Below are 113,259 nucleotides of genomic sequence, written 5' to 3' on the forward strand. Positions count from 1 at the left end.
TCGCCGGCCGACGACGCACGGCGCAGGTGCACTCCTGACATGTCCGCACCCGCGCGCAGCGCCCGGTACATCGTCGGCGCGCCCGCGAAGTTTGTGACGCCGAAGGTCCTCATGACGGCGACTGTCGAATCCGGCGTGAAACCCGCGTTGAACAGCAGACTCGTCCGAGCGGCGACGAGCGGTCCGAGAATCGCGTAGTAGAGCCCGTACGCCCAACCGGGGTCGGCGGCGTTCCAGAAGACGTCGTCGGGCGTCACGTCCAACGAGTAGTGCTGGTACGTCTGGAACGCGGCGAGGGCGCGCAACGGAACCGGTACGCCCTTCGGCTTGCCGGTGGTGCCGCTCGTGTAGAGCTGCACGAGAATGCCGTCGCCGCCGATCGCAGCGTCGTCGGAGAATGGCTCCGCACCGACCGACTCGGCAGCCAGATCGTCGACATCGAGTACCGTGACGGCCTCGATCGGATCGACCTTGTCTCGCTGTGACGCGTCCGTGATGACGACCTTCGCAGACGCCCCCTCCACCCGGAGCAGGATCGCACCTGTCGCGAAAGCGGTGAACAGCGGCACGTGGACGGCACCGATCCGCCACAGTGCCATCAGCGCGACGATCAGCTCACGCCGCTTGCCGAGGAGGACCGGGACCCGATCGCCGCGCTGTACACCTTTGGCGACCAGTACCGTGGCCATCGCACGCGACTCGTCGGTCAGTTGGCCGTGTGTGAACGGCGTCGACGTCAGATCCGGTTCGACCAACGTGAACGCGACGGCGTCACGGTCGTACCGATCGCAGAGCAGGTACGCGGCGCTCGCGGTCGGCGCGCTGTACTCGTCGAGCCACTGATGAACCTGTTGCTCGGCCGCCTGGCGTCCATCGGTCATGTCTTGCACTCCATCGTCGTCGTGTGGTCGCGGATGGAACAATGATGTGTGTGACCCCCGCCACCGACAACCCTCCGAAGAGGGGTAGGCCATCGGACGAGCTCGCTCGCCGTTTGCGTATGCCGTTGGAACGCCTTCGACTCCGCACCGGCGCGGGTCTGGCGTTCGCGGGCCGAGTGCTGCCGGGAACCGCCGACCACATCGAGCTGTTCGCGTTCGACGGCGACGTCGTCGGACCGTTGCGCGGCGCCAATCTCTACCCCGGCCACGGGCTCGGCGGTCGTGTGATCGGCCGCAGGCGGGCGGCCGCTGTGCACGACTACATACGGTCGCCGCTCATCACCCACACCTACGACGAGATCATCCGCGCCGAGAATCTGCGGGCGATGGTCGCCGCACCGATCATCGTGGGCCGCAAGCACATCGGCGTTCTCTACGCTGCCCGGCGCAATTCGCTCGATCAGCTCGGCGTCTCGTTGGACGCCGTCGCCGACGAGGCTCGAGGCGTGGAGCAGCAACTCGCGGTGGCCGACGTGCTCGCCACCCTCCGCACGGACGACGAAGAACGCGATCTCGCCGCATGGCGCGCACAGATCCAGGACTCGCATGCTCGCCTGCGCGCCCTCGCCGACACCACGTCCGACGCGGCGCTCCGCGATCAGATGCTCGACATCGCCGACGGACTCGCTCACGAGTCCCCCTTCGACGAACCGTCCGTCCATCTGACTGTCCGCGAGCAAGATGTGCTCGGCCTGCTAGCCGCGGGCCTGTCGAACGCGACCATCGCCGACCGCCTCGGCATCGGCGTGTACACGGTGAAAGACCACGTCAAAAGACTGCTGGTGAAACTCGATGCGTCAACTCGCTTCGAAGCCGTCGTCAACGCCCGCCGAGTCCGCCTCCTCCCCTGACTGAGCCTCCCAAGATCAATCGAATCATCGGGGTCCGACGACACTGTGCCACCGAACTTCGATGATCCGACCGGTGCCAGGACCACATTCGACCTATCGTCGAAGAATGACTGAGATCACCGACCTCGTAGCCCTTTTCGACGACGAATCCGCCAACTTCCGCATCGCCGTCGACGGCGTGAGTGAGGAACAGGCACGCGCTACCCCGACCGTGTCCGCGTTGAGCATCGGCGGGCTTCTCAAGCACGTCACCCTGACCCACGAGGGGTGGTGGAAGACGATCACCGACGCCGACCCGAACGCCGAGTTCGACATGGCCGGGGCCGCCCACGCCTATGAACTCACCGACGACGAGACCTTCGCCGAATGGGCCGAGAAGTACGACGCGCAGTACACGAGCACCGTCGCCGCACTGAACGCGACATCGGACCTCGATGCATTGATCCCGCTCCCCACCGCGCCCTGGGCGCCGGAGCGCGAATACCGGTCCGTCCGGTGGATCGTCCTGCACATGCTGCGCGAACTGGCCCATCACGCAGGACACGCGGACATCATCCGCGAGACCCTCGATGGCCAGAGCACCACGATGACCCACGCCCGCAACGCGGGCATGGACGTGTGACTCCGCTGCGGCGGAGTTACTGAACCGGCTTGACCAGCGGGAAGAGGATCGTCTCGCGGATTCCCAGTCCGGTGATCGCCATCAGAAGACGGTCGATGCCCATCCCGGTGCCCGCAGTCGGAGGCATCGCGTGCTCCATCGCGGCGAGGAACTCCTCGTCGAGGACCATCGCCTCGTCGTCGCCCGCGGCGGCGAGGCGCGCCTGGTCGACAAAGCGCTCACGCTGGATCACCGGGTCGACGAGCTCGGAGTATCCGGTCGCCAACTCGAAGCCGCGAACATAGAGGTCCCACTTCTCGACGACACCGGGGATGCTGCGGTGGGCGCGGACCAGCGGCGACGTCTCGACCGGGAAGTCACGGACGAACACCGGCTCGTCGAGCTTGCTGCCGACCATGTGCTCCCACAGCTCTTCGACGAGCTTGCCGTGCCCGTAGCCCTTGTCCTTGGGGACGTCGAGGCCCACTTCTGCGGCGATCGCCAGCAGCTCGTCGACAGTGGTCTCGAGGGGCACGATCTCGCGGCCGAGCGCCTCCGACAGGGATGGGTACATGGAGACGGACTTCCATTCGCCCGACAGGTCGTAGGTGGTGCCGTCCGGCATCGTCGGGGTGAGGGTTCCCGCCGCCGCCAACGCGACAGCCTGGACGAGTTCACGCGTGGTCACGGCCGCGTCGTCGTACGTCCCGTACGCCTGGTAGGTCTCGAGCATCGCGAACTCCGGCGAGTGCGTCGAGTCGGCGCCCTCGTTCCGGAAGTTGCGGTTCACCTCGAAGACTCGTTCGAGGCCGCCGACGACGGCGCGCTTGAGGAACAGTTCGGGAGCGATGCGCAGGAACAGGTCCATGTCGAAGGCGTTCGAGTGCGTCACGAAGGGCCGCGCGGCCGCGCCGCCATGCAGCGTCTGCAGCATCGGCGTCTCGATCTCGAGGAAGTCACGTTCGGTGAGGAAGCGACGCAGCTCGGCCATCGCCTTCACGCGGGTGCGGGCGATCTCGCGAGCGTCGGGGTTGACGATGAGGTCGACGTACCGCTGACGGACGCGCGACTCCTCGTTCATCTCCTTGTGCGCCACGGGCAGGGGCCGCAGCGACTTCGACGCCATCTGCCAGGCATCCGCCATCACCGACAGCTCACCGGTGCGCGAGGAGATGATCTCGCCGTGCACGTAGACGATGTCGCCGAGGTCGACGTCGGCCTTCCAGCTCGCGAGCGAATCCTCGCCGACCTTGGCCTGGCTGAGCATCGCCTGCAGTTGGGTGCCGTCGCCCTCCTGGAGGGTCGCGAAGCAGAGCTTGCCCTTGTTGCGGATGAAGATCACGCGCCCGGCGACTCCCGCGATCACACCGGTCTCGCTGCCTGCCTCGAGGTGTGAGTACTCGTCGCGGACCGCGCGCAGGGTGTGGGTGCGAGCGAGTTCGACGGGATACGCCTCGCGGCCTTCGGCCAGAATCCGTTCGCGCTTCTCGCGGCGGATCCGCAGCTGCTCGGGAGTCTGGTCGTCGTCGCGGGTCGTCTCGTCGTTCTGGTGCTCGCTCACGCCTCTAGGTTAAGTGTCCGGCCAGCGCAGACACCAATCGAGACGGGCAGGTCAGCGCGGGTCGTACAGACCGAGTGCGTCGGAGCCGATCGAGCCGGTCACGCCTCGGCTGCGCAACGCCCGATGACCTCCCACGACAAACCGCGCGCCACGCACACCGCGCGCCTGCAGGTGCCAGGCGAGCCACTCGGCGTCGTAGCCGTCTTCGGAGACGAGGATCCACTCTGCGTCGACGGTGGCCGCACGCAGCGCAACAGCGGAATCGGGGCGCAGAAGGTCCAGCGCTTGATCGGAGGCGACGGCGACCGCTCCGAGCAGTGCGCCGTGTGCGCGGTGCTGGGCAGCGTCTCGCAGGTCGACGGCGACGGCGCCTGCGGCAAGCGCGGCGCGGAAATCCTTCGCCTGCACAGAGAGGGGAACGGAGACGAACGGAGCAGAGACGGGTGCGGTGAGCGCAGTGGTCATGAGGGATTCCTCGAATGGTGATCGAACGTGCAGGGAGGCTGAAGAACAGGGCCGTCCTCGCTCAAAGGCGGGACGTCAGCCCTGACAACACTCCTGACAGCTCTTGATCACGTCGACCACTCTGCCACACCGGCACGCGAGGCGGCCAGAGTTTTGTGCAGGTCCGCGCGAAATCCGGCGAGCGAACTTCGGCGGCGATTCCTGGTGCACCGCCGAGAATCGCCGCCGACGTTCAACCGCGGCTACAGCGAGCGGCCGATCAGTTCCTTCATGATCTCGCTGGTGCCGCCGTAGATGGTCTGAACGCGGGTGTCGGCGTACATGCGGGCGATCGGGTACTCGGCCATGTAGCCGTAGCCGCCGAACATCTGCAGGCAGCGATCGACGACCTCTTTCTGCTTCTCAGTGCCCCACAACTTCGCCATCGACGCCGTCGCCGGGTCCAGCCGGCCTGCGATCTGCTCCGAGATGCAGTGATCCATGAGCGTTTTGCCCGCGAGGACGTCGGCCTTGCATTCGGCGAGGACGAACCGGGTGTTCTGAAATTTGAGGATCGGCTGGCCGAACGCCTCGCGCTCCTTGACGTACTTGAGGGTCTCGATCACCGCGGCTTCGGCGACGGCGACGGCCCCGACTCCGATGATGAGGCGTTCGCGCTGCAGCTGACTCATCAACTGGTAGAAGCCCTGTCCTTCGACGCCGCCGAGCAGGTTGGCGGCAGGCACCCGCATGTCCGTGAACGACAGCTCGCGCGTGTCCTGACCGTGCTGCCCGATCTTGGCCAGGACACGACCGCGCGCGAAACCGGGGAGATCCTTCGTCTCGGCGACGATCAGCGAGACGCCCTTCGCCCCCTGGGTCGGGTCGGTCTTGCACACGATGACGAGCAGGTCGCAGTGGGAGCCGTTCGAGATGAACGTCTTCGAGCCGTTGATCACGTACTCGTCACCTTCGAGGACAGCAGTGGTCCGGACGGACTGGAGATCGGAACCGGTGCCCGGCTCGGTCATGGCGATCGCGAGAACCGACTCACCGCTGGCCGCGCTCGGCAGCCACCGGCGCTTCTGCTCGCCGGTGCCGTAGGCGTTGATGTAGTGCGCGACGATCGTCGAGTGGACGGCGAAGCCGAACGCGGAGTCCCCGGCATAGGCGAGTTCTTGCTGGACGATCGCCTCGTGCCCGAAGTCGCCTCCGGATCCGCCGAACTCCTCCGGCAGATCGAGGCAGAGCAGACCAGCGTCGCCGGTCTTGGTCCAGAACTCACGGTCCACCTGATGCTGCTCTGCCCACCGTTCCTGGTTCGGGGTGGCTTCCTTGGTGAAGTAGGCACGGGCGTGTGCACGGAGTGCGGCCTGATCGTCGCTCTCCCAGGACGGGCGGTAGTCGGGGAACAGTGTCGTCATGGGCTTCTCGATTCGGTTCGGGACAAGTGGGGTCGCGAGCCGGCGGGCTTCCACCCGCCGGCTCGCTATACAGCTGTATAGTAAACAGTATGCATATACCGGTCAATGACTCGCCGTAGACTCATCCACTGACGATCGGAAGGAGCCGACATGAGTGATCCCCGCACATCCGCTTCCGATCTGACCGCTCGCGCGAAGATCCGGAACGCGGCACTCGACCTGTACGCCGAGTACGGCGAGGACCGTGTCTCGATGCGGATGGTCGCTGCCCATGCCGGGGTCACCGTCGGCCTGGTGCAACACCACTTCAAGACCAAAGACGGTGTCCGTGACGCCGTCGAGCAACTCGTGGTCGACTTTCACGCGCAAGCGATCGCCGACGCGCCGCCAGGCGAGTCACCTGCGGAGTCGGCAGCGGCTCGCGACCGTGCAGTCGCGGAGATGCTTCGGGCACATCCACCGGTGGTGGACTACATGCGTCGTGTGCTCCTCGACCCGCACAACGGCGGCGGCACACTCCTCGGACGCCTCACCGAGTTGAGCCGACAGGGCGTGGTGGAGATGCGCGGAACCGGCAGAGCCTCGACAGAACGCAGCATCGCCGATCAGACCCTCGGACTCATGATCAAGCACGTCGGCCACCTGTTCCTGCAGCCGATGGTCGACTCCATGTGGACCCAGCTCACCGCGCACGACCCGTCGCCTCCCGACAAGCCCGTGCTCAGCGTGACCGCTCGTACGCCGGATTAGCGCCCACTTCATCAGCGACGACGCGGCTGAGGTTACAGTCACTTCATGTCGTGTTCAGGATCACTTCATCTGAGCGAGGTCGCCCGATGAGCATGTCCCGCCGTTCCTTCCTGCGTCGCAGCGGTGCCGCAGCAGGCGCTGTCGCCGCGTCGTCCCTGGTCTCCGGAGTTGTACACGCGGAGCCGGCCGCGACGTCGTCGGCGAATGCGGCCGGCACCACGCTGGAGAAAGTCGGGGTCGGCGGACGTGCGAACGCCAAGGGCTACCGCAAGCTCGTGCAGGGCAAAGGCTGGCCGCTCTTCATCCGGGAAGAACTCGCGACGGCGAAAACGGGCCGTGACAGTCGACGAGCCGCGGTCGCATCGTTCGTGCAACTCACCGACATCCACATCACCGACGTGCAGAGTCCCGCACGATTCGAATACGTGCACCCGATTCAGGGACCGGCGTTCCGTCCCCAGGAAGCCCTCGGCACCCAAGGTGCCGTGGCTCTGATCAACCGGATCAACGCACTGTCGGGCGGACCGTTCACCGGCCGCGCCTTCGACTGCGTCGTCTCGACCGGTGACAACACCGACAACCACGAGATCATCGAACTCGAGTGGTACCAGCGGCTCCTCGCAGGCGGCGCGATCACCCCGAACACCGGCTCCAAGACGCGTTTCGAGGGCGTCCAGGCCCTGGGGTCGGCGCTCTACTACCGGCCCGAGCTCGATAAGCCCGACATCTACAAGGACCGCGGATTCCCGACGATCCCCGGCATGCTGCACGCGGCGATGCGCACACACACGAGCCCCGGACTGAACATGCGGTGGTACTCGGTCTTCGGCAATCACGACGACCAACTGCTCGGCACCGTCCCCAACGGGCTCGTCGACTGGCTGTACCTGTCAGACGTGAAGTACGACCTCCCGGGCTCCGACCCGACCGCGCAAGCGATCGGCCAGGCGCTCGGTTCCGACCCGGCCGCCGTCGCCGGGATGCTTGCGAAACTCAAGACCACCGGTCCGACGCTGCCCGCGACCCGCGATCTGCGCCGCCGCCCGTACTCTCCTCGAGAATTCGTCCGCAGACATTTCGATCCGGCGTTGACCGGAGCAGGACCGGTCGGCCACGGATTCGCGGATCCGGAGGGCCCCACGTGGTACAAGTTCCAGATCGCGCCCGGACTCCTCGGCATCGCCATGAACACGACGAACAGCATGGGCATCGCCGACGGCTCGATCAGCGAGAAACAGCTCGTGTGGATCGAGCGCCAGATCTCGTCGCACAGCGACCAACTCGTCATGGTGTTCAGTCACCACACATCGTCGACGATGACGGCCAAACTGCCGAACCCGGAGACCCCCGGTGAGCGGACGTTCGACGGCACGCACCTCGTCGAACGCCTGAAGTCGCACACCAACGTGATCGCGTGGGTCAACGGCCACACACACCGCAACGAGATGATCGCGCATCGCGGATCGACCGGAAAGCACAGCTTCTGGGAGATCAACACCGCGAGTCACATCGACTTCCCTCAACTGGCGCGCATCATCGAGGTGACCGACAACAAGGACGGCACGCTCAGCATCTTCACTCCGCTGATCGAGGCCGACAGCCCTTACACGGCAGACACCTCGGACCTGTCACAGAAGGGCCTGGCCAGCCTGTACCGCGAACTGTCGTACAACGACATCCACGCCGACCTCGAACTCCTCGGCGAGGCGTCGGACCGCAACTGCGAACTCCTGCTCTCGCATCCTCTGCGTTAGGGCGTGCCCTAAGCGTCTGAGAGTTCGACACGCAGTTCGGATTCAGTCGCAGCGACGACGTCGGCGGCAGCCACGCCGGGAGCCGTCTCCCGCAGCACGAACCCGCCGTCGACGACGTCGATCACCGCTAGATCGGTGATGATGCGGTCGACGACTCGTCTGCCGGTCAATGGCAGCGTGCAGGTCGGAACTATCTTCGACACCCCCGCACGGTCGCGATGCTCCATGACGACGATGACCCGTGCGGCGCCGTGCACCAGGTCCATTGCGCCGCCCATGCCCTTGACCATCATGCCGGGGACCATCCAGTTGGCGAGGTCGCCCTCGGCCGACACCTGCATCCCACCGAGCACGGCCGTGTCCACATGACCTCCGCGGATCATCCCGAACGACAACGCCGAGTCGAAGAACGCGGCTCCCGGTTCGACAGTGACCGTCTCCTTTCCCGCGTTGATCAGGTCCGGGTCGACGTCCTCGGCGGCCGGGTATCCGCCGGTGCCGAGGATTCCGTTCTCCGAATGGAGCACGACGTTGACCGAGGCGTCGAGGTAGGTCGGGATCAGGGTGGGCAACCCGATGCCGAGGTTGACGTACTCGCCGTCGATCATCTCCGCCGCGGCGCGTTGCGCGATCTGTTCACGCGTCCGACCTCGGGTGACGGTGGCGGTCATGCTGCGGCTCCTTCGGTCGTGACCGTGCGCTTCTCGATGCGTTTGGCCTGCGGTCCGGTGTCGACGATGCGTTGGACGAACACACCTGGAAGGTGCACCTCGCTCGGGTCGATCACACCGGGTGCCACGAGTTCCTCGACCTGAGCGATCGTGATGCGCCCGGCCATGGCGGCGAGCGGGTTGAAGTTCTGGGCCGTCTTGTCGAAGACGAGGTTGCCGTCGCTGTCGCCGAGGACGGCGTGCACCAGCGCGAAGTCCGCGGTGATCGATCGTTCCATCACGTAGTCCCGACCGTCGAAGGTGCGGACCTCCTTTGCAGGCGAGGCCACTTCGATCTCTCCACTCGGCGCGTACCGCCAGGGCATCCCGCCGTCGGCGACGAGGGTGCCGACTCCGGCCGGGGTGTAGAACGCGGGAATTCCGGCTCCGCCCGCGCGGAGTCGTTCGGCGAGTGTGCCCTGCGGGACCAACTCCACTTCGAGTTCCCCCGACAAGTACTGCCGCGCGAACTCCTTGTTCTCACCGACGTACGAGGCGGTGACCCGCCTGATCCGCCGCTGAGCGAGGAGGATCCCGAGGCCGTAATCGTCGACTCCGCAGTTGTTGGTGAACACCTCGAGGTCGGCGGCCCCCAGGTCGCGTATCGCTTCGATCAGCGCATCGGGCACACCACACAGTCCGAACCCGCCGACGGCGAGCGTCGCACCGCTGGTGACCACACCGACCGCGTCGGCCGCCGACGCGCACACTTTCCTGGACATGACCAGCCTCATTCCTCCGTTGAACAAACACCTCAGTGACGGCTTCGAGTGTCACTTTCTGCACGTCAACTGTTCAAGAGAGGCGAGCGAACCTCTCTCTGGGTGATCGATAGACGAGCCTTGCGTTCATTGAATGAACGCTCTAGCGTCGATGCCATGGCGGCGGCGGACAAGTCTGGACAGGGCGTTGCGCGGATCGCGGCGCTGCTGCGAGCCATCGGTTCGAGCTCGACTGCGGCGTCGACGACGGCACTCTCCGCGGCCGCGGGACTGGCACGTCCGACCGCGCACCGCCTACTCACCGCGCTTGCGGCCGAAGGACTCGTCGATCGTGACAACCGGACCGGCGACTGGTCGCTCGGGCCGGAGCTCTATCTGCTCGGCGCCACCGCAGCCGCGGCCTACGACATCAGGGACGACGCTCAGTCCGCGCTCGATCGACTGGCGGGAGAGTCGGGCGAATCGGCGTTCTTGAGTGCCAGGCGCGGCGACGAGACCGTGTGCGTCGCAGGTCAGGAAGGCAGCTTCCCGGTCCGTTCGCACGTGCTGTACGAGGGCATTCGATTTCCTCTCGGCGTCGCCTCTGCCGGGCTCGCAATCCTGAGCCACCTCCCCGACCGCGACATCGACGACTACTTGCGACGGTCCGATCTGAGTGCCACGTGGGGCCCTGAGCACGCGCACGACGTGATCCGCCGCCGCATCGCCGAAACCCGCCTCGACGGGTACGCAACAAATCCAGCCCTGCTCGTCGAAGCGAGTTGGGGCATGGGGGCAGCAGTGTTCGACGCCGACGGGCGGCCCGCATGGGCATTGAGCCTGACCGGCGTGGAAGCTCGATTCCAGCCGGAGCGCAGGACCGAACTGGGCCGACTACTCCTGGCTCAGGCACACGAGTTGACGCGAAAGCTCCAGCTCAGACGAAAGTCCGACACGCGAGTCATGTGACGCGTCTCAAAAACGACGCTTCAGGCTTTGCCGCCGACAACGACGCGCAATAGGGTTGGCTGACCTTAGTAGCGATCCCTGAGAAGGACGGCCATGCGACGCCCGATCATCCGTCTGTCCGTCGTGACGACGACTGTTCTACTCACCGCGGCGCTCGGCGTCGCACCCGCGTACGCCTCACCGATCGACGACGGCCTCGCCGCTGTCGGCAATCTGCTGCCCGGTGCGCCGCACCCCGCCAAGCCGAAGACCACGAAGACCGCTCCCTCGACACCGAAGACCCGACCGACCGCGTCACCGAAGCCGTCGACGACGACGTCTGCGGCGCCAACAACGGCCGCGGCTCCGGCTGGTGAGCGTGTCGATCTGGTGGACGGCACGTCGATCCTGCTGCCGCACTACGCATCCGCCGTGACCAAGGTCTCCATGCTGACCGACGTCCGCGAACGTCTCACGGCACAGGGCATGGACCTGCTGAACCGATTGATGTCCCTCCTCCCGGGAACGAACGGTCCCAGCCGCGGAACTCCGGTCCTCACCGTGACGCCCACCGCCGGTCTCCGGTCGGGCGCGACGGTCACCGTCAGCGGCAAGGGTTACCGCAGCGGTGAGAACGTGTACGTCACCCAGACGATCGCGAAGCCGTCGTCGGGGTACCCGAGCACCTACGCCGACGCCAAGAAGGTCACGGTGGGCTCGGCCGGAACCTTCAGCACGCAGATCGCCGTCACCTCGACGTTCGGCAAAGTGAACTGCCTGCGCATGGCGTGCTTCGTCGCATCGTTCACGGCATTCCCGAAGCTCACCGACCGTAGTCAGGACGCGTGGGTGCCGATCTCGTTCAGCGCGGCGGCCCCCACGCCCGGCGGGCCGGCCGCACCAGTGGCCCCCAGGACAGGCGCGGGTCCGTCTGTCAGTGTCGACCGCACCTCCGGGCTCAATCCGTCGGGCGACTCCGTCACCGTCTCGGGCTCGGGCTTCGCCACCAGTGGTCCCGGCGTGTACGTCGGCCTCGCGCAGTCGAACCAGTTCTCCGTCACCGACCAGTCGTCGTTCGACGATCGTGCGATCTGGGTGGCGACCAGCAACGGTCGCATGCGCGCCGACGGCTCGTTCAGCGTGCAACTCCCGGTCAAGGCGAAGTTCAGCCGCGCCGACTGCACCACCTCGCCGTGTGCGGTCTACACGTTCGCCGCACACGGCTCGTCCGACCGCAGTCAGGACACCGCCACCGGCGTCTCGTTCGCCGGAGGGCCCGCCGCCGATCGCGCCGTGGCGGTTCCGACCGACGGCGGCCGATCGCGCCCGGCGCCGCCTGCCGAGAACCGCGGCACCAGCACCGCCTCGACGTCGCTGTCGACCTCGACGATCGCCGCGAGCGGCACCACGTCGGTCACCGTGAACGGCACCGGTTTCGCGACAACCGGCCCCGGCGTCTACGTCGGCGTCGCCGAGACCGGCAAGTACTCGACCACCGACTCCGGCGCGTACAACCCGGTGACCTGGGTTCCGTCGACTCAGATCTCCGCGAACGGCTCGTTCTCGGTGACCCTGGACGTCACCCCGGTCTTCAGCGCGGGCAACTGCATCAAGAACGCGTGCGCCGTCTACACATTCGCCGCGCACGGCTCGCACGATCGCAGCCAGGACACCTCGTCGCCGCTGACCGTCGAAGGCACCGCCGCGGAGAAGGCTCGCACGCGCAACGGCGGCCCGAAGCCCGGCGCACCGTCGTCTGCTGCTCCCGGCTCATCGACGGCCCCCGCCGTCGCTGCGGCAGGCGACCCGTCCGCGCCCACGACAACGGCCTCGGCTCAGGACGAGGACTCGACCAACTGGTGGGCGTGGGGAGGCGGAGCGGTCGCGGTCTTGATCGCCGCTGCTGCAGGTTACGGAACCGCTCGACTCCGCAACTGATCTCAAGAGGTGGGCGCCAGGTGCACGTAGAGGGTCGTCGACACGGCCAGCACCTGGCGTCCCGTCTGGTTCGTGAGCGTCCGCTCGACCGCGACGAATGCTCGTCGACGATCGGGTTCGTGGTCGATCCGCATGATCTCGGCCTGACCGGACAAGACGTCACCGACGCGCACCGGACGTAGGAATCGCACGTCGACGCTGTGTCCGGCGATCACGTGCCAGTGCCGGTACATCGCTTCGACGGACAGTCGTTGGTTGATCGCCATCGTGTGGACGCCGGATGCGATCAGCCCGTCGTATGCGCCGTCGGCGGCCGCCGCCGCGTCGGAGTGAAAGTCTTGCGGGTCCCAGTTCTGCGCGAACTCGACGAGTTCGTCACGCGTCACCTCGTGCCGGCCGAACCGATACACGGTCCCGACCCGCAGATCGTCGCCGTAGAGCTTGTCCATCGTCCGACCGTATCGGACGAGTTCGACGTCAGCGTTTGCGGCGGATGAGTCCCTGCATCATCTTGTGGTGGCCGAGCACCGCACGGGCACGGTCGGGCAGTCCGGTGACGACGGGACTGTCCTGGTTCGGGGAGACGACGTGCACCGGTCCCGCGGCGAGATTCTCCAACCCTTCGCGGGCGACATCGCTCGGCCGCCCGACAACCAGTCCCGGCATGTCGAAGTCGAGCCCTGCGCGGCGCATCGCGGGCGTGTCGGTGACTCCGAGGACGAGATGCAGAACGTCGACGCCTGCCTCTCTGAGTTCCAACCACAGCCCTTCGGTGAAGATCCGCATGAACGCCTTCGACCCTCCGTACACGGTGTGCTCCGCCGATCCGAGGTACCCGCTCATCGACCCGATCGTGACGATCCCTCCCGATCCGCGCTTGCGCATGCGGGCGCCGAAGTGATGGGCCAGCGCCATCGGCACAGTCACGTTGAGCGTCAAGACGTTCATGAACTCGCCGAGATCACCTTCGACGAACCGGGAGCCGTAACTGTTGGCGCCTGCGTTGCAGATGAGAAGCCCGACGTCGAGTCCGTGAGTCTCGTCCATCACGAGTTGAAGGTCGGAGGGGACGGTGAGGTCGGCACTGATCACGAGGACGTCCGCACCGAGTTCTCGGCATCGTTCCGCAGTGGCCTCGAGCGGCGCCTTCTTCCGCGCGACGAGGACGACGTTCACACCCGCTGCAGAGACTTGCTCGGCGAACGCTGCGCCGACGCCTTCGGAGCCCCCGACGATCACCGCCCACGGTCCGTACTTCGCTGCGTCGATTCCTCGAACGTCTGACATCGCTCTCCCATGGTCGAAGGCCTGCATCGACTTCGACGCTACCTTCGCGGTGAAACAGGTTCAGCGCTTACGGGACCGTTCGTGGACACGGCGAAGACCGTCCAAGGTGAGGTGAGGTCTGTGGTCGGTGAGAGTGACGCACTCGCCGAACATGAGCGGTGCGAGGTAGCCCGTCGCGACAACCGCGACGTCCGCTCCGTCGAACCCGGGAACATCACGGCGGATCCGCTGGACGAGACCGTCGATCTGGCCGGCGAATCCGTAGAGGATGCCCGACTGCAGCGCTTCGACGGTGTTCTTGCCGACGACGCTGCGCGGAGGTCGCAGTTCCACCTTCCGCACGGTGACCGTGTGGTCGCTGAGCGCTCGGACAGCGAGGTCGATGCCGGGAGCGATCGCACCTCCGAGGAACTCGCCGTTCGCCGACACCGCGTCGACGACGGTCGCCGTTCCGCAGGCGACCACGATGCACGGGCGGCCGGGGAAGTTCTCGTGTGCGGCAAGCGCGTTGGCGACCCGGTCCGTGCCGACTTCCTTCGGGTTGTCGACCAGCAGTGGGACACCCGTCCGAACCCCAGGTTCGAGCAGCACGTGCGGCCCGTTGCCGAAGTACCGCGGCAGCATCACGCGCATCTCGCGCAGAAGCGACGGCACTGTCGACAGCACTGCAACCGCCGTCACCTGGTCGACATCACGCCCGAGCAACCCACGCAGCGTCAGCGCGAGTTCGTCTGCGGTGTAGTTCGGCTGAGTATGGATGCGCCAGTCACGCACCAGTGCCGCGTTGTCACCGACGCCCGCGAAGACCCCGAGGTGGATGTTCGTGTTGCCGATGTCGACGGTGAGCAGCATCAGGCGAGGGTGGTGACGAGTTCACGCTCGGGGTGGCGCGGGTCCTTGAGACCGGAGTCGGCGGGGACGTCGGCCGGGTCGTCGCCGACACTGATCTGGCGGTTGTCGGCGTCGACGAACACCACGCGCGGTGAGTAGGCGGCCACTTCGGCCTCGTTCATCACGCCGTACGCGATGATGATGACAAGGTCGCCGGGATGCACGAGATGCGCTGCGGCGCCGTTGATCCCGATCACGCCGGTGCCGCGTTCGCCAGCGATGGCGTACGTCTCCAGGCGGTTGCCGTTGTTGATGTCGACGATCGTCACCTGCTCGCCCTCGAGGATGTCGGAGGCCTCGAGCAGGTCGGAGTCGATGGTGACCGAGCCGACGTAGTGCAGGTCGGCCTGTGTCACCGTCGCCCGGTGAATCTTGGACTTCATCATGGTGCGGAACATGCTCAACCTTCTTCTTTTCCGATGAACCCGGTACCGATCGCGACGCCGACGTTGTCGAGTAGTCGCGTGGATCCCAGTCGGGCCGCCACGAGCAGCCGCCCGTCCCCCACTTCGGGGGGATCTTCCAGTCCTCGGCCGCGCAGCGCGAGGTAGTCGACCTCGATGCTCGGCTCGGTGTCGAGCACGGCTCGGGCTGCTGCGAGGATCGCGGCCTCCCCGTGCTCGGCGGCGTGAGTGCCTGCCAAGAGAGCCGCCGACAGAGTTGTCGCCAGCTCACGGTCCTGAGACGACAAGTACCGGTTGCGCGACGACAAGGCCAGACCGTCCGCCTCGCGGACCGTCGGAACGCCGACCACCGCGACGTCGAGGTTCAGGTCGTTGACCATCTGATTGATCAGAATCAGCTGCTGGTAGTCCTTCTCGCCGAAGTACGCGACGTGCGGAGCGACGATGTTGAAGAGCTTGTTGACGACGGTCAGCATGCCCGAGAAGTGGGTGGGACGCGCGGCTCCCTCAAGGATCTCGCCTGCCGGGCCCGGGTGGATCGTCGTCCGCGGGCCGACCGGATACATGTGCTTCGCGGTGGGCGCGAACACCAGCTCGACGCCGATCTCGCGGAGCTTGGCGACGTCGTCGTCGAACGTGCGCGGGTACGCGTCGAGGTCCTCGCCCGCGCCGAACTGCAGCGGATTGACGAAGATCGAGACGACCACCACCGTGCCGAGGTCCTGTGCGGTCCGCACCAACTGCAGGTGCCCTTCGTGGAGGGCGCCCATCGTCGGGACGAGCGCCACACGCTTGCCCGTCCCGCGCAGTGCTTTGGTGATGCGACGCATCACGGCGGGATCGCTGTGGACGGTCAGCTCGCCGGGAGTGAACAGGGGTGCATCGGTCACGGGTGTGCCTCCAGCATTTCGCGGAGGGCCGGTGCGGAATCGTGCTGGGCTGCAGCTCGACCGGCGAGCACACGATAACCGTGAGCAATGCCCTCGTGGACGTCGGACAGTTCATCAAGGTGTCGGGCGACTGTGTTGATGTCGCCGCGGGCGACGGGACCCGTCAACGCGGACCGTCCCTGTGCGAGCACGTTCTCCAACGACGCGGTGACCAGCGGCGCAAGAAGCTGCTCAGCCAGGCCGATGGACCCACCGTCGACGGTCGCGGTGCTCGCGGCCTTACCGCCGGGCCCTGCGATCGCGGCTTGCAGAGCCGTGACGGCGTCGGTGATCAGAGCGTTCAAGTTGTTCGCGCCGTGTGCGAGGGCCGCGTGATAGAGCGTCCGGCTCGTCTCGGCGATGCGGATGGGCGTCGCACCCAGTTCCAGAACCAGTGCCATAGCGATCGCGTCGCCGATCTCGTCGGCCGCCGTGACGCCGAAGCACGACGCCGACAGCCGGGCGGTGTCCTCGCGAGTGCCCACAAAGGTCATGGCCGGGTGCGTCGCCAGAACGATGCCGCCACGGCGAGCGATCGGCGCCAGGATGTCCACGCCGTGTGCACCCGCGGTGTGGGTGACGATGGTTCCCGGACGGAAAGTGTCGACGTCGGCGATCTGTGCTGCGACGTCGGCGAGAACGGTGTCGGGGACGGCGACAACGATGAGATCTGACAGCTCGACGAGTGCGGGCAGGTCGCGGATCTCGGCGGATGGCAACCGATCTTGTGCTCGGGACAAGGACTGCAGTGAGTTCGCGACGACGGACGTCACGCGATGACCTGCAGCGGCTAGAGCTTCGCCGAGCGCGGTCCCGACACGACCTGCACTCACGATCCCGACGCGTAGACGCGCCGGCGCCGTCGGTGAATTCACCGCTGCCTCCAACTCGAAGTTCCAGTCCCTCCCACATGCGGTGCGCATGCTCCGGGTACCAGACGTCCGGACACCACGATAGGCCTCCGACCATCACCTCGCCAGACGCTTGTGACTGGCTTCACCTGAAGTGCTCCCAGGCGGCGGCCAGACGTCAGTCGCGGCGGCGGCGACCACCGGACTTGCGTTCGCCGTCGTTCGCACCTTCGCGAAGTCGCGAGAAGAGCTCACTCGCAGGCCGACCTGCAGCGTGCGCGCCGTCTTCGTTCGGATGCGGCTGGGGTTGGGGCTGGGGCTGTGGCTGGGGACGTTGTGGGCGAGCGGGCGCCTGCCGCATCGGGCCCGACGGCGGTTCGTACGCGCCCGCGGCGAACGCGGTGCGCTGGTGACCACCGGTCTGCGGTCCCGCGGGGAACTGCGGCCGCGGGGCTGGACCGGGCTGCTGCGGACCCGGCTGCGGGCGCTGCGGTGCCTGCGGGACGGGCGGAGGCTGCGGGAACCGGCCCGACGGAGTCGGTTGAGATTGCTGCGGTTGGGGCTGGGCGGGCTGGGACTGGGCGGGCTGCGGCTCGGCGCGGGCCGGTTCGGGAGCCGGCTCCTCGGTGACCACCGGGATGATCTCCGTCATGCCCGACGGCGGGACGTCACTCATCGGCGCATGGCGTCCCGACTCGACCGGTGGGGCCGTCGATGCGAAGTCACGCTCGGCGGCGGCGCGGTCGTCCGAGTCTCCGGCGTACGTCACGCCTGCAAGCCCCGATCCGAGCTCGCGGGGCCGTTCGAGGCCGATCGCGATACGCGACGCAGGGAGCGGCTCGCCGAGCAACTGCTCGAGACTCGACCGCAACGCCAGGACCTGAACCTTGAGGTCTTCGAGTTCGTGGTTCGTCTCCGTCGACATCTCGTGGCGGATCGACGCCTCGACGTCGGACTCGTACTGACGGCGGGCCGCGATCTCACGTTCCAGTTGGAGTTCGTAGACGAGCCGCAGATCGCGTGTACGCCCTTCTGCGACGTCGGCCTGGCGGCGGTACTTCGTCACCAGGACCGCGCCGATCACCGCTGCCCACAGGGCCGCGATCACGGCGAGAGACGCCTGCATCGACAGGTCGTCGCCCAGCACCATGAGCAGACTCGCGACCAGCGCCAGCACCACGAAGAGCGCGATCACCCACTGGCCTGCAGAAGTACGCGAACCCTGATTGGAGTCGGACTGTGCCTCGTCGGTCATGCACGCCAACTTACCGGCCCGTAGACGCGTACGGACGTACCGGACCTCGGAAAGTCGTCCCCGTCGCCCCGTTCGGCTTTCCATCACCCCATTCCGCAGCGGCGTCGGCGTTCCGTCACCCTCACCGACGACCAGTGACACTTCTGCCGATAGGCGACAGAAATGGATCACGAAACGCCGCGAAGGCGCGTGTGGATGAATGAGAAGTCTGTCCACAACCTGGAGACGATCAGCAGACTCCGACTCCGCTCCTTGGGGTTCGACGTCGAACCCCAGGTGTACATCAACGGAGTGGGATTTGTTAGATCTCCTCGTCGAAGGCCGGGTGATCGTCGAGCTGGACGGGAGACAGCATCGCGACGATTCGGCGCAGTACACGAAGGACAGACGACGCGACCGCGTCGCCCAACTCGGCGACTATCTGATCCTTCGTCTGGATTCCACCGATGTGTTCGCGCGGTGGCGCGGTGCCGAGCGCGATGTACGACGTCTCGTCGAACTGACTGCCGCGCACCGATCAGCGTGAACTCGAGTGCGGCTTTTCCGTCACCGCTTTTCGTCACCAGCCTGCACAGGCGTCACCAATCCGGCGCAGAAGCGACGGAACGCCGTCGCCGGGACGGAAATAGGTGACGGAAGGCCTCTGCCGCCGGACGGACCCGCCGAGTGCGGGACCAGCCCAGGTCAGGCAGGAGCGGGGTCGGACGCGTCCGATTCGGCGTCCGGATCGTCCGGTGCGCGACAGCAGTGTTCCAGCCACACCGCGGCGGCGGCGAGCACGACTCCGCCGACTGCTCCGACGATCGCGGCGGGACGGTCGGCGCGCGCGGCGTCGAGCAGACCGTTGTCGAGTAGGAACACGAGCACACCCGTCCACCCGCCTGCGGCGATCGCCCCGAGAATCGCGGACGCCTTCGCCAACACCATCACTCGCGCGACGGCGATCGGATGCAGTTGTCCACGCGCTCGACCGATGTCACGGCCGGCTACTCGCGCCCGGACAACGAAGCCGGTGATGAACTCGAACACCGCGAGCACGTACAGGGACAGGCCGGCGGGCCACGGTAGCGAAGGAAACGCTCCGTAGTTGTAGCGGATCAGAATCCACAGTGCGAGCCCGGCGACCACCGCTATCAGGAGCAGGTCGCGGACACGTGTGACGGTCATGCGCTGCTCGTCGTCGCCGGTCTTGTTCATCGCAGCGCCCCCGCACGGCGGACGCCCGCCACCTCGGCGGAGTCCAAACCCTTGACGACCTCGACGACTGCCCGCGGGCCTGCTGCGGTGACGATCACGGCGTCGGGGTCGACTGCGAGCCACGGCACCAGCACGAAGGCCCGCAGTTCGGCGCGCGGGTGAGGGAGCGTGAGGTCCGGGTCGTCCGAAACCATCGTCTGGCCGTCGACGTCGACGGTGATCACGTCGACGTCCAGTGTCCGTGGGCCCCATCGCACGTCACGGATCCGCTCCGCTGCCCGCTCGCACGACCGGCAGAACTCGAGCCACTCCTCCGGCGTCCGATCGGCTTCGACGATCAGGGTCACGTTGGCGAAGTCGTCTTGTTCGACTCCGCCCCACGGCGCGGTGAGGTACACGTCGGACACCACGATCAGGTCATCGCCCGCAGCGTCGACGACCGAGCGCAGGAACGCCTCACGGTCGCCGATGTTCGACCCTGCGGAGAGGACTGCGCGGCTTGTCACGCTCCGCGCGGCTTCCGTGAGCGTCGTGTGACGACGGCGACGTCGTCGAAGGTCAGCGGGATCGGCGCGGACGGCTTGTGCAGCGTCACCTCGCATGCGACGACCCGTTCATCGTCGGCCATCACGGTGTCGGCTATCTCGGCGCCGACGGTCTCGATGAGGTCCCGCGACGGGCCCGCGATGATGTCGTGCGCGCATTGTGCGAGGGTGCCGTAGTCGACGGTGTCCGTGAGGTCGTCCGATGCGGCGGCGGCACGCAGATCGATCCACAGCGTGACGTCGACGATGAACTCCTGGCCGTCCCGCTTCTCGTGGTCGAAGACGCCGTGGTTGCCGTGGACGCGCAGTCCGCGCAGTTCGATCCGGTCAGCCATGAGTACCCCTTCGTCCCCCGGCGCGCCACGCGGCGGCCACATCGATCGCGTCGCGGCTCGCCGCCACGTCGTGCACTCGAACTCCCCACGCGCCCCCGGCCGCGGACAACGCCGAGACGGCCGCGGTTGCGACCTCGCGTCCGGCAGGCGGGCGATCTCGCCCGTCCGCCGCCAGCAAGGAGCCGAGGAATCGCTTGCGCGACGCCCCGATCAGAATCGGAAAGCCCAGTCCGACGAGTGTTGGAAGCGCGTGCAGCAGAGCCCAGTTGTGCTCTGCCGTCTTCGCGAAGCCGAGCCCAGGGTCGAGGACGATCCGGTCGGGATCGACTCCGGCGGCGACCGCCGCATCGACCTGTCCGAGCAGTTCACCCGAGACCTCGGCGACGACATCGCGGTACCCGACCGCGTCGTCGACCCGGTGGGTGAAATGACGGTCTCCAGCCGCGGCCGCACCCGCGGGTCGCCAGTGCATGAGGATCCACGGCGCGCCTGCATCAGCGAGAACACGACCCATGTCGGGATCGGCACGTCCACCCGACACATCGTTGACGATGCTCGCGCCCGCCTCCAACGCCGCCGCCGCAACCGACGCACGCATCGTGTCCACAGACACGCGCACTCCGGAAGCGGTGAGCGCTGAAATCACCGGGACCACCCGCTGAGCCTCCGTACCGGGATCAACACGAATCGCGCCCGGCCTCGTCGACTCCCCGCCGACGTCCACGATGTCGGCGCCCGCTGACGCCAACGCCTCACCGTGCCGGACAGCGTCGTCGACGTCGAGATAGCGACCGCCATCGGAGAACGAGTCGGCCGTCACGTTGAGCACACCCATCACCAGGGTGCGCTCATCGACGGGCTCGTCTGCGAGTGGTCGGCCGGTCACCGAGTGATCAGGTCCAGCGCTTCGCCGCGCGATGTCGCGCTGGTCTTGAACAGTCCGCGCACGGCGGACGTCGTGGTGGTTGCTCCGGGCTTGCGGATGCCGCGCATCGCCATGCACAGGTGCTCGGCCTCGATCACGACGATCACGCCGCGCGGGTCGAGTCGACGCACGAGCGCGTCCGCGACCTGACTGGTCAGGCGCTCTTGGACCTGCGGGCGCTTCGCGTAGAGATCGACGACGCGAGCCAGTTTCGACAGGCCGGTGACCTGTCCCGACTCGCCCGGAATGTAACCGACGTGTGCAACGCCACGGAACGCGACGAGGTGATGTTCACACGTCGAGTACATCGGGATGTCCTTGACCAGGACCAGCTCCGAATGGCCCTCGTCGAAGACTGTCGCGAGGACCTCGTCCGGCTCGGTGTAGAGCCCGGCGAACATCTCCCGATAGGCGTTGGCGACGCGGTGCGGCGTGCGCTTGAGCCCTTCGCGGTCCGGGTCCTCCCCCACCGCGATGAGGAGCTCGCGGACTGCGGCCTCCGCACGTTCCTGGTCGAACGCTCCGACCGCACCGTGTCCCGGCGCGGTCACGCCGTCCACCACATGGGTGTCGTCGACGCTGGTCATTGTCTCTCCTCGGGTCACCGGCGGTCGGACGAGCCGTCGCCGTCAGTCGGGTTCTCCGGCGGCCATCCGGGCGCCGACCAGTCACGTGGGGCGCCGTAGTCGGGTCGCGTGCCGTGCGTGGACTGCCCGCTCGGTGCGGCGGGCGGCGTCGTTCCCGGGTACAGGTACCCCTGGCCCGGTTGAGGCTGGGGACCGGTAGCCGGCTGGCCACTCGCGGGTTGCCCGTATGACGGCTGCCCCGCAGGCGGCTGTCCGTACTGGGCAGGAGCACCGTATACGGGAGGCTCCGGTGAGTACGTCTGCCCGTCGTACGCGGGCTGCGGCTGATACGGCTGCTGGTACTGCGGCGTCGGAATCTGCGGCGCCTGGTACTGGGGCGGCTGATTCTGCGGTGCCTGGTACTCCGGTGCCTGGTACTGGGGCGGCTGATTCTGCGGAACCGGTGCGATGGGCTCGGCAGGCTTCGGGGGCCACTCCTCACCACGCTCGACTGCCAGCTCGCCCGGAGTCTTGATCGGCGGCTTGGTGCTCGGCGTGCGGTCTCCGAAAACGTCGAACTTGGTGATCCGCGGACGCTTGACGACGTCCGAGAGGATCTCTTCGAGGTCCTTGCGGAGCAAGGTCTCCTTCTCCAGGAGGGCACCCGCGAGAACATCGAGGACGTCGCGGTTCTCGTCGAGGATGGCCCACGCCTCGGTGTGTGCGGCCTCGATCAGGTCACGGACCTCAGCGTCGATCTCCGCGGCCACACCGGACGAGTAGTCAACGCTGTTGCCCATGCCGCGTCCGAGGAACGGATCGCCCTGCTCCTGGCCGTATCGGACGGCGCCGAGCTTGGCGCTCATGCCGTATTCGGTGACCATCGCCCGCGAGATCTTGGTCGCCTGATCGATGTCGGAGCTCGCTCCGGTCGTCGGCTCGTGGAACACGAGTTCTTCCGCCGCCCGACCCCCCATCGCCATCACCAGACGCGCGAGCATCTCGGAACGGGTCATCAGCTCCTTGTCCTGCTCGGGCACGGCGAGTGCATGTCCGCCGGTCTTGCCTCTAGCCAGGATGGTGACCTTGTAGATCGGGTCCAGATCGGGCATCGCCCACGCGGCGAGGGTGTGACCGCTCTCGTGGTAGGCGACGACCTTCTTCTCGTGCTCGCTGATGATGCGGCTCTTGCGGCGAGGCCCGCCGATCACACGGTCGACCGCCTCTTCCAAGGCCTCTCCGGTGATCACGTTCTTGTGCTCGCGCGCGGTTAGCAGCGCGGCCTCGTTGATGACGTTCGCGAGGTCGGCACCCGACATGCCGGGCGTACGCTTGCCCAGCCCGTCGAGGTCGGCGTCGGGCGCGATCGGCTTGCCCTTCGCGTGGACGGCGAGGATCGCGCGTCGACCTGCGATGTCCGGGTTCGACACGGGGATCTGGCGGTCGAAACGTCCGGGACGCAGCAAAGCCGGGTCGAGGATGTCGGGGCGGTTGGTTGCGGCCATCACGATGACGCCGGACCGGTCGCCGAAGCCGTCCATCTCCACCAGCAGTTGGTTGAGCGTCTGCTCGCGTTCGTCGTGGCCGCCGCCCATGCCCGCGCCGCGCTGGCGGCCGACGGCGTCGATCTCGTCGACGAAGATGATGCAGGGGCTGTTCTCCTTGGCCTGCTCGAACAGGTCGCGGACACGCGACGCACCGACACCGACGAACATCTCGACGAAGTCGGAGCCGGAGATCGTGTAGAACGGGACGCCTGCCTCGCCGGCCACTGCGCGGGCCAGGAGCGTCTTGCCGGTTCCGGGCGGACCGTAGAGCAGAACGCCCTTCGGGATCTTCGCGCCCAACGCCTGGTACCGGGCGGGGTTCTGCAGGAAGTCGCGGATCTCGTCGAGTTCTTCGACAGCTTCGTCGGCACCGGCGACGTCTGCGAACGTCGTCTTCGGCATGTCCTTGCTGAGCTGCTTGGCCTTCGACTTGCCGAAGCCCATCACACCGCCGCGCCCGCCGCCCTGCGCCCGATTCATCAGGAAGAAGAACAAGCCGAACAGGATGATCATCGGGAGGACGAAGATCAGGATCGACTGCCAGATCCCCGAGTCCTTGGTGATGTTCGTCTGGTACGTCGCACCCGACTTCTGGGCTGCGGTGAAGATCCGAGACGAGACACCCGACGGGTATTGAGTGGTGACCTTGGTCTGGTCGGCGTCGTCCACCTTGACGGGCTTCTTCAGCTCCATCCGGAGACGCTGTTCGCGGTCGTCGATCTGAATCGACTTCACGTTCTTCGCGTCCAGCTGCGCCATCGCGACGGACGTGTCGACGCCGGTGTACTCACGGTCGGAGTTCCGCATCACGCTCCAGCCCCACAGGGCGAGCAGGACCACGGCCACGATGGCCAGGTTTCGGAACAGTTTCTTACGGTTCATGGGTGTGCGCGTGGACCGGTGCGTGAGGCGGCGTACTCGCCGCGCATGGGCACCGGACCTCCAGTCCTTCCCGTCGTTCGACGAATACGAGGCTACCTGTCAACGCTCGGGCGACCCGCAGTGTTCCCGGCGGCGCCAGATCAGGACGAGTAGACGTCCGGATGCAGGGTGCCGATGTACGGCAGATCGCGGTACCGCTCGGCGTAGTCGAGTCCGTACCCGACGACGAACTCGTTGCCGATGTCGAAGCCGACGTCGGCCACGTCGATCACCGCGCGCATCGCGTCGGGCTTGCGCAGCAGGGTGACCACTTCGAGCGACCGCGGTGACCGGGTCGCGAGATTCTTCATGAGCCACGACAACGTGAGGCCCGAGTCGATGACGTCTTCAACGATCAGGACGTCACGGCCCGCGATGTCACGGTCGAGGTCCTTGAGGATTCGGACCACACCGGACGACGACGTCGACGAGCCGTAACTCGACACGGCCATGAACTCCATCTGCGACGGAATCGGAAGTGCGCGAGCGAAGTCCGTCATGAACATGATCGCGCCCTTGAGGACACCGATCAGGACGAGATCTTCGTCCACGTCCTTGTATCGTTCGCCGACGGCCTGCGCCATCTCGACCGTGCGTGCATGAATCTGCTCACGGCTGATCAGGACGGACTCGATGTCTCCGCCGTAACCGCTGTCTGAACCCAAGGCGTTGTCGTCAAGTGCCACGCGTCTAGCTTGTCACGCCGACCGCCTGCACAGCACATCGGCACCGATCCGAGAGGCCACAGGCCGCGGATACCACTGATCTAGAGAATCAGAAGTCTCTTCCATCACAGTTGTCACAAGTTTGCCGAAACCGAGGAATCCATCAGGTTCCGTGTGGCACGTTCAGACGACCCTTTCGCGCTCTTTTGCGCGCTTCCATCACTGAAATGAGGCACATGCCCACCCAAAGGCTCAACCATGTCCGGATCACGTTCATCACGCTCCTCGCAGCCGTTCTGACGATCCCCCTCGTCGCCGGACCGGCCGCAGCAGCACCGGCGAACACACCGATCCAAGCCACCGTTCAGGCGAACAAGGCGGACGTCGTCGTCCGCATCGCCGACGGTTCCCTGTCCGTCGAATCCGGTTCACTCGTCGTCCGCAACGCCGCCGGATCGGTACTCGAAACGGTCCCTCTCACGTACCTGAACACCGACAAGCGGTCCTACCCGATCGACGCGACGGTGAAGGGCCGCACCGCGACCCTGGTCCCGTCGACCGATGCCTCCCGGTCGGTCACCACCCCCGCACGGGTCCGGAACGCTGCCGAGATTCGGCAGTCGGCGGCCGACGAGAAGCAGCTCTGCGGCCCGCAGACACGCAAGCAACGCGATCTTGAGGCCCTCAACCGGATGAACTCCGAACTGGCGACAGCCACCACCATCGGCGGCCTCGCCGGCGCGGTGATCGGCGCAGTCGTCGGTCTCGTCGGCGGCCCGCTCGCTTTTGCGGGTGCAGCCATCGGCGTTGTGGCCGGCGTCGCGCTCGGCCTCGGCGGAGCAGCGATCTCCGGGACGTTCACCCGCTACTTCGACGCCACCCATTCGAAGTTCAAGCCGAAGTTCTGCAAGGTCACCTAGTCCTCAGCAGAGTCACCTGTTAAGACGCTCGACGACGAGCACCCCGGCCCGCCTGGTCACGACCAGGCGGGCCTCGTCGTCTCCTCCCACCGCGATCGGGCCCTGGCCGTGCCAGTCGGAGACGAGTGCGTCGACGGCCGTGACCTGTCGGTGCGACGGCGCCTCGATTCCCCGCCGCTGAAGCCAGAAGCGAACCGCACGGGTGCGGATCGCAGACGGTGCGCCAGCGACCTCGATCACTGCCAGCCCCTCATCCGTCTGCCGGTCGAGGACGTCGCCAGCCAACGCGTCGAGGGCGTCGGAGTCGGCCGTGAGCTGGTCGGCGGTACGCGCGAGGGCCTCGGCTACCCCGGAGGCCAGCACGTCCTCCAACAGCGGTAACACTTCGGTGCGCACCCGGACACGGGTGAATCGCGGGTCACTGTTGTGCGGGTCGTCCCACACCGGCAGTCCCCAGCCCTCGCATGCCGCAACCGTCTGCGTTCGACGGATGCCGAGCAACGGCCGCCCCCATGGAGCCGACCACGGCCGCATACCCGCGAGCGACCGGCCTCCCGAACCTCGTCCGAGACCGAGGAGAACAGTCTCCGCCTGGTCGTCGAGGGTGTGCCCCAGCAGGACCGGCCTGTCGGAGCGCGCCATGTCCAGCGCGGTGTAGCGCGCGGTCCGAGCGGCCGCTTCGAGTCCGCCGGCGCCGTCGACAGTCACTCGCCGGACCTCGGCGGTGGCCCCCAGGCGTCTGACTGTGGCCGCAGCCGTTTCGGCGACGACATCGGATCCGTCCTGCAGACCGTGATCGACGACGATCGCGTGGACGTCCAGTCCCGCACGAACCGCACCCGCAGTCAACGCAAGCGAGTCCGCACCTCCCGACAATGCGACGCAGACGGGTCCCCCGTCGAGGTGAGCCGACACGTAGCCGCGGACCGCACCGATCACGGCGCGTTCGGCGGTGCCGGTCAGAGAACCCTGTCGATCCACGTCGAGGGCTCGTCGATCTCGCTCATCTTCGGGAGCGTGTCGGGTGAGTTCCAGACCGTGTTGAAACGCTCCATGCCGACGGTCTCGACCACTTCATCGACGAACGCCTTGCCGCGCACGTACTGCGCGATCTTCGCGTCCATGCCGATTAGGGCACGGATGAGACGCTGCAGCGGATTGCGCGGCGCACTGCGCCGGGCGTCGAATCCGGCACGGATCTGCTCCACGGTGGGCACGTGTGCCGGTCCGACGGCGTCCATGACGTGATCGGCGTGGCCTTCGAGGAGCGTCCCGAGCACCAGGACACGCTCGAATGCCTCGAACTGCTCGGGCGACTGCAGCAGCTGCAGGACCCCGACCATTCCCTTCTCGCGCGGTTTCCCGCTGCGCACAGCCTCGGTGACACGCGTGAGGACCTCGGTCATGGAGTCCTCATCACCGCCCGCCAGGCCGCTGACGTTCTCGCGCATGTAGCCGGTGAGCCACGGATTGGCGGAGAACTGGACTCGGTGCGTCACCTCGTGCAGGCACACCCACAGTCGGAAGTCGGCCGGCACGGCACGGAGCTGCCGTTCGACGGCGATGATGTTGGGCGCCACCAACAGCAGCACCCCGGGCTCATCGGTGTCGGGGTCGGTGCTGAACGGGTCGTACTGCCCGAGGATCGCGCCCGACAGGAACGCCAGCAGACCGCCGGCCTGGACACCGGCGATCTTCGCTCCCAGCCCGGTCTCGGGTTGCGGATCATCGGTGAGCATCGCCGGCATCGACCGCGACGCGGCGTCGATCCATCCGGCACGGTCGACGATGCGTGCCGTCGGCACTCGCAGCCCGTCGGCGAGTCCCGTGACCTCCCGGACTGGCCCTTCGGCATGGACCGCGGCGGCCGAGAGTTCGGCACGCGCCTGCTCCATCGTGTATCGGGTGACGCGGGGACCCGGCCGCGCCACTCGTCGCCCGATCGAGGCCGCGAGCTCCCAGTCGACGCCGACGGTGAGCGCAGACGTCTCGGCGGTGACGATCGATTCGTCCCGGTTGGTCTCGGCCATGTCGTGGCTCCTGGTCTGTGGATCGGTCATGTCAGCTTCGGCATCCGCATTCGCGGAGGGCGCCTGCGACCGTGTCGATCGCGGGCCTCGCGTCGGCGGGTGAGGTACCGCCCGACATCAATGCGAACGACAGCACTCGACCGTCCACGGTCTGCACTATCCCCGTCAACGACGTGACGCCCGTCAATGTTCCGGTCTTGGCCCGTACCCAGCCCGCACCCGGCATCGCGGCCGGATCAAAACGGTCGGCGAGCGTCCCCGTGCCATGCGCCACCGGAAGAGTGTCGAGCAGTGACCGCAGTTTCGGCGAGTTGTCACCGCCGACGGTCGCTCCCATCACCGCGTCGAGGACCCGAGCAGGCACTTTGTCCGCGTACGACAGTCCGGACAGGTCGGACAGGCGCACATCGTCGACGTCGAATCCGGCACTGCGAAGCGCGCGCAGGACCGCGTCCACACCGCCACTCGTGCTCGCCTGGCCGCCGGTCGCCTCAGCGAGTTCCACGCCGAGCATCTCGGCGAGCACGTTGTCGCTGAACCGCATCATGTCACCGACCCGCACGGACAGGGGCGCGGATTTCACCGACGCAATGGTCCGGCCACCGGCCGGGGCGTCGACCTCGGTCACCTGACTGTGCACCCCAAGAGCATCAGCGAGGGCACGGCCCGCCTCTTCCGCGGGACTGTCGGTACGTGGCGAGTACTCGTCCAGCGGATCGCGTCGTCCTGCATCGACCATCAGGGACGTCAGCGGGGTGATGTCACCGCCCTCGATGTCGCGGCGATCCCAGGTGCGAACCATCGACGGCCCGGTGAAGCCCGGCGTCGCGAACGCCACCGAGGTGACCTCCACTCCAGACCGTTTGATCTGCGTCGCCAGGTCGGAGATGCGACCGGGATCCGAGTAGAACGTCTGCTCACCGTCGCCTGAGGTGAGAGTCGGGTCGCCCGCACCGACGAGGATCGCCTGACCGTCGTCGCCGAGGACCACGTTCGTGGTGATCCGTTTGTCATGAGGAAGCGTCATCAGGACCGCCGCCGCCGTGAGGATCTTCGCGTTCGACGCCGGCGTCCGTGCTTCGTCGGCGTCTCGACTCCACAGGACCTTGCCCGTCAGCGGATCGGTGACCTGTCCGGTGAACTCGCCGAGGGCATCGGCGCGTGACGGCTTCGACAGCGCCGCACGGACGCCGGAGGCCGTCGGCGCGGGCGCAGCCTCGGACACCGCTTTGATCACCTGGTCGACGGTCACCGCGGCCGGCTGCGCGGGGGTTCCGTCCGGCACCGGGTCGGGTCGCTGTGTGTAGAACCACCAGCCCGCCGTTCCACCGCCTGCGATGATGACGACGAGCAGCAGGATCAGCGTGATGCGCAAGCCTTTTCGGGACTTCCGAGCGGGCTCGCCCGTCGGCGGGATCACGGTCGGCGGGATGCGCGAAGCCACGGAACCTCCGGTCTGGGAAATGCAGGGGACGGAACTAACAGTATCGTTGGAGGCCGTCGCACGTGTTTTCCACCGGCGCTGGGCCCACACGCTTTGATGCAGGGTCCCACACACGAGATGAAGGAGTGAACGCATGGAGTTCGAGGTCACCGTCGAGATCCCCAAGGGTGCACGCAACAAGTACGAAGTCGATCACGAGTCGGGCAAGGTCTACCTGGACCGCTACCTGTACACGTCGATGGGCTACCCGGCCGACTACGGCTACATCGACCACACCCTCGGCGAGGACGGCGACCCGCTCGACGCGATGGTCCTGCTCCCCGAATCGGTGTACCCAGGTGTCATCGTCAAGGCGCGCATCGTCGCGATGTACACCATGACCGACGAGGCCGGTGGCGACGACAAGCTGCTCGCGGTGCCCGCAGGCGACCCACGCTGGGATCACATCCAGGACGTCGGTGACGTCAACGAGTTCGAGCTCAAGGCGATCGCGCACTTCTTCGAGCGCTACAAGGACCTCGAGCCCGGTAAGTCCGTCACCCCGGGCGGTTGGGTCGGGAAGGACGAAGCGATCAAGGTCGCCGAAGCCGCCGTCGCTCGCTACCAGGGCTGACGCCCTCCCTGAAATGTAGAGAGCCGCCGCGAACCCCCGAGGTTCGCGGCGTCTCTCTATTCACTCGGCGGCCGGAACCTCTGCGGGTTCCTCTTCTTTCTTGGCGCCACCGCGAAGAGGCACTTCGGTCCAGGTGATGGTGCCGATGATCGCGAGAAGCGACAGGATCGACACCGACAGGAACACCTTGTCCATCGAGTCCGCGAAGCCCTGTTTGATCGGGTGCGAGATGCCGTGGGGCAGCCGTTCGATGATCGTCGTGTCCTTCATCAGCCCGTCGCTGTCGCCTCCAGCGGCCTCCGGGTTCTTGGCGGAAGCGATGAGTCCTTTGCCGAACGCCGCGACGTCGGGGTCGTCACTCTGGGCGGCTTCGACCACCGCCTGCTGGAACTCGGGAGTTCCGGCAGCGACCCGCATCTCGTCGGAGATATTCGGCCCCATCGTCGAGAACAGCAGCGAGAAGAACACGGCCACGCCCAGCGTTCCACCGATCTGACGGAAGAACGTCGCCGTTCCGGTCGCCATGCCGACGTCGCGCATCGGCAGGATGTTCTGCATCGCGAGCATCATCGGCTGCATCAGATTGCCGAGACCGAATCCTAGGCCGAACGCTGCGAGCATCACCAGGTACAGCGGCGTCTCGGTGCTCAGGTAGTGCAGGAGGAACGCCATCGTGGTGATCAGGATCGAGCCGATGATCGGGAACTTCTTGTAGTGCCCGCTCCGGGAGATCAGCTGGCCCGACAGGATCGAGGCGCTCATCATTCCGAGCACCATCGGCAACATCTGCAGACCTGCCATCATCGGGCTGGAACCGCGGAGCACCTGGAAGTACTGCGGCAGCATGGAGATGCCGCCGAACATCACGGCGCCGACCACCAGCGAGATGAAGACACCCTGCGTGAACACTCGGTTCTTGAACACCCGCAACGGGATGATCGCCTCGTCGCCCATCCGAGATTCGACGACCACGAACAGTGCGATGCCGATGAGGCCGATCGCGTAACAGATCATCGAGTTGGTCGACGTCCATCCCCATGTGCGGCCCTGCTCGGCCACGATCAAGAGCGGAGTGACCGCCACGGCTACGGTGGCCGCGCCCCAGTAGTCGGTGCGGTGTCCGACCAGCTTCTGCTGCGGGTAGTTCAGGACCTTGTAGACCACAACGAGCGCGATCAGGCCGATCGGAACGTTCACCAGGAACACCCAGCGCCATCCGGACACACCGAGGATCGAGTCCGCACCGGCGAACAGTCCGCCGAGCACCGGACCGAGCACACTCGACGTGCCGAAGACTGCCAGGAAGTAACCCTGGTACTTGGCGCGTTCGCGGGGCGCGACGATGTCGGCGATTGTGGTGAGGGCCAACGTGAACAGTCCACCTGCGCCCAGGCCCTGCAGCGCGCGAAAGCCCGCCAGCTCGTACATCGACGTCGCCATGCTGCACGCGAGGGAGCCGATCACGAAGATCGTGATCGCCAGCAGGAAGAACGGCTTGCGTCCGTAGATGTCCGACACCTTGCCGTACAGGGGCGTCACGACGGTCGACGTCACCAGGTAGGCGGTGGTGACCCACGCCTGCATGTCGTAGCCGTTGAGGTCGTCGGCGATGGTGCGGATCGCCGTCGACACGATCGTCTGGTCGAGCGCGGCCAGGAACATGCCGATCATCAAGCCGGCCATCACCGTGAGGATCTGACGATGGGTCAGACCCTTTCCGGGGAAGTCGGCCGAAGCTGCGGAGGTCATCGGGCGTCTTCTTTCTCACTACATGGAACGATGCGGTCTTCCACCGCATCGACGAATCGGGTCAGCAGAGCTGAGAAGGTGTTGAACTCTTCGTCGGACCAGTCGGCGACCATCTCTCCGACCACCTGACGACGACGTGCGCCGAGTTCACGGACTCGGACTCGCCCCTCGTCGGTGAGGATCAGCCGAAACGCACGACCGTCTGCGGGATCCGGCTCTCGCCTGACAAAACCTTCGGAGACGAGTTTGGCGACGTGCCTGCTGGTGGTGGAGGGGTCTGCGGCCATTGCCGCAGCGAGTTCACTCGCACGCATCGGGCCGTGTTTGAGGACGAACAGGCCGCGGTAAGCGGCGGTCTCGACTTCGCCCTCCGGCGAGCGGAACGACGTGTGGATGCCTCGGTCACGCAGCCTGATGAAGCGCCCCAGTGCGAGGAACACCTCATCGATGCGTTCGGGCGTGGGCATGCTTCGACTCCAATTACTTGCGTTGCGCAACTAAGTTCAGGTCCACCAGCATGCGCTCTGCAACTATCGGTGTGCAACCACCAGATAGCCACCGAACCTCGTGAACGCGGCCAACGCACCTCGCATACGACGCGACCCTCCCCGCTCGGTGAGCGGGGAGGGTCGCGGGCGTTCGGAGATCAGGCCAGTTCAGCCAGAGCTTCCAGGAGTCGATCGACGTCGTCCGAGGACGTGCCCACACCGAAGCTGGCGCGGACGGCACCGGTCGGGTGCCCCAGTTTGGCCAAGAGCGGGTGCGCGCAGAACTTCCCGTCTCGAACGCCGATACCACGGCTGCTCAAGTGCTCGGCGACAGCTCGAGGCGTATGCCCGTCGACGGTGAAACTCGCGATGGCGACTCGGTCGAGACCATCGTCGAACGCTCGGAGCGGACGCACGTGCCCAAGTGCGGCGAGACCCGCGTCGAGGCGGCGGATCAATACGTCGTCGTGGGCCCCGATGTTCTCGAAGCCGACTCGGCGCAGTTCGTCGGCCGCCGCGGCGATGGATACGGCGCCGAGCACGTTCGGCGAACCGGCTTCGTGCCGCGCGGCCCCGGCGTGCCATGCGACGTCGTCGATCGAGACGTCGGCGCTCGCGCCCCCGCCTGCAAGATAGGGCGGTGCGTTGTCGAGCCAGTCTGGACGCCCGACGAGCACGCCCGCGCCGAACGGCGCGTACACCTTGTGGCCGGAGAACACGAGGTAGTCGATCCCGAAGCTCGCGATCGACACCCCTCGGTGCGCGACCAGCTGTGCTGCGTCGACCAGAATCCTGGCCCCATGGCGATGTGCCACACCCGCGAGGCGGGCGAGCGGAAGCACTTCGCCGGTCACGTTCGACGCCGCTGTCACCGCGAGGAGCGCAGCGGGCGCCGACGCGAGCTCGGCCTCGAGCGCTGCAAGAGTCGCGTCAATCGTCGACTGCGATTCGACGATGCGGGCGCGCCCGGTCCGCGTCCACGGCAGCAGGTTGGCGTGATGCTCGATGTCGAGGACGACAACGTCGCCCGGCACGATCGATGCGGCGAGGTTGATCGAGTCCGTGGTGTTGCGGGTGAACACGACGGTGTCGTCGGCACGACCGCCGACGAACGTTTTGACAGTCGCTCGGGCCTGTTCGTAGCGGGCAGTCGTGACCTGCGACAGGTGGCCCGCGCCGCGGTGCACGCTCGCGTACTCCGCGAGAGCACCGGCGAGCCGGTCGGCGACCGCGGCGAGCGCAGGCGCCGACGCGGCGTAGTCGAGGTTGGCGTATGTGACGCCCCCGGGGTGTCCGGTAGCGGGCACCGAGACATCAGCGCCCACCACCGGGGCCAGTGCGAGAACAGAGGCAGGACGGCACGCGGGCGCGTCGAGGACAGCGGTCATGGTGAAGACTCCTTGGAATCGCGCTTGCCGTGCACACTGTGCACACGGCCAGGTCGTCACCCGGAGCACCCCACCGCGGTGGAGGGTTGCCGACCAGCAAGCCGGGGCTTGACGCTGATACTCGTGACCTGCCGACAACTATCCGCTGTCCCGCCCGCTCCGACGAGGGTTTCGCGCGCGGTGGTTTCAACTACGGGTCATTCGTTCACTCGTCGCCGACTCCTCCGCGGCCCGGTCGACAGATAGAGTCGTCAGCAGACACTTCGGGCGTCGCCCGACCACGATGGAAGGCCCGACCCGTGACGTATCCGCAGGACCCGCGCTTCGGCCGCTCTGGCGGCCCAGCGGGCCCGCACCCACGGCCGGGCTTCGGCGGACCGTCGGCGCAGGCGCCGCATCAGTACGCACCTCCCCGGTACGGACAGCAGCCCCCTCAGTTCGGCCCGGCGCCGTTCGGCCCGCAGGCTCAATTCGGCCCGCCCAACCAGTTCGGGTACCCGCCGCTTCCGAAGAAGTCTCGGACCGGGCTGATCGTCGGCCTCACCGCCGTGCTCGCGGTGGTCGCCGTCGGGGGCGGCCTCCTCATCTGGCAGCCGTGGAAGTCCGACGCAGACACCGGCCCGCACACCGAGACCGCGATGCTCGACAACAGCATCGCACTCACCGTCGAAGTCCCAGAGGGCTGGACGCTCACCTCCGGCCCCGTCGACGACAAGAACGTGACGATGATCGTGCCCGAATCTGAGACCCGCACACCCGCACAGATCGACAACGACGGAGAGTCGCTCGCCGACGGCGGCCGCGGAACACAGATCCACGCGCTCATCGCCCAATCCGGATCGTGCCCGCGCGGCGAGTCCCTGCAGGTCGGTGCATGGACACAGGACTCCAACAACCGATCGTCACATGCGAAAGCGTCACGCCGCGGCGCAACCACTCGGGTCGACGACACGAACTGCGTCCGCGTGGTCGGCGTCGATTTTGCGCACTCCGCGGACGACCTCAGCACCGAAGCGTCCGAACTGCTTCCCGAACTCGTCAACGAAGAGAAGATCACCGCCGCCCGCGCGGTATGACCTGGACACCACCTGCGAACGGAGACTTCACATGGGCATCATCGGCAAGATGCGTGGCGAACTCGTCGACATAATCGAATGGGTCGACGACTCGCGTTCCACCCTCGCGTGGCGCTTCCCGCGCTACAACAACGAGATCAAGAACGGCGCCCAGCTGATCGTCCGCGAGGGCCAGCAGGCGGTGTTCGTGTACCGCGGGCAGCTCGCGGACACCTTCGAGCCCGGTCACTACGAGCTGACCTCCGAGAACCTGCCGATCATGAGCACGATCCAGGGGTGGAAGCACGGCTTCAACAGCCCGTTCCGCAGCGAGGTGTACTTCATCAACCGCAGGCCGGTCACCGACCTGCGCTGGGGCACGCCCAACCCGATCACGTTGCGCGACCCCGACTTCGGCATGGTCCAGGTCCGCGCCAACGGACTGTGTGTCATCCGCATCGCCGACCCGGCGATCTTCCTCCGTGAAGTGATCGGCGCCGACAGCCAGGTGAACGCTGACGAGATCGCCGAGTTGCTGCGCCGTGTCATCTCCACCGCGTTCTCGGACATGATCCTCGAGACCGGCGTCGGAGCGATCGACCTGCAGGGCAGGCAGGTGGAGCTCAGCGACAAACTCCGCGAGTACGTGCAGACCCGCGTCGACGACGAGTACGGGTTGGCCATCGAGTCGGTGACGATGAACATCTCACTGCCCGATGAGATCACCGCAGCGATGACCCGCGGTGTCGCACGGGGTGTCGAAGAGCGCGGCTTCCTCAACAACGTCGGAGACATGAACCGCTTCCAGCAGGGACGCGCAGGCGACGCGATGCTCGCGGCCGCCCAGAATCCCGGCGGAGGCACCGCGGGCGACATGATGGGCATGGGCGTCGGGATGGCCATGGCCGGGCAGTTCGCCAATCAGTTCAACCAGCAGCAACAGCAGGCGCCCGCCGGACCGCCACCTGTTCCGTCGGCACAGACGTTCCACGTGGACCAGAACGGCACGGCCGCAGGTCCGTTCACCATCGACCAACTGCGCGGGTCCCTCACGCCCACCACGCTCGTGTGGGCTCAGGGCATGGCGGGATGGACCCAGGCCGGCCAGGTCCCGGCGCTCGCGCCGCTGTTCGCACAGGCCGGGCCCCCACCCCTGCCTCCGCAGACTCCGCCCACACCCCCTGCACCCGGTCAGTGACGCAATGACCCAGCCCCCACCGATCCCGCCGACCGGCAGACCACCTGCTGCGCGTCCGCCGATCCCGAGAGCGGCTGCACCCACGCCCACACCGCCGTCCGCGCCCAACGCCGCCGATCGCGCCCAGCGTCAGGTCACCGAACAGACACGCACCTACCCGTGCGGCAACTGTGGGGCGCCTCTCGCATTCGTCCCTGAACAGCAGGGTCTCGGCTGTTCGTCGTGCGGTACGTCGTACCCGATCGAGCTTGACCCGTCCGCGCAGATCGTCAAACACGATCTGCAGACGACGATGAATCAACTCGCGCAGCGGGCGCCACTCGGCCTCGCGTCGGTCGGCGGAAACGAACACGTCGTCACGTGTCAGGCGTGCGGCGGCAAGACGATCTTCAACGGCAGCCTCACCGCCACCCGCTGCCCCTACTGCGCCACTCCGATTCAACGCGACGACGTCCAAGACGCACCCGAGCGTCTCGCATTGGACGCCGTCCTGCCCCTGCAGGTCGGCGAGCCGCAGGCACGCGAATCGATCGAGAAGTGGATCAACAGCCGCTGGTTCGCACCGACCGAGTTCAAGAAGTACCGGACGCTCGGCTCGTTCACGAGCGTCTACATGTCGTATTACACCTACGACGTCGACGCGACGACCGGCTACTCCGGGCAGCGCGGGGACAATTACACCGTTGTCGTCGGATCGGGTGACAACCAGCACACGGAGACCCGAATCGCGTGGCGGCCGGTGTCCGGCGTCGTCCGCGACAGCATTCGCGACCTGCCCGAACTCGCCAACACCGGAATGGACGAGCCGCGTGTGAGGGAGCTCGAACCGTGGCCGATCCAGGCAGCGGTGCCTTACACTCCGGAGTTCGTAGCGGGTCACCTGTCGCGGACCTACGATCGCGATCCAGGCGACGTGTTCGACCGCGACGCCCGACCGCGCGTCGACGCCCAGGTGGAGAGCACTATCCGCTACGACATCGGCGGCGACCACCAGCAGATCCACCGCAAGCAGACGACGTTCGACATGCTGCAGTTCATGTATCTTCTGCTGCCGATGTGGCTGCTCACCGTCAATTTCGACGGCAAACCGTTCCAGGTCGTCGTCAACGGTCTGACCGGCGAGGTCCAGGGCCAGCGGCCGTGGAGCAAGGTCAAGATCGCCTCCGCCATCATCGCCGGGCTGATCCTGATCGGCGTCATCGTGTTCCTGTACCAGAGGATGAGGTAGCTCAATGATCGTCGTGGTGATCCTGCTTGTGCTCGCGGTGGTCGCAGGATTGACGGCCGCTTTCGCAGTCGCGCTGGCGAGGTCGGGGAAGAAGTCGCAGGCTGCGGCGACGCACATTCCCGGCGTGGACGTCGTCGTCCCCGCGTCATGGGCAGGCTCGCACGATCCCGAGGCTCGCCTGCATCGCCGGATTCGGGACGCGGCCAAAGCCCTCGACGCGACAATCGGCAACGCCGACGTGGCCCAGCTCGACGAACGCGCACGCCTGCTGCTCACCGCGCGGGAACTCGATCAGCGTCTGGTGACGATCTGGGCCCTGCCCGCGAACGCGAAGGCCGACCCACTGGCGGCCGTGGAACGTGGCATCTCCGAGTTCGAGGAGGCAGCCGCTGCGACGACCCTCGCGCCCGGACTCGACTCCGGCCTGTCGGCCCCGCCGACACTGCCGCCGATTCCACCTCTGCCGCCCCAGCCGGCCGAGCGTCGCGACCGGCCCGAGCCGCCCGCCGGTCTGGCACAGTGACCTTCAGCTCGTTCTTCTCCTCACCAACCCGCACCCTTCGCGGCTCCGGCGTGTCCGCCGAGTTCAGCAGCGTCGGGAAGGCGCACGACGCGCTCGCCGCTGGTGACGCCGTCGCGGTGACCGGCGCTTTCGGCTTCGACCCGACCGGCGTCGCCGCGCTGATCGCGCCCCAGACGTTCGGGCCGGCCGAACCCTTTGTCACCGTCCCCGACGGGTTCGGTCGAGCCACCTCCACGATCACCCCGGCCGACGTGCACGCCGACCGCGTGCGGTCCGCTCTCGCCGCCATCGATGACGGCCGAGTCGGCAAGGTGGTTCTGGCCCGGACACTCGACCTTCGGTTCGAGGATCCGATCGACCCCGCCGCCGTCGCATCACGGTTCGTGCCAGGTCCCAACGCGACGACGACCACCGCGTTCGCCGTCCCTCTGGACGCCGCCGGCCGCAGGGGGCACTGGCTGATCGGCGCGAGTCCAGAACTCCTCGTCCGACGATCCGGCCGGGTCGTGACCTGCCACCCGTTTGCGGGCACCGCACCTCGCTGGGGCGACGCCGTGGCCGACCGCGCAGCCGTCGAATCATTGCGCGCTTCCGACAAGGACCTCCGCGAACACGCTTTCGTCGTCGACTCCCTGGTGAACGCGCTCCGTCCGCTCTGCACCGAGCTCGACGTGCCCGAGGGACCGCAGATTCAGTCCACTCCGACGGTCTGGCATCTCGCGACACCGATCCGCGGCGTCCTGGCGGATGCCTCGACCACCTCACTCGACCTCGCCGCACTTCTGTCCCCGACGCCCGCCGTATGCGGAACTCCGACAACGTCGGCAGCCGAGCTGATCGCTGAGATCGAAGGTCCCCGCGACTTCTACGCCGGCGCGGTCGGCTGGTGCGACGCCTCAGGTGACGGCCAGTGGCTCGTCTCGATTCGATGCCTCGAACTCGACGCCGCACACACCGGCGTGACGACGTGGGCGGGTGGCGGCATCGTCGCCGGTTCCGATCCGGACGACGAGGTGGCTGAGACGGAAGCGAAGTTCCGGACCGTGCTGTCCGCTCTCGGCTTGTCCGGTTGATATCGACAGGCAGCTCCGATGAATTGGTGAATCCCGTCGTCCAGCGACAGGAGACGAACCGCCTGTGCGCTGGTGATCACCCCATCGTGGTCAGCCAGGAATTCCTCAATATTCCCAGAGTCCCCCATACTCCTTAGACGCATGAAACCCGCATAAGGATCCATGAACGTGCACGAACTGGTGAATTCTCGTCGCTGTACGACAAGAATTCACCAGTTCATCAGCCGAGCGCTTGGTCGAGGTCGCGGAGGAGGTCGTCGGTGCCTTCGAGCCCGACCGACAGGCGAACCATCGCGTCGGTGAGACCGATCGAGGCGCGTCCCTCCGGACCCATTGCGCGGTGCGTGGTGGTCGCCGGATGCGTGATCAGGCTCTTCGCGTCGCCGAGGTTGTTCGAGATGTCGATCACCTGCAGTTTGTTGAGCACTTCGAAGGCCCGCTCCTTGCCCGACTTCCCGGGCTGTGCATCGAGTTCAAAGGTGATCACGGTGCCACCGCCCGCCATCTGGGCACGCGCGAGGTCGTACTGCGGGTGCGAGGTGAGGAACGGGTAGATCGCCTTCGCGACGCGGGGGTCCGCGTCGAGGAACTCCGCGATGCGCAGTGCGGACGACACCGACTGGTCGAGTCGCACCTTCATCGTCTCCAGACCCTTGAGCATCGTCCACGCGTTGAACGGGCTCAACGCCGGCCCGGTGTGCCGCATCAACTCGCGGACCGGTCCGTCGATGAACTCCGTCGTGCCGAGCACCGCGCCGCCCATCACGCGCCCTTGGCCGTCGATGTGCTTGGTGCCCGAGTAGACGATCACGTCGGCACCGAAGTCGAGGCCCCGCTGCAGAAGCGGTGTGGCGAAGACGTTGTCGAGGACCACCTGCGCGCCCGCGGCGTGCGCCATGTCTGCGACAGCGCGGATGTCGACGAGCGTCTGCATCGGGTTGGACGGCGTCTCGAAGAACACGGCGTCGGTCGGCTTCGACAGCGCCTCCTCCCACTGCGAGAGGTCTTCACCGTCGACGAACACCGTCTCGACGCCCCACGACGGGAGGATCTCGTTGCAGATCACGAAGCACGAGCCGAACAGACTGCGCGCGGCGACGAGGCGCGTTCCCTTCTTGCAGATTGCGCCGAGGGCGACGAAGACCGCAGCCATCCCGCTGGCGGTGGCGAACGCAGCCTCGGTGCCCTCGATCTGCCGCAGACGTTCCTGGAACATGGCGACCGTCGGGTTGCCGTAGCGCGTGTAGACGAAGCGCTCGTCCTCACCGGTGAAGGCGCGTTCGGCCGCCTCGGCGGAGTCGTACACATAACCGCTGTTGAGGTACAGCGCCTCCGAGGTCTCGAAGAAGCCGGAACGCATCAGCCCGCCGCGGACGGCGAGGGTCTCCGGCGACACCCAATCGGGAAGCTTGTTACTCATGGTGATTGCTCCTTACGGCTGTCGCCAGGGAAGAGATTCTGCGCGCCACCCGGCGCCCCCACGATGCCCCGCGGCATCGGTCGCGCCTTCGAAGCCTTCGGTGATGTTGAACGCCGTCTGGAAGCCCGCCGCGGTCGCGGCTTCCGCGGCACCGATGGACCGTTGGCCAGATCGGCACAGGAAGAGCACTTCGTCGTCCTCCGTCACACCCGCAGCCCGGAGCTCGTCGACGAAGTGCGGGTTGCGGGCGCCGTTCGGGTAATCAACCCACTCGACGAACACGGTCTGCTTGCCGAGCGAGGTGATGTCGGGGACCCCGACGAAGTTCCACTCCGCACGTGTACGGCAGTCGACGAGCACGGCTCTCGGATTGTCCCGGAGCCTGGCCCACGCGTCGGTGACCGGAATGTCTCCTGAATACGTCATGCTGCGCACACCCTCCACTCGTCACCCTGCTTGACCACGGTGAGTTCGGTCTTGGTCTCGACGCCCTTGTTCTCGCGCTTCTCGGTCACGGTCACCGCAGCCCGATCACCAGCCACTTCGACGTCCATACTCGGGACGATCAGCTTGCCGTCACGATCGCGTTCCGCCCTGTTCTGATTGGCGAAGTCCAACGACTTCGGGAAAGTGGCGTCGGCCAGGTTCTTCTCGCACTGCGTACTGCGGAACTTCTCGTAGTCGAGAGAGTTGCGCGCCGTGTACATGTCGTTGACGACGTTCTGAACCTGCGCGGAATCGGTCAGCCGTTCCTCGGCGGGATTGGTCCAATGCCGGATCCCGATGAATCCGACGGCGAGCAGGACCACAACAAACGCGATGATGAAAGGCAGCGCGTCCCGCCACGTCTTCGGGGCCTGCTCCTCGGCGGGCACGTCGGTGCTGTCGGGCTGTTTCGCGCTCATAGGTCCCGAGTCTATCGAGTTGGGCGGCGGTGGTCGGCGGGGCGTCCCGCCCAGTTCAGCGCGGCATACCGGGTCCCGATCGTCAAGAGTTTCCCTCACGCCCGGGCCGACTGAGGTTCACCTCACTTAGAGATTTTGGCAGGGACCGCACACGACCTAACGTAAGAGACGACAGCATTCCATCCAGCTGAGGAAGCACGAGCACATGACTGACACCAACCGCCCGTTGCGGGTCGCCATCGTCGGCGCCGGACCGGCAGGCATCTACTGTGCCGATGCCCTGATGAAGTCGGACACCGCCGGCGAACGCGGCGTGAGCATCGACCTCTACGAGCGCATGCCCGCTCCGTTCGGCCTGATCCGCTACGGCGTCGCGCCGGACCACCCGCGCATCAAGGGCATCATCAACGCTCTGCACAAGGTTCTCGACAAGCCGCAGGTCCGTCTGCTCGGCAACATCGACTACGGCACCGACATCACGCTGGACGATCTGCGCGCCCACTACGACGCCATCGTCTTCTCGACCGGCGCCACCGACGACCGCGGCATGCACATCCCGGGTATCGATCTCGAGCGCAGCTACGGCGCAGGCGAGTTCGTCGCCTGGTACGACGGCCACCCCGACTTCTCGCGCACCTGGCCGCTGGAGGAGGAGAAGGTCGCCGTCATCGGCGTCGGCAACGTTGCGCTCGACGTGGCGCGCGTCCTCGCCAAGACCGGCGACGAGCTTCTCCCGACGGAGATCCCGGACAACGTCTACCAAGGCCTCAAGTCGAACAAGGCGATCGAGGTGCACGTGTTCGGTCGACGTGGTCCGGCACAGGCCAAGTTCACGCCGCTCGAGCTCAAGGAGCTTGATCATTCGCCGAACATCGAGGTGATCGTCGATCCCGAGGACATCGAGTACGACGAGGGCTCGGCCGTCGCTCGCCGCAGCAGCAAGATCACCGACCAGGTCGCGACGATCATCGAGAACTACGCGATCCGAGAGCCGAAGCAGGGCGCGATCCACAAGCTGTTCCTGCACTTCTTCGAGAACCCCGTTGAGGTCCTCGGTGAGGACGGCAAGGTTGTCGGTCTCCGCACCGAGCGCACCGAGCTCGACGGCACGGGCAATGTGAAGCCGACCGGTGCGATCCGCGAGTGGGACGTCACCGCCATCTACCGCGCGGTCGGGTACCTCTCGGACAATCTGCCGGGTCTCCCCTTCGACAGCCAGGCCGGCGTCATCCCGAACGAGGCCGGGCGAATCTTCGACGACGGCGCTCATCTGACCGGGCTGTACACGACCGGCTGGATCAAGCGCGGCCCCGTCGGTCTCATCGGCCACACCAAGGGCGACGCCAACGAGACCGTCGAGTGCATTCTCGACGACATGAAGGCCGGCTCGTTGAACACCCCTGCCACCCCTGCGGAAGACGCGATCGTCGCGCTGCTCGAAGAGCGCAAGATCCCGTTCACCACGTGGGACGGCTGGAACCGCCTCGACGAGCACGAGCGCGCGCTCGGAGCAGAGCAGGGCCGTGATCGCATCAAGGTCGTCGAGCGCCACGACATGCTGGCCGCGTCCGAACCTGACAAGGTCTGATCTGCACAGATGACAAAGGTCCGTCCCGAAAGGGACGGACCTTTTCTGTCGTCGCGGGCTACGGCTTCGGCTGCGAACGCTTCACGTTCTGCCAGTACCCTGCGTTGTTGAACGGGTTCTCGACCTGCTGGCCGATCGTGTAGCCGGAGATCGACGCGGGCCAGCAGCCCTTCCACTTGTCGTTCCACAGGATCGCGGTCTGGCCGGGCTTGAGCTCACCGGTCTTGGTCTTCTTGTCCTTGTCGGCCTTGACCCATCGGGTCGGTCCGCCGAACTCGGTGACGGTCACCCCGGTCATCGTCGAGCCGCCGATGTTCTTGACGCCCATGAAACGGTTCATCTGCCACACGGGGCCGTCGGACCAGTTGGGGCCCCAGAGCTTGAACGTACAGGTGACGCCGCCGATGATCTGGAGATCACCGGGGCCTGCGGCCTGAGCCGGAGCAGCGACAAGCGAGCTTGCACCGATTGCGCCCGCCGCGGCGATGCCGACGGCAGCACGTGTCAGGGTCTTCTTCATGAGGAATACCTTTCGTCTCGTCTGATAGAGCAACAGGTGGAAGCGTGTCCGCCCTTAACCGGTCTATCGGACCCCGCATACACAGGTGTTACGAAACTGTTCAGGTTTTCCTCAGGTGAGGCACGGATCAGGCCGGTGGCGGGCCCGGCCTGCGGGGCGGACCGGGATGCCCGCCCGCACCTGGCGGAGGCGGTGCGACAGGCCGCGGACCTGCGGGTCCTGTCGGTCCCGGGCGCGGTCCGCCCCGACGTCCCATGGGCGGACGTGGAGGCTGGCCCATGGGCCCGCCCCGTGGCATCGGCGGCCTGGTCGGTGCGGGCTGCGGACGCTTGACTGCGACCGTCGCCTGCGCGACGGTGGGCGGCGCTGTCGGCTCGGCCGCATCAGCGGCGAGCGGTTGAACGAGCTCTGCCGCACGCGTGGCCTTCTGGCGCGCGAGGTCGGTGGACGGGGCGGTGGCGACTGCAACTCCCATCCGCCGGCGCGCGAAGCTCTCCGGTTTGCCGAACAGCCGCACGTCGACGGCCGGGTCGGCAAGCGCCTGGGCGACTCCGGCGAATTTGATGCCGACGGCTTCGTGTCGGCCGTAGATGACGGCAGACGCTCCCGGCGACACCGCGGTGGTGTCGACAGGAAGCCCGAGGACGGCCCGCGCGTGGAGTTCGAACTCCGACAGTCGCTGCGTGGCCATCGTGACCAATCCCGTGTCGTGCGGACGGGGGCTGACCTCGGAGAAGTACACTTCGTCGCCCTTGACGAACAGTTCAACACCGAACACCCCGCGGCCGGTGCTTTCACCGTCACCCATCGCGGTGGCGATCCGTGCGGCAACCGATCGCGCGGTGCCGTAGGCGATCTCGCTCATCGGCTGAGGCTGCCAGCTCTCGACGTAGTCGCCGGACACCTGGCGATGCCCGATGGGATCACAGAAGTAGGTCGCAAGTCTGCCGGTCGACGGGTCGACCGCGCGCACGGTGAGCAGCGTGATCTCGTAGTCGAAGTCGACGAAGCCCTCGATGATCACACGGTCGTTGTTGACCCGGGCACCGGTCCTCGCCGCCTCCCATGCCGCATCGACGTCGTCGGGGCCCTTGAGCACACTCTGGCCCTTTCCCGACGACGACATCACTGGCTTCACCACACACGGGAACCCGATGCTCGTGACGGCGCGGCGCATCTCATCCAACGAGCCCGCGAACAGGTAGGGCGACGTCGGGAGTCCAAGTTCTTCATCGGCGAGACGACGGATCCGTTCGCGATCGAGCGTGGCCGACACTGCCTTGGCGCTCGGGATCACCTCGGCGACGCCTTCACTCTCGACCGCTTCGAGCGCGTCGGTGGCGATCGCCTCGATCTCCGGGAGCACGTAGTGCGGTTTGTGCTTGTCGATGACGGCACGGACCTGCACGGCGTCAGTCATGTCGATCACTTCGGCGTGATGCGCCACCTGATGAGCGGGTGCGTCGGCGTATCGATCAACTGCGACGACTTCGACGCCGAACCGTTGCAGCGCGATGGTCACCTCTTTGCCGAGCTCACCCGAACCGAGCAGGAGGACTTTGACCGCGGTCGGACTCAGCGGGGTGCCGATCACTGTAGACGCCATACCCGGCAGTTTACGGGCAACCCCGTCCGCATCGGCCACGACGGCATTCGATGGAAGTACGCTCGGTGAATGGGCATGTTCGACTCAGTGAAGAAGGCATCGCAGAACCTCGCGGTGAAGCAGTCCTCGCAGGACAACGCCCGCGTCGCGACGATGTTTCCCGGCGTTGAACTGCCCCGAGTCGATTACATCCCGAAGTCACGCGAGTTCGGGACCGCGACGCCGACCGCGTACATCGCAACTGTCGGCCTACTGCCGGAGGATGTCTTCGGAATACTGCCCGTCAACTCGGAGAGCGCAGCCCAGGGCTTCGAGTTCGTCTACCGCGACCGACCCGAGTACGCGCGCGGCCGAGCCGCGTGGCACCGACACCACGGATAGGAATCATGAGTCTCGACATCCAGGTCACCTTCGACGCCCACGATCCGCGGAGCCAGTCGCGCTTCTGGGCAGCTGTCCTCGACTACCGCGTTCCAGGCCCGCCCGGCATCGAGATCGGACCGGGCGATGATCCCTTCGACGCGTGGGACACCTTTCTCGCCGATCTCGGTGTGCCTGTCTCACAACGGAACGCCCGGTCTGCTGCAGAGGATCCCGACGGAGTGGGCCCGCGACTGTTCTTCCAGCAGGTACCGGAGGACAAGGTCGTCAAGAATCGTGTGCACCTCGATGTGCGCGGGGCGCCCGGCCTCGTCGGCGACGACCGCATGTCAGCACTGGAAGACATGTGCACTCGCCTGACGTCGCTCGGCGCGAACCGTGTGCGCCGCCAGGATCCCGTCCCGCCGATGGAGGGTGGCTACATCGTCATGGCCGACCCCGAGGGCAACGAGTTCTGCCTCGACTGAGGAAACGCTGCACTCCTCGACACCGACCGACACCTCGTTGGCAAACGCGGCCTCCCTGAAGGCCGCGTCTGTCAGTGAAAGTCGCGGGCGACGTCCAGCGCGGCCGCTCCCCACGGGAGCAACACCAAAAAGCCATGTCCACGACGAGAACGGGCTGATTCACGCCGAACTGGCCATCTCCCGTCGTCCCCAGCATCTTCGGAGTGCCGAGCACAGGCGAACAAAGCCCTTCACACCCACCACGACCTCGCCGCGACCCTCACAGACAAACGCGGCCTTCACAAAGGCCGCATTTGCCAACGAAGCGTCGGTTTACGTCAACGAAAGCCGCGTTCGTCGACGAGGGCCGCGGCTCGTTGACGACGGACGCCCTACTGCTCGTTGAGCGAGCGCAGCGAGTCGAAGCGTCTGGCGTCGGCCACGGGTTGAGTGGGTACGGCGGGTACGGCGACTGCACAAGGAACAGGGTGGCGACACTAGGTTGCGCGGTAGACGGGCGTCGATTCGGTACGACCGCGGAGCGTCATCTCACGTAGCAGCGACCAATGTGCGGCCTCGCCGGGGGATGCGGCGTCGATCGCACGAGCCGACGCGACCGGACGGCGGGGATCGTCTTTGGCGACTTCGGAGAGTCGAGCGCTCTCATTGACCGGATCACCGATCACCGTGTACTCGAATCTCTGGACGGCGCCCACGTTGCCTGCGACGACTGTCCCGTGGCTCACGCCGATGCCCGCCGTCAGTTCCGGAACGTCGGCGGCGAGGCCGTCGGCGATCTCCCGTGCCGCGGTGAGCGCTGCGGTTGCCGGCTCATCGAGTTCGACTGGTGCGCCGAAGATCGCGAGGACCGCATCGCCCTCGAACTTGTTGACCAGACCACGGTTGCGTTCAGTGGCGTCGACGATGACCGCGAAGAACCTGTTGAGCAGGGCGACGACCTCGGTCGGTGAGCGCTTCTCGGCGATCGTCGTCGACCCGATCACGTCGACGAAAACCACGGCGACGACCTGCTCGGTTCCACCGAGCTCCGGGTCGCTGCGCAGAGCGGCGGCGGCGACGTCACGCCCGACATGCCGTCCGAACAGGTCTCGCAGTCGCTCCTGCTCCCGCAGCCCCGAGACCATGGTGTTGAAGCCGTACTGCAGTTCGCCGAGCTCGGAGCCGTCGTAGACGACGAGGTCGACGTCTCGATCGACTGCGCCGTTGCGGACGTGTGCCATCCCTGCACGCACACTCTGAAGCGGCCCGGTGATGCTCCAGACGAACAGCGACGTGGTCAGCAGGCCGACCGCCCCCGCGATCACCGCGAGCACTGTGACAGAGATGAGCACGCTGGTGCTGCTCGTCTCGCCGCGGATCGCGCCGAACAGGACGACGAACGTGATGCCGAGCAGCGGCACGCCCGTGCCGATGAACCAACTGGTGAAGGCGCGGGACCGGACCGTGCCGCCGCGCATGCCGAGGCCGGCCTGCATCATCCTCGCCCACACCGGTCGCAGCAGGATCTCGGTGAACAGACTCGCGATCGACACCACGACGAGTCCGCACATCAGGATGATCAGGACCGTCTTGGGGATCAGTTCGGGATCGGCGAGCCCGTACAGCAGGCCGAGGACACCCGCGCCGCCGATCCACAGCACACCTTGCAGGAGGACGAGTCGGCGCTGAGCACGGCGTGCCCTCTTGGCGTCGTCGCGAGACGGGACCTCCCCGTCGATCGACCACCGGACCGCTTTGACGGTCGACGCCGTTCCGACGACCACACCGAGCAGCAGGGCCACTCCGATGTAGACCGGCACCGCTACGAAGTTGATCAGCACCAGATCACGCCGTAGGAACGACGGCTCCGGGATGCCGAACAGCACCAGGCAGATCGCGATCACGATGCCGATCACGTTCGCCGTGACGATCGCGATGGTGAGGAACGTCTGGATCCGCACTCGTTGGCTGCGGCTCGACTGGTCAGCCGAACCGAGCAGAACCGAACCGTAGTCTCTGCTGATCCCCGGCATCCTCATGAGAGGACTCTAACGATCCTCAGACGATCTCACGACGGACGATGGTCTGGTCACGCCCGGGACCGACTCCGATGCAGGAGATGTGCGCGCCCGACAGCTCTTCCAGCCGCAGGACGTAGTCCTGTGCGTTCTTGGGCAGATCCTCGAACGTGCGGCAGCCGGAGATGTCCTCCCACCAGCCGGGCATCTCTTCATAGATCGGCTTCGCGTGGTGGAAGCCGGTCTGCGTCATCGGCATGTCGTCGACACGCTCGCCGTCGACCTCGTACGCGACGCAGATCGGGACCGTCTCCAGACTCGACAGCACGTCGAGTTTGGTGAGGAAGTAATCGGTGATGCCGTTGACCCGCGTTGCGTAGCGCGCGATGACGGCGTCGAACCAGCCGGTGCGACGTGCACGGCCGGTGGTGACACCCACTTCGCCGCCGGTCTTGGCGAGGTACGCGCCCCACTCGTCGAACAGCTCCGTCGGGAACGGGCCCTCGCCGACGCGGGTGGTGTAGGCCTTCAGGATGCCGAGAACGGTGTCGATGCGGCCCGGACCGATGCCCGCGCCGACAGCCGCGCCTCCTGCGGTCGGGTTGGACGACGTCACATACGGGTAGGTGCCGTGGTCCACGTCCAAGAGAGTGCCCTGCGACCCTTCGAGCAGGATCGTCTCGCCGCGCTCGAGCGCCTGGTTCAGCAGCAGACGCGTGTCGGAGATGCGGTGCTTGAATCCTTCGGCGAGTTCGAGGGTGCCGTCGACGACCTCGTTCGGGTCGAGGCCCTTCCGGTTGTAGATCTTGGTGAGGATCTGGTTCTTGACCTCGAGGGCCGCTTCGACCTTCTGGGTCAGGATCTTCTCGTCCAGTACGTCGGCGACACGCACGCCCACGCGCGCGATCTTGTCCTGGTAGCAGGGACCGATGCCGCGGCCTGTGGTGCCGATCTTGCTGTTGCCGAGGAATCGCTCGGTGACCTTGTCGATGGCGACGTGGTACGGCATCAGCAGGTGAGCGTCCGCCGACAGCAGCAGGCGCGACGTGTCGACGTCGCGGTCTTCGAGGCCCTTGAGTTCAGCGAGCAGAACACTCGGGTCGACGACGACGCCGTTGCCGATCACATTGTTGACGCCCGGTGTCAGAATGCCGGACGGGATGAGGTGGAGTGCAAACGTCTCACCGTTCGGCAGGACAACCGTGTGTCCCGCATTGTTTCCACCCTGGTAGCGGACCACCCACTGCAGCTTCTCGCCGAGCAGATCTGTCGCCTTACCTTTGCCTTCGTCGCCCCACTGGGCGCCGATGAGCACAATCGCAGCCATGTCTGGTGCTCCTCCTGTTCGGCACTACCCTATCGGGTCGAGGGCCGCGAGCGCCTACTGGTCGCCGAGTGTCTTCAGCGGCGAGTCCACGGGCGTGGCGTGAGCCGCTGGTTAGGCTGGTCGAGTGGCAGCAACACATCTCACGCCGTCGAGGTCGGAAGACGGTGGCCTCACAGCGGCCCAACTTGTCGCGGATGCCCTGACCGACGCCGACCTGACGCGCCTCATCGTGTCGCCTCCGGCCGCGGCCGAATCCGGCGTCGACCCGGACGTCTTTCTGTCTCAGGTGGTGGCGGCGCTGATGAAGAACGACCGTCTCGACGTCGAGATCGCCTACATCGCACCGCATTCGACACCTGCGACCAAGGTGTACGGCCTCAAGCACGGCGCCAGGGCGATCGCTCTCGCCGAGTCCGGCGTGGCCCGGACGCTCCCCTTGATCCGCGACGACGCCGCCACCGTGCTCGTCGGACGGGCGCGGCATCTGGGTGCGGAGGGCGCACGACTGCACGGCGAGACGTACGTGGATTCGCATCGCCTGTTCAACGGGGAGGCGACAGCCGTCGAGATCGAGCCCACCGTTGACGAGCCAGGGGTCCGCGGGCGTGTCGCACGCAGGCTGCCGGGCGGCTGGCACGCCGGGCGCGCCGTCCAGACGGGCGGGACCAACGTGGTCGTCGAACGTGAAGGTGTGCTCACCGAGCGGGTGGTGAAGCGGTCGACCTTCTACCGCCATCACATCGACTGGAAGCTGGTCGCGACGTGACGACACCCACCGCTGCTGCACTGAAGTCGGTCCGTCCCGGACCGGTGTTCCTCGGCTTGTGCGCGGCGTTCGGACTCGGCGTCTACCTGTTGATCGACTCCGGCGAGGACGACAGCGCGACCGCGGCTGTCGGCGCCGTGTTGCTCGTGTTGAGCGGATGGGTGATCTCGCTGTCGCTGCACGAGTTCGCTCACGCGTTCACCGCATTCCGGTTCGGCGACCGCTCGGCGGAGCTCCGCGGGTACCTGACGTTGAATCCGCTGAAGTACACCCACCCGGCCATGTCGATCGGGTTCCCGCTGTTGATCATCGCGCTCGGCGGCATCGGCTTCCCCGGCGGAGCGGTCTACGTGAACGAGGCCGGCTTCACCCCGGAACAGCGGACCAAGGTGTCGCTCGCGGGTCCTGCGGCGAACCTGTTGATCGGCCTGGTGCTGTGTGCGGTCCTGGTGGGGCTCGCCCCCGGCGACGACCTCGCAGGCCTGAATCTGTACTCGGCGCTGGCACTGTTGGCATTCCTGCAGTTCACGGCAGTTCTGCTGAACATGCTGCCAGTCCCCGGGCTCGACGGTTTCGGCGCGATCGAGCCGTACCTCTCGCACGAGACACGCCGCTCGGTCGCCAAGGTCGCACCGTTCGGATTTCTGATCGTGTTCGTCCTGCTCTACATCCCCGTACTGAACAGGACGTTCTTCAACATCGTGTACACGGTGATGGACACCTTCGGCATCGACTCGCCGTTCATCAGCTACGGCTGGGCGTTGTTCGAATTCTGGCGGTAACGCTCCACCAGCGTTCGCCTCAGCAGCTTCCCGGCGGCGGTACGGGGCAGATCGTCGACGAAGTGCACCTCGCGCGGCGTCTTGTACCGCGCCAGGTTCTGCTTCACATGAGCTCGGATCTCGTCTGCGGTCACGGTGGATCCGGCTCCGCGGACGACAACGGCCACCAGCCGCTGACCGAACTCGTCGTCGGGCGTTCCGACGACGGCCGCGTCGAGCACGTCGTCGTGCGCGAGGATCAGGTCCTCGACTTCGCCGGGGTACACGTTCTCTCCGCCGGACACGATCATGTCGTCGTCCCGACCGTCGACGAACAGTCTGCCGTCGGCGTCCCAGTGACCGCGGTCGCCGGTGGCAAGCAGCCCGTCGATGCGGTCTTTCGTCCCGCCGCCGGTGTAGCCGTCGAAGGCGAGAGCACTCCCCGCGTGAATCGATCCGACCCGTCCGGGTTCGCTGATCACCCTGGCATTCTCGTCGTAGATCCTGGTCCGGACGACGGACGGCGGGCGGCCCGCGGTGGTCGGAGCCGCCGCGAGGTCCTCCGGTGTCGCGACCGAGACGACGCTGACCTCGCTCGACCCGTACAGGTTGTAGAGGACCGGGCCGAATCGGTCGAGCGCCGCGACCGCGACCGGCCCCGGGAGCAGGGAGCCCGCCGTGAAGATCACTTCGACGGTCGACGCGTCGAACCTCATGTGATCGGGGACGGCGAGGAGTCGTTGAAGGATCGTCGGAACGAGGACGATCGACGTCGCACGGTGCCGCTCTATGAGCTCCCACAATTCGCCCGGCGATCGGCCCGCCGCAGGGACGATGGTGCTGCCGAGCGACATCGAGTAGAGGACCTGGCTCAGCCCTGTGCCGTGGAACAGGGGCGCCGCGCACACCACGACTCCGCAGCGTGGGAGCGGAATCCGCTCGATGAGACCGGCCGCGTCGAGAGGATTGCGAACACTGCGTTCGGCACCCTTCGGAAGCCCGGTGGTACCGCCGGTGAGCAGCACCATCGAGCCCGGACGCTTCGGGCGCGGCGCGGGCGTCGATCTGACGCCCTCCGCGATGAGGTCGGCGACGCTCTCCTCACCTGGGACGCCGCCGTTCACGACGACCCGGTCCGTCACCTCGCACATCTCGGCGATCGTGGAGAACTCGGCGTCGTACGCCAGCAGGGTGACGTGCTCGCGCGCCACGATGTCGGCCACTTGAGGTCCGGCCATCGCAGTGTTCAGCAGGACCACCCTCGCGCCCGTCTTGGACGCCGCGATCATCGCTTGCATGGACCCGATGCCGTCCCGGCACAGGACTCCGACGGTGCGTCCTTGTGTGCACCCGCGTGTTACGAGCGACGCGGCGAGCGCCGACGACGCCGCGTCGAGCTCGGCGTAGCTGATAGATCGGTCACCGTCGATCACCGCGATCCGATCCGGGTACCGACGGGCACTCGAGGCGACCGGTGTGGCGAGTGGGCCGATGGTCCGCATGTCGATGACCGAGGCCAGTGCGTGGTCCGGCCGGGTGACGTCGGCGACTCCGGATCGGGCCACGACCAGCGCGGATCGTACGGTTCGCGCAGCAGTGTCCAGGAGGTCTGCCACTCGAGTCAGCATCCCGCTCCCCTGCCCGTGGCACGCTCCTCGTACGCGCGGCGTTCTGAAACGCCCGCCGAGTCGAGAATCTGATGGTCCGCGCCCAACCGTCTGAGCATGCCGTCGCCGACGCGCGTGGGCAGTACCGAGTGCAATGTGTTCATTGACCCCAACCAGTTCGGAACGGTGACGTGCCTGCTCCGGTGCCGCACACCATCGACGATCGCGGTCGCGACCTCGATCGGCTCCAAGGTCCGCAACAGCCGGTGCTGGGGAACGCCGGAGGCGAGGTCGGTGTTGACCAGACTCGGCATGACGCAGGTGAATACGACTCCGGAGTCAGCATATTCGCGCGCGAGCGTGTCGGTGAGCCCCACGACGGCGAATTTGGTGGCGCTGTACGTCGCCACTCCCGGATAGCCGATCCGGCCTGCCGCCGACGCTACGTTCACGACGGCCCCGGTACCGCGGGGTGTCATTCGCCGCAGCGCCGCCTGGCAACCATGGACCACACCTTCGACGTTGATCGCGAGCTGCCTGCGGACCGACGCTGCGGACTCGTCGACGAACGCGGTGATCGGCATGATGCCGGCGTTGTTGACCACCACGTCCACGGGACCGGCATCGTGCTCCGCGCGGTCGAACACGTCATCCACCTCGTCGGGGTCGGTGACGTCCAGACGGTACGAGAACCCGTGGCCGGTCCCGAGTTCCCCTGTCAGTGCCTGCGCCGCCTCGTGGTCGATGTCGGTCGCGACGACACGTGCGCCGTGAGCGGCGAACACACGGGCGGTCGCCGAGCCGATGCCTCCCGCCGCTCCGGTGATCAGTACAGTCCTGCCCGCCAGTTCGAGTGTTCGCTTCACCGTATCGCCGCCTGTCGAGTACGCAGGAGCCGTCGCCTGGGAGGCGTCGCCGCGCCGAGCCTCCCGGTCCGGTGGTCGTCGATGAGCGCGGTGACCGTCTCGGCGGCGCAGGCCCGGTTGGATCCGATGACACCCTGCGCTCCTCGTTTTGTCCACCCGACGCAATACAGACCCAGGACGGTCTCGCCTGCGGCGTCGATCACCCGTCCGCCGCGGTTGCCGACGGTCCGCGTCGCGGAGTCGAGGTCGACACCGTCGACGGGCGTCCCGACGAATCCGATCGCACGGATCACGAGCTCGGCATCGATGGTGCCGCTGTCGGTGCACACTCCCGTGACGGCACGGTCGCCGACGAACCCGGTGACCGAGGTGTGGAAACGCAACGTCACCCGTCGTCCGGATCTCGGCTGTACGCGAGCGGCGTCACCGAGGATTCCGAGAACTCGACGCATCGCCGGGCCGTCGGACTCGTTCGGTGTCAGTTCGGCGGCAGACGCGTTCTCGACGACGAGGCCGACCTCGTCGAGGGCGGCGAGCTCGAGCAGTTCGCCGAGCGTGAACGACGCCTCCCGCGGACCACGACGACCGAGCACCACCACTTCCGAGATCATGCTCGAGGCGAGGGCCTGCTCGACGCGAGCGGTGAGGAGCCCGCGCGCAGTCCGTCGGCCGGCGACGAGCATACGCGCCGAGTCGAGCGCCACGTTCCCGTTGCCTATCACGACTGCTCGCGCGGACCCCATGGGCGGGCCGTCGTGGTTCTCGTCAGGGTGCCCGTTGTACCAGTTGGCGAAGCTCATCGCGCCGATCACACCTACGAGATCCTCGCCGTCGACGTTCAGGGATCGCTCTCCGTGAGCCCCATGGGCGAGGACCACCGCCTGATGGCGTCGGCGCAGTTCGGCGAGGCTTAGGTCGACTCCCACCTCGACTCCGCTGTGCAGAGCGAATCGTGCGGCCTTTGACGGAGGGAACACGAACTGCTCGGTCACCCGTTTGGTCTCCGGATGATCCGGAGCCACCCCGAAGCGCACCAGTCCGTACGGTTCATCGAGCCGCTCGTACATGTCGACCACAACGCCGGGGTGGTGCAACAGTTCCTTAGCGGTGTAGAAGCCTGCGGCACCTGCTCCGACTACCGCCACCCGCAGCGGGTCACGTGAGGTGACTGTCGGCTCTGGAGCCGTGCTGACGGAGAACACCGGCGACAGTGTGTCGTCGGCCCCGTAGTGGTCGGCGTTGATCGCGACATATGGTTCGGAGGCGGGGCCGAGTGCTCGATCGGACACGATCGCGTTGACGGGACACGCGTCCGCGCACGCTCCGCAGTCGATGCAGACTCGAGGATCGATGTACAGCATGTCGCTGGTGGCGAAACCCGGTTCGCCGGGTGCCGGGTGGATGCAGCCGACCGGACAGGCGGCGACACACGCCGCGTCCGCACAGCAGTTCTGGGTGATCAGATACGGCATCGAGCAATCCTGTTCAGTAGGGCATCGGATAGGGACTGGCACCGTCGCCCGCAACGTGGACACCGCCCCACGGGTCGCCGTCGACGAGCAGAGCAGGCACGGGCTCACTGCCCGGAGTGCTCAAGAGCACCGACTGCCGCAGACGTGTGTGAAGTGACGAGATCGCGGCGGACGGTTCGAGGCGGCCGGTCCAGACGACGGTATTCGCGACGGGTTGGTACTGCGCTAGGAGATGAGCGGTCACCGGATGGGCAACGCCGTTGTCGTCGATGACCGATGCCGGGCCGTGATACTCGTCGTCGTCCTCGCGATCTCTGGCCGTCGTGAACTCGAAATCGGCGAGGCGTGGGCGTGGTGAACGGAGAGCTGCAAGCAATGAACTCGGCGACGCCGCCCTCGCGTACTGGCCTTGAACATGACGTTTGACCTCGACGCGGGAGAATCGCGCATCGCGCATCGCCTCGATCGCGTCACCGACGAACGCCACTTGACTGCCGAGCCTCATCGGGCCGATTTCGTCGACGATCCATCGGTTCGGTGCGCCGTTCTCGGCGATCCCCAGATACGCGGCCGGCCCATCGGCGACAGCACGCTTCGAGGCGACGACGATTCGCGCGCGAAAAGTCCGTCCGTCTGCGCTCGTCACGATCCAGCGGTCGGCGTCGGGATGGAACACCTCGTCGACGACGTCGTCCACCACCACCGATCCGGCGACTCCTCGCTCACGCAGGCGTCGACCGGTGTCGGCTCCGACGGCCAGCACCTCACAGTCGACGCTCATCAGAGGAATCCGTGGCTGCGCCACAAGAGCCGGGAGATCGGATTGAGCAGACCGTTCTCGGTGAGGAACTCGTAGAGCCCTTCGAACGACTCCCGACGCCTGGCTCGGACCTGTTCGTTGTTCCGCGCCTGCCGCATGGCCTCCCGAACCGGCAGCCCGCAGCGTCGGTAGACCTCTTTGTCGTAGTAGAGCCGCCGCAGGATGAAGGCGGCTCCTCCGTTCGCCGTCGCCACGAACTGCCGCTCCCACCAGGGGGCCCGCGCGATTCGCCTGCGCACGCCCTCTCTCGCATATCGAATGTGGCGGGCTTCTTCCGTCACGTGGATGCGGAACACCTGCAGCATGATCGGTTGGACGTCAGGATGCCGGGCGTTCTGCTTCTGGCTCTCGTCGATCACCTCTTCGCCGCACAGTGCGGCGACCCACAGCATGAGGCCGCGGTACGCGAGTGGCATCGCCTGGACGGCGAGGGCTTCGCGGCGGGACAGGCGGTACGGCAGCGCACCGATGGCGGACACCGCTCGCCCGAACATCACCATGTGACGCGTCTCGTCGCCGATCTCGGTGAGGGCGTAGTGCACGTTTCGCGATGTCGGGTCCTGGTGGAGCATCGCGCGCAGCAGTCCCTGGTTGAGGGTGTTCTCGAACCACACCGCGCGGGTCAGGGTGTTCGCCGCCTCCTGTCGAGACAACTCCACTCGCTGGCGATGTGTCATCGACTCCCAGAGCGGGGTGCCGTACAGCGACATCATCTCCGGCGGCAGATAGAACAGATCCGGATCCTGGGGCGCATCCCAATCGACGTCGATGTTCGAGTTGAAGGACCGACGCATCGACCCCTGGATGAGCCGATCTCCCAAGGCGTCGCGCCCCGCTGCGTTCGCTGCCGCAGAGGTCGCCCCTTCTGGGTCGAGCGCTTCAGGATTCAGCGATTCCGGCGCCGACGTTCTGGACGAGACCATGGCGAACACTCCTTCGTCTCCCTCGGGTGATCACCCGAGGATTGATGTATGACTACCCTCACACAAGAGTAGACAATTACTGTCTTTTTGTCTCCACCTAAACTCGAGGCATGGTCCGACTCGCTTCAACGACGCCGAGCACCGAGGCAGGTGGCGCGAAGGCGCGCATCCTCGACGCCGTCGTCGCCATCGCGCATGCCACCGGCCTGCGGAAACTCGCGATGGACGAGATCGCGCGCGAAGCCGACGTCGGCCGCGCCACCCTCTACAAACACTTCTCCGGGCGGGATGCGCTCGTGAAGGCCGCCGTTCGAGCGGAACTCGACAAGTTCTTCCGAGAACTCGAAGAGACCGTGCGCCGATACGACGATCAGGACGAGCGGATCGTATGCAGCTTCGCGCACGCGTATCGGCTGTTAGACGACCACCCGGCGCTGGCCCCGATCCTCCGCCTGAACCCCGATCTACTGCTTCCATATGTGGTCACGTCGTCGAGTTCGGCACTGAATCGCGGCACGGAGTTCATCACGTCGTTCCTCGACGACGGGTACCTCTCGCCTCGGCAGGCGACCCGGTTCGCCGAACACACGGCCCGGCAGTTCCACACCCTCACGCTCATTTCGGACACCGACCTCGGCCTCCGCGAGCCCGGCGGTGCGGAGCAGTACGCGCGCGATTTCCTGCTGCCCGTACTGCACCGCCTCCACCTGGAAGACGCGACCTAACCGAGCAGGCCTCTGGCGATGTGTGTCACCTGGACTTCATTGGTACCCGCGTAGATCATCAACGACTTCGCGTCTCGCGCGAGTTGCTCCACCCGGTACTCCGACATGTAGCCGTTGCCGCCGAACAGTTGCACAGCGTCCATCGCCACTTCTGTCGCGATCTCCGACGAGTAGAGTTTCGCGGCCGACGCCTCGGCGAGTGACGGGAGTCGGCCCGAACTCAAACCCTCGATGGCGGCGAAGACCATGTTCTGCACATTGATGCGCGCCACCTCCATCTTCGCCAGCTTCAGTTGGATGAGCTGGAACGATCCGATGTTCTGACCCCACAGCGTCCGCGTCTTCGCATAGTCGATCGACAGCCGGTGGCACTCGTTGATGATGCCGAGCGCCAGCACGGCGACTCCGATGCGCTCGACGGTGAAGCTCTGCCGCGCGCTCTCCCGGCCGTCGCCGCCGCCGTGGTCCTCGGTCTCTCCCAGGAGCCGATCGGGTGTGAGTCGGACGTCGTCGAAGAACAGCTCACCCGTCGGCGACGAGTGCATGCCCATCTTGCGAAACGGTTTGCCCTGCGTGAGTCCCGGCATTCCGGAGTCGAGCACAAAGGCCAGGACCTTGCGATCCCGCGGAGCCACCGACTCGTCGCCCTCGTCCAGCTTGGCGTAGACGATGAGAGTGTCGGCGTACGGGCCGTTCGTGATGAACGTCTTCTGCCCGTTCAGGATGTAGTCGGTACCATCCCGCCGCACGTAGGTCTTCATCCCACCGAACGCGTCCGAGCCCGAGTCGGGCTCGGTGATCGCCCACGACGCGATCTTGTCCAGGGTGACCAGATCGGGCAGCCATCGTTCCTGTTGCGCGAGGGTGCCTCGCGACATGATCGTCGCCGCTCCGAGCCCCAACGACACACCGACAGCGGCGACGGACCCGAGGCTCACACCTGCGAGTTCGGCGAGGATCGCGGCACCCATCGACACCTGCGCGCCGACATCGCCGAGGCCGCCACCCCTCCCCTTCGTCACGCTGTCGCTCGGAGCCTCGGCCTTCTTGCGCTGTGTCGCGAGGTGTCCGGACAGCGCTTCGGTGGCCATCACATCGAGGCCAAACTCGCTCCACAGCTTCCGCATCATCGGATAGGGCGGGAGATCACCGTGCTCGAGGTCGTCGAGCTGGGGACGGACATGCGCTTTGACGAAGTCGCGCATCGCGTCCCGCATGATGACGTCGGTGTCGGACCACTCGATCATGGGAGCCTCGCCGCGATGTCGTCGACGGTCCACGGACCGTCGGTCTCGATCGTCTTCACGTCGTGCCAGCCCGCCAGCTCCGATATCGCCCCACCCTGCACGGCGAACACCTTGCCGGTGATGGCGCACAGATCGGACGCCAGATAAGCGACGACCGGTGAGATGTTGGCTGGACTGAACGCGTCGAACCCCTCATCTTCCATCGCGGCCTCCATGATCGCTCCCATCCCCGGCGTCGCGAGGGTGAGCCGGGTGCGTGCGATCGGCGCGATCGCATTCACGCGCACTCCGTACCTGTCGAGTTCCTCCGCGGCCACCTGCGTCAACGCTGCGATCGCCGCCTTCGCCGCCCCGTAGTTGGACTGCCCTGCGTTCGGGAGCGTGACACCGGAGGCGGACGCCGTGTTGACCACTGCCGCTCGCGGCTGCCTGCCCGCCTTCGACTCGGCCTTCCAATGAGCCGCCGCGTGGCGCATCACATTGAAGTGCCCCTTCAGGTGGACGCCGATCACGGCGTCCCACTGTGATTCCTCGAGCGACGGGATGAATCCGTCCCGCAGGATGCCGGCATTGTTGACGACGATGTCGAGGCGGCCGAACTCCTCGAGGGCCTGATCGACCAGCGCCTTCGCGCCGTCCCATTCGGCGACGTTCGCCCCGTTGGCCACCGCACGTCCGCCTCCGGCCTTGATCTCGGCGGCGACATCCGCCGCCGGGCCTGCATCCACGCCTTCACCGGCGTTGCTCGAACCGAGATCGTTCACGACGACGCTCGCACCGAGCGAGGCGAACAGGAGCGAGTGCTCCCGCCCGATCCCCCGGCCGGCGCCCGTGACGACCGCGACCTTTCCATCCAATGCGCCCATGGCGTCTCCTTAGTGAGAGTTGTGCTGGTCAGTCCGCGACGACCGCGAGACCGTCGGTGATCACGACGTCGCCTTCGCGAGTCGTCTGAAATCCGTACTCGGTGGCGTCGCCTGCCGATCCGCTGTGCCAGATCCGAGTGGTGAGGTCGTCACCGGGAAGGACCATCGTCGAGAAGCGGACGGCGAAACGCCGGAGTCGATGAACGTCGGACGCGGCGACCTCGGTGAGCACTGCCCACGAGGTGAACGCCATCGTGCACAGCCCGTGCGCGATGATTCCCGGCAAGCCCGCGTCCTTCGCGACCTCGTCGTCGAGGTGGATCGGCATCGGGTCCCCCGATGCCGGCGCATAGCGGAACGTCTGGTCGTCGTCCACGTGCGCATCGACGACGGCAATGGGTTCCCGACTGGTCGTCGTGGTGTCGAGACGGTGACCTGGGACCCTCTCTCCGACGTTCCGGCCCGCATCGACGCCGCGGAAGAACCCGATCAGGTACTGCTCGTTGACCAGCTCGTCCTGTGCGTCTCGCGTCTCGATCTGGATCGACAGACGGGTGCCGGAGTCGACGGTGTCGTATCCGATCACACGTGCCCGGGTCGTGAGCACGTCGCCGGGCACGATCGGTCGGTGGAAGTGGAAGTCCTGCTCCCCGTGGACGATCCGCCCGAAGATCTCGATCGGCACCACGTCGACTGCGGGCGACATCATGGCGTCGAACGCCGGAACGATCCCGAACACGGGCGGCGCGACATCGCCCCGCAGGTGTGCCTCGATGGGATCGTTGGTCGCTGCGGCGTATGCGGCGATCGCCTCCCTCGTGACCGTGACGACCTCGGGCTCAGCCCAGACTCCGATCGCGGCGTCGTCGAAGCCGTTGTCGACGACAGTCATGCCGAAGCCAGTGCGTCGAGCTTCTCGAATGTCTTCGCGATCTGGCTCCGCGCGTCCTTCTCAACCGCCTTCGACAGCGCGCCCTTGAGCAGCGCTCCTTCGAAGTCGCCGGTCACCGTGAGGGCGCTGCCGCCCTCGGCTGGGGCGAGTGTGAACACGAACTCGGTCTTGACCCCTGCCATGCCGGTCCCCCGAAGCACCATCTTGGTCGGGCCGACCAGTTCGCCGACCGTCCACTCGATCTTGTTGGCCATGCCGAGCATGACGATCTTCGCTGTGAGGTGTGCGCCCTCGGTGAGCTCGGCGGGGGGCTCTTCCATCCACCGCTCGTGGATCGTGAACCAGGAGTCCCACGTGGACGGGTCGGAGATGACCCGCCAGACCGCGTCCGGAGCGGACGAGAGGGTGGTGGTGGTTTCGATGTGTCCCATGATCGTTCCCTGTCTTGTTGTTGGTCGGGGTATTGCCGGTGGTCGTGCGGTCGATCGTCGGGGTCTCGGTCAGCGGTTCGCGCGCTGATAGGCGGACACGACGGCGGCGCCTCCGAGGCCGATGTTGTGCTGGAGTGCCGCGGTCACGCCGTCGACTTGACGACCATCTGCGTCGCCGCGGAGTTGCCACGTCAGTTCTGCGCACTGAGCGAGCCCGGTCGCGCCGAGCGGATGCCCCTTTGAGATGAGGCCGCCGGACGGGTTCACCACCCACTGTCCGCCGTACGTGGTCGCGCCGTCGTCGATGAGCGTGTGCCCCTCACCTTCGCCGCACAGGCCGAGCGCTTCGTACAGGAGCAGTTCGTTGGCCGAGAAGCAGTCGTGGAGTTCGATCACCTGGAAGTCGGCAGGCCCGAGGCCCGCCTGCTCGTAGACCGACCGTGCGACCTGGACATTCATGTCGTGGCCGATGAGGTTCTTGCAGGTGCCGTTGAACGACGATCGATAGTCGGTGGTCATCGCCTGCCCGACGATCTCGACCGCGCGGTCGGCGAGTCCGTGCTGGTCCACGAATCGCTCCGAAGCGAGCACGGCCGCACCGGACCCGTCCGACGTCGGTGAGCACTGCAGTTTGGTGAGCGGATCGTAGATCGTCCGCGAGTCGAGGATCTCGTCGAGCGTGTACTCGTCCTGGAACTGGGCGTATGGATTGTTCGTCGAGTGTCGGTGATTCTTCTCGCCGATCTTTGCGAAGTGCTCGGCGGTCGAGCCGTGTTCTCGCATGTGTTCTCGTCCGGCGGCGCCGAACATCCACGGCGCGGGAGGGAACAGGACTTCGCTGATCTCGGCCATCGCGAGAATGTGCTTCTCCATCGGTTGCGCACGATCGTCGTACGTCGATCCGAGCGAGCCCGGCTGCATCTTCTCAAAACCGAGCGCCAGCGTGCAGTCCGCGAGACCGCCGCGGATGGCGCGCGCTGCGAGGTACAGCGCGGTGGAGCCCGTGGAACAGTTGTTGTTCACGTTCACCACCGGGACACCGGTCATGCCGAGTTCGTACACGGCTCGCTGACCCGATGTGGACTCTCCGTAGACGTAGCCGACGTAGGCCTCTTGAATCTGGTCATACGTCACTCCGGCATCGGCGAGCGCCATCGTTCCAGATTCCCTGGCCATGTCCGGGTAGTCCCAGTCCGACCCGTCGTCGTTCTTCCGACGGCCCGGCTTCTCGAATTTCGTCATGCCTACGCCGATGACGAACACTCTCTGTGTCATGTGCATCACACCTCCTCCCACATACAAACATTCCTGAATGTATGTAAGCAACAGGGATGTGACTGCTATCACTTCACGCGGAGCGTGGGGTCAGGCGCGCGCCGAGGCCGCCCAGTCGAGAAGTCGTGGATCAGCGGCGGCTCGGAGGACTTCTTTTGCACGCTGCCACCTGCGCAGCGGACGATCCGAGCCCGGCGTGAGGAATCCCGACACGAGCAGCCCCCGCAGAGCATCCATCGCCGTGTACGCGAAGTCGAGCATCGGTCGCGCCAGTTCGGACGGCACATGCGCGGCCACCGCCTCACCGATCGTCTTGTCCACGAGCGCCTCGAACTCGACAACGTCCACTCGCAGGTCGGCATCGGTCCGCGCCGCCACCCACAGCTCCACGCTTGCCACGAACAGCGGCCCGTCGTGAAGGTCCCACAGCAGATCGAACAGCGAGTCGAGCGGGTCGAGCGACTCGGCGATCCGACCGACCCGCTCGACGGCCTCGGCCGATCGACGCTCAGCCAGGTGCCGGATCGCATGACTCACCAGCTCGTTGCGCGACCCGAAGTGATGCATCTGGGCACCGCGGGTCACTCCGGCCCGTTCGGCGACGCGAGTTGTGGTGATTCCGCTGTAGCCGAACTCCACAAGGCAGTCGATGGTCGCTTCCATCAGAGCAGCACGCGTCTGAGCGCTCCGCTCCTCCTGTGTCCGCCGAACCGGTACAGACATTCCGCCGTCACCCATTCACAGGAGGCTACACAGAGTCGCCGCGCAGACAATGCCACATGCGTTCACCAGGTCAGCTGGCCGGTGCACGCACCGCTGCCGCCACTCGACTCGACCTGGACCGTCGCGTGCTCGAGGCCGTGCCCGTCGAGCACGCGGCGAGCATCTGCCAGCACCCGCTCATGATCGCCCGAGCTGGTCAGATGCACAGTCGCGACGTCCATTCCCGTGGTGACCGACCAGACGTGCAGATCGTGAACGTCGTCCACAGCCGGCAGATCGGCCAACTCAGCCCTCAACGCCGCTAGATCCAGATGAGCGGGCGCCTGCTGGTTGAGGATCTTGAGCGCGTCCCGCGCGAGCTTGACCGCACGCGGCACCACCCACAGCGCGATGAGGACTGCGACGAGCAGATCGGCGTATCCCCAACCGGTCGTCATCGCGATGACACCTGCGACGAGGACACCGACACTGCCGACGGCGTCGGCGAGCACTTCGAGGTATGCGCCGCGCACTGCGATGGATCCCTCCGCATCGCTGCGCAGCAGGAACATCACGACGACGTTGGCGAGCAGCCCGAGGCTCGCGACGATGATCATCGCGCCGCCGGGAACTTCGGGGTCGGTGCCGATCCGGCGGATCGCCTCGATGAGGACGAACACACCCACTCCGATCAGGAGCACCGCATTCACGACGGCGGTGAACACCTCCGCCCGATACCACCCGAAGCTCCGACCGTCGGTGACCCGACCGTGCCGGGCCAACAACAACGCGGACAGGCCCATGCAGAGCGCAACAACGTCGGTGAGCATGTGTCCTGCGTCGGCCACCAGCGCCAACGAATTGAACACGAATCCCGCCACCAGTTCGACGACGAAGAATCCGCCGATGATGACCACGGAGACGACCATCGGCCACAGCCTGCGGTTCACCGCCCCAGAGGCGAGGTCGGCGGCCGTCGGTCCGTGCGAATGCCCCTCATGCCCATGTTCACTACCCATGACCTGAATATATGCGCAATCTTGAATATGTCAACCGTCTTGGGCACTCACGTCGTCGACAATCAGCCTGGCATGCGGGTCACCGGTTGAGATGGAGTTGGGCGATGGCCGACGACCGCTTCAATCCTGCGACCATCAGCATGTCGACGAGCAGCGATCGCAGTTCCACGAGCACGGCCGTCTCGGAGATGTCCTCGACGTTGTCGGCGATCGAGGTTCGCGCCTTCCGCACAATCGATCTGATCTCTCTAGCCGCGTCGGCCTGGTCGGGCGACTCACCGGGTTCCGCCATCATCATGGCTCGCAGCATCTCGAAACCCGACGACATCGAGTCGATGATCTCGACGATCGCGGGCTCGATCGTCACGCCCCGTTGAGTGACACCGAGGCAACGTCTGGTGATCACCCTGAAGTTTCGAACGGCGTTGTCGATCGGATCCGCCGTGGCGGCGATCCGTTTGAGGCGGTCTCGCGACGACCAGTAGAGAGGAGACAGCCGCCCTACCTCACGTCCCGCGGCAACGTCGTTCCGCAGCGCCTCGATCGACGACTGCGTGCCGCGGGCGGACGCGAGAACGCGGTAGATGGCGTCTTCGTCGTTGGTACGCAGCCCCACGGCGAGGTCGGCCGACAGATTCTTCAGGGTGTGAAGGATCGCCGCAGCGTCGCGGCGTGCTCGTCGCGCTGGATTCACCGGCGCCACGGCGACCACCAGAATGCCGAGGCCGCCGCCGATCAACGCATCCACCGCACGGTCGAGACTGCCCGGCCCCGGTGGGATCAGTGTCGCGATGAGCACTGCGGACGAGGCCGCCTGGATCGGAATCATCAGGCCGCCGTCCAGGAACACCGCGATCGACATCGCGACGGCTACCACTACACAGATCTGCCAGGCGCCGGAGCCGATCGCGGAGATCAAGAGGTCTCCGACGAAGATGCCGATCAGCACTCCGCCGATCAGCTCAACGGAGCGACGCCATCGTTTCGCGAGGGAGAGACCCAGCGAGACCACCGCGGCGATCGGTGCGAAGAACGGCCTAGAGTGCTGGAGCAGGTCCGCGGCCACCCACCACGCAAGCCCCGCCGCAACCGCGCACTGCGCGATGGGGACCAGCGACAGCCACAGTCGGCGAAGGCGGATGAACAGCCATCGCGGGGTGCGCCTCGCGATCCGGGCACGCATCGTCCGCAACGCCTCGTCACCGGCGTGATGAGCGTCGCGGAGCGAACGCGGGGTGCTGCTCAGCGGGACCTCCGGTCAGTTGAGGCCGAGTTCGGAGATCGCCCGGGGATCACTGTCGTTGAGGAGATCGAGGCACCGGAGATGCTCGTCCTCTTCGCCGATCGCTCCTGCGGCGCGAGCGAGGGCGCCGACGCAGCGAAGGAAGCCCTGGTTCTGCTCGTGGCTCCACGGCACCGGACCGAAACCTTTCCAGCCGTGTCGACGCAGCTGGTCGAGTCCGCGGTGATAGCCGGTGCGCGCATAGGCGTACGCGGCGACGATTCGTGCCGTGTCCGGCTCGGCGCCGTCAGTCGCACCGTCCAGTGCAGCTTCAGCCAGGTACGCCCAGGCGATGGACGCGGTCGGGTGCTCAGCCGCGACCGCAGCCGGGTCGGCCCCGTTGAGCAGGTCCGATTCAGCCTCATCGTCTCCCGTGAGGAGCGTGGGCTGGGGTCCGAGGAGGTCTCCGAATGAGGTCACACCACCATTGAATCATTCAGCCGGACTCTCCGAAGAGGCCGTTGCCAGACTAATTCGATACTCTCGACAACGCGCGTATGCGCGTTGCACCATTTACACCACACGGGATTGAGCCGCATGCCTGACTCAGACAACGACAAGTCGACACCCGACGCACCCACACGCGTCGTGAAGCTGGGCGACGACGCCCCCGAGGCTCCCAAGCCGCAGGGCGGCGACTCGGAGTCGCCGACGAGGGCGTTCGCCGTGCCTGCAGAGGTGGCCGAAGCGGCCGCCGCCGCGACGTCGGGCAACGATCTGGTCGAGGAGAACGTCGTCGGTGAGCCCGTCGACACTCCCGCACCTGAGGCCGAGGCCGACGAGCCCGCAGCCGACGAAGCCGCGAGCGAAGACGTCGTCGAGGAGTCCGTCGATGTGACCTCAGACACCAACGATTCGACGGAGGGCTCCGTCGAATCGACCGCGGATGTCACTCCCACGGTTGCGATCACCAAGCCGGCTGCCGCAGCGGCCGCCGGTGCCCCGGCCGCAGCCGCCGACAAGACCGAGAAATTCGCCGCCCAGAAGCCTGCACCGGCGGCACCTGCTGCGCCGGCTCCCCCCACTCCGGCGCAGCCCGCAGCGCCGCAGGTGATCGCGCCCACCGCCCCGACCGCTCCGAAGAGCAAGCGCGGCAAGCTGATCGGCATCGTGATCGCAGCTCTCGTCGTGATCGCGGCCATCGCAATCGGCATCTGGTACATGACCATCGGCACCTCACCCGAGACGAAGGCCGCGGACGCCGCGAAGTCGTATCAGCAGGCCATGATCGACGGTGATCTCTCGAAACTGCGTGACATCACGTGCGGCGAGGAGAACACGACCTACACGTCGATGGACGAGGCCGAGTTCACCAAGGCCTACCAGGCCCAGAAGGCCAACGATCAGCTGATGAAGTTCGACGACGTGAATGCTGTCGCCATCGACGGCGACACCGCTCGCGTCGGTGTCGACATCTACCCGTCGGGCGACCCGTCGAACAAGGCCCCCGCACAGATCACCCTGCACAAGATCGGCGACGACTGGAAGGTCTGCACGAAGCCGTGACGACCTCGCGCTAGCCGAGACGAAGAAGGGGCGCCCGGATGATTCCGGGCGCCCCTTCTTGTCGTCAGAGCCGCGAGTCAGCGACCGATGGTCTTGCCTGCCGAACCGAGATCGTTGCACGCTTCGACAACACGCTCGGCCATCGAGGTCTCGGCCTTCTTCAGGTAGCTGCGCGGGTCGTAGACCTTCTTGTTGCCGACCTCTCCGTCGACCTTGAGGACGCCGTCGTAGTTGGCAAACATGTGGGCCGCGACGGGTCGCGTGAACGCGTACTGGGTGTCGGTGTCGACGTTCATCTTGATGACGCCGTAGCTGACGGCCTCTTCGATCTCACTCTTGAGCGAACCCGAGCCGCCGTGGAAGACGAAGTCGAACGGCTGCGCGTCCGCGTCGAGGCCGAGCTTGTTGATCGCCGCGTCCTGGCCCTCCTTGAGGACTGCCGGGCGCAGCTTGACGCCGCCCGGCTTGTACACGCCGTGGACGTTGCCGAAGGTGGCCGCCAGCAGGTACTGGCCGTTCTCGCCGGTGCCGAGGGCGTCGACGGTCTTCTCGAAGTCTTCGACCGAGGTGTACAGCTTGTCGTTGATCTCGTTCTCGACACCGTCTTCTTCGCCGCCGACAACTCCGATCTCGACCTCGAGAATGATGTTGGCCTCCTTGGTCTTGGCGAGGAGTTCCTTGGCGATCTCGAGGTTCTCGTCGATCGGCACTGCCGAACCGTCCCACATGTGCGACTGGAACAGCGGGTTCTGACCGTTCGCGACACGCTCACGCGAGATCTCGATGAGCGGGCGGACGAAGCCGTCCAGCTTGTCCTTGGGGCAGTGGTCGGTGTGCAGCGCGATCGTCACGTCGTACTGCTCGGCGACGACGTGGGCGAACTCCGCCAGCGCAACAGCGCCGACGACCATGTCCTTGACGGCCAAGCCCGATCCGAACTCTGCGCCGCCGGTCGAGAACTGGATGATGCCGTCGCTGCCCGCGTCGGCGAAGCCCTTGATGGCTGCGTTGATCGTCTCCGACGAGGTGCAGTTGATGGCGGGGAAGGCGTAGCCCTCCGACTTCGCCTTCGCCAGCATCTCGGCGTACTTGGCGGGTGTTGCGATGGGCATGCGCATGTTCCTGTCGAGCCGGTGGATGTTTTCCACGCTTGAAATAGGGATCGCCTTCCAGTTTGCCAGGTCGCTCTCGACGTCGGGGCGGTCCCCCGTCAATCGTCTATAAGGGTTCTGGAAGGTTTCACCGGTATCGTGTGGGCCTGTGATCGACACACTTCTCGCCGAGTCCACCTCGACCGTCGCCCTGATGCCCGGATTCATGGATCCGTTCAACTTGATCGGGTACTTCGGCCCCGTCGCGTTCTGGGGTCTGCTGCTCGTGATCCTGATCGAGTCCGGCGTCTTGTTCCCCGTGCTCCCAGGCGACTCCTTGCTGTTCGTGGCGGGCCTCATCGCTGCGGGAAGTGCGACCGCGGAGAACGCCGAGAAGGTGGCCGACGCGAACTTCAACATCGTGCTGTTGTGCATCGCCGTACCCATCGCCGCCATCATCGGCGGCCAGATCGGATACTGGATCGGTCGCTATGCCGGCACGTCGATGTTCAAACCCGATGCCCGCTTCCTCAAAGAGAAGTACCTGGACGAGGCACACGCGTTCTTCGAGAAGCGTGGCCCGATCACGATCCTCCTGGCACGCTTCGTGCCGATCGTCCGCACTCTCGCCCCGATCGTCGCAGGCGCCGCTCGCATGAAGTTCGCGGTGTTCTCGCTGTACAACATCGTCGGCGCCATCGTCTGGGGCGCGGGCATCACGCTGCTCGGCTACTGGCTCGGCCAGTTCGAGATCGTCCAGAAGCTCATCGAACCGATCTTCATCCTGATCGTTCTGATCTCGGTGCTGCCGATGGTGTTCGAGTGGCTGCGCCGTCGCCGGAACAACCCGTCGGACGCCGAAGCCGTCTGACGGTCTCGTAGGCCTGGAGTTTCGCGCTCACAGGCGACTCCCACGGACTTCGCACCGCGGCCCCAACGTCGGGAGCCATCCTCGGTGCATGAGAAGCCGCAAGAAGATCAGTCCGACAGACATTCCGCTCATCGTTCTCGACGACGAGACGACCGAGTACGCGAGGAGTCTCGCCGAGCAAGGCACGCCGATGGCCGTCGTCAGCGTCCAATACTCGCCGATTCTGCCGTTCATGGTCGGAAACAAGGGCTACACGGTGGCGATGGTCGCCGACGTGGACGACCCGATCCAACTCGCCGACGTCCTGGGAAGGGTCGAGTCGCGGATCGGCGCTGTCACGCGGACCATTCGGGGTCACCGCCCGTTCTCGGCCGCCTGAGGAGTCGGGCATCGTCGATTGCACACCGCGGCGCGCGTCGATCCTGGTTACCCTGGTGTCGTCCACGACGAACGGGAGACTGCTGTGAGTGATTGGAACGCCGGAATCATCGACGAGTTCCGCGCCAATGAAGGACGCGTCGGAGGGCCGTTCGAGGGCGCCCCGATGATCTTGGTCCACCATGTCGGACGGAAGTCGGGCAAGCAGAACATCGCGCCGATGATGTATCTGCAGTCCGAGGACGACCCTTCGACGGTCTACGTCTTCGCATCCAAGGGCGGTGCGCCCACGCATCCCGCCTGGTACTTCAATCTCGTCGACGCCGGAAGCGCCAGCGTCGAACGCGGCACCGAGACCTACGACGTGACTGTCTCCGAGATCACCGGCGCCGACCGCGACCGCATCTTCGCCGAGCAGGCGAGCCGCTACCCCGGGTTCGCCGAATACGCCGAGAAGACCGCGGGCATCCGAGTGATTCCAGTGCTCGCTCTCACTCGAGCCTGACCGCCGGCTCGACGAGGTGTCGACCTACCAGGCCTGGTCGAGGTCGGCGTGGCGGGCGATCCAGGAGTGCATGACGATCCCTGCCGCCACGCCTGCGTTGATGCTGCGCGTTGAGCCGAACTGTGCGATCGACACTGTCAGGTCGGCGCTCGCCTGCGCGTCACCGCTGATACCCGGGCCCTCCTGCCCGAACAACAGGACGCAGCGTCGCGGGAGTTCAGTCGCCTCGAGCCGCACCGATCCCGGTGTGTTGTCGACGGCGACGACCGCCAGACCCTCACTGCGCGACCAGGCGATCAGGTCGTCGATCGAATCGTGATGACGGAGGTGCTGGTAGCGGTCGGTGACCATCGCGCCGCGGCGGTTCCATCGGCGGCGTCCGACGATGTGCACCTCCGCAGCCAGGAATGCATTGGCGGTGCGGACGACAGTTCCGATATTGGCGTCGTGCGCCCAGTTCTCGATCGCGACATGGAACTCGTGACGCCTCGTGTCGAGATCGGCGACGATCTCTTCGCGCCGCCAGTACCGGTACTCGTCGACGACGTTTCGACGGTCACCTTCGGCGACCAGTTCCGGATCGAGTCGCGGATCGTCGGGAGTGGCGCCCGGCCGTTCCTGCGCCCACGGGCCGAGACCCACTGCTGGTCCGACGCCCGTCGCCCACTCTGTGGGGCCTGGGTCGGAAGGGTCAGGCAAGGCCGAGGTCGGCGAGGCCGAGCAGCGAGCGGTACGGCACGCCGAGGGCGCCGATAACCTGGTCCGCGCCGGTCGCACGGTCGACGACGGTGGCGACACCGATCACTTCGGCGCCTGCCTCCCGTGCCGCTTCGACAGCCTGCGACGGCGAGGCGCCAGTGGTGGACGTGTCCTCGACCACCAGCACACGCTTGCCGACGATGTCCGGGCCCTCGATACGACGCTGCATGCCGTGCGTCTTGGCGGCCTTGCGCACGACGAAGGTGTCGATGGGGCGACCGTCGGCGTGCATGATCGATGTCGCGACCGGATCGGCGCCGAGTGTGAGTCCACCGACCGACGCGTAGTCCCAGTCGGCGGTCAGTTCACGCATGAGCTTTCCGATGAGGCGGCTCGCCTCGTTGTGCAGCGTCGCGCGACGCAGGTCGACGTAGTAGTCGGCCTCCTTGCCGGACGACAGGGTCACCTTGCCGTGGACGACGGCGAGTTCGGTGACGAGTTCGGCGAGGCGGGCACGGTCGGCGTCCGACATGAAGCTCCTTCAGGGGTGACGCGGGTGCGTCAGCGGTTACGCGGGTCGTTCAGCGGCGGCAGGTTCGGCGGCGCGACGCGCTCACGCCGGGGCTGCTGCTCCGGAATGGCGGTCGTCGGCTCCTGCGCCCGCGGCGCCACGCGGCGGATCGGTTCAACACGAGACCGCTCGTCGGACGCCGGCTGCGGGCGAGCCGCGGGGCGAGACGGCGTGCGGGCGCCCTCCGCAACGGGAGGAGCCGAGCGCGAGGTCTCGGCCGCAGCGGCTTCGAGGCGGCGACGACGTTCCTTGTCGCGCAACGACTCCGTCTTCTCGTCGGCGAGCTCTTCGCGGGCGGGGCCGTGCGGATCGCGCGGGTCGGGCGCATCCTGCGGATCGACTGCCGGGGGCAGCACGCGCAGCAGGTCGGCGAAACGACGGACCGTGTCGAGCGCGACGTCGAGCTTGGTGTCGTCCGCGGTGAGCGGCATGGATCCGAGGACCCAATTGCCCTCGTTCCACAGGATCTCGACGTAGTCGGGCGCCTCGGTCGCGAGCGTCACCATGCGGCGGTCGCAGATCCGGCGTGCGGCGTCGAGATTCGACGCGAACATGACGCGCGATCCCATCGCACCGAGCAGGTCGACGTCGTCTTCAGCGGGTGCGAGAACGTCCTCGTACCGCAGGTCGACGGTCACGGCCGACGCTGTGGGACGCCGGACCGCGATCACGGTGGCCGTCTCCTCGAGATCGAAGACCACGGCTTCGGCGCCCTCGTAGACGCCGTACGCGACGTTGCGCACCACGACGTGGTCGGGCGCGTCCATCGCGGCACGCTGGAAGACGGTGCGCAGCTTGGAGTCGCTGTCGCGGAACTTGAAGGAGTGCGTCTCTCCCCACACTGCCCGCTGGTGGTGTACCTGCTCGGACCGGTTACGGTCGAGCCACAGCAGTACCACCGCACCGGCCAGTGCGAGCGCCGCAATCACGAAATAGACAATGGTCATCACCGATAGCCTACTATCGAACGCCCTGCGAACCATGCCGACGCGTGTGCCAGAGAAGGGAAACCCCATGACCGAACGACGCGACGACGCTCTGCAGCGGCTCGTCGACAGCGTCGATGTGTCCGCAATCGATGCGCTGACCTGCGCGTTGATCGCCGAGCCGAGCGTCAATCCCGGAGGAACCGAGGAGTCGACGGTCACGGTACTCGCCGACGCGTGCAAGGCCGCCGGGTTCACCGTGGAGGTTGTCGACGCCGCTCAGGGGCGGCCGAACCTCTTCGCGACCGCCCAGGTCGGCGGCGACGGCCCCGGCCTCATGTTGCTCGGGCATTCGGACGTGGTGCCTGCCGGACCGGGATGGACGGCCGATCCGTTCGTCCCGCGACGGGACGGGGATCTGATCATCGGCCGCGGCGCGTCGGACATGAAGGGCGGGATCGCCTCCGCCGTCGCCGCGATGTCCGCTTTGCAACGCGCGGCGGAGTTCGGCCTCACGTTGTCCGGTCCCGTTCAACTCGTGGTGACCGTCGACGAGGAGGAGCACGGTACCGGCGTCCGACATCTCGTCTCCCGCGGCGTCGACCGTGAGTTCGCCGGCTGCATCGTCGCGGAGCCGACGCGTTTGGAGGTGGTCCGCGGGTGCCGCGGGGCGTCGTACTTCGACATCGAGGTGACCGGTCGCGCGGCCCATTCGGGACGCCCCAGCGACGGGGTGAACGCCATCGACGCCGCCGCACGAGTGATCGAGGTGATCGGCGCGGATCAGGAACGGCTCGCCGCGGATCCCGATCCACTGCTCGGATTCGGCACCTGGAATGTGGGGACCATCGAAGGCGGCCAGGGCATCTCGGTGGTTGCACCGTCGTGTTCCCTCGGCGTGGACCGACGCCTGATGCCCGGTGAGGACGTGGAACAGATCGGCCGCGATCTGCACTCGGCGATCCGCGCCGCCGGAATCGAGTCCGACGGAGTGACGGTGACCGTGACGCCCACGATGTTCCTTCCCGGGTTCGCCACCGATGCCGACCACCCGCTGGTCACAGCCGCCGCGGAAGCGAGCGAAGGCGCGGTCGGCGGATGGACCGCGGCCTGCGACGGCGGATTCATCAGCACCGCGCTCGGCATCCCGACAGTGGTGATGGGTCCCGGCGACATCAACGGCCAGGCGCACCAGCCAGACGAATCCGTCGGACTGTCCGATCTCGCCGACGCCGCACGCGCGTACGTCCGCGCCGCGGTCGCTCTGCTGGGAGCGGCCGAGTAGTCACGTCAACGTTGGAGACCTCTCCCGGTCCCAGCACCGGAATCGTCTCCAACGTTGTGAACAGTGCGTGCGCCCCCCACTGGATCGACACCGGTGATCGTCCGGCTACATCGTTGGTGGCGTGTCAAACCACGTCGCGGACGCGGATCTCCACCGTCGCATCCGACCCGCGGCGAAGCCTCGAACCCCACACCGTGAGACGCCCGAGGATCCCGTACTTCTTGACGATCAGGTCAGCGGCGCGCGACGAATCGTCGATCACCTCACCGACGCCCGCCACCTCCGGACCCGACGTCTTCTTCCCACGGGCGTCGCAGGCCTGCACAAGCACCCGATTGTCACGGCGCAGACGTTTGACCTTCCACGAGTCGCCTACCGTCCACATCACGAGGTCGTCGCCGTCGCGCGCCGCCCACAGCGGCGACGCGACCGCTGCACCGTTCTTCCGGTAGGTCGTCAGCATGACGTAGGTGGATTCGGCGATCGTGCCCACTGTTTCGCTCATACCTGCAGGGTACGCAGGTGCGGGCCTTTCGACTCGCTCAAGGAGCAGAGGTCAGCGGAGGAAGCGGTAACCCATGCCCGCCTCGGTGATGAGGTGGCGGGGATTGGACGGGTCGTCCTCGAGCTTGCGGCGCAGCCCGGCGAGGTACACGCGTAGGTAGTTGGTCTGGTTCACATAGGTCGGTCCCCACACTGCGCCGAGGATCTCGCGCTGGCTGACGAGATTTCCGTCGGCCCGGACGAGCAGTTCGAGGACCCCCCACTCGGTCGGCGTGAGGCGCACCTGTTCACCGTCGCGCAGCACTCGGGTCCCCGCCAGGTCCACCTGGATCGACCCCGCATCCACCACCGGCGACGGAGCAGGCGCGGCCGACGCACCCCGTCGGATCGCGGCACGGAGACGTGCGAGCAGTTCCTCCATGCCGAACGGCTTCGTCACATAGTCGTCGGCTCCGGCGTCGAGGGCGGTGACCTTGTCTGCGGCGTCGGTCCGCGCGGACAGCACGATCACCGGAACAGTGCTCCACCCCCGCAGACCGTGCAGGACCGTGAACCCGTCCATGTCGGGCAACCCGAGGTCGAGAATGATGACGTCCGGCGACGCCTTGGCCGCGGCTTCCAGCGCTCCGGCCCCGTTCGACGCGGTCGTCACCTCGAGTCCTCTGGCCCGCAGGTTGATTCGCAGAGCCCTCAGCAGTTGCGGCTCGTCGTCGACCACAAGCACATGTCCGGCGGACATCACGACCCCTCTCCGACGGGCAGATCCACGACCATCGTCGCACCCCCGCCTGGCGTGGTCGTGACCGACAGCGTGCCCCCGACTGCGGTGACGAACCCGCTCGCGACGGACAACCCCAGTCCCACACCCGAGGTGTTGCGGTTCTGGTCGCCGTATTGATGGAACGGCACGAACACGCGGTTCACCTCGTCGGTCGGGATGCCGTCACCGTGGTCGATCACACTGATCAAGCAGCGCGGGTCGCCGTTGTCGTCGACGGCGACTTCGGAGCGGATCTCGACGTCACGCGATCCGTGACGGAGTGCGTTGTCGACAAGATTCGCGAGCGCCCGTTCGAGTAGTCCCGCGTCGGTGACGGCCCACGCCTGGTCGATGACGACGGGAATGTCGACCGCCGCCGGGTCGCGCAGTGCGACCGCTGCAGTGGCGCGATGGATCACCTCGGCGAGGAAAGTGGGCCGCAGCTGCGGCCGGACCACGCCCGCCGCGAGCCGCGACGAGTCGAGCAGGTTTCCGACCAGCGCAGACAGCTGGTCGAGCGACTCGTCGACGGTCGCGAGGAGTTCGGCGGTGTCCTCCGCCGAGAACGTCACGTCTGCGCTGCGCAGACTCGACGCGGACGCTTTGGCGGCCGCCAACGGGGTCCGGAGGTCGTGACTGACTGCGGACAGCAGCGCACGCCGCAGTTCGTCGGTACGCGCCACCTCGTCGGCGAGTGCAGCCTCTGCCGCCAGCCGGTCGCGTTCGGCGGCGGAGGCCACCTGGTTCGCGACCGCCGTCAAGACCTGTCGGTCGCGGGCGTCGATCGACGAGCCGGCCAGGTTGAGCCGGTACGCACCGTCGTACGCCGGGCACACGGTGTCAGGATGATCGGTCGGCTCGCCTCCGACGGACGCGACGATCCCTGCGTCGTTCTCGATCCACACCGCTGTCTGCAGATATGTCCCCCTCACGCGCTCAAGCAGGTCTGCGACCCCCGCACCGTCGAGCACTGCACCGGAGAACAGCGCCAGCAGCTCCGCATCACGGCTCGCCCGCTGGGCCTGGACACGACGGACGGTCGCCGAATCGACGAGGGCGGCGACGGCGATCGCGATCAGGAGCATCACCGCGAGAGTGATCACGTTGTCGGGTTCGGCGATCGTGAACGTCAGGCGAGGATCGGCGAAGAAGAAGTTGAGCAGCAGCCCGGACGCTATAGCCGACAGTGCCGCAGGCGCCACGCCGCCGAGCATCGCGACGGCGAGCACACCAACGAAGAACAACGACGACTCGCTTGCGAATCCGAGCCACGTATCGGCCGCATAAACGATGCCGGTGACAACGGCCGGAACGACCAGCGCGAACACCCAGCTCAGCGGACGGTGAAACCTGGTTTCGCGGATGTCGAAGGGATTGCGCGGTTTGGCTTCGTCGTGTGTCACCATGTGCACGTCGATGCGTCCGCTGTCGTGCACCACCCGTGCCCCGACACCCTCATCGAACATCCGACTCCACCGCGACCGGCGCGACGTGCCGAGTACCAGTTGTGTCGCGTTGGTGGCGCGCGCGAAATCGAGGAGAGTCGACGCGACATCGTCGCCGACCACGGTGTGCACCCTCGCTCCGAGGTCTTTGGCGAGTGTCCGCAGCCCAGTGAGATCACCGGATCCACTGTCGGCGAGTCCATCACCTCGCACGACATGCGCCACCAGGAGTTCCGCACTCGACCGCGACGCGATCCGGCTCGCGCGCCGGACCAACGTGCTGCTCTCGGGTCCGCCGGTCACGGCGACGACCACCCGCTCGCGGGCCTCCCACGTGTCGGTGATGGCGTTGGCCGATCGGTACACGGCGAGTTTCTCGTCCACCCGGTCGGCCAGCCACAACAGCGCCAACTCCCGCAGGGCCGTCAGATTGCCCTGCCGGAAGAAGTTGCCGAGGGCGTCGTCGATTCGAGCGGCGTCGTACACCTTGCCCGCGGACAGTCGTTGACGGAGAGCGCGGGGCTCGATGTCGACGAGTTCGATCTGATCGGCGGCTCGGACGACGGCGTCCGGCACCGTCTCGTGCTGAGTGATCCCGGTGATCTGGGCGACGACGTCGTTCAGGCTCTCGAGGTGCTGGATGTTGACTGTCGAGAGGACGTCGATCCCCGCATCGAGCAAGACGTCGATGTCCTCCCACCGCTTGGTATTGGCCAGGCCCGGAGCATTGGTGTGCGCGAGTTCGTCGACGAGCACCACCGCCGGACGCCGTTCGAGGACGGCAGCGAGGTCCATCTCGTCGAGGGTGGTCCCGCGATAGTCGACGCTGATGCGCGGGATCATCTCAAGACCGTCGACCATTGACGCGGTGGCGGCCCGACCGTGCGTCTCGACGATGCCGACCACCACGTCGACGCCCTCGTCGCGAAGGCCCCGGGCCGTCGCCAGCATCTCGTACGTCTTTCCGACGCCGGGGGCGCACCCGAGGAACACCTCGAGCTGGCCTCGAGTTTTGGCGGTCATGGCGTCCAGATTATCGACAGCCGGGCCCGGTCAGACCCAGCGCGACGTTGACGCGCGCGACATTAACAGTCGGTTCGCCGAGGAATCCGAGTTGGCGGCCGTCGGTGTTGTCGCTGATGATCTGCCGCACTCGTTCGATCGGCAGGCCGGTGGCCCGCGCGATGCGTGGCGCCTGCAGGTCGGCATAGGCGGGCGAGATGCCCGGGTCGAGGCTCGAACCGGATCGGGTGACGGCGTCGGCCGGCACCTGATCGGGTCGGACTCCTTCTCGCTCGGCGACTGCGGCGCGTCGTGCGTTGATGATCGCGACGAGATCGGTGTTGTTCGGACCGAGGTTGCTCGCACCCGACGACGCCGGATCCGCCGCGGCCGTCGGGTCGTCGATGCCACCTGCGAAGCGTGCGTGCAGGTACTTGTCCGGCTGCCCCGGCGCCCCATGCTGGTCGACACCGAGCAGCTCCGATCCGACGACGCAACCCTTCGCATCGTGGATCTGTGAGCCTTCGGCGCCGTCGGAGTTGATCCGGGACACCGCCCAGACAGCCGCCGGGTAGGCGACGCCGACGACGAGCGTGAGTCCGCCGAGCACGATGAGGCCGACGACGAACTGTCGTGCGAGTCCTGTCAGGAGGTTCTTCATTGTTCTCATCCCATTCCGGGTAGAAGGCGGACCAGCAGGTCGATGAGCCAGATGCCGATGAACGGTGTGATCACACCGCCGACGCCGTAGATCAGCAGATTTCGACGCAGCAGTCGTGCCGGCGACACTGCTCGGTAAGTGACGCCCCGCAACGACAGCGGGATCAGCGCGACGATCACCAGCGCGTTGAACACGACTGCCGACACGATCGCCGACTGCGCGGAGTGCAAGTGCATCACGTTGAGTGCGTCGAGCTGCGGATACACCGTCGAGAACAGCGCAGGCAGGATTGCGAAGTACTTCGCGAGATCGTTGGCCAGCGAGAACGTCGTCAACGCACCTCGGGTGATGAGCAGCTGCTTGCCGATGCCGACCACCTCGATGAGCTTGGTGGGATCGGAGTCGAGGTCGACCATGTTGCCGGCCTCTTTCGCCGCCGACGTTCCCGTGTTCATCGCGAGCCCGACGTCGGCCTGCGCGAGGGCGGGTGCGTCGTTGGTGCCGTCACCGGTCATGGCGACCAGGCGTCCTGCCGCCTGCTCGCGGCGGATGAGCTCGAGCTTGTCTTCCGGTGTCGCCTGTGCGACGAAGTCGTCGACGCCTGCCTGCTCGGCGATCGCCGCCGCGGTCAACGGATTGTCACCGGTGACCATGACGGTCCGGATGCCCATGGCGCGCAACTGTGCGAAACGTTCCGCCATTCCCGGCTTGACCACATCCGACAACTCGACGACCCCGAGAACTCGCGGCCCAGCCGCAACCACCAGCGGTGTGCCTCCGCGTTTGGCGATGTCGTCGACGATGGAGTCGACGTCGGTGGCGTCCGCCCCGATCCAGGCGCGGACCGAGTCCGCGGCGCCCTTTCGGTACTGCACACCGTCGAGATCGACTCCGCTCATGCGAGTCTGCGCGGTGAACGGGACCGCGGTGCCGGTCGGTCCTTCGACTCGCGCAGTGCGGGCACCGAAAGAGTCCGCGAGATCGACGATGCTTCGGCCCTCGGGGGTCTCGTCGGAGAGACTGCAGAGCCGAGCGACGGCGGCGAGTTCGTCTGCGGAGACACCCCGTGCGGGATGGAACGCGGTGGCGCGACGGTTTCCGAACGTGATGGTTCCGGTCTTGTCCATGAGCAACGTGTCGACGTCGCCCGCCGCCTCGACAGCGCGTCCGGACATCGCCAGCACGTTGCGCTGGACGAGTCGATCCATTCCGGCGATGCCGATCGAGGAGACCAACGCGCCGATCGTCGTCGGGATGAGGCAGACCAGGAGCGCGATCAGTTTGATCGGGTCGGCCGCTTCGCCTGCGAACTGCTGCATCGGTCCAACAGCCACGACGGCGAGCAGGAAGATGATGGTGAGAGCGGTGAGGAGGATGTCGAGGGCGATCTCGTTCGGTGTCTTCTTGCGCGCGGCGCCTTCGACGAGCGCGATCATCCGGTCGACGAATGTCTGCCCCGGTTCGGTGATGATGCGCACGACGATCCGGTCGGACAGCACCACGGTGCCTCCAGTGACGGCGCAGCGATCGCCTCCCGATTCGCGTACGACGGGTGCCGACTCTCCGGTGATCGCCGATTCGTCGACTGTCGCGATGCCTTCGACGACGTCGCCGTCTCCCGCGATCACTTCTCCTGCCTCAACCACGATCCGCATTCCGACCGTGAGCTCGGAGCCCGGGACCGAGGTGATCGAGCCGTCGTCGCCGATCACGCGAGCCACGGTGTCGCGCTTGACCTTTCGGAGACTGTCGGCCTGAGCCCTACCGCGTCCCTCGGCAACGGCTTCGGCGAGACCTGCGAACAGAACGGTGAACCAGAGCCAAGCCGTGACTACCCACGCGAACACCGAGGGGTGCCAGATCGCGAGCGCGGTGGTGATGATCGCGCCGATGAACACGACGAACATCACCGGGCTGCGGGCCTGATCGCGCGGGTTCAGCTTCCGGACGGCTTGTGGCAGCGACGCGACCAGCTGCTTCGCGTCGAACGCACCGCTGGTGACGAGTTCGTTGTCCGCCTCCGGTATCGGAGCGAGTTCTGTCTGGAGCGTCATGAGAGCGCCTCCGCGATCGGTCCCAGCGCCATCGCTGGGAAGAAGGTGAGACCTGCGACGAGCAGCGTGGTCCCGAGAAGTAGTGCGCCGTAGAGGATCCCGCGGCTCGGCAGGGCAGTCGCCGGGTCGGTCTCCTTCGGGGACTGACCTGCAAGACGGCCAGCCAACGCGAGTACTACGACGATCGGCAGCAGGCGGCCGAACAGCATCGCCAGACCGAGCGATATCTGGAACCAGTCGCTCGTGACGGTGATGCCGCCGAACGCGCTGCCGTTGTTGTTGGCTGCGGACGCATAGGCGTACAGGATCTCGCTGAACCCGTGCGGGCCGTCGTTGCTGAGGAAGCCGGTGGTGGAGCTGAGAAGTACGGTGATCGACACTCCGAGCAGAACGAGTGCAGGCATCACCAGCACATACAGTGCGGCGAGGGTGATCTCGTGCTGTCCGATGCGTTTGCCGCGGAACTCCGGTGAGCGCCCGACGAGGAGACCGCCGACGAAGACGGTGATGATCGCGAGGACCAGCAGGCCGTACAGCCCGGAACCGACACCGCCGGGCGCCACTTCGCCGAGCAGCATGTTCCAGATCAGCGCGCCACCGCCGGCGGCGGAGAAGCTGTCGTGCGCAGCATTCACCGCTCCGGTCGATGTACCCGTCGTCGACACCGCGAAGAGCGCGGATCCGGGAATGTCGAACCGCAGTTCCTTGCCTTCGAGCGCTGCACCGGCCGCGCGGGTCGCGAGACCGTCGGTGCGAGCCTCGAAGGTCCAGACGATCGCGAGCATCGCGCCCCAGATCGTGGCCATCACGCCGAGCAGGGTGAGGCCCTGCTTCCGGTCGCCGACGAGCGTGCCGTACGTGCGGGTGAGGCATACGGGGATGATCAGGATCGCGAGGATCTGCACCACGTTGGTCAACGGTGTCGGGTTGGAGAACGGGTGCGCCGAGTTGGCGCCGTATGTTCCACCGCCGTTGGTCCCGACGAGTTTGATCGCCTCTTGGGATGCGAACGGGCCCACGGGAGCGTGTCCGTTCGTGCCGTCGAGCATCGTGAAGTCGAAGCCGGTGCGCCACGACTGCACGGCGCCCTGCAGGACGAAGATCACTGCGACGATCGCGGCGAGGGGCAGCAGGATTCGGATCGTGCCCCGAACGAGGTCGACCCAGAAGTTCCCGAGATGTCCAGTCTTACGTGCGACGATGCCGCGGATCAATGCGACCGCGACTGCCATGCCGACGGCCGCCGACAGGAAGTTCTGCACCGCTAAGCCGAGCATCTGCGTGAGATTGCTGATCGTGGACTCGGGTGTGTACGACTGCCAGTTCGTGTTGGCCACGAACGAGATCGCCGTGTTGAAGGCGACTGTCGGCGACATGCCTGGTTTGCCGTCCGACCACGGCAGCACACCCTGCAACCGCTGCAGGGCGTAGAGCACCAGGAGCGACGCCGCAGAGAATCCGACCACGCTGAGCGCGTAGCCGCGCCACGTCTGACCGGATCGCGGGTCCACGCCGCCGACTCGGTAGAGAAGGCGTTCGACGGCGAGGTCCTTCGTCGAGGAGTAGACGCGCGCCATGTAGTCGCCCAGCGGAATGTAGACCGCGGCCAGGACGAGAAGAATGAAGACCAGCGTGAGTACGCCGGCGAGGGTGGAGTTCACCGGGTCAGAACCTCTCCGGATAGAGCAGAGCAGCGATCAGGTAGCCGACGACGGCAACGGCGATGATCGTGAGGATCACGGCCACCGTGCCCGCGCCGGTCATCGTGAGATCCGCCGGTCGAGCCCGTGCACCGCGAGCGCGCACAGCGCGATCGACGCCGCGACGATCAGCAGCATCACCACATCGGACATGACGAAACCTCCTCGAATGTGTTCACACAGATCACCTTCGAACCGCTCGGCACGGACCGCCATATGCCTTAACGGGATTCATACGTCGTCCACACGGATCTTGACGGGCCCTCTACGCTGAGACCTGTCGTCGTATCTGAGGAGAACGTCCATGAAGATTTTCGTGAAGCTTGCCGCGTCCGCGTGCGCCATCAGCGCTGCTGCGGCCGGTGTGGCACTAGCACCGGGTGAAGCCGCTGCGGGCACTGTCGGCGCCTACCAGCAGCCCGAGACGGGGGCTGTGTCGATCTCGTCCGGCACCAGCGAGATCAACGTGATGGTCATCAACCGCACGGACGCTGACAAGTGCACCGTGACCGCCACCCGCAAGGACGCGAAGGCCGGCACGAAGACGTTGACGCGGTCGATCAATCTCAGTGACCTCAACCAGCGCACCGCGATCGCCAACTTCCGCGGTGTCTTCGACAAGACGGACTACACGATCGCAGGCACCTGTGTCGGTCCGAAGCCGGCCAGCGATCCTGCGACCGGGGATCCTGTCGTCACCGATGAGACCGTGACCACGAACTTGCTGGGCGGCAACGGCAAGGCCGTTGTTCATGTCAACAACGCGGTGATGCCGCGATACGGCGAGTGCCTGCAAATCGTCAAGGGCACAGCGTGGGACCTCGGCCTCCGCGGACAGTCGCTGCAGATGGTCGTCGGGCTCGCGACGCAGTTCTGCCCGCGCTAGATCGCATCCAGACTCACCGAAAGAAGACCCGGACCTCGTGGTCCGGGTCTTCCTTCATGTGGGGGTCGTTCGCTCACTTCACCAGCAGTCCGGGACGCTAGGGCGTCCGACGGCGCAGCGTCGCCGCGGCGAGCGCCAGCGCGACGACGATGCATGCGGCAACGATCGCCATGTCCCGCCACATCAGCGCGGTTGTGCTCGAGTTCGATGCGACCTCCTGGAGCGCCTGGACCGCGTACGTGAGCGGCATGACGTCTGAGAGCACCTCCATCCAGCCCGGCAACTGATCACGCGGGACGAACAGTCCACAGAGGAACAGCTGAGGGATCACCACGACCGGTAGGAACTGCACCGCCTGGAACTCGGTCTGCGCGAACGCACTGCACAGAAGTCCAAGCGCAACGCCGAGCATCGCGTCGAGCATGGCGATCACGATCACCCACGCGACCGAGCCCTCCGCTTCGAGGCCGAGCAGCCCGAACGCCACGGACGACGCCAGCACGGCTTGGACCGCGGCGACTACGGAGAACGCGACGCCGTAACCGCCGAGGAGATCAAGCTTTCCGATCGGCGTGGTGAGGAGTCGTTCGAGGGTGCCGGATCGACGTTCGCGGAGCATCGCGATGGACGTGATCAGGAACATCGTGACGAACGGCAGAATCCCGAGCATGACAACACCGACTCGCTGGAACGGGTCGGGAACTCCCGGCGGCCTCGACTGACCGGAGTACATGAAGTACAGCAGCGTCATGAGCAGAATCGGCACCACGAGGACCAGCGCGATGGTCCGCGGGTCGGCCCGCAGTTGGCGGAGCACCCGCACTGCCGTCGCCCCGAGAATCCGCGGGCGAATCGGCGCGCTCACGCCGCACGCCCCTGGATCAGGTTCAGGAAGGCGTCTTCGAGATTGTCCTCACCTGTCTGTTCGCGCAGGTCGCGAGGTGTCAGTTGGGCGACGAGTCGACCGTCTCGCATCAGAATCAGGTCGTCGCAGCGGTCGGCCTCGTCCATCACGTGACTCGAAACGAGGATCGTGACGCCCGACGCCGCGAGATCAGCGAACCTCGACCACAGATCGGCGCGGAGTACGGGGTCCAGGCCCGCCGTCGGCTCGTCCAGCACCAGCAGCGACGGTTGGGTGACCAGTGCGCACGCGATCGATACGCGGCTCAGTTGCCCGCCGGACAGGTCGGATGCGAGATGTTTCGCGCGTGTCGTGAGGTCGACGGCCTCGAGCGCACCCTGCACCCCGTCTGTCGCATCGAACAATGTCGCGAAGTAGCGGACGTTCTGTTCCACGGTGAGGTCCGTGTAAATCGACGCGGCCTGCGTGACGTATCCGACGCGCTGCCGCAGGCTCGCTGATCCGGCGGGCTCACCGAGCACCTCGACGGTGCCCGCCACGTTCTTCTGCGTGCCGACGATGGAGCGGAGGAGCGTCGTCTTTCCGCACCCGGACGGCCCGAGCAACCCGGTGATCCGGCCTTTCGGAACTATCACGGACACGTCGTCGACCGCGGTGACGGATCCACGCCGCACAGTCACGTTCTCACACCTGATCGCGTCCATCGCAACTCAATTCATCAATTGTTGAACTGTTGATTCCGACGGTACGCGCACTCAACGCAAGAAGTGGTGAAAACGCGCTCGGGAAGAGTGCGTTTTCACCACTTCAAGTGATCGCGGGAAGCGCGATCGGATCAGCCGATGACGAGCGATTCGCCGTCGCCGCCGACGTTCACCGGGACGACGTCGCCGTCACGGATGTCGCCTGCGAGCAGCGCCTTGGCGAGCTGGTCGCCGATGGCCTGCTGCACGAGCCTGCGCAGCGGGCGAGCGCCGTACAGCGGATCGAAACCGCGCTCGGCCAGCCATTCCTTGGCCTTCGGCGTCACCTCGAGGTCCAGTCGGCGCTGCGCGAGACGTTTGCCTAGCTGGGTCAGCTGGATGTCGACGATCGACACGAGCTCTTCAGGGCTCAGGGCGTCGAAGATGACGACGTCATCGAGCCTGTTGACGAACTCCGGCTTGAACGCGGCCCGCACTGCCGCCATCACCTGGTCCTTGTCGCCGCCCGCGCCGAGGTTGGACGTGAGGATCAAGATCGTGTTGCGGAAGTCGACCGTGCGCCCCTGACCGTCGGTGAGACGACCTTCGTCGAGGACCTGCAGCAGCACGTCGAAGACGTCCGGATGAGCCTTCTCGACCTCGTCGAACAGGACCACCGAGTACGGACGCCGCCGTACCGCTTCCGTGAGCTGACCGCCGGACTCGTACCCGACGTACCCCGGAGGGGCGCCGACGAGGCGCGCGACCGAGTGCTTCTCGCCGTACTCGCTCATGTCGATCCGGATGAGGGCCCGTTCGTCGTCGAACAGGAACTCGCCCAGAGCCTTCGCCAGCTCCGTCTTACCGACACCGGTCGGCCCGAGGAACAGGAACGATCCGAGCGGACGGTTCGGGTCGGCGACCCCGGCACGAGCACGTCGGACTGCGTCGGACACCGCGCCGACAGCTGCTTTCTGTCCGATGACGCGGCGTCCGAGCTCGTCCTCCATGCGGAGCAGCTTGGCCGACTCGCCTTCGAGCATCTTGCCCGCGGGCACGCCTGTCCATGCGGACACGACCTCGGCGACGTCGTCGGGACCGACCTCCTCCTGCAGCATCACGTCCTGGTCGGGATCGGTGCCGGTCTTCTCGACCGCTGCCTCCAACTCCTTCTCCAGCCCTGGGATGCGGCCGTAGCGGAGCTCGGCGGCACGACCCAGGTCACCGTCGCGTTCGGCACGGTCGGCTTCGCCTCGGAGTCGTTCGAGCTCCTCCTTGACGTCGCGCACGGCATCGATCGCAGTCTTCTCACCCTGCCAGCGCGCGAGAAGCTCATTGAGCTTCTCGCGGTGGTCGGCGAGTTCTCCGCGCAGCACCTCGAGTCGGTCCTTCGACGCGGCGTCGGTCTCCTTCTCGAGGGCGACCTCCTCCACTTCGAGGCGACGGACCACACGTTCGGACTCGTCGATCTCGACGGGACGCGAGTCGATCTCCATGCGGAGACGTGACGCGGCCTCGTCGACGAGGTCGATGGCCTTGTCGGGCAGGAATCGCGACGTGATGTACCGGTCCGACAGTGATGCGGCCGCCACCAGCGCGGAGTCGGTGATGCGGACACCGTGGTGCACCTCGTACCGATCCTTGAGTCCGCGGAGGATGCCGATGGTGTCTTCAACCGACGGCTCACCGACGTACACCTGCTGGAAACGGCGCTCCAGCGCGGCGTCCTTCTCGATGTACTGGCGGTACTCCTCGAGGGTGGTGGCACCGACCAGCCGCAGCTCGCCACGAGCGAGCATCGGCTTGATCATGTTGCCGGCATCCATCGCCGAATCACCGGTGGCACCTGCACCCACGATGGTGTGCAGCTCGTCGATGAACGTGATGATCTGGCCGTCGGACCCCTTGATCTCGTCGAGAACGGCCTTCAGCCTCTCCTCGAACTCGCCGCGGTACTTGGCGCCCGCGACCATCGAGCCGAGGTCGAGCGACAGGACCGTCTTCCCGCGGAGGGATTCGGGCACGTCGCCCGCGACGACACGCTGCGCGAGGCCTTCGACGATCGCCGTCTTGCCGACGCCGGGCTCACCGATGAGCACCGGGTTGTTCTTGGTGCGACGGGACAGGACCTGCACCACACGACGGATCTCGCTGTCGCGCCCGATCACCGGGTCGAGGTCTCCCTCGCGAGCCCGCTTAGTGAGGTCGGTCGAGTACTTCTCGAGCGCCTGGTACGTCGACTCTGGGTCTTCGCTGGTCACTCGCCCGGTTCCGCGGACGGAGACGAAGGCCTCCCGAAGCGCCTCCGGCGTCGCGCCTGCTCCGGACAGGAGTCGTGCAACATCCGAGTCGCCGGTGGCGAGACCAACAACGAGGTGCTCGGTCGAGACGTAGTCGTCGCCCATCTCGGTCGCGAGGTTCTGCGCAGCGGTCACCGCCGCGATCGACTCGCGCGAGAGCGTCGGCTGACCGCTCGAGCTCGACACCGTCGGGGCACGCCCGACGAGAGCCTTCGCTTCGGCGCGAATCTGCGACGGATCGACGCCGACAGCCTTGATCAGCGGTGATGCAATGCCGTCGCTCTGCTCGAGGAGCGCATTGAGGATGTGAGCGGGTCGCACGTCTGGATTCCCCGCGGCGGCTGCGTCTTGGAGGGCAGCCTGCAGTGCAGCCTGCGTCTTGGTTGTGGGAGTGAAGCTGTCCACTGGTTGCCTTTCTGTAGGTCCGACATCCGGAAGCGGTTCCGGACTTAAGTCTATACGGCTCATGTTTGCCGTTCGACTAGTTCAACCGAGGCAACCTTGAGTCCATTCCACTCAAGTTGAGGAGCGTGTGTGATGCTGCACACTATCTGACCGCGGCCCCACCTACATCGGCGCTCTAGCGGCGCACCTCCTCGACACGGTCGCCCTGATGTCCGCCGCCGCCTGGGCACTCGACAAGATCATGCTCGACGGCCCGCTGACGACGGTCGTGCTCACACCTGGTGACCGGGCGGGCGGACTTCGGACCGCCAATCGAGGTGTTCCCGATCGTCCGTCGGGTCGTCACGGACTAGCCGATCGGACGATGTCGAGACGCAGGGCCGAAAATAGATTCAGTGGCATGACAAACAACCTCTTCACTCGCCGTGCCGCTCTTGCGGTCTTGTCCCTCTCAGCTGCAGCGGGCGCCGTCCTAGTCGGCACTGCGGACCACACCGGTCCTGTATCTGCCTCGCCCGTCGGTTCGGGTTCGATCTCCTCACTGTTCCCGAAGAACATGACACCGTCCGAGACCCTCGCCTCGACACCGTGGAAGACCACGGGCGCCGTTGATCAGAACGGCGATCGTGTTCCGCTCGACCACCCCGGCGTGGCGAATTTCGTCGGATGGGCGTACTTCGACGCCGACGGCACCTACACGATGTACAACCTCGATGATTCGCCGAAGCTCAAGGGCGACTGGACAGTGAACGACGCCGGCACCGAACGGTGGATCAACGCCAAGGACGACGCGGGCAAGGTGCTCTTCCAGCGAGTCGTTCCGATCGTCGAACTGAACAAGAACGTCTTCACCTACCGCGTGTACCCGAACGCCGGGGACACGACCACGTACTTCGACATCATCCACACGAAGACAAACCACGCCGAGCCCGGCTCCGACGCCAAGGGACCCGGCTCGAACGGCAGCCTCGGGAACAACGGCCGTGGCGGCTACCACGTCAACAACGGAAACTCCCACTGACTCCACCTTGTCGGCCGATGTCGGGCTCCTCATACTCGAGGAGCCGACATCGGCCTTTCTGGCATTGAATGAAGTCCGGAACGAGTCGGATCAATCGACGCGGATGATTCTCCGCTCGATGGCTGCGGCAACAGCTCCCGCACGCGTATCGACCCCGAGCTTGCCGTAGATGTGCGCCAGGTGAGCTTTCACCGTGCCCTCGGAGATGAACATCGTCTTAGCCAGGTCCTTGTTGCCCATGCCGCGCGCCAGCAGTTCGAGGACCTCGGCCTCACGTTCGGTGACGGTTGGACCCGGACGGGAGCTACGCCGCACCAGCGTCGACGCGATCGCAGGCGAGAGGGCAGTTTCCCCGCGTGCGGTAGCCCGGATGGCCGCGAGGAGCTCGTCGGCCGGGGCGTCCTTGAGGAGATAGCCGAGCGCACCCGCATCAAGCGCTCGAAGAATATCCGACTCCGTCTGGTACGTCGTCAGGACGAGAATCTGGGGCGTCGGGTTCCCGTCAGTGCGTCGATTCAACTCGGCGATGATGTGCACACCCGAGTGTTCGGCCGCTCCGAGGTTGAGGTCCATGAGAATGACGTTCGGCCGATGAAGCGCCACCGCTCGCAGAGTCGACTCCAGATCGTCGGCTTCCGCCACCACTGACATGTCGTCGAGTCCGTTGATCAGCGCCGCGAGCCCTGCTCTCACCACGGGATGGTCGTCCACGAGGAGGACCCGGATATCGGTCTCGGCCATCGTCAATTCTCCTCGTTCTGCCTGTTCAGATCACTCTTCTGAGCACTGCGTCCGATGGGGAACCACACCGACACGGTCGCGCCGTCACCGGGTTCGGACTCGATCTCGGCGCCGCCGCCCAGTTCAAGCACCCGGTCCCTGATTCCTTTGAGACCCAGGCCCCGCATCGACGAAGACTCGTCGGTGACGGCCCGTTGATTCTGGACGCCGTCGCTCGTAGCCGCCACCCTGCGCGAACGCAGAGCACTGACGTCGAACCCGTGTCCATCGTCTCGGATGTCGAGGCGGATCTCCTTCTCGGTGTACGTGAGGGTCATCATGACGTGGTCGGCACCGGAGTGCTCCTGAGCATTGGCCAGCGCACCGCGCGCGCTGGCGACGAGTGCCGCAGCGAGTCGGTGCGACAACGGCACTGGAACGCCGTCGATGCGCGTGGACACTTTCGCGGTGCCGTGCGACCGATCCTCGAGTTCACGTAGCCGCACGTGAAGCTCTGGAGCCTCTGTCAGCGCGGACGACTCGACGTCCGTGCTGAGTTCATGAATCACCTGCCGGATCTCTTCGAGACCACGACGGGACATGTCGATCGCCGTTCTGACGTTCTGATGCGACACCGCGGAATCCCTGACCCAACTGCGGTCGGCCGCCTGCAAGAGCAGGTAGACACTCGAGAGATCCTGCCCGATCGAATCGTGGATGTCTCGAGACAGACGCGCACGCTCACGCAGCGCGCCGACTCGACGTTCTTCCGCAGCCAGGTCGTCCTGCGCGGCGACCAGGCGCTCGATGAGTCGAGCCCGCGCCTTCGACTCGACATCCAACGTTCGAAACGACATGACGGTGATGAGTGCCACGCCCAGCGGTCCCGCGATCATCACGGGATCGACGGTTGCACTGATGCGCAGCCACGACGCGGTGATGACAACCATCAGGGCGCTCACACACACCACTGCAGGCACGAACCGCACAGTCTGCAGTACGGCGAACGCGACCGGCACCGCGCACCAGGCGAACGACGGGGCCGCGATAGTCAAGACCGCGACCAGACACGCCAGAACCGCGGACCACACCGCGGGCACTCCCGCCCGCTTGGGGAGAATCGGTCGAGCCGCGTAACCGACTATGAGCAGCGCTGCTCCGAGGAGTACGAGTGCACCCGTGAGGCCGAGCCCGTGGCGCACCACGTACCGCAGAGAGCTCGTCGCCACCAGCACAACAAGAACGGCGAAGAGCCAGACGTCGAGTCGACGCCCCGAAGCGAGCAGACCTGCCATGTGACCCAACACTAGAGAGGGCGTCAACCACATCGCATCATCCGTTCAGCCATTGCTCGTCGAGGAGCATCCGCGCCCGCAATCCGGTCGTTGCACGCACATCGACATCCGAACGAGATACAGTGCCAACTCGAATACTCTCCGTATCTGAAAAGAGTCGCCGATGACTGCTTCGTCGCCCGCGCACTACGAGATCGTCATCGTCGGTGCGGGGTTCTCCGGACTCGGAACCACGATCGCGTTGAAGGAGGCGGGCTTCGACGACGTCCTCGTCATCGACGACGCTGCCGGGCCCGGCGGGACATGGCAGTGGAACACCTACCCCGGCGTGGCGGTCGACATTCCGTCCTTCAGCTATCAGTTCTCCTTCGCCCAGCGCTCGACGTGGTCCCGCAGTTACGCGCCGGGAAGCGAACTGCGCGACTACGCGGCCCAGATCGTTGAGGACTACTCCCTCGGCGGACACCTTCAGTTCAACACCCGAGTTCAGGCCGCGTCGTTCAACGGCGACGAACGGACGTGGCGAATCGACACCAGCCGCGGACCGATCACGTGTTCATGGCTGATCCACGCGGGAGGTCCCCTGAGCCAGCCGAAACTGCCGGACATCGAAGGCATCGACACCTTCGCCGGACACACGATGCACACCAGCCGGTGGGATCACGACATCGACCTCACCGGCAAACGTGTCGGAGTGATCGGCACCGGAGCGACCGCCGTCCAGGTGATCCCCGAGATCGCGCCGCTCACATCGTCCCTGACCGTGTTTCAGCGGACGCCGATCTGGTGTCTGCCGAAGCCGGACTTCCCGATCGGTCGACCCGGCCGAGCGGCGCTGAGCGCAATCCCGGGCGTCGGCCGACTCGCACGGCTTGCGAGCCAGACCTTCGTGGAGGCGACATTTCCGGTGCTCGCCCACTTCCACGGATGGATCCCGGCGACGAGCCTGCTCGAATCCGCCGCTCGACAGTACGTCAACACCCAGGTGAACGATCCCGAGATCCGCCGCAAGTTGACGCCGTCGTACGCACTCGGCTGTAAACGGCCGAGCTTCCACAACTCGTATCTGAGCACCTTCAACCGCGACGACGTCACACTCGAAACGAACTCGATCGACCGAATCATCCCGAACGGCGTGCGCACGGCGGCCGGGGACGAACACGAGCTTGATGTGCTGATCCTCGCGACAGGCTTCAAGGTCACCGACCGCGACGCGTTGCCGACATACGCGCTGACCTCACAAGACGGTAGCGACCTCGCCTCCCACTGGGAGGACACGCGTTTCCACTCCTACCAAGGCGTGTCGACGGCGGGATTCGCGAACTTCTTCACGATCTTCGGTCCTTACGGGTACAACGGGGCGTCGTTCTTCACTCTCGTCGAGAACAGCGCGGCGCACGTCGTGCGGGTGCTCGAGGAAGCCCGCCGCCGGGACGCCACCGTCGCCGAAGTGACACCTGACGCTCAACAGCACTACATGGACTCGATCCTCGCCCGCGGTCACCTGCAGGTCTTCACCGACCCGACATGCTCGAACGCGAACAGCTACTACTTCACCAAACGGGGCGACGTCCCGTTCCGCGCGGCCACAACCCTCGAATCGGCGTGGCAGAGCCGACGCTTTCCCCTCGCTCACTACACGTTCACGAACTGACCCGACCCCGAACAAGGAGCAACCCTCACGATGGCGTGATCGCCAACGCCGGCATCGCCCCGCGGGTGCGACCGTCGCCGGAATGGACCCATACGAGTTCGACGGGTCATCCGGGTCAACCTCACCGGCGTCTACAGCGCCGTGATCTGCGCACTGCCATTCGTCACCGAGCGCCGCGGGCACGTTCTTCCGACGTCGTCGGTGTACGCGTTCATGAATGAGGTCGGGGTGTCGCCGTACGCCGTGGCCAAGGCAGGCGTCGAGCAGCTCGGACGTCCGCGCTACCCTCGCAATTGAGCGACGCATAACGCCTGCAGGAGCACCGATGACCCACGCACACGCCACCCTTCCGATCGTCGACATGGCCTTGCTCGACAGCGATCGGGTCGCCTTCCAAGAATCCCTGCGCACTGCGGCACACGAGTACGGATTCTTCTACCTCGTCGGCCACGGAATCGACGCGACGACGAGTGACCGTTTGTTCGACACCGCGCGGGACTTCTTCGCGTTGCCCGATGCGGACAAGTTCGGCGTGGAGATGCTCCGGAGTCCGCAGTTTCGCGGATACACCCGATTCGGCGGCGAGTACACGCAGGGCGCGATCGACTGGCGCGAGCAGATCGACGTGGCCGCCGAGTACAAGCAACTCGGAGACGATCCCGCGTATCTTCGCCTCGACGGCCCCAACCTGTGGCCAACCGCGCTTCCCGCATTCCGCGACGTGGTCACTGACTGGCAGCGACGATGCTCGGCGCTGGGACTGACCCTGATGCGCGAATGGGCGGTGAGCCTGGGTGCCGCCGCCGACGTGTTCGACGAGGCTTTCGCCGAACGTCCGTCGACGCTGCTGAAGGTCGTCCGCTACCCGGGACGCGACAGTTCTCAGGACCGACAGGGCGTCGGCGCGCACAAGGATCCGGGCGTGTTGACGCTGCTGCTGGTGGAGCCTGGCAAGGGAGGCCTGCAGGTGGAGCACAACGGCGAGTGGATCGACGCTCCTCCGGTCGACGACGCCTTCGTCGTCAACATCGGGGAACTGATGGAGTACGCGACCGACGGATATCTGAAAGCCACCATGCACCGCGTCGAATCGCCCCCGCTGGGGAGCGAACGGCTGTCGGTCCCGTTCTTCTTCAACCCCGCACTGACATCGACGATGCCGCGAATCACGCTGCCCGACGACCTCGCCGCCCAGGCGACGGGCGTGACGACCGACCCCGACAACGTGATCTCGGGGACGTTTGGCGAGAACATGCTCAAGGCACGTCTGCGCGCGCATCCCGATGTCGCGCGACGGCACCACGCCGACCTGATCGGCTGACTCCGGCCGGCGAGGCTCACACCCTGCTCCACGCCTTCCAGAGTTCTGCAAATGCACCGTCGTCGAGCTGCCTCAGTTCGTGTGCGGTACCCGACTCCGTCAGTCGGCCCTCGTCGAAGACGGCGACGACATCGGCGTCGACCGTCTGTGACAGTCGGTGGGCCACGACAATCGCCGTCCGCCCCGCGGCCACCCGAGCGAGAGCCGCGTCGAGCAGCCCTGTGCCACCGTCTTGGGCTGTCGCCTCGTCGAGCACCACCACGGGCGGGTCGGCGAGTAGAACGCGAGCCAGCGCGAGACGCTGAACCAGAGCGTCGTCGGTCACCGCGGCGTCGGACAACTGTTGGTCGAGCACCTCCGGCGCGTGTTCGACGCCGACAGCTGCAGCGGCCTCCGCCAAGTCGTCGTTCGATGCGTCCGGAGCGGCGAGCCGCAGATTGTCGGCGACCGTTCCGGTGAACGCATGCGTCTCCTGAGTCACCAACAGCACGGCGGGTCGGCCGTTCGACGTGGCGCGGTCAGCAGGCACACCGCCGACCTGGACGACGCCGGACGACGGTTCGGCGAGACCCGCGATCAGACGTGCCGTTGTCGACTTCCCTGAGCCTGAGGCCCCGACCAGCACCGCGGTCGCACCCGACGGTACGACCATGTCGACATCGCTGACCGCCGTGTGCGCACCGGTGCGGTACGTGAACGACACGCTCTTCAGACACACCGACGCATCGGCCACTTCCTGCCCGCCTGATCTGCCGCCCAGGTCGGAGTCGACGAGCCCGACGATCCGTTCCAATCCCGCGAGCGCTCGCTGGAGTTCGTCGATTCCACCGAGCAGACCACCGACCGGCCCGAAGAGACGATGGATGAACAAGGCGCCGGCGGTGACCGCTCCGATCGTGAGGGCCCCTGCCGTCACCTGATGAAACCCGACGGCGAGCACACCGGCGAGCGCGATGTACTCCGCGATGTTCAGCCCGCCGTTGAATCGGTTGCGGGCCCGCGATGCCTCACACTGCGTCTCGATCGTCGCGTGGCTGGCCGCAGCGAGCCCCGCGAGCCGCTTGTCCTGGAGACGATGTGCACGCACGGTCTCGACACCACGGACTGATTCGATGATCGACTGCCCTTGAATCGCCTCCTCGACCCGGAGGCGGCTGTACAGCGGACGTGAACGGCGCAGAAAGATCCACGTGGCCAGCAGTTGGACCGGAATCGCGGGCAGTGCCGCCAGGGCGAGCCACGGGTCCAACGCGACGAGTCCAACCCCGGTGAGTCCGATCGTGAGGGCTGCGCCGAGCATGCGCGGTACAACCCCCGTCACCGCCTCGGTCACGGACTCGACGTCCGTTGTCACTCTCGACACCGCGTCCGAGCTCCCAGCGACCTCGAGCGACCCGAGGTCTGATGCGACGGCGCGCGCGAAAGCCTCCTCCCGCAAGCCGGACAGCGATCGTTGCAGGCACCGGATGAGCAAGAGTCCGCCGTACCAGCTGAGAGCGGCTGCGACCACGCCCGACAGGAGGAGTCCCGCGCAGGCCCACCACACATGCGCAAGGCCATGGCCGCCGGCCACAGCGTCGACGACGACGCCGAGCAGAGGCGGGACTGCCAATGCCGCAGCGGATCCCGCCACCATGAGAACGGCCGTCGCCACCAACACGCTTCGCTGGGGGGCCAACAGGCGCGCCACGGCCGCTCCGACTGCGCGCGGTGTCGCGACCGGGAGAACGGTATTCATCGAAGCACCCCCTCGACTACAGCGTCGACCACGCCGTCACACGCGTCCAGCAGTGCTCTGCTCGAGGTGATCACCACAACCGTTCGGCCCGATCGACTCAGACCGTTCGCCACCCGCTGTTCAGTGACGGGGTCGAGTGCGGTGGTCGGTTCGTCGAGGACAACGACGTCGGCATCGGAGTGCATTGCACGCGCCAGGGTGAGACGTTGACGCTGTCCGCCCGACAGGCGGCGACCCGATTCGCCCACGGGGGCGTCAGGGCCGATCAGATCCACAACGTCGTCGAGAGCGCACGCGGCGATGAGATCGTCGTCGATTCGTCCACTCCCACCGAGGTTGTCAGCGAGACTGCCGCTGAAGACCATCGTGTCGTGTGGAGGAGCCAGGACGCGCGACGCGTAGACATCGGGCCCGAGATCAACGGCGTCGACACCATGCGCTGTCAGCTCGCCCCTTGGGACCGGCGTTCGATACCCGAGCCGAGCGCTCAGATCGCGCGCCTGCTGAGACGACGTCACTCGGATGCCGGTCATCCGACCTTCCGGGACGCGCAGCTCTGGGCCTTCCGGTGGTGTCCACACCAGCAGTGGGCGGGTCGGCTCAGCAGACGCGATCACGCCGTCCGGCAACGCGTACTCGTCGGCCACCAACGCATGCAGCCGCTTGGCGGACGCCCTCTTGTGCGCCCAGTTGGCCCCGAACGTTCCGATGTGCTCGAGGGAGCCCTGAAGGAACTGCGCGAGGCCGACGACGGTGATGAGCTGCCCGATCGTGATGGTCCCGTTCGATGCCATCACACCCGCCGCTGCCGTGAGGATCGCCAGATAGAGGATCGATACCGCAGTGCTCATCGACTGGTAGGTGAGCAACGACCGCCCGGACGCGACTGCGCCCTCGCGTGATGCGGCGCTGGCCGCCCGGTACCGACGGACCGATTCGGCCTCTGCGCCGAGACCCTGGACTGTGCGGATGCCCGCGAACGTGTCGGCAGCGACTTCGCTGGCCGCTGCGACGGAGGTCTGCTCCCGCATGCCGAGACGTTCGAGAGGCCTCGCCAACGACTGCATCAGCCAGAGCACGAGTGCCGCACCGAGGAGCACGCCGACGCCCAGCGGTATCGAGATCGTCAGCAAGACACCGCTCGCGACGACCACGGCGGCTACCGTCGCGCTCTGTTCCGCGATGCTCCATGCGACCCCGGCGACCCGATACGTGTCGCTGGTGGTGACCGTGAGAACGTCTCCGGTCCGGCGCCTGGACGCAAGCCCCCGAGAATGCAGGACACGGGCTGCGGTGAGCTGTCGAAGATCATGCTCGCCGTGGCTATACGTGCGGACCATCCCCTGGTTGGCGGCCTGATAACTCACGGAGAGGACGACGAACACTGCACCGAGGAGCAACAGCCAGCGCACAAGTGCCGAACCGTCTCCGGTTGCGATCGCCCGATCGATGACCAGGCCGATCAGCACTGGAACGGCGGCTTCGCAGGCTTGATGGGTCATGAAGCCGATCGAGCTCGCCGACAGCCGCCAGCCGCGGCGATCGCTCAGCAGACCGACGCGGAGGATGTCTTTGACTGTGGTGGGTTCGCTCATAACAAGCTCGACGCTATGGACTCGGCGGCCGAGATGGTGGACACATGTTGTCGCCGTTCGGACACCATCTAGTAAGGTGAGCCTTCGCTGACCCATAGGAGGTCCGATGACAGCACTCCTCGCCCTCCCCGCTCGCGTGGACACCCCCGGCCACGTCCACTCCGAGGTGGTCCCGCCCGGCTACCTGCTCACGACACGATTCCTCGGCTGTGCCTACATCGACGATCAGGACGGCTGCTCCGACAAGCCTCACTCACACCCCGAACACGTCGTCTTCTGGCCCGAGCGAGGAAGCGGCCTCGTCGACGTGGGCGATCGCAGGTGGAGTCTCGCCACCGGACAAGGCCTCTGGGTGTCCGCAGGCGTCGAACACTCAGTCAGCCGAGATCCGGCGAGCACCATGGCCGCGGTGTACATCGTGCCCGACGCGTGGACGCGTGAAGCAGGCCCCAGTCGGCCGGTGGTCGTGAACGCCGCGCTCCGCGAGCTGCTCACATTCCTCGCGTGGTCACCGATGCCGCGCGACCATCGACTGCGAGCGCAGCAGGTGTGCATGGAACTGATCACCGAAGAGTCACGACCCGCCATAGATCTGCCGATCCCTCGCGACGTGCGGATCGAGGAGATCGCACGAAGCATCGTCGCGCACCCGGCAGACGACCGGTCCATCGACGACTGGGCTTACCTGACATCCCAGAGCTCACGCACGATCGCTCGAGCGTTCCGAACCGAAACCGGGATGACTTTCACCCAGTGGCGTACCTGCGCGAGGATGTCCCGCGCGGTCAACCTCCTCGGCGAGGGAATGGCCGTCGGACTGGTCGCGAAGCGGGTCGGCTACGGCACCAACAGCGCTTTCACCGCCGCCTTCCATCGCATTCTCAACCAGCCGCCGACCGCATTCCTGCCGTCGCGGATCGGCTGACTCCGAGACGTCCCCCATCGCCCTCGATGTCGCGAGGACGACGAAGTGTGTCCGTTGAGCGACAACAACCGACCGTAGCCTGAGGGACAGATAAATAAGGGCACCCTGCCCTATCTTTCTCTCCGAAAGTGAGTCCCATGAGGTTCCTGCGGCACATCACGCTGCTCGCCGTCTCCCTGCTCGTTGTGCTCGCCGCCGCCGCGTGCGGAAGCTCGGCCTCCGACGGTCCGACAGCGGCAGGCCCCGGCTTCCCCGTCTCGATCGACCACGTCTACGGGACCACGACGATCCCAGCCAAGCCCACACGCGTCGTCACGATCGGCTGGATCACTCACGACGTCGTCGCAAGCCTCGGCGTTGCACCCGTCGGCGTCGACACGTCATGGGGCGGCGACGACGAAGGATTCACACCGTGGTTCCGCGATCACGTCACCAACGTCCTCAAGGCCGACATGCCCGCCGTCTTCAAAGAAGGCGAAGAGCCCGACTTCGAGAAGATTCTGGAACTGCGCCCCGACCTGATCCTCGCCCCGCACTCAGGCGTCACCGAAGTCCAATACAAGCGTCTCAGCCAGATCGCGCCCACCGTCGCTTACGCCAAGAAGCCGTGGACCTCGGGCACCTGGAAGGACCTGACGACACTCGTCGGAAAGTCGCTCGGCGAACAGGAGCGCGCCCAGCAGGTCATCGCCTCCACACAGCAGCAGATCACTGCATCGGTCGAGGCCAACCCTGGACTCAAGGGCCGAACCTTCCTCTACGGCCTCACCCTCTCGCCCGGAAGCACCGAACTCGGCATCTACGTCTCCGGCGACCCACGCGTCACGTTCCTCCGCGAGTTCGGTCTCGTCGACAGCCCTGACCTGGCGAAAGCCCTCGGAAAGATCGGCGACGACGCTTTCTACGGCGCGCTGAGCCTGGAGAAGCTCGGAACAGTGAAGACCGACATGTTCGTCGGCTGGTCGAGTTCGAAGCAGGAGACCAAAGACACGCTCGCGAACGCCGCGGTGTCTCGCTGGCAGCCCATCGCGAGCGGCCACCACCTCTTGATCGAGAGCGAGCAGATGGGCATGGCTACGAACGGACCGTCGCCGTTGAGCATCCCCTGGGCCATCGACAAGGGCTTCGTGAACGATCTCGCCAGCGCCTCCGCAGGCCGGCCCGTCGTCATTCCTGCGTCATGAGCAGCGACGACTCCAGGGCGATCCGCGAATACTACTCCGGACTCCCAGACGACTACGAACCGCGGATCCACGTCGGCGAGGTGAGCGCCGTCCGCACGGTGTCGGGCGGAATACTGCGCGTATCCATCGCGGGCGCCGACATGGCCGACTACCCGACGGCCGATGTCGGCGACGAATACGTCCGCCTCTACTTTCCCGGCGCCGAACCCGATCCGGTCTGGCCGTTCGTCGCGGCGCGCGGCTGGGACTATCCAGACGGCGCCGAACCCATGGAGATGCGTACGTACACGATCCGCGCCCATCGCGCCGGTGAAGTGGACATCGACTTCGTCGTCCACGAGGGAGGCGTTGCAGCCGCATGGGCCGCACAGGCAGTTCCGGGTCTCGCCGTCGGAATCACTCCGCCACAACCGATGTACAACCGGCCGGAATGGGCACGCAGGCAGATCCTCATCGCCGACGAGCCCGCGCTCCCTGCGGCGCTGCGAATCGTCGAACTGACCTCGCACGAGGTCGAGACGATTGTCATCGCAGAGGTCAGGAGCGAGGCCCATCAATTGGAGGCCGACTTCGGCGACGCTTCGTACACCTGGCTGCGCGGCAGCGGAAACGGACACGCCCCCAGCAGCCTCGTGCAGGCCCTGCGACGAACCGACATCGACGACAGCACCTTCGTGTGGGTGGCCGCCGAGGCCCGCCTGACTCGCGAGGCGCGCAAATACCTTCGGCACGAACGTACGATGGCCGCGGACTCCTACCGGGTGGTCGGCTACTGGACCGACAACGGCGAAGAGTGGACTGCTCGCTACGAAGCACTCGGCGCGGACGTACATGCTCACCTCCAGGCCCTGTACGAGAGCGACCGCGACACTGAGGAGATCGTCGACGAGATCTTCCGCGTGTACGAGGCAGCGGGGCTGTGACGACCTACGCCGAACCCGAGGCTGAGGAGAGATCACAGGAGTCCGCAGGTCGTGCGAACGGCAACGGGGCCCGCACGGTCGGCCTCGCCGTCGCAGCAGCGACCCTACTGGCGACGGTCGTGGCAAGCATCGCCGTGGGCGCCGCCGACATCGCACCGTCGACCATCATCGATGCGTTGACTGCATACGACTCGTCTAACGACTCGCACGTCACGATCATGGAGCTTCGGATCCCCCGGACCGTCGTCGGGCTGATCGTCGGCCCGGCGATCGGACTGTGCGGCGCGCTCATCCAAGCGTTCACAAGGAATCCCCTAGCCGATCCGGGCATCCTCGGCGTCAATGCCGGAGCGATGTTCGCCGTGGCCGTGGCCGTCGGCCTGTTCGGGGTTACGGCTCCCCTCGGATACGTCTGGTTCGCTTTGATCGGCGCAGGAGCGGTGACCGGTGCGGTGTACGTGCTCGGATCACTCGGCGGCGGGCGGGCGACACCGGTGAAACTCCTGCTCGCGGGCGTCGCGATCAGCGCCGTACTCGGCGGTCTGACCACGGCTCTCACGCTGAAGTACCGCGAGGCGTTCGACGAGATGAGGTATTGGCAGGTCGGGGCGATCGGCGGACGGGATCTCGTGCTCGTCGCACAGTTCACTCCCTTCATCGTCGTCGGCCTGCTGATCGGTCTGGCCTCCGCCAGAGGTCTCAACTCGCTCGCCCTGGGCGACGAGGTCGCCGCCGCGCTCGGAGTCCGACTCGGCCTGCTCCGCGCCGCCGTCGTCGTGGCGATCACGCTCCTCGCCGGAACCGCCACCGCGATCGCCGGACCCATCGCCTTCGTCGGACTGATGGTCCCCCACGTGGCCCGTTGGTTCGTCGGACCGGACCAGCGGTGGATCTTCGCGTACACCGTCGTCGTGTCGCCCGCACTCTTGCTGTTGTCCGACGTGATCGGCCGAATCATCCTGCCGAGCGGCGAACTCCGCGTCGGACTGGTCACCGCGGTGATCGGTGCACCGGTGCTCATCGTGTTGGCCCGGCGCAAGTCGGTGAGCGGCCTGTGACCGCCACGCGGGTGATGACCGTTCGCGCCACGATTCCACGAACACATCTGTCAATGTCGGGCCGAATTCCGGTGCGATATGCCGCAGTCTCGTCGGTTCTGGTCGTTCTGGTGGTCGTTGTCGGGCTGGTCGCGCTCGGCATCGGGACGTACCACCTCGACGCACTGACCGTCCTCCGTGCCTTGGTCGGCCTGGAGGATCCGCAAACGCAAATGCTCGTCGTGCAATGGCGCCTGCCACGCGTTCTGTTCGCGGTGGCGTGCGGGATCGCGCTCGGCGTCTCGGGCGCGGTGTTCCAGTCGTTGACACGGAATCCTCTCGGCTCGCCGGACATCCTCGGTTTCGCGTCCGGCTCGTACACCGGTGCCGTGATCGTCATGCTGTGGATGGGGTCAACCGCCTATCTCGACATCGGTCTCGGGTCCCTGATCGGCGGGCTGCTCACCGCTGCCACGGTGTACGTGTTGGCGAGACGCAACGGCACCGTGCAGCCGTTCCGGCTCATCGTGATGGGCATCGGCATCGCCGCCATGCTGTCGTCAGTCAATTCGGCGCTCATGATGTTCGTCGACGTCGACACGGCGATGCTCGCCGCGGTCTGGGCGTCTGGATCGCTCAACGGACTCGGCAATGAACAACTGTGGCCGATGATCGCCGTGCTCGTCGTGATGATGATCGTCGTGGCCCGGATCGCGAGTGCGGTCAATCAGATGGAGATCGGGGACGACGCCGCCCGAGCCCTCGGCATCCGTGTCGAGACCGCGCGCGGCGTCGCGATCGTCGTTGGTGTCGGCCTCACCGCGCTAGTCACGGCCGCTGCCGGCCCGATCGCATTCGTCGCCCTCGCTGCCCCGCAGATTGCAAAACGCCTGACGCGAGGCAGCGGTCTCCAAGTGATTCCATCCGCACTCGTCGGCGCGCTGGTCCTACTGGTGTCCGACATCATCGCTCAACGCGCCGGCTTCCCCGTCGGCGTTGTCACCGTGTCGCTCGGCGGCGCATACCTGACCTGGCTGCTCGCCATGCAATACCGGAGGACTCGATGACCGAAAGCCTGATCAGCATCAACGGCGTCCAGGTCGGATACGACGGAACCACCGTGTGCCGAGACGTCGACCTCGAGGTTCCCGCCGGCTCCTACACCGCGATCATCGGCCCGAACGCGTGCGGCAAGTCCACGCTCCTTCGTGCGGTGGCTCGTCTGCTGCCGGTCAAAGCCGGGTCAGTGATTCTCAGCGGCCGCGACATCACCACCATCCCGACCCGGGCCATCGCGAAAGAACTCGGGCTGCTTCCGCAGTCGTCCACCGCGCCGGAGGGAATCACCGTGTCCGACCTCGTCGGCCGAGGTCGATACCCGCACCAGCGCATGTTCGACCGTTGGTCGCGCGACGACGAGAAGGCAGTGACCGAGGCCCTCGAAGCGACTGCGACGACCGACTTGGCAGATCGTCTCGTCGACGAGTTGTCCGGTGGACAACGCCAGCGGGTGTGGCTCGCGATGGTGCTCGCCCAGCAGACGCCGGCCCTCCTGCTCGATGAGCCGACGACGTTCCTGGACATCGCTCACCAGTACGGTCTGCTCGAGCTGTTCGACCGGCTGCGAACCGATCACGGCAGGACCATCGTCGTGGTTCTGCATGATCTCAATCAGGCGGCTCGCTACGCCGATCACCTGATCGTCATGAAGAACGGTCGTGTGGTCGCGTCAGGCGACCCGGCCGAAGTCATCACCGCCGAACTCGTCGAGTCCGTGTACGGACTGCGGTGCCGCGTCGAACCCGATCCCGAGACTGGCGCGCCCATGGTCATCGCCCGTGCCGGACGCTGTGTGGTGTGAGTGTTGAGGCGCCGTCAGCGCCGACCGACCGTGCTTGCGTCCTGCCTGTGACCTGACGCCCCACAGTCGTCGAGGGAGACCTCGTGCGTCCGCGATTCGTCGCCGACACTTGACATACTCCCTTCGCAACCTCATTCTGAACAACATTCATTATCGATGAACACAGTTCAGAATGAGGTTGAAGATGAGTTCTCGGAATAGGGAACACCGTGACGGCAAACGCCGCGCACATGCGGTCAACATGCGGTCGGTCACTGCCTTCGCGATGGCCGCAGCCGTCTGTCTCCGCTTCGTTGCCCCTGAGGCCCAGGTGCAGGCCGCACCTTTCAATTACGTGTCAGCGGGCGCCGTCGACGCCGCCCAGCCCGGCCAGCCGTTCGGCTCGCGCACTCTCCGATATCACGTCGCGGGCGTGGCAACCCCGGTCCGGGTGCTCCAGGTCGCCTACCGCTCGACCGATGCGCAGGGTCGGCCGTCGTCGAACGTCACGTCGCTGCTCCTCCCACCGGGCGCCGCCAAGCCGAAGCAGGCGGTCGCCTACAACTCGTTCTACGACTCCCTCGACCCGGCGCACAGCCCGTCGCACTCGATCGAAGGCGACGTCAGTTTCGGCGGACTGATCAACAACATGGAGTCGACCTTCATCGCACCGCTGCTCGCGCAGGGCTACCCGGTGATCGTCACCGACACCCAGGGGCAGAAGGCGCACTTCGCCGCCGGCACCGAGTACGGCACCAACACGCTGGACGCAATCCGCGCGGTGAGCCGAGTCCGCGGAGGTCTCGCCCCCGACACCAGAGTTGCGCTGATGGGCTACTCCGGCGGCTCGATCGCCACGAACTGGGCCGCGGCGCTCGCACCGTCGTACGCGCCAGATGTGAACCGGCGACTCGTCGGCGCCACCGGCGGCGGGCTCCTGGTGAGCCCCGCGCACAACTTGAAGTACGTCAGCGGAAGCCTCGGCTGGTCCGGAGTGGCGGTGATGGCGATCAACGGCGTCTCCCGCGCCTACGGAATCGATCTCACTCGATATCTGAGCGCGTACGGCCGACAGGTCGTCTCCCGCACGGCGAAGGCGTCGATCGTCGACGTACTCTTCCGCTATCCCGGCCTGACCTGGTCGAATCTGGTGAAGCCCGCCTATCGGAACCCGGCCGCCATCGGCCCCTTCGTCGACGCTGTCAACAAGGTCGACCTCGCCCAAGCCCCGACGCCGACCACGCCGCTGCTGATGGTGCAAGGCGCTCGCGGAGAGTTGGAAGGCTCCAACGGTGCCAAGCGCGGAATCGGGCCAGGCGACGGCGTGATGATCGCCGGCGACGTCCGGAGCCTGATGCGGCAGTACTGCGCGGCGGGCGACCGCCGTGTCCGGTACATCCAGCTCGACTGGGCGAGCCATCAGCCCGCGACCACGGTGTGGCTGGCCGAATCCCTGCGCTGGATCAACGCTCGATTCGACGGGACCCCCGCTCCGTCCGACTGCGGCCGGATCGCACCCGGAAATCTGCTCGCACCGATGACAAAGGCGGTCTCGCGATGAACTCTCCCAGCCTGCTCGATCGCCTGTCGAGCCCACCCCGCGACACCGACCCGGACCGTCTTCGCGCCGCCGTCGAAGGCCGCACGGTGGTGATCACCGGGGCATCCTACGGCCTCGGCGAAGCGACCGCGCGTGATCTCGGCACCGCAGGTGCGAGAGTTCTGCTCGCCGCCCGCAGCACCGATCAACTCAACGCGGTGGCGTCCGACATCACCTCGGCGGGCGGATCAGCACACGCATACCAACTCGATCTGACCGATCTGGACGGCACCTCAGCAATCGCAGAACGCTTGCTCGACGAACACGGAGCACCCGACGTCGTGATCAACAACGCGGGCATGTCGATCCGGCGGTCGTTGGAGCTGCAGTACGACCGTCCTCAGGATTTCGAGCGGACAATGGCCGTCAACTACCTCGGCCCGGTCCGGTTACTGCTCGGCCTCCTCCCGGCGATGCGGGACGCCGGACACGGTCATCTCGTCAACGTCTCCACCATCGGAGTACGCATCCCGCCCGGTCCCCGGTGGGGCGCTTATCAGGCGTCCAAGGGCGCCTTCGACACGTGGGCGCGCAGCGTCGAGCCGGAACTGAATGCCGCCGGAATCGACGTGACCTCGATCTACATGGCGCTCATCCGGACTCGCATGAGTGCACCGACTCCGATCATGCGCCGACTCCCCGGGTTGGACGCCGATCAAGCCGCCGACGTCGTCGCGCGAGCACTGACACGCCGCCCACGCCGAATCGCGCCCTGGTGGGTCAAGCCGACCGAGCTGTCCGGGATCGCCGCCGGGGGCCTCGTGAACGCCGTCTACAACCAGTCGTTCCGCAGGTCCGCCGACTCGGACCGAGCGCTCGGACGCGGGGTGCAACGATGATCGGCCCGCACGCCCGATTCGCGGCGTCGATGTGGCGCGCGGGCATGCTCTCACCACCCGCGCCGTCCACCGCATGGCGGATACTCCGAGCCGGAGCCGACGTTCCGACCGGACTCGGACGGCTGCTGGCGGTGTCGACCGCGCGATGGCCGATGAGGATCGCGCTGCACGACGATCACGGGCCGCTCACGTATGTGGCGCTCAGCGAGGCAGTCGACACAGCGGCCCGCGCGTTCGGGGATTCGTACGACGTCGGACGTGGCGACCGAATCGGCGTGATGTGCCGCAACGGCCGGAACTTCGTCGTGGCGGTGTTCGCCGCGGCCCGCCTCGGAGCCGACGTCGTCCTGCTCAACACCGACTTCCGCGGCGCGGCCCTCGAATCGACGATCCACAGCCAGAGGCTGTCACTCGTGATCGCCGACGCCGAGTTCGCCGACCTGATCGCCGCCACCGGAACGCCGGTCGCAGATCCGGGGATGCGGTCCACACGCGGAACCCTGCCGACGCCTGCTCGGGAAGGGTCAGTGGTTCTGCTGACATCGGGGACCACCGGGAGCCCGCGCGGTGTGCCCCGCGACCCAGACATCGGGGCCCTGCTGAGCATGGTCACCACGGTCCTGGAGCGGACCAGGCTGCGCACCGGTTCACGGACGGTGGTCGCCGTACCGCTGTTCCACGCGTTCGGCCTGGCGACGATGGGTCTCACTCTGGGACTCGGCGGGACGATCATCGTCCGTTCGCGGTTCGATCCGGCCGCGACGGTGAACCAATGCGTCCGGCACCGTGCACACGCTCTCATGGTGGTTCCGGCCATGCTGCCCCGGATCCTCGACGCCGACCTGACACCCGGCTCTCGCGTTCCCAGGGTGGTACTCAGCGGAGGTTCGGCGTTGTCCCCGGCAACCGCACAACGGTTCACCGACCGCTTCGGCGACGTGCTGTTCAACGGATACGGCTCGTCCGAAGTCGCGCTGGCAACCCTCGCCACACCGGCCGACCTGCGGCGTCGCCCCGGAACCGTCGGCCGGGCGGTCACCGGCGTGCGCATAGCGGTGATCGATGACGACGGTCGACCAGTGCCGACGGGCACAACCGGCCGAGTGTTCGTCGGCGGCGATTCGTCGGTGGCCGAGTACATCGGGGGCGCCTCGAAGGACGTGCACGACGGTCTGGTCGCGACCGGCGACCTCGGATCACTCGACACCAGCGGACTGCTTCACATCATCGGACGGGAAGACGACATGATCGTCAGCGGAGGAGAGAACGTGTACCCACAGGCCCTTGAGAACGTCCTCGCCGGGCACCCCGGTGTCGCCGACGCATGTGCGTTCGGCGTCCCCGACACACGTTTCGGTCAACGACTGGTGGCACTCGTCGTCCCCGCCGGGGAGATCACGTCGAACGACCTCCACGAGCACCTCCACTCTCGAGTGTCCCGCTTCGAACGCCCTCGGGACGTCGTGTTCGTCGACGCGATTCCGCGGAACGCCGCAGGCAAGGTCGATCGCCGAGCCGCCCGGTCGTTGAGCGTCGACGAGGAGATCTGATGAGCACCGTCCATGTTTTCGACGTCGCGCCGCTGCGGCCCTTGATGGGCGGCGAGGTCCCGACACAGGCGCTGTTGATCGTCAGAGGCGACCGGGTGATCGCAGTCGACGCAGGCTACCCGGAGGTCGTCTTCAACGACCCGTCGCTGATCGGATTCGAGGCCCGATTCCTCCGTCTCCCGAATCGGCCCGACGCGGCCCTCACCAATCGGCTCGCGTCGATCGGCGTGCGCCCAGACCAGTTGACAGACATCGTCCTGACTCATCTGCACAGCGAGCATGCCGCAGGCATCGCAGACTTTCCCGCAGCCCAGGTGCACGTGTCGACAGCCGAACTCGAGGTCGCTTCCGGAAGCTCCCTCCGGTCCCGCGTGTCGTACCGCAAGCGGTTCTTCGAGCACGTCCCGAGGTGGCGGACGCACGGCGGCGACATCGAGTGGCTGGGTGTCCCCGGCTGTGCAGAAGTCCTCGACGACGTGATCCTCGTACCGCTGCCGGGGCACACGGTCGGGCACTGCGGAGTCGCGGTCCGACTCGACGGCGGGGATTGGCTTGTGCACACGGGCGACGCCAGCTACTCCGACATCCGCAGTGGCTCGCCCGCGGCCTTCCCGCTCGACCTGTACGAACGCTTCACCGCCGCCGACCGCGACGCTCAACGTCGTACCCTCGCGACGCTGAGCAGGCTCGCAGCCCGCGACGACGTGCATCTCATGTCGTCGCATCGCATCCCGATGCGACTTCCACTCACCGTGGCGGCGCCCGAGCGCGCCGACGCACCGGCCACGAAGGAGAACACCGAGTGACCACTGTCGAGAAGATCGTCGTCCCCGGCGACGAACCGTTCGAAGCACTCTTGGCCCTGCCCGACGGCGGCGACGGCCCCCGTTCCGGAGTCCTGCTGATCCACGACGTCACCGGCGACGAGACGGACATCGAGCGGAATCTCAGGATCATCGCCGACCGCGGCTACATCGCGTTCGCCCCACTGCTGTTCACCGTGGGCGGCCGCCGAAGAATCACCTGCGTGGTGTCGGCGATGCAGTCGCTCGCCACACGTCGAGGACGAGCGTTCGACGTCATCGAGTCGGCTCGACGGTCCCTCGCCGCGATGCCCGCGTGCACCGGCGACGTCGCGGTCACCGGATTCTGCATGGGCGGAGGTTTTGCACTGCTGGTGGCCGACGATCAGAAGTACGCCGCGACCGCCCCGTTCTACGGGTCGGTTCTCACCCACGGTTTCGCAGGCCCGGACATGTGTCCCGTGGTGGCGTCGTTCGGGGCCAAGGATCCGGTGGTGATTCGCGGCGAGAAACGACTGACACGTGCACTCGAGAAAAACGGCGTCGCGCACGACACCAAGACCTATCCCGGCGTCGGGCACAGTTTCGCCAATCGAATGGACGACAGGTTCCCGCCCACACTCCTGCGCGTGATGGGCCTCGCGTACGACGCCGACGCATCCGCCAACGCCTGGAACCGCGTGTTCGCTTTCCTCGACGATCGATTCGCGGAGCGGGCGTCATGAGCCGTTCTCCCCGTGTCATCGTGATCGGCGCAGGCGTCGCAGGCATCACCACCGCGCACATCCTGACGCAGCGAGGCTTCACCGACCTGACCGTCCTCGAGAAGGGCGACGCGGCGGGCGGCGTGTGGCACTGGAACAAATATCCGGGCCTGACGTGCGACGTTCCGTCGAATCTGTACCAGTTCGGCTTCGCTCCGAAGCCCGACTGGGAGCGGATGTTCGCGACCGGCCCGCAGATCAAGGCGTATTTGAACGATGTGATCGACGAGCTCGGGCTGCGCAGTCGGATCGAGTTGAACGCCGAGGTGACCTCCGCGGTGTTCAACGACGACGAATGGACCGTCACGCTCGCCGACGGCCGCGTCTTCGTCTCCGACTTCGTGGTGATGGCGACCGGCGTCCTCCACAATCCATACGTCCCGGACATCCCCGGGCTCGACACGTTCACCGGCCCCGTGGTCCATTCGGCGCGATGGGACGACACCGTCGAGACCCGCGGGCGACGGATCGCGGTGATCGGATCGGGATCCACCGGCGTCCAGCTCGTCACGGCTCTGCAGCGGGAGGCCGATCGGGTTGTGCACTTCTCGAGAACTCCGCAGTGGGTGATGTGGGCGCCGATGGATCGGCGTCAGTCGCGTCTCGTCACTGCGCTCCTGATTCGATTCCCGGCGTTGCGCACGGGCCTCTACCGGACACTTCTCTCCGGTTCGGGATTCCTCGCCGACATCGCGACCACACCGAGCTGGCGGCGTCGGGCTGTTCAGCAGTACGCGAGGCTGTCGCTTCGGGCTCAGGTCCGCGACCGGGCCGATCGTGCAACGCTCACGCCGGACTACGAGCCGATGTGCAAACGGCAAGTGCTGTCCGGCGGCTATTACCGGGCGATTCAAGCGCCGAACGCCGAGGTCGTCGACTCACCGATCGTGTCGGTGACACCGGACGGGATCATCACCGACGACGGCGTCGAGCACCCGCTGGACTTGATCGTGCTGGCCACCGGATTCCGCGCCCACGACTACATGCGGCCGATGGATCTCCGCGGGCGTGACGGTGTGAGGATCGACGACGTGTGGGCCGACGGTCCACGCGCCTACCGGATGAGCGCGATCCCGGGCTTCCCCAACCTGTTCACCACGCTCGGCCCCAATTCGCCGACAGGCTCGATCTCGCTGCAGTACACCGCCGAGCGGACGGCCGAGTTCATCGCGGACTGGCTGGACAGGTTCGCCGCGGGCGCGTTCACCACCGTCGAGGTGACCGACGAGGCGACCGACGACTTCCTTGCCGATGCGAACGCCGCGATGATCCCGACGGTGTGGGCCACCGGCTGCGATTCCTGGTATCTCACACCCGGTGGGGACGTCGACCTGTGGCCGTACGATCGGGCCACGCTCACCGCGATGCTCACCGAGCAGCGTGACGACCATTTCCGGTTCACCCGAACGAGTGAGCCGGCAGAGTCTGGAGACGACGAATGAAGATCCACCATCTCAACTGCGGAACGATGCATCCGATCGCTTCCGGCCGCATGGTGTGCCACGTCCTGCTGCTGGAGTCCGATCGGGGACTCGCGCTCGTCGACACCGGGTTCGGCGTCCGCGACGTGGAATCCCCCGCTCACCGCATCGGCCCTCTCACCCGTGTGATCCGGCCCGACTTCGACTATCACGAGACTGCTCTCGCTCAGGTCGAGGCGTTGGGCTTCGACCGAGCCGACGTGACCGACATCGTCATGACGCACCTCGACTCCGATCATGCCGGAGGCATAGACGACTTCCCCTCCGCTCGACTGCATGTCAGCGCCCGGGAGCTGGCCGACGCCGATGCGGAGCCAGGGCAGTCGCCTGCGGTTCGTTACCGGCCGTGGCGCCAGTCCACGCATCCGGACGACGTCCACTCGTACGACCTGACACCCGACGACTGGTTCGGGTTCGCTGCGACGTCACTGGTCGGATTCGGCGACGACGTAGCGTTCGTCGCCCTGCCCGGTCACACAGCAGGCCACATGGGAGTCGCGGTCCGTCGAGGCGACGGCTGGCTGCTGCATTGCGGCGACGCCTTTTATCACCGGAACGTCGTTCGCGGCGGCTCGGTCCCCTTGGCGATGTCGTTCTCCCAGTTCGCGTCGGCACGCAAGCCCCGACTCGCGGGCGTCACCCGGAATCGCCTCGCCGACCTGCACGAACGCACCGAAGGAAGCGTCGAGATGGTCTGTGCTCACGACGCCACGCTGTACGACGAGTCCCCAGGCATCGGACACTTGTGACAACTGCTCGAAGGCACGAAGTGCAGGATGGTGGGGTGACTCAGAACCCCGACGAGGCGCCCGCCACCCGGTGGGGAGACCGCGAGCAACGCCGCCTCGACATCCTGCGTGCCGGCGAGGCCCTTCTTGTATCCGGCGGTTTCTCCGCGTTGCGCATGCGCGACGTCGCCGCGGGCGCGGGCATCTCACTCGGCGCCGTGTACACCTACTACTCCAACAAGGAGTCGCTGTTCATCGCGGTGTTCGCCGACCGCCTCGACCGCATGATGGCAGGCCTCGAGCCCGCCGCGGCCACGGCGACCGACGCCGCGGAGCTGTTCACGGTCACCACAAACATGTACCGCGAGGGATACATGGTGTTCGGTCGACAGTTCGATGCGCTCAGTCTGGTCGCCGACGTCGACGCCGTGCAGCCGGAGATCGCCGATCAACTCCGCGACGCGACTGCGCGGATGGTCGCCAGCCTGTCTAGCGCACTCATCCGACTCGGTTACGAGGGTGATGTCCCAGCGGCCATGACGCTCCTGTGGGCGTCGATGACGGGTCTGGCGAACCACTTCGCGACCGAACGGCAGGAGTTCCTCGCCATGTCCTGGGACGAGGCCGTCTTGTTCGCCGCAGACACACTCGCCCGCGGATTGGGTCTGCCCTCTCGCAGATGACACCGTGGCGATCAGCCGCTGCCGACGGCCACCGTGCCAGAATCATCGGAAATCACTGGAACACGTTCCACTTTAGGGCCGCGCCGAGGGAATCGCCGATGAATCACCGACAGACAAAGCTCGCGACCGCGCAGGGATCCCCCGCTGCCGTGGCGGCACACGACAAGGCCGCCTGGCTCGCACTGTTCACCGATGACGGCATCGTCAACGACCCTGTCGGCTCCGCACCACACCGTGGATCCGACGAGCTGAGCGCATTCTACGAGACCTTCATCGCCCCAAACGATGTCGTGTTCCACCCGCACCACGACATCGTCTGCGACGACGTCGTGGTGCGCGACGTGACACTCGAGATCCGAATGAGTGACGCGGTCGTCCTGTCGGTGCCGGTTCACCTGCGCTACGAAATGGAAGAACCCGATCGCATCGCGGGCCTTTATGCACACTGGGAACTGCCGACGATGATTCGGCAGATGCTCAGCAAGGGCCTTGCAGCCGCCCCCATCTCAGTTCGCCTCACGAAGTTGCTGTTGCAGAACCAGGGACTCGCGGGAACCGCAGGCTTCTCACGAGGGTTTGTCCGGGTTGGAGCCAGAGAGAAGCGGGCCGCGTTGGAGCACCTGCACGCCACCCAACCGAATTGGACCGCAGGCAAGTGCCTCGCCGCCGGCCGATACGTGACAGTGAGCCTCTCGAGCGCGGATGAGCACGCAGTCGCAATGGTCGAGTTCTCCGGCCGAGCCATCTCAGACGTAACTCTGTTCACCGACCGATGAACAATCAATGAACTAGCGTTCGGCTACCTCGCAGCACATGTCTGATATTTCGTATCGATGCGACACGAAACGAATCACTTCGGACGATCGCCGACGAACGCGATAGTGCTTCTGACATGCGACGCGTAGTCACACACAAACGACCGGATTGCACCTCAACGACCGTCGAACATCACCTGTTCGGACTACAGACGGCCCGTGGGTGAGTCATCAACCATCTTGCCGCAAATCTTTGGTTACCCGTTGGTCAGATGGTAACTGAGACAGCGGGACAGCATCTGTCCAGAGATTCGGAAACGCGCCGACATTCACGCACCAAGAGCCCTCTGACCTGCACATACCCATGCCGTCGGACCGTTGTTGAGACTTGATTTCTCAAATCCACTGGTCATGCGACACAGTTTGCGTTACGGTAACTACCGTGCCCCGGAGGGAGGTCCGGGCCAAAGGTGTCAAACGAGGGGTGTCGAGCCGGCTTCGAGTCGATCGGCCGATGCGATGCCTACGCGTCTCGAGCAACCACTCGAGGCCGACGGCGGTGGCCGGTTCCGTGGGGGGACCGGCCACTGCTGTATGCGCCGCAAGAGTCTCCGCGGCCACGATTGTGTGCCAACAACGATGCTCACGTGCCCGATCAGGCGACAGCCATGGCATTACCCGGGCCGGGATAGCAGTCTCCAAAACGGGCGTCTCACACCACCGAGAAGCGCGCGATGAGGCGAAAAAGTCGACCGATTCGGAGGGTCGATTCTTAGCCAACCCGTCGCTCATCCTCTCGGTCGGCGCTCCTGCGGAGTGCTCGGAAACCTTTTTGACGTGGCGGTTTCATGACTCCGAGCGGATGGGATCAGAATTGCCAACAAGTTGCCATACGAGAACAGGCGGCTACCAAAGAGTGATACCCTCTGGTAGCTTGCAATGAGGTCCGTTCACCGAGGCGCTGCCGCGTGTCGGACGAACACACGACACGACTAGACCAGAAGGCGATATGGACAACGGCTTTGCAGATCGGCTCAACCGACTGTTCGAGACGGTGCACCCTCCGGGGCGTCGTCCCCACACCAACTCTGAGGTCGTCGCGTCCTTGACGGCCGCCGGCCACTCGATCTCAAAGCCCTACATGTCGCAACTGCGGAACGGACACCGCACCAACCCGTCTCACGAGATCGTCGTCGCACTGGCCAAATTCTTCAAGGTTCAGCCCGACTACTTCTACGACGACGTGTACGCGGCCAAGATCGATCACGACCTCGAAGTCCTCGCGCAGCTACGCGGACGCGGCCTGCGTCGTCTCTCGGCTCGCGCCTTCGACCTCTCTGAAGAGTCGCAGGAGATGCTGACAGCGATGGCCGAGAAGCTCCGCCGCGGCGAGGGTCTCCCCGCAACGCCGAACGAATAATCGCGCCCGCACAATCAGACGACGACGGAACCAGGTGATGCTGTGATGCGGATGGGTCGCCTCGTGCGCGGCGCTCTCGCTCTGGGTGCCGTCGCGTTCGCCGTCGGCGTCCAGGCCGGCATGCCGACATTCGCCGATGCCGCGCCGCCAGCGGTAGCCGCGACGCCGGTGTCGCACCACTGCCACCACCACTCGTGGGGGCACCACTGCTCCGACGACGATCCGACGACGACACCACCGACCACGACGTCGACAACAACGACCACCACGTCGGGTCCCGTCCTGACAATCGACACGGAGACGCCGGATCCGACGGACACCGACGACCCGACGAGCTCAGATCCGTCGAGCTCGGCGACGACGAGTTCAACGGAATCGACAGACGATGACAACGGTCCTGTCATCGTTCCCACCCGCCCCAGCACCTCAGGCCGCCCGACGAGCCCCGGCGTCACCCACACGCTGACCACGGACCGGACAGTGAAGCCACGCCCGACGACAAAGCGTTCGGATTCCGGCATTGTCGCTCCAGGCAGCAACAACAACCCGAGAAACCCGCCGAGTCGGCATGTCCCGAACCGAAGCGTCCCGTCTGTCGGCTCCAGCCCGCTGCCCGGCAACCCGGCCGACAAGACAGCCCCGGGCGACAGAGACCGTTCAACGGTCGCCGAGCCCGCGTCGCCTGCAGACATCCCCGGCACCGTCACTGCACTGCCTTCGCCTTCGTCGGCCACTGCGAGCCAGTATGTCGCGGCCGCAGCGGGAGTGGGCGGAGTCGCCGCTGTCGCCGTGGGGGCAGGCGCCATGAGCTTCCGTTCGGCGCGAGCCGGGCGCGTTCGCGTCAACACGGCACGAGCGGAGTTCCTGTCTCCGCGGATATGATCAGTGAGATGGCCGATTCCGGTACGAGTTCTGCGCCAGCGCGACGCTCCCACCGCCGCATTCATGCGGCCGTAGACGCCGTGCTGGACGTCGCCGCTCAGAAGCACGCCGGCAGTCTCCTCGACATCGTGCACGCTGTCGGCGAGAGCCGCGGCCGACCCGTCATCGTGGCCGTCGACGACCTTGCACCCGGTGTCTGGGGCCAACGGCGCGAGTACGAGAATCACGACGAGATCGTGCTCGCACGGTCACTGCCAAGTGAGGCCCGAACCCTCGCCCACGAGCTCGGTCACGTCGTGTTCCGGCACCCGGGCACCGCGGCCGAAGGCGCGGCCGTCGCCGCCGAAGACGACCTCATCGCATACATGCTCCGCGGCGAGGAGCCCTCGGAGACCGAAGCCGCCCTGGATGAGGACCTCGAACTTCAGGAGTGGGAGGCGGAGGCGTTCGCCGCCCGTCTGCTGCAGAGACTCGGTCAACTCGACAAACGGCACTCCCTGCGCCCGTTGCTGCGCTACGACGAGGCGCTTGGATGACCTGGGCAACCTGGATCATCGCTCTGCTCTGCTCGGCCGCTGTCGGAACCCGGATCGGTCGACTCACCGTCCGGCCGCCGTCACTCGCCCGCACTGCTGTCATGATCGCGGCAATCGGAGTCGCCGCTGCCGCGACCGTCCGGACTCCCACCCTTGAGGTGGTGATCGGCCCGATCGGCAGTACAACCCCACAATTGGTCTTCATCGCGCTCTGGGTTGTCGTCGCGGCTGCCACCGCCATCATCGCAATCGCGGCGTGGCCCGCAGTGGACAGGCAGACCGTCTCAGTCCTCACAATCGCGGTCCCCGTCGTCGTCCTCGTCGACATCGCTCTAATCGCGGTCACTCGACAA

General features: G+C 66.3%; 114 protein-coding genes and 1 riboswitch (2 of these 115 cut by a window edge). Of the genes, 47 read left to right on the forward strand and 67 right to left on the reverse strand.

What is annotated here, in order from left to right:
* Window positions 1-881: the 5' portion of an AMP-binding protein gene (locus JVX90_RS15975; protein WP_205329677.1), read on the reverse strand. Its footprint begins 673 nt before the window's first position; 881 of the gene's 1,554 nt are visible here — the first part of the coding sequence; it begins with the start codon at window positions 879-881; the stop codon falls past the left edge of the window.
* A 44-nt stretch (window positions 882-925) separates the two neighbouring features.
* Here JVX90_RS15975 and JVX90_RS15980 point away from each other — a divergent pair, with 44 nt between their 5' ends.
* Window positions 926-1,792 (forward strand): LuxR C-terminal-related transcriptional regulator, encoded by an 867-nt coding sequence (locus tag JVX90_RS15980; protein WP_240194187.1) that lies wholly within the window; start codon window positions 926-928, stop codon window positions 1,790-1,792.
* Window positions 1,793-1,898: 106 nt separating this feature from the next.
* Window positions 1,899-2,414 carry a DinB family protein gene (locus JVX90_RS15985; protein ID WP_205329679.1) on the forward strand — a complete coding sequence of 172 codons (516 nt, stop codon included), beginning with the start codon at window positions 1,899-1,901 and terminating at the stop codon, window positions 2,412-2,414.
* Between the two features lie 16 nt (window positions 2,415-2,430).
* On the opposite strand, the gene lysS is transcribed toward JVX90_RS15985, so the two are convergent.
* From lysS to JVX90_RS16000, 3 genes are all read right to left on the reverse strand, one after another.
* Entirely contained in the window at window positions 2,431-3,954 is a 1,524-nt protein-coding gene (gene lysS / locus JVX90_RS15990; protein WP_205329680.1) for a lysine--tRNA ligase, read from the reverse strand.
* A 51-nt stretch (window positions 3,955-4,005) separates the two neighbouring features.
* The gene (locus JVX90_RS15995; RefSeq protein ID WP_205329681.1) at window positions 4,006-4,419 is read right to left on the reverse strand and encodes a rhodanese-like domain-containing protein; all 414 of its coding nucleotides are present in this window, start codon (window positions 4,417-4,419) and stop codon (window positions 4,006-4,008) included.
* Window positions 4,420-4,661: 242 nt separating this feature from the next.
* Window positions 4,662-5,822 carry an acyl-CoA dehydrogenase family protein gene (locus tag JVX90_RS16000; protein WP_205329682.1) on the reverse strand — a complete coding sequence of 387 codons (1,161 nt, stop codon included), beginning with the start codon at window positions 5,820-5,822 and terminating at the stop codon, window positions 4,662-4,664.
* 150 nt (window positions 5,823-5,972) lie between these two features.
* Between JVX90_RS16000 and JVX90_RS16005 the strand changes: the two genes are divergently transcribed.
* On the forward strand, window positions 5,973-6,572 hold the full coding sequence (locus JVX90_RS16005) for a TetR/AcrR family transcriptional regulator (RefSeq protein WP_205329683.1): 600 nt from the start codon (window positions 5,973-5,975) through the stop codon (window positions 6,570-6,572).
* 86 nt (window positions 6,573-6,658) lie between these two features.
* The gene (locus tag JVX90_RS16010; protein WP_205329684.1) at window positions 6,659-8,326 is read left to right on the forward strand and encodes a TIGR03767 family metallophosphoesterase; all 1,668 of its coding nucleotides are present in this window, start codon (window positions 6,659-6,661) and stop codon (window positions 8,324-8,326) included.
* Between the two features lie 8 nt (window positions 8,327-8,334).
* On the opposite strand, the gene JVX90_RS16015 is transcribed toward JVX90_RS16010, so the two are convergent.
* The gene (locus JVX90_RS16015) at window positions 8,335-8,997 is read right to left on the reverse strand and encodes a 3-oxoacid CoA-transferase subunit B (protein ID WP_205329685.1); all 663 of its coding nucleotides are present in this window, start codon (window positions 8,995-8,997) and stop codon (window positions 8,335-8,337) included.
* Entirely contained in the window at window positions 8,994-9,758 is a 765-nt protein-coding gene (locus tag JVX90_RS16020) for a CoA transferase subunit A (protein ID WP_205329686.1), read from the reverse strand. The genes JVX90_RS16015 and JVX90_RS16020 overlap by 4 nt, the downstream gene beginning before the upstream one ends.
* Before the next feature lie 156 nt (window positions 9,759-9,914).
* Between JVX90_RS16020 and JVX90_RS16025 the strand changes: the two genes are divergently transcribed.
* The gene (locus JVX90_RS16025; RefSeq protein ID WP_205329687.1) at window positions 9,915-10,706 is read left to right on the forward strand and encodes an IclR family transcriptional regulator; all 792 of its coding nucleotides are present in this window, start codon (window positions 9,915-9,917) and stop codon (window positions 10,704-10,706) included.
* A gap of 93 nt (window positions 10,707-10,799) precedes the next feature.
* On the forward strand, window positions 10,800-12,623 hold the full coding sequence (locus tag JVX90_RS16030; protein WP_205329688.1) for a neocarzinostatin apoprotein domain-containing protein: 1,824 nt from the start codon (window positions 10,800-10,802) through the stop codon (window positions 12,621-12,623).
* 2 nt (window positions 12,624-12,625) lie between these two features.
* Here JVX90_RS16030 and JVX90_RS16035 read toward each other — a convergent pair whose 3' ends face one another.
* The 15 genes from JVX90_RS16035 to hpt all read right to left on the reverse strand — a co-directional run bounded on the left by JVX90_RS16035 (window position 12,626) and on the right by hpt (window position 24,962).
* Window positions 12,626-13,072 (reverse strand): MaoC/PaaZ C-terminal domain-containing protein, encoded by a 447-nt coding sequence (locus tag JVX90_RS16035; RefSeq protein WP_205329689.1) that lies wholly within the window; start codon window positions 13,070-13,072, stop codon window positions 12,626-12,628.
* A gap of 28 nt (window positions 13,073-13,100) precedes the next feature.
* On the reverse strand, window positions 13,101-13,910 hold the full coding sequence (locus JVX90_RS16040; protein WP_205329690.1) for an SDR family NAD(P)-dependent oxidoreductase: 810 nt from the start codon (window positions 13,908-13,910) through the stop codon (window positions 13,101-13,103).
* Window positions 13,911-13,970: 60 nt separating this feature from the next.
* On the reverse strand, window positions 13,971-14,762 hold the full coding sequence (locus JVX90_RS16045) for a type III pantothenate kinase (RefSeq protein ID WP_205329691.1): 792 nt from the start codon (window positions 14,760-14,762) through the stop codon (window positions 13,971-13,973).
* A complete protein-coding gene (gene panD, locus JVX90_RS16050; RefSeq protein ID WP_205329692.1) occupies window positions 14,762-15,199 on the reverse strand; it encodes an aspartate 1-decarboxylase in 438 nt (145 codons plus the stop codon). Before panD ends, JVX90_RS16045 begins: the two co-directional genes overlap by 1 nt.
* Before the next feature lie 2 nt (window positions 15,200-15,201).
* Window positions 15,202-16,095, reverse strand: coding sequence for a pantoate--beta-alanine ligase (gene panC, locus JVX90_RS16055; protein WP_205329693.1), 894 nt, complete (start codon window positions 16,093-16,095; stop codon window positions 15,202-15,204).
* On the reverse strand, window positions 16,092-17,057 hold the full coding sequence (locus JVX90_RS16060; RefSeq protein WP_205329694.1) for a DUF2520 domain-containing protein: 966 nt from the start codon (window positions 17,055-17,057) through the stop codon (window positions 16,092-16,094). Before JVX90_RS16060 ends, panC begins: the two co-directional genes overlap by 4 nt.
* A 106-nt stretch (window positions 17,058-17,163) precedes the next feature.
* Window positions 17,164-18,240 (reverse strand): NADH-quinone oxidoreductase subunit J, encoded by a 1,077-nt coding sequence (locus JVX90_RS16065; RefSeq protein WP_205329695.1) that lies wholly within the window; start codon window positions 18,238-18,240, stop codon window positions 17,164-17,166.
* A gap of 301 nt (window positions 18,241-18,541) precedes the next feature.
* Entirely contained in the window at window positions 18,542-18,754 is a 213-nt protein-coding gene (locus JVX90_RS20615) for a hypothetical protein (RefSeq protein ID WP_240193922.1), read from the reverse strand.
* Between the two features lie 170 nt (window positions 18,755-18,924).
* Window positions 18,925-19,437: a DUF3180 domain-containing protein gene (locus JVX90_RS16075; protein WP_205329697.1), complete on the reverse strand. Its 513-nt coding sequence runs from the start codon at window positions 19,435-19,437 to the stop codon at window positions 18,925-18,927.
* Window positions 19,434-19,943, reverse strand: coding sequence for a 2-amino-4-hydroxy-6-hydroxymethyldihydropteridine diphosphokinase (folK, locus tag JVX90_RS16080; protein ID WP_240193923.1), 510 nt, complete (start codon window positions 19,941-19,943; stop codon window positions 19,434-19,436). Before folK ends, JVX90_RS16075 begins: the two co-directional genes overlap by 4 nt.
* On the reverse strand, window positions 19,940-20,317 hold the full coding sequence (folB, locus tag JVX90_RS16085; protein ID WP_205329699.1) for a dihydroneopterin aldolase: 378 nt from the start codon (window positions 20,315-20,317) through the stop codon (window positions 19,940-19,942). The genes folK and folB overlap by 4 nt, the downstream gene beginning before the upstream one ends.
* Window positions 20,310-21,152, reverse strand: coding sequence for a dihydropteroate synthase (gene folP / locus JVX90_RS16090; protein WP_205332455.1), 843 nt, complete (start codon window positions 21,150-21,152; stop codon window positions 20,310-20,312). The genes folB and folP overlap by 8 nt, the downstream gene beginning before the upstream one ends.
* Before the next feature lie 47 nt (window positions 21,153-21,199).
* Window positions 21,200-21,829 (reverse strand): GTP cyclohydrolase I FolE, encoded by a 630-nt coding sequence (folE, locus tag JVX90_RS16095; protein ID WP_240193924.1) that lies wholly within the window; start codon window positions 21,827-21,829, stop codon window positions 21,200-21,202.
* Between the two features lie 14 nt (window positions 21,830-21,843).
* Entirely contained in the window at window positions 21,844-24,237 is a 2,394-nt protein-coding gene (gene ftsH, locus JVX90_RS16100) for an ATP-dependent zinc metalloprotease FtsH (RefSeq protein WP_205329700.1), read from the reverse strand.
* A 140-nt stretch (window positions 24,238-24,377) separates the two neighbouring features.
* The gene (hpt, locus tag JVX90_RS16105) at window positions 24,378-24,962 is read right to left on the reverse strand and encodes a hypoxanthine phosphoribosyltransferase (RefSeq protein WP_205329701.1); all 585 of its coding nucleotides are present in this window, start codon (window positions 24,960-24,962) and stop codon (window positions 24,378-24,380) included.
* A 215-nt stretch (window positions 24,963-25,177) separates the two neighbouring features.
* On the opposite strand from hpt, the gene JVX90_RS16110 reads away from it, so the two are divergent.
* Window positions 25,178-25,861, forward strand: a complete 684-nt coding sequence (locus JVX90_RS16110) for a hypothetical protein (protein WP_205329702.1) — start codon at window positions 25,178-25,180, stop codon at window positions 25,859-25,861.
* Between the two features lie 12 nt (window positions 25,862-25,873).
* Here JVX90_RS16110 and tilS read toward each other — a convergent pair whose 3' ends face one another.
* From tilS to dacB, 3 genes are read right to left on the reverse strand one after another with little or no spacing between them, the layout of a single operon-like run.
* Window positions 25,874-26,824, reverse strand: a complete 951-nt coding sequence (tilS, locus tag JVX90_RS16115; RefSeq protein WP_205332457.1) for a tRNA lysidine(34) synthetase TilS — start codon at window positions 26,822-26,824, stop codon at window positions 25,874-25,876.
* The gene (locus JVX90_RS16120) at window positions 26,821-27,891 is read right to left on the reverse strand and encodes a zinc-dependent metalloprotease (protein ID WP_205332458.1); all 1,071 of its coding nucleotides are present in this window, start codon (window positions 27,889-27,891) and stop codon (window positions 26,821-26,823) included. The genes tilS and JVX90_RS16120 overlap by 4 nt, the downstream gene beginning before the upstream one ends.
* Window positions 27,892-27,922: 31 nt before the next feature.
* Complete coding sequence (dacB, locus tag JVX90_RS16125; RefSeq protein WP_205329703.1) at window positions 27,923-29,335, reverse strand: D-alanyl-D-alanine carboxypeptidase/D-alanyl-D-alanine-endopeptidase; 1,413 nt, start codon at window positions 29,333-29,335, stop codon at window positions 27,923-27,925.
* Window positions 29,336-29,468: 133 nt separating this feature from the next.
* Between dacB and JVX90_RS16130 the strand changes: the two genes are divergently transcribed.
* Complete coding sequence (locus tag JVX90_RS16130; RefSeq protein WP_205329704.1) at window positions 29,469-29,948, forward strand: inorganic diphosphatase; 480 nt, start codon at window positions 29,469-29,471, stop codon at window positions 29,946-29,948.
* Between the two features lie 60 nt (window positions 29,949-30,008).
* Here the strand turns inward: JVX90_RS16130 and JVX90_RS16135 are convergent, their stop codons facing one another.
* From JVX90_RS16135 to JVX90_RS16145, 3 genes are all read right to left on the reverse strand, one after another.
* The gene (locus JVX90_RS16135) at window positions 30,009-31,697 is read right to left on the reverse strand and encodes an MDR family MFS transporter (protein ID WP_205329705.1); all 1,689 of its coding nucleotides are present in this window, start codon (window positions 31,695-31,697) and stop codon (window positions 30,009-30,011) included.
* The gene (locus JVX90_RS16140) at window positions 31,694-32,164 is read right to left on the reverse strand and encodes a MarR family transcriptional regulator (protein ID WP_205329706.1); all 471 of its coding nucleotides are present in this window, start codon (window positions 32,162-32,164) and stop codon (window positions 31,694-31,696) included. Before JVX90_RS16140 ends, JVX90_RS16135 begins: the two co-directional genes overlap by 4 nt.
* A gap of 179 nt (window positions 32,165-32,343) precedes the next feature.
* The gene (locus tag JVX90_RS16145; protein WP_205329707.1) at window positions 32,344-33,573 is read right to left on the reverse strand and encodes an aminotransferase class V-fold PLP-dependent enzyme; all 1,230 of its coding nucleotides are present in this window, start codon (window positions 33,571-33,573) and stop codon (window positions 32,344-32,346) included.
* Between the two features lie 15 nt (window positions 33,574-33,588).
* A riboswitch (SAM riboswitch) is annotated at window positions 33,589-33,702 on the reverse strand.
* A gap of 170 nt (window positions 33,703-33,872) precedes the next feature.
* Between JVX90_RS16145 and JVX90_RS16150 the strand changes: the two genes are divergently transcribed.
* From JVX90_RS16150 to JVX90_RS16170, 5 genes are read left to right on the forward strand one after another with little or no spacing between them, the layout of a single operon-like run.
* Window positions 33,873-34,649, forward strand: a complete 777-nt coding sequence (locus JVX90_RS16150) for a hypothetical protein (RefSeq protein WP_205329708.1) — start codon at window positions 33,873-33,875, stop codon at window positions 34,647-34,649.
* A gap of 31 nt (window positions 34,650-34,680) precedes the next feature.
* The gene (locus JVX90_RS16155) at window positions 34,681-35,826 is read left to right on the forward strand and encodes an SPFH domain-containing protein (RefSeq protein WP_205329709.1); all 1,146 of its coding nucleotides are present in this window, start codon (window positions 34,681-34,683) and stop codon (window positions 35,824-35,826) included.
* Window positions 35,827-35,830: 4 nt separating this feature from the next.
* Window positions 35,831-37,054, forward strand: a complete 1,224-nt coding sequence (locus JVX90_RS16160; protein ID WP_205329710.1) for a hypothetical protein — start codon at window positions 35,831-35,833, stop codon at window positions 37,052-37,054.
* A 4-nt stretch (window positions 37,055-37,058) separates the two neighbouring features.
* The gene (locus tag JVX90_RS16165) at window positions 37,059-37,577 is read left to right on the forward strand and encodes a hypothetical protein (RefSeq protein WP_205329711.1); all 519 of its coding nucleotides are present in this window, start codon (window positions 37,059-37,061) and stop codon (window positions 37,575-37,577) included.
* Window positions 37,574-38,650 (forward strand): isochorismate synthase, encoded by a 1,077-nt coding sequence (locus JVX90_RS16170; protein WP_205329712.1) that lies wholly within the window; start codon window positions 37,574-37,576, stop codon window positions 38,648-38,650. The genes JVX90_RS16165 and JVX90_RS16170 overlap by 4 nt, the downstream gene beginning before the upstream one ends.
* 220 nt (window positions 38,651-38,870) lie before the next feature.
* Here JVX90_RS16170 and JVX90_RS16175 read toward each other — a convergent pair whose 3' ends face one another.
* Genes JVX90_RS16175 through JVX90_RS16185 form a run of 3 tightly spaced genes read right to left on the reverse strand, consistent with a single transcriptional unit; the run spans window position 38,871 to window position 40,975 of the window.
* Window positions 38,871-40,070: an O-succinylhomoserine sulfhydrylase gene (locus JVX90_RS16175; RefSeq protein ID WP_205329713.1), complete on the reverse strand. Its 1,200-nt coding sequence runs from the start codon at window positions 40,068-40,070 to the stop codon at window positions 38,871-38,873.
* 12 nt (window positions 40,071-40,082) lie between these two features.
* Window positions 40,083-40,496, reverse strand: a complete 414-nt coding sequence (locus tag JVX90_RS16180; RefSeq protein WP_205329714.1) for a rhodanese-like domain-containing protein — start codon at window positions 40,494-40,496, stop codon at window positions 40,083-40,085.
* The gene (locus tag JVX90_RS16185) at window positions 40,493-40,975 is read right to left on the reverse strand and encodes a DUF4878 domain-containing protein (RefSeq protein WP_205329715.1); all 483 of its coding nucleotides are present in this window, start codon (window positions 40,973-40,975) and stop codon (window positions 40,493-40,495) included. Before JVX90_RS16185 ends, JVX90_RS16180 begins: the two co-directional genes overlap by 4 nt.
* 205 nt (window positions 40,976-41,180) lie before the next feature.
* On the opposite strand from JVX90_RS16185, the gene JVX90_RS16190 reads away from it, so the two are divergent.
* Window positions 41,181-42,563, forward strand: a complete 1,383-nt coding sequence (locus JVX90_RS16190; protein ID WP_205329716.1) for an FAD-dependent oxidoreductase — start codon at window positions 41,181-41,183, stop codon at window positions 42,561-42,563.
* A gap of 58 nt (window positions 42,564-42,621) precedes the next feature.
* Here the strand turns inward: JVX90_RS16190 and JVX90_RS16195 are convergent, their stop codons facing one another.
* Both JVX90_RS16195 and purT read right to left on the reverse strand, forming a co-directional pair.
* Window positions 42,622-43,083, reverse strand: coding sequence for a hypothetical protein (locus JVX90_RS16195; RefSeq protein ID WP_008379531.1), 462 nt, complete (start codon window positions 43,081-43,083; stop codon window positions 42,622-42,624).
* A 127-nt stretch (window positions 43,084-43,210) separates the two neighbouring features.
* Window positions 43,211-44,689 (reverse strand): formate-dependent phosphoribosylglycinamide formyltransferase, encoded by a 1,479-nt coding sequence (gene purT / locus JVX90_RS16200; RefSeq protein ID WP_205329717.1) that lies wholly within the window; start codon window positions 44,687-44,689, stop codon window positions 43,211-43,213.
* Between the two features lie 69 nt (window positions 44,690-44,758).
* Between purT and JVX90_RS16205 the strand changes: the two genes are divergently transcribed.
* Window positions 44,759-45,070: a hypothetical protein gene (locus tag JVX90_RS16205; protein WP_205329718.1), complete on the forward strand. Its 312-nt coding sequence runs from the start codon at window positions 44,759-44,761 to the stop codon at window positions 45,068-45,070.
* Between the two features lie 5 nt (window positions 45,071-45,075).
* A complete protein-coding gene (locus JVX90_RS16210) occupies window positions 45,076-45,537 on the forward strand; it encodes a VOC family protein (protein ID WP_205329719.1) in 462 nt (153 codons plus the stop codon).
* Between the two features lie 476 nt (window positions 45,538-46,013).
* On the opposite strand, the gene JVX90_RS16215 is transcribed toward JVX90_RS16210, so the two are convergent.
* Entirely contained in the window at window positions 46,014-47,549 is a 1,536-nt protein-coding gene (locus JVX90_RS16215; RefSeq protein WP_205332459.1) for an adenylate/guanylate cyclase domain-containing protein, read from the reverse strand.
* Between the two features lie 25 nt (window positions 47,550-47,574).
* On the reverse strand, window positions 47,575-48,861 hold the full coding sequence (locus JVX90_RS16220; RefSeq protein ID WP_008379538.1) for an adenylosuccinate synthase: 1,287 nt from the start codon (window positions 48,859-48,861) through the stop codon (window positions 47,575-47,577).
* 124 nt (window positions 48,862-48,985) lie between these two features.
* Between JVX90_RS16220 and JVX90_RS16225 the strand changes: the two genes are divergently transcribed.
* Together JVX90_RS16225 and JVX90_RS16230 are read left to right on the forward strand one after the other, a co-directional pair.
* Entirely contained in the window at window positions 48,986-49,627 is a 642-nt protein-coding gene (locus JVX90_RS16225; protein WP_205329720.1) for a hypothetical protein, read from the forward strand.
* Window positions 49,624-50,409, forward strand: coding sequence for a site-2 protease family protein (locus JVX90_RS16230; protein ID WP_205329721.1), 786 nt, complete (start codon window positions 49,624-49,626; stop codon window positions 50,407-50,409). The genes JVX90_RS16225 and JVX90_RS16230 overlap by 4 nt, the downstream gene beginning before the upstream one ends.
* Here JVX90_RS16230 and JVX90_RS16235 read toward each other — a convergent pair.
* The 5 genes from JVX90_RS16235 to JVX90_RS16255 are packed head-to-tail and all read right to left on the reverse strand — an operon-like array spanning window position 50,376 to window position 56,076.
* On the reverse strand, window positions 50,376-52,004 hold the full coding sequence (locus JVX90_RS16235) for an AMP-binding protein (RefSeq protein WP_240193925.1): 1,629 nt from the start codon (window positions 52,002-52,004) through the stop codon (window positions 50,376-50,378). The genes JVX90_RS16230 and JVX90_RS16235 overlap by 34 nt on opposite strands.
* A 5-nt stretch (window positions 52,005-52,009) precedes the next feature.
* Entirely contained in the window at window positions 52,010-52,861 is an 852-nt protein-coding gene (locus JVX90_RS16240; protein WP_205329723.1) for an SDR family oxidoreductase, read from the reverse strand.
* Entirely contained in the window at window positions 52,858-54,333 is a 1,476-nt protein-coding gene (locus tag JVX90_RS16245) for an FAD-dependent oxidoreductase (RefSeq protein WP_205329724.1), read from the reverse strand. The genes JVX90_RS16240 and JVX90_RS16245 overlap by 4 nt, the downstream gene beginning before the upstream one ends.
* A 13-nt stretch (window positions 54,334-54,346) precedes the next feature.
* Complete coding sequence (locus JVX90_RS16250) at window positions 54,347-55,114, reverse strand: DUF4873 domain-containing protein (protein WP_205329725.1); 768 nt, start codon at window positions 55,112-55,114, stop codon at window positions 54,347-54,349.
* Window positions 55,114-56,076 (reverse strand): diiron oxygenase, encoded by a 963-nt coding sequence (locus JVX90_RS16255; RefSeq protein WP_205329726.1) that lies wholly within the window; start codon window positions 56,074-56,076, stop codon window positions 55,114-55,116. Before JVX90_RS16255 ends, JVX90_RS16250 begins: the two co-directional genes overlap by 1 nt.
* Before the next feature lie 110 nt (window positions 56,077-56,186).
* On the opposite strand from JVX90_RS16255, the gene JVX90_RS16260 reads away from it, so the two are divergent.
* Entirely contained in the window at window positions 56,187-56,801 is a 615-nt protein-coding gene (locus JVX90_RS16260; RefSeq protein WP_205329727.1) for a TetR/AcrR family transcriptional regulator, read from the forward strand.
* On the opposite strand, the gene JVX90_RS16265 is transcribed toward JVX90_RS16260, so the two are convergent.
* From JVX90_RS16265 to JVX90_RS16305, 9 genes are all read right to left on the reverse strand, one after another.
* Window positions 56,798-58,048 (reverse strand): acyl-CoA dehydrogenase family protein, encoded by a 1,251-nt coding sequence (locus JVX90_RS16265; protein ID WP_205329728.1) that lies wholly within the window; start codon window positions 58,046-58,048, stop codon window positions 56,798-56,800. The genes JVX90_RS16260 and JVX90_RS16265 overlap by 4 nt on opposite strands.
* Window positions 58,045-58,914: an SDR family oxidoreductase gene (locus JVX90_RS16270; RefSeq protein WP_205329729.1), complete on the reverse strand. Its 870-nt coding sequence runs from the start codon at window positions 58,912-58,914 to the stop codon at window positions 58,045-58,047. The genes JVX90_RS16265 and JVX90_RS16270 overlap by 4 nt, the downstream gene beginning before the upstream one ends.
* 28 nt (window positions 58,915-58,942) lie before the next feature.
* The gene (locus JVX90_RS16275) at window positions 58,943-59,806 is read right to left on the reverse strand and encodes a MaoC/PaaZ C-terminal domain-containing protein (RefSeq protein ID WP_205329730.1); all 864 of its coding nucleotides are present in this window, start codon (window positions 59,804-59,806) and stop codon (window positions 58,943-58,945) included.
* Window positions 59,803-60,237: an SRPBCC family protein gene (locus tag JVX90_RS16280; RefSeq protein WP_205329731.1), complete on the reverse strand. Its 435-nt coding sequence runs from the start codon at window positions 60,235-60,237 to the stop codon at window positions 59,803-59,805. Before JVX90_RS16280 ends, JVX90_RS16275 begins: the two co-directional genes overlap by 4 nt.
* 69 nt (window positions 60,238-60,306) lie before the next feature.
* Complete coding sequence (locus JVX90_RS16285) at window positions 60,307-61,512, reverse strand: lipid-transfer protein (protein WP_205329732.1); 1,206 nt, start codon at window positions 61,510-61,512, stop codon at window positions 60,307-60,309.
* Window positions 61,513-61,602: 90 nt separating this feature from the next.
* Window positions 61,603-62,250 (reverse strand): TetR/AcrR family transcriptional regulator, encoded by a 648-nt coding sequence (locus JVX90_RS16290; RefSeq protein WP_205329733.1) that lies wholly within the window; start codon window positions 62,248-62,250, stop codon window positions 61,603-61,605.
* A gap of 47 nt (window positions 62,251-62,297) precedes the next feature.
* The gene (locus JVX90_RS16295; protein ID WP_205329734.1) at window positions 62,298-63,233 is read right to left on the reverse strand and encodes a cation diffusion facilitator family transporter; all 936 of its coding nucleotides are present in this window, start codon (window positions 63,231-63,233) and stop codon (window positions 62,298-62,300) included.
* Window positions 63,234-63,312: 79 nt separating this feature from the next.
* Window positions 63,313-64,416: an FUSC family protein gene (locus tag JVX90_RS16300; protein ID WP_205329735.1), complete on the reverse strand. Its 1,104-nt coding sequence runs from the start codon at window positions 64,414-64,416 to the stop codon at window positions 63,313-63,315.
* 75 nt (window positions 64,417-64,491) lie between these two features.
* Window positions 64,492-64,935 carry a DUF3151 domain-containing protein gene (locus JVX90_RS16305; RefSeq protein WP_205329736.1) on the reverse strand — a complete coding sequence of 148 codons (444 nt, stop codon included), beginning with the start codon at window positions 64,933-64,935 and terminating at the stop codon, window positions 64,492-64,494.
* 117 nt (window positions 64,936-65,052) lie between these two features.
* Here JVX90_RS16305 and JVX90_RS16310 point away from each other — a divergent pair, with 117 nt between their 5' ends.
* A complete protein-coding gene (locus tag JVX90_RS16310) occupies window positions 65,053-66,021 on the forward strand; it encodes a hypothetical protein (protein ID WP_205329737.1) in 969 nt (322 codons plus the stop codon).
* 77 nt (window positions 66,022-66,098) lie between these two features.
* Here the strand turns inward: JVX90_RS16310 and fbaA are convergent, their stop codons facing one another.
* A complete protein-coding gene (gene fbaA, locus JVX90_RS16315; RefSeq protein ID WP_205329738.1) occupies window positions 66,099-67,133 on the reverse strand; it encodes a class II fructose-bisphosphate aldolase in 1,035 nt (344 codons plus the stop codon).
* A gap of 193 nt (window positions 67,134-67,326) precedes the next feature.
* Between fbaA and JVX90_RS16320 the strand changes: the two genes are divergently transcribed.
* The 3 genes from JVX90_RS16320 to JVX90_RS16330 all read left to right on the forward strand — a co-directional run bounded on the left by JVX90_RS16320 (window position 67,327) and on the right by JVX90_RS16330 (window position 68,866).
* Complete coding sequence (locus JVX90_RS16320; protein ID WP_205332460.1) at window positions 67,327-67,983, forward strand: VTT domain-containing protein; 657 nt, start codon at window positions 67,327-67,329, stop codon at window positions 67,981-67,983.
* 88 nt (window positions 67,984-68,071) lie between these two features.
* On the forward strand, window positions 68,072-68,362 hold the full coding sequence (locus JVX90_RS16325; protein WP_205329739.1) for a hypothetical protein: 291 nt from the start codon (window positions 68,072-68,074) through the stop codon (window positions 68,360-68,362).
* Window positions 68,363-68,446: 84 nt separating this feature from the next.
* A complete protein-coding gene (locus JVX90_RS16330) occupies window positions 68,447-68,866 on the forward strand; it encodes a nitroreductase family deazaflavin-dependent oxidoreductase (protein WP_205329740.1) in 420 nt (139 codons plus the stop codon).
* Between the two features lie 24 nt (window positions 68,867-68,890).
* Here the strand turns inward: JVX90_RS16330 and JVX90_RS16335 are convergent, their stop codons facing one another.
* Genes JVX90_RS16335 through JVX90_RS16345 form a run of 3 tightly spaced genes read right to left on the reverse strand, consistent with a single transcriptional unit; the run spans window position 68,891 to window position 71,083 of the window.
* Window positions 68,891-69,565 (reverse strand): RNA methyltransferase, encoded by a 675-nt coding sequence (locus JVX90_RS16335; RefSeq protein ID WP_205329741.1) that lies wholly within the window; start codon window positions 69,563-69,565, stop codon window positions 68,891-68,893.
* Complete coding sequence (gene pyrE / locus JVX90_RS16340; protein WP_205329742.1) at window positions 69,558-70,097, reverse strand: orotate phosphoribosyltransferase; 540 nt, start codon at window positions 70,095-70,097, stop codon at window positions 69,558-69,560. Before pyrE ends, JVX90_RS16335 begins: the two co-directional genes overlap by 8 nt.
* A 29-nt stretch (window positions 70,098-70,126) precedes the next feature.
* Entirely contained in the window at window positions 70,127-71,083 is a 957-nt protein-coding gene (locus JVX90_RS16345) for a hypothetical protein (protein WP_205329743.1), read from the reverse strand.
* 67 nt (window positions 71,084-71,150) lie between these two features.
* Between JVX90_RS16345 and JVX90_RS16350 the strand changes: the two genes are divergently transcribed.
* A complete protein-coding gene (locus tag JVX90_RS16350) occupies window positions 71,151-72,347 on the forward strand; it encodes a M20 family metallopeptidase (protein ID WP_205329744.1) in 1,197 nt (398 codons plus the stop codon).
* A gap of 124 nt (window positions 72,348-72,471) precedes the next feature.
* Here JVX90_RS16350 and JVX90_RS16355 read toward each other — a convergent pair whose 3' ends face one another.
* Genes JVX90_RS16355 through kdpF form a run of 7 tightly spaced genes read right to left on the reverse strand, consistent with a single transcriptional unit; the run spans window position 72,472 to window position 80,537 of the window.
* Entirely contained in the window at window positions 72,472-72,852 is a 381-nt protein-coding gene (locus JVX90_RS16355) for a PPOX class F420-dependent oxidoreductase (RefSeq protein WP_205329745.1), read from the reverse strand.
* Window positions 72,853-72,903: 51 nt separating this feature from the next.
* Entirely contained in the window at window positions 72,904-73,590 is a 687-nt protein-coding gene (locus JVX90_RS16360) for a response regulator (RefSeq protein ID WP_205329746.1), read from the reverse strand.
* A complete protein-coding gene (locus JVX90_RS16365; protein ID WP_240193926.1) occupies window positions 73,590-76,079 on the reverse strand; it encodes a sensor histidine kinase KdpD in 2,490 nt (829 codons plus the stop codon). The genes JVX90_RS16360 and JVX90_RS16365 overlap by 1 nt, the downstream gene beginning before the upstream one ends.
* A 10-nt stretch (window positions 76,080-76,089) precedes the next feature.
* Window positions 76,090-76,719: a potassium-transporting ATPase subunit C gene (locus JVX90_RS16370; RefSeq protein ID WP_205329747.1), complete on the reverse strand. Its 630-nt coding sequence runs from the start codon at window positions 76,717-76,719 to the stop codon at window positions 76,090-76,092.
* A gap of 5 nt (window positions 76,720-76,724) precedes the next feature.
* Window positions 76,725-78,773, reverse strand: coding sequence for a potassium-transporting ATPase subunit KdpB (gene kdpB, locus JVX90_RS16375; protein WP_205329748.1), 2,049 nt, complete (start codon window positions 78,771-78,773; stop codon window positions 76,725-76,727).
* Complete coding sequence (gene kdpA, locus JVX90_RS16380; protein ID WP_205329749.1) at window positions 78,770-80,434, reverse strand: potassium-transporting ATPase subunit KdpA; 1,665 nt, start codon at window positions 80,432-80,434, stop codon at window positions 78,770-78,772. The genes kdpB and kdpA overlap by 4 nt, the downstream gene beginning before the upstream one ends.
* 4 nt (window positions 80,435-80,438) lie before the next feature.
* The gene (gene kdpF, locus JVX90_RS16385) at window positions 80,439-80,537 is read right to left on the reverse strand and encodes a K(+)-transporting ATPase subunit F (RefSeq protein ID WP_075051916.1); all 99 of its coding nucleotides are present in this window, start codon (window positions 80,535-80,537) and stop codon (window positions 80,439-80,441) included.
* A gap of 240 nt (window positions 80,538-80,777) precedes the next feature.
* On the opposite strand from kdpF, the gene JVX90_RS16390 reads away from it, so the two are divergent.
* Complete coding sequence (locus JVX90_RS16390) at window positions 80,778-81,359, forward strand: hypothetical protein (protein ID WP_205329750.1); 582 nt, start codon at window positions 80,778-80,780, stop codon at window positions 81,357-81,359.
* A 97-nt stretch (window positions 81,360-81,456) separates the two neighbouring features.
* Here JVX90_RS16390 and JVX90_RS16395 read toward each other — a convergent pair whose 3' ends face one another.
* The 3 genes from JVX90_RS16395 to clpB form a co-directional block, all read right to left on the reverse strand.
* Complete coding sequence (locus tag JVX90_RS16395; RefSeq protein WP_205329751.1) at window positions 81,457-82,224, reverse strand: ABC transporter permease; 768 nt, start codon at window positions 82,222-82,224, stop codon at window positions 81,457-81,459.
* Complete coding sequence (locus JVX90_RS16400) at window positions 82,221-82,928, reverse strand: ABC transporter ATP-binding protein (RefSeq protein WP_205329752.1); 708 nt, start codon at window positions 82,926-82,928, stop codon at window positions 82,221-82,223. The genes JVX90_RS16395 and JVX90_RS16400 overlap by 4 nt, the downstream gene beginning before the upstream one ends.
* Window positions 82,929-83,059: 131 nt before the next feature.
* Window positions 83,060-85,612 carry an ATP-dependent chaperone ClpB gene (gene clpB / locus JVX90_RS16405; protein ID WP_205329753.1) on the reverse strand — a complete coding sequence of 851 codons (2,553 nt, stop codon included), beginning with the start codon at window positions 85,610-85,612 and terminating at the stop codon, window positions 83,060-83,062.
* 208 nt (window positions 85,613-85,820) lie between these two features.
* Here clpB and JVX90_RS16410 point away from each other — a divergent pair, with 208 nt between their 5' ends.
* Complete coding sequence (locus tag JVX90_RS16410; protein WP_205329754.1) at window positions 85,821-86,633, forward strand: DUF4822 domain-containing protein; 813 nt, start codon at window positions 85,821-85,823, stop codon at window positions 86,631-86,633.
* Between the two features lie 90 nt (window positions 86,634-86,723).
* On the opposite strand, the gene JVX90_RS16415 is transcribed toward JVX90_RS16410, so the two are convergent.
* Window positions 86,724-87,374 (reverse strand): response regulator transcription factor, encoded by a 651-nt coding sequence (locus JVX90_RS16415; RefSeq protein ID WP_205329755.1) that lies wholly within the window; start codon window positions 87,372-87,374, stop codon window positions 86,724-86,726.
* 2 nt (window positions 87,375-87,376) lie between these two features.
* Window positions 87,377-88,648, reverse strand: coding sequence for a histidine kinase (locus JVX90_RS16420; RefSeq protein WP_205329756.1), 1,272 nt, complete (start codon window positions 88,646-88,648; stop codon window positions 87,377-87,379).
* 163 nt (window positions 88,649-88,811) lie between these two features.
* On the opposite strand from JVX90_RS16420, the gene JVX90_RS16425 reads away from it, so the two are divergent.
* From JVX90_RS16425 to JVX90_RS16435, 3 genes are all read left to right on the forward strand, one after another.
* Window positions 88,812-90,302: an NAD(P)/FAD-dependent oxidoreductase gene (locus JVX90_RS16425; protein ID WP_205329757.1), complete on the forward strand. Its 1,491-nt coding sequence runs from the start codon at window positions 88,812-88,814 to the stop codon at window positions 90,300-90,302.
* Between the two features lie 141 nt (window positions 90,303-90,443).
* A complete protein-coding gene (locus tag JVX90_RS16430; RefSeq protein ID WP_240193927.1) occupies window positions 90,444-90,599 on the forward strand; it encodes a hypothetical protein in 156 nt (51 codons plus the stop codon).
* A gap of 28 nt (window positions 90,600-90,627) precedes the next feature.
* Window positions 90,628-91,623, forward strand: coding sequence for an isopenicillin N synthase family oxygenase (locus JVX90_RS16435; protein WP_205329758.1), 996 nt, complete (start codon window positions 90,628-90,630; stop codon window positions 91,621-91,623).
* A gap of 16 nt (window positions 91,624-91,639) precedes the next feature.
* On the opposite strand, the gene JVX90_RS16440 is transcribed toward JVX90_RS16435, so the two are convergent.
* Window positions 91,640-93,361: an ABC transporter ATP-binding protein gene (locus tag JVX90_RS16440; RefSeq protein WP_205329759.1), complete on the reverse strand. Its 1,722-nt coding sequence runs from the start codon at window positions 93,359-93,361 to the stop codon at window positions 91,640-91,642.
* Window positions 93,358-94,956, reverse strand: a complete 1,599-nt coding sequence (locus JVX90_RS16445) for an ABC transporter ATP-binding protein (RefSeq protein WP_205329760.1) — start codon at window positions 94,954-94,956, stop codon at window positions 93,358-93,360. The genes JVX90_RS16440 and JVX90_RS16445 overlap by 4 nt, the downstream gene beginning before the upstream one ends.
* A 106-nt stretch (window positions 94,957-95,062) precedes the next feature.
* Here JVX90_RS16445 and JVX90_RS16450 point away from each other — a divergent pair, with 106 nt between their 5' ends.
* The 16 genes from JVX90_RS16450 (at window position 95,063) to JVX90_RS16525 (ending at window position 111,488) form a co-directional block, all read left to right on the forward strand.
* Complete coding sequence (locus tag JVX90_RS16450) at window positions 95,063-95,881, forward strand: AraC family transcriptional regulator (protein ID WP_205329761.1); 819 nt, start codon at window positions 95,063-95,065, stop codon at window positions 95,879-95,881.
* Between the two features lie 137 nt (window positions 95,882-96,018).
* The gene (locus JVX90_RS16455) at window positions 96,019-97,065 is read left to right on the forward strand and encodes an ABC transporter substrate-binding protein (RefSeq protein ID WP_205329762.1); all 1,047 of its coding nucleotides are present in this window, start codon (window positions 96,019-96,021) and stop codon (window positions 97,063-97,065) included.
* Window positions 97,062-97,988, forward strand: coding sequence for a siderophore-interacting protein (locus JVX90_RS16460; RefSeq protein WP_205329763.1), 927 nt, complete (start codon window positions 97,062-97,064; stop codon window positions 97,986-97,988). The genes JVX90_RS16455 and JVX90_RS16460 overlap by 4 nt, the downstream gene beginning before the upstream one ends.
* Window positions 97,985-99,046, forward strand: a complete 1,062-nt coding sequence (locus JVX90_RS16465) for an iron chelate uptake ABC transporter family permease subunit (protein WP_205329764.1) — start codon at window positions 97,985-97,987, stop codon at window positions 99,044-99,046. Before JVX90_RS16460 ends, JVX90_RS16465 begins: the two co-directional genes overlap by 4 nt.
* Before the next feature lie 53 nt (window positions 99,047-99,099).
* On the forward strand, window positions 99,100-100,092 hold the full coding sequence (locus JVX90_RS16470; protein WP_240193928.1) for an iron chelate uptake ABC transporter family permease subunit: 993 nt from the start codon (window positions 99,100-99,102) through the stop codon (window positions 100,090-100,092).
* On the forward strand, window positions 100,089-100,886 hold the full coding sequence (locus tag JVX90_RS16475; protein WP_205329765.1) for an ABC transporter ATP-binding protein: 798 nt from the start codon (window positions 100,089-100,091) through the stop codon (window positions 100,884-100,886). Before JVX90_RS16470 ends, JVX90_RS16475 begins: the two co-directional genes overlap by 4 nt.
* 184 nt (window positions 100,887-101,070) lie before the next feature.
* Window positions 101,071-102,426, forward strand: coding sequence for a lipase family protein (locus JVX90_RS16480; RefSeq protein ID WP_240193929.1), 1,356 nt, complete (start codon window positions 101,071-101,073; stop codon window positions 102,424-102,426).
* Window positions 102,423-103,304 (forward strand): SDR family NAD(P)-dependent oxidoreductase, encoded by an 882-nt coding sequence (locus tag JVX90_RS16485; protein WP_205329766.1) that lies wholly within the window; start codon window positions 102,423-102,425, stop codon window positions 103,302-103,304. Before JVX90_RS16480 ends, JVX90_RS16485 begins: the two co-directional genes overlap by 4 nt.
* Window positions 103,301-104,854 (forward strand): AMP-binding protein, encoded by a 1,554-nt coding sequence (locus JVX90_RS16490; RefSeq protein ID WP_205329767.1) that lies wholly within the window; start codon window positions 103,301-103,303, stop codon window positions 104,852-104,854. Before JVX90_RS16485 ends, JVX90_RS16490 begins: the two co-directional genes overlap by 4 nt.
* Window positions 104,854-105,660, forward strand: a complete 807-nt coding sequence (locus tag JVX90_RS16495; protein ID WP_205329768.1) for an MBL fold metallo-hydrolase — start codon at window positions 104,854-104,856, stop codon at window positions 105,658-105,660. Before JVX90_RS16490 ends, JVX90_RS16495 begins: the two co-directional genes overlap by 1 nt.
* Window positions 105,657-106,382 (forward strand): dienelactone hydrolase family protein, encoded by a 726-nt coding sequence (locus JVX90_RS16500; protein WP_205329769.1) that lies wholly within the window; start codon window positions 105,657-105,659, stop codon window positions 106,380-106,382. Before JVX90_RS16495 ends, JVX90_RS16500 begins: the two co-directional genes overlap by 4 nt.
* A complete protein-coding gene (locus JVX90_RS16505) occupies window positions 106,379-107,863 on the forward strand; it encodes an NAD(P)/FAD-dependent oxidoreductase (RefSeq protein WP_205329770.1) in 1,485 nt (494 codons plus the stop codon). Before JVX90_RS16500 ends, JVX90_RS16505 begins: the two co-directional genes overlap by 4 nt.
* Window positions 107,860-108,651 carry an MBL fold metallo-hydrolase gene (locus JVX90_RS16510; protein ID WP_205329771.1) on the forward strand — a complete coding sequence of 264 codons (792 nt, stop codon included), beginning with the start codon at window positions 107,860-107,862 and terminating at the stop codon, window positions 108,649-108,651. The genes JVX90_RS16505 and JVX90_RS16510 overlap by 4 nt, the downstream gene beginning before the upstream one ends.
* A 35-nt stretch (window positions 108,652-108,686) precedes the next feature.
* Window positions 108,687-109,313 carry a TetR/AcrR family transcriptional regulator gene (locus JVX90_RS16515; RefSeq protein WP_205329772.1) on the forward strand — a complete coding sequence of 209 codons (627 nt, stop codon included), beginning with the start codon at window positions 108,687-108,689 and terminating at the stop codon, window positions 109,311-109,313.
* A gap of 98 nt (window positions 109,314-109,411) precedes the next feature.
* On the forward strand, window positions 109,412-110,089 hold the full coding sequence (locus tag JVX90_RS16520) for a nuclear transport factor 2 family protein (protein ID WP_205329773.1): 678 nt from the start codon (window positions 109,412-109,414) through the stop codon (window positions 110,087-110,089).
* 988 nt (window positions 110,090-111,077) lie between these two features.
* A complete protein-coding gene (locus JVX90_RS16525; RefSeq protein WP_008382090.1) occupies window positions 111,078-111,488 on the forward strand; it encodes a helix-turn-helix domain-containing protein in 411 nt (136 codons plus the stop codon).
* 14 nt (window positions 111,489-111,502) lie between these two features.
* On the opposite strand, the gene JVX90_RS16530 is transcribed toward JVX90_RS16525, so the two are convergent.
* Window positions 111,503-112,336 (reverse strand): hypothetical protein, encoded by an 834-nt coding sequence (locus JVX90_RS16530; RefSeq protein ID WP_205329774.1) that lies wholly within the window; start codon window positions 112,334-112,336, stop codon window positions 111,503-111,505.
* 42 nt (window positions 112,337-112,378) lie between these two features.
* On the opposite strand from JVX90_RS16530, the gene JVX90_RS16535 reads away from it, so the two are divergent.
* On the forward strand, window positions 112,379-112,906 hold the full coding sequence (locus tag JVX90_RS16535; protein WP_240193930.1) for an ImmA/IrrE family metallo-endopeptidase: 528 nt from the start codon (window positions 112,379-112,381) through the stop codon (window positions 112,904-112,906).
* Window positions 112,903-113,259 carry the 5' portion of a hypothetical protein gene (locus tag JVX90_RS16540; RefSeq protein ID WP_205329776.1) on the forward strand. 594 nt of this gene lie beyond the right edge of the window, so only the first 357 of its 951 coding nucleotides appear in the window; its start codon is at window positions 112,903-112,905; the stop codon falls past the right edge of the window. Before JVX90_RS16535 ends, JVX90_RS16540 begins: the two co-directional genes overlap by 4 nt.

This window comes from Gordonia sp. PDNC005 (genome assembly GCF_016919385.1).
Classification (GTDB): Bacteria; Actinomycetota; Actinomycetes; order Mycobacteriales; family Mycobacteriaceae; genus Gordonia.

Excerpts from the sequence above, each read along its gene's own strand:
- JVX90_RS16300 (WP_205329735.1), bottom strand. The coding sequence starts at position 64,416 with ATGCGTGCCCGGATCGCGAGGCGCACCCCGCGATGGCTGTTCATCCGC.
- JVX90_RS16415 (WP_205329755.1), bottom strand. The coding sequence starts at position 87,374 with ATGGCCGAGACCGATATCCGGGTCCTCCTCGTGGACGACCATCCCGTG.
- JVX90_RS16420 (WP_205329756.1), bottom strand. The coding sequence starts at position 88,648 with ATGGCAGGTCTGCTCGCTTCGGGGCGTCGACTCGACGTCTGGCTCTTC.
- JVX90_RS16345 (WP_205329743.1), bottom strand. The coding sequence starts at position 71,083 with ATGACCATTGTCTATTTCGTGATTGCGGCGCTCGCACTGGCCGGTGCG.
- JVX90_RS15995 (WP_205329681.1), bottom strand. The coding sequence starts at position 4,419 with ATGACCACTGCGCTCACCGCACCCGTCTCTGCTCCGTTCGTCTCCGTT.
- JVX90_RS16450 (WP_205329761.1), top strand. The coding sequence starts at position 95,063 with ATGACAGCACTCCTCGCCCTCCCCGCTCGCGTGGACACCCCCGGCCAC.
- JVX90_RS16470 (WP_240193928.1), top strand. The coding sequence starts at position 99,100 with ATGTCGGGCCGAATTCCGGTGCGATATGCCGCAGTCTCGTCGGTTCTG.
- fbaA (WP_205329738.1), bottom strand. The coding sequence starts at position 67,133 with ATGCCCATCGCAACACCCGCCAAGTACGCCGAGATGCTGGCGAAGGCG.
- JVX90_RS16245 (WP_205329724.1), bottom strand. The coding sequence starts at position 54,333 with ATGCCGTATCTGATCACCCAGAACTGCTGTGCGGACGCGGCGTGTGTC.
- JVX90_RS16495 (WP_205329768.1), top strand. The coding sequence starts at position 104,854 with ATGAGCACCGTCCATGTTTTCGACGTCGCGCCGCTGCGGCCCTTGATG.
- JVX90_RS16390 (WP_205329750.1), top strand. The coding sequence starts at position 80,778 with ATGAAGATTTTCGTGAAGCTTGCCGCGTCCGCGTGCGCCATCAGCGCT.
- JVX90_RS16195 (WP_008379531.1), bottom strand. The coding sequence starts at position 43,083 with ATGAAGAAGACCCTGACACGTGCTGCCGTCGGCATCGCCGCGGCGGGC.
- JVX90_RS16455 (WP_205329762.1), top strand. The coding sequence starts at position 96,019 with ATGAGGTTCCTGCGGCACATCACGCTGCTCGCCGTCTCCCTGCTCGTT.
- JVX90_RS16020 (WP_205329686.1), bottom strand. The coding sequence starts at position 9,758 with ATGTCCAGGAAAGTGTGCGCGTCGGCGGCCGACGCGGTCGGTGTGGTC.
- JVX90_RS16255 (WP_205329726.1), bottom strand. The coding sequence starts at position 56,076 with ATGGTCTCGTCCAGAACGTCGGCGCCGGAATCGCTGAATCCTGAAGCG.
- JVX90_RS16295 (WP_205329734.1), bottom strand. The coding sequence starts at position 63,233 with ATGGGTAGTGAACATGGGCATGAGGGGCATTCGCACGGACCGACGGCC.
- JVX90_RS15985 (WP_205329679.1), top strand. The coding sequence starts at position 1,899 with ATGACTGAGATCACCGACCTCGTAGCCCTTTTCGACGACGAATCCGCC.
- JVX90_RS16220 (WP_008379538.1), bottom strand. The coding sequence starts at position 48,861 with ATGGCTGCGATTGTGCTCATCGGCGCCCAGTGGGGCGACGAAGGCAAA.
- JVX90_RS16135 (WP_205329705.1), bottom strand. The coding sequence starts at position 31,697 with ATGACCTCCGCAGCTTCGGCCGACTTCCCCGGAAAGGGTCTGACCCAT.
- JVX90_RS16535 (WP_240193930.1), top strand. The coding sequence starts at position 112,379 with ATGGCCGATTCCGGTACGAGTTCTGCGCCAGCGCGACGCTCCCACCGC.
- JVX90_RS16120 (WP_205332458.1), bottom strand. The coding sequence starts at position 27,891 with ATGGCCGAGACCAACCGGGACGAATCGATCGTCACCGCCGAGACGTCT.
- JVX90_RS16045 (WP_205329691.1), bottom strand. The coding sequence starts at position 14,762 with ATGCTGCTCACCGTCGACATCGGCAACACGAACATCCACCTCGGGGTC.
- JVX90_RS16015 (WP_205329685.1), bottom strand. The coding sequence starts at position 8,997 with ATGACCGCCACCGTCACCCGAGGTCGGACGCGTGAACAGATCGCGCAA.
- JVX90_RS16425 (WP_205329757.1), top strand. The coding sequence starts at position 88,812 with ATGACTGCTTCGTCGCCCGCGCACTACGAGATCGTCATCGTCGGTGCG.
- JVX90_RS16210 (WP_205329719.1), top strand. The coding sequence starts at position 45,076 with ATGAGTCTCGACATCCAGGTCACCTTCGACGCCCACGATCCGCGGAGC.
- JVX90_RS16370 (WP_205329747.1), bottom strand. The coding sequence starts at position 76,719 with ATGAAGAACCTCCTGACAGGACTCGCACGACAGTTCGTCGTCGGCCTC.
- JVX90_RS16320 (WP_205332460.1), top strand. The coding sequence starts at position 67,327 with ATGCCCGGATTCATGGATCCGTTCAACTTGATCGGGTACTTCGGCCCC.
- JVX90_RS16520 (WP_205329773.1), top strand. The coding sequence starts at position 109,412 with ATGAATCACCGACAGACAAAGCTCGCGACCGCGCAGGGATCCCCCGCT.
- JVX90_RS16160 (WP_205329710.1), top strand. The coding sequence starts at position 35,831 with ATGACCCAGCCCCCACCGATCCCGCCGACCGGCAGACCACCTGCTGCG.
- purT (WP_205329717.1), bottom strand. The coding sequence starts at position 44,689 with ATGGCGTCTACAGTGATCGGCACCCCGCTGAGTCCGACCGCGGTCAAA.
- JVX90_RS16030 (WP_205329688.1), top strand. The coding sequence starts at position 10,800 with ATGCGACGCCCGATCATCCGTCTGTCCGTCGTGACGACGACTGTTCTA.
- JVX90_RS16155 (WP_205329709.1), top strand. The coding sequence starts at position 34,681 with ATGGGCATCATCGGCAAGATGCGTGGCGAACTCGTCGACATAATCGAA.
- JVX90_RS16040 (WP_205329690.1), bottom strand. The coding sequence starts at position 13,910 with ATGTCAGACGTTCGAGGAATCGACGCAGCGAAGTACGGACCGTGGGCG.
- JVX90_RS16435 (WP_205329758.1), top strand. The coding sequence starts at position 90,628 with ATGACCCACGCACACGCCACCCTTCCGATCGTCGACATGGCCTTGCTC.
- JVX90_RS16310 (WP_205329737.1), top strand. The coding sequence starts at position 65,053 with ATGCCTGACTCAGACAACGACAAGTCGACACCCGACGCACCCACACGC.
- JVX90_RS16260 (WP_205329727.1), top strand. The coding sequence starts at position 56,187 with ATGGTCCGACTCGCTTCAACGACGCCGAGCACCGAGGCAGGTGGCGCG.
- JVX90_RS16175 (WP_205329713.1), bottom strand. The coding sequence starts at position 40,070 with ATGAGTAACAAGCTTCCCGATTGGGTGTCGCCGGAGACCCTCGCCGTC.
- JVX90_RS16005 (WP_205329683.1), top strand. The coding sequence starts at position 5,973 with ATGAGTGATCCCCGCACATCCGCTTCCGATCTGACCGCTCGCGCGAAG.
- JVX90_RS16475 (WP_205329765.1), top strand. The coding sequence starts at position 100,089 with ATGACCGAAAGCCTGATCAGCATCAACGGCGTCCAGGTCGGATACGAC.
- JVX90_RS16000 (WP_205329682.1), bottom strand. The coding sequence starts at position 5,822 with ATGACGACACTGTTCCCCGACTACCGCCCGTCCTGGGAGAGCGACGAT.
- JVX90_RS16285 (WP_205329732.1), bottom strand. The coding sequence starts at position 61,512 with ATGACACAGAGAGTGTTCGTCATCGGCGTAGGCATGACGAAATTCGAG.
- JVX90_RS16280 (WP_205329731.1), bottom strand. The coding sequence starts at position 60,237 with ATGGGACACATCGAAACCACCACCACCCTCTCGTCCGCTCCGGACGCG.
- JVX90_RS16110 (WP_205329702.1), top strand. The coding sequence starts at position 25,178 with ATGCCCACCCAAAGGCTCAACCATGTCCGGATCACGTTCATCACGCTC.
- JVX90_RS16185 (WP_205329715.1), bottom strand. The coding sequence starts at position 40,975 with ATGAGCGCGAAACAGCCCGACAGCACCGACGTGCCCGCCGAGGAGCAG.
- JVX90_RS16265 (WP_205329728.1), bottom strand. The coding sequence starts at position 58,048 with ATGATCGAGTGGTCCGACACCGACGTCATCATGCGGGACGCGATGCGC.
- JVX90_RS16400 (WP_205329752.1), bottom strand. The coding sequence starts at position 82,928 with ATGGACGCGATCAGGTGTGAGAACGTGACTGTGCGGCGTGGATCCGTC.
- kdpF (WP_075051916.1), bottom strand. The coding sequence starts at position 80,537 with ATGACCGGCGCGGGCACGGTGGCCGTGATCCTCACGATCATCGCCGTT.
- JVX90_RS16205 (WP_205329718.1), top strand. The coding sequence starts at position 44,759 with ATGGGCATGTTCGACTCAGTGAAGAAGGCATCGCAGAACCTCGCGGTG.
- pyrE (WP_205329742.1), bottom strand. The coding sequence starts at position 70,097 with ATGTCGGACGCCGACCGTGCCCGCCTCGCCGAACTCGTCACCGAACTC.
- JVX90_RS16060 (WP_205329694.1), bottom strand. The coding sequence starts at position 17,057 with ATGCGCACCGCATGTGGGAGGGACTGGAACTTCGAGTTGGAGGCAGCG.
- folP (WP_205332455.1), bottom strand. The coding sequence starts at position 21,152 with ATGGGTGTGCTCAACGTGACGGCCGACTCGTTCTCCGATGGCGGTCGC.
- JVX90_RS16190 (WP_205329716.1), top strand. The coding sequence starts at position 41,181 with ATGACTGACACCAACCGCCCGTTGCGGGTCGCCATCGTCGGCGCCGGA.
- ftsH (WP_205329700.1), bottom strand. The coding sequence starts at position 24,237 with ATGAACCGTAAGAAACTGTTCCGAAACCTGGCCATCGTGGCCGTGGTC.
- JVX90_RS16445 (WP_205329760.1), bottom strand. The coding sequence starts at position 94,956 with ATGAGCGAACCCACCACAGTCAAAGACATCCTCCGCGTCGGTCTGCTG.
- JVX90_RS16440 (WP_205329759.1), bottom strand. The coding sequence starts at position 93,361 with ATGAATACCGTTCTCCCGGTCGCGACACCGCGCGCAGTCGGAGCGGCC.
- JVX90_RS16505 (WP_205329770.1), top strand. The coding sequence starts at position 106,379 with ATGAGCCGTTCTCCCCGTGTCATCGTGATCGGCGCAGGCGTCGCAGGC.
- JVX90_RS16025 (WP_205329687.1), top strand. The coding sequence starts at position 9,915 with ATGGCGGCGGCGGACAAGTCTGGACAGGGCGTTGCGCGGATCGCGGCG.
- kdpB (WP_205329748.1), bottom strand. The coding sequence starts at position 78,773 with ATGACGCTCCAGACAGAACTCGCTCCGATACCGGAGGCGGACAACGAA.
- JVX90_RS16180 (WP_205329714.1), bottom strand. The coding sequence starts at position 40,496 with ATGACGTATTCAGGAGACATTCCGGTCACCGACGCGTGGGCCAGGCTC.
- JVX90_RS16250 (WP_205329725.1), bottom strand. The coding sequence starts at position 55,114 with ATGAGCGTCGACTGTGAGGTGCTGGCCGTCGGAGCCGACACCGGTCGA.
- JVX90_RS16165 (WP_205329711.1), top strand. The coding sequence starts at position 37,059 with ATGATCGTCGTGGTGATCCTGCTTGTGCTCGCGGTGGTCGCAGGATTG.
- JVX90_RS16525 (WP_008382090.1), top strand. The coding sequence starts at position 111,078 with ATGGACAACGGCTTTGCAGATCGGCTCAACCGACTGTTCGAGACGGTG.
- JVX90_RS15980 (WP_240194187.1), top strand. The coding sequence starts at position 926 with ATGTGTGTGACCCCCGCCACCGACAACCCTCCGAAGAGGGGTAGGCCA.
- JVX90_RS16510 (WP_205329771.1), top strand. The coding sequence starts at position 107,860 with ATGAAGATCCACCATCTCAACTGCGGAACGATGCATCCGATCGCTTCC.
- JVX90_RS16460 (WP_205329763.1), top strand. The coding sequence starts at position 97,062 with ATGAGCAGCGACGACTCCAGGGCGATCCGCGAATACTACTCCGGACTC.
- JVX90_RS16075 (WP_205329697.1), bottom strand. The coding sequence starts at position 19,437 with ATGAACAAGACCGGCGACGACGAGCAGCGCATGACCGTCACACGTGTC.
- JVX90_RS16275 (WP_205329730.1), bottom strand. The coding sequence starts at position 59,806 with ATGACTGTCGTCGACAACGGCTTCGACGACGCCGCGATCGGAGTCTGG.
- folE (WP_240193924.1), bottom strand. The coding sequence starts at position 21,829 with ATGACCAGCGTCGACGACACCCATGTGGTGGACGGCGTGACCGCGCCG.
- JVX90_RS16480 (WP_240193929.1), top strand. The coding sequence starts at position 101,071 with ATGAGTTCTCGGAATAGGGAACACCGTGACGGCAAACGCCGCGCACAT.
- JVX90_RS16350 (WP_205329744.1), top strand. The coding sequence starts at position 71,151 with ATGACCGAACGACGCGACGACGCTCTGCAGCGGCTCGTCGACAGCGTC.
- panD (WP_205329692.1), bottom strand. The coding sequence starts at position 15,199 with ATGTTCCGCACCATGATGAAGTCCAAGATTCACCGGGCGACGGTGACA.
- JVX90_RS16215 (WP_205332459.1), bottom strand. The coding sequence starts at position 47,549 with ATGCCGGGGATCAGCAGAGACTACGGTTCGGTTCTGCTCGGTTCGGCT.
- JVX90_RS16140 (WP_205329706.1), bottom strand. The coding sequence starts at position 32,164 with ATGCCCACGCCCGAACGCATCGATGAGGTGTTCCTCGCACTGGGGCGC.
- JVX90_RS16145 (WP_205329707.1), bottom strand. The coding sequence starts at position 33,573 with ATGACCGCTGTCCTCGACGCGCCCGCGTGCCGTCCTGCCTCTGTTCTC.
- JVX90_RS16290 (WP_205329733.1), bottom strand. The coding sequence starts at position 62,250 with ATGGGTGACGGCGGAATGTCTGTACCGGTTCGGCGGACACAGGAGGAG.
- JVX90_RS16360 (WP_205329746.1), bottom strand. The coding sequence starts at position 73,590 with ATGTCCGCCGGACATGTGCTTGTGGTCGACGACGAGCCGCAACTGCTG.
- folB (WP_205329699.1), bottom strand. The coding sequence starts at position 20,317 with ATGGCTGACCGGATCGAACTGCGCGGACTGCGCGTCCACGGCAACCAC.
- JVX90_RS16035 (WP_205329689.1), bottom strand. The coding sequence starts at position 13,072 with ATGGACAAGCTCTACGGCGACGATCTGCGGGTCGGGACCGTGTATCGG.
- JVX90_RS16010 (WP_205329684.1), top strand. The coding sequence starts at position 6,659 with ATGAGCATGTCCCGCCGTTCCTTCCTGCGTCGCAGCGGTGCCGCAGCA.
- JVX90_RS16490 (WP_205329767.1), top strand. The coding sequence starts at position 103,301 with ATGATCGGCCCGCACGCCCGATTCGCGGCGTCGATGTGGCGCGCGGGC.
- JVX90_RS16065 (WP_205329695.1), bottom strand. The coding sequence starts at position 18,240 with ATGACCGACGAGGCACAGTCCGACTCCAATCAGGGTTCGCGTACTTCT.
- JVX90_RS16355 (WP_205329745.1), bottom strand. The coding sequence starts at position 72,852 with ATGAGCGAAACAGTGGGCACGATCGCCGAATCCACCTACGTCATGCTG.
- JVX90_RS16485 (WP_205329766.1), top strand. The coding sequence starts at position 102,423 with ATGAACTCTCCCAGCCTGCTCGATCGCCTGTCGAGCCCACCCCGCGAC.
- JVX90_RS16130 (WP_205329704.1), top strand. The coding sequence starts at position 29,469 with ATGGAGTTCGAGGTCACCGTCGAGATCCCCAAGGGTGCACGCAACAAG.
- JVX90_RS16410 (WP_205329754.1), top strand. The coding sequence starts at position 85,821 with ATGTCCGCCGCCGCCTGGGCACTCGACAAGATCATGCTCGACGGCCCG.
- JVX90_RS16325 (WP_205329739.1), top strand. The coding sequence starts at position 68,072 with ATGAGAAGCCGCAAGAAGATCAGTCCGACAGACATTCCGCTCATCGTT.
- JVX90_RS16365 (WP_240193926.1), bottom strand. The coding sequence starts at position 76,079 with ATGACCGCCAAAACTCGAGGCCAGCTCGAGGTGTTCCTCGGGTGCGCC.
- JVX90_RS16270 (WP_205329729.1), bottom strand. The coding sequence starts at position 58,914 with ATGGGCGCATTGGATGGAAAGGTCGCGGTCGTCACGGGCGCCGGCCGG.